This window comes from Bacillus cereus group sp. BfR-BA-01350 (assembly GCF_022663775.1).
Lineage (GTDB): Bacteria > Bacillota > Bacilli > Bacillales > Bacillaceae_G > Bacillus_A > Bacillus_A paranthracis.
Genome location: NZ_JAKUGD010000015.1, coordinates 1 through 100570 on the forward strand (window position 1 = coordinate 1; position 100570 = coordinate 100570).

The following is a 100570-nucleotide window of genomic DNA, read 5'->3' on the forward strand; positions in this document are numbered from 1 at the left end:
AGCGTTCATCCTGAGCCAGGATCAAACTCTCCAATAAAGTTAGTTTGTCTAGCATCATAAAATAAAAATTGACGTTTCACGTTGTTTGTTTCGTTCAGTTTTCAAAGAACTAAAAGCGGGTGAAGAGAATCGAACTCTCGACCAGAGCTTGGAAGGCTCTTGTTTTACCACTAAACTACACCCGCGTGGTCGGGAAGACAGGATTTGAACCTGCGACCCCCTGGTCCCAAACCAGGTGCTCTACCAAGCTGAGCCACTTCCCGTAATTGGCGCGCCCGAGAGGAGTCGAACCCCTAACCTCTTGATCCGTAGTCAAACGCTCTATCCAATTGAGCTACGGGCGCTTATTCATGATGTTCTTTCGTCGTTGTATTTTGGCGACTCAATTATCTTATCATACTACATTTTCAAATGCAAGTACTTTTTTAAAAGATTTTTTGATGCGGCCGAGAGGACTTGAACCTCCACGGGGTTTCCCCCACTAGGCCCTCAACCTAGCGCGTCTGCCGTTCCGCCACGACCGCGCGGAAAAAACAAAAGTGAGCCATGAAGGACTCGAACCTTCGACCCTCTGATTAAAAGTCAGATGCTCTACCAACTGAGCTAATGGCTCGTAAATGGCTGGGCTAGCTGGATTCGAACCAGCGCATGACGGAGTCAAAGTCCGTTGCCTTACCGCTTGGCTATAGCCCATCGAAATACTTATCTTCTTTTCAAAGACAAATGTTATTGTACCATAATGACCAATAAAAAACAACTGCCAATTAGCAGAAGTTAAAATGGCGGTCCCGACCGGGGTCGAACCGGCGATCTCCTGCGTGACAGGCAGGCATGTTAACCACTACACCACGGGACCATTTAATCTTTACATTAATATCATTTTACTTTTCATTATAATATTATGGTGGAGGATGACGGGATCGAACCGCCGACCCCCTGCTTGTAAGGCAGGTGCTCTCCCAGCTGAGCTAATCCTCCGAAGTGGTGACCCGTACGGGATTCGAACCCGTGTTACCGCCGTGAAAGGGCGGTGTCTTAACCACTTGACCAACGGGCCAATATGAATGGCAGAGAAGAAGGGATTCGAACCCTCGCACCGCGTTCGCGATCTACTCCCTTAGCAGGGGAGCCCCTTGAGCCACTTGGGTACTTCTCTGTATGGCTCCGCAGGTAGGACTCGAACCTACGACCGATCGGTTAACAGCCGATAGCTCTACCACTGAGCTACTGCGGAATAATAAAGACAATTTGTATCTTATAAAAATTCTCATCGTAAGTCAAGAGGTTTTTTCACAACATCTTGTACAAACGTGACATGTTTATAATATACTGGATTACGTTTTCACTGTCAAGATGTTTTCTTTATCAGATTTAGTTTACCTTTACACTTTCCGCAGACATATCTTTTCGTATTAATTTGACGTCTTCTTACATATTGAAGCAAACACTCCATACATTCATATACATAAACCCTTTTTTCTTTCTCTGCATTCACCATACGTTTACAAAATCGTGGTGCATCAACTTCCTTTAATAGTTCTCGAAAATCCTTATCCCGATGCTTATACCCTCTTCCTGTAATATGTAAGTGATAATGACAAAGTTCATGTTTAACAATTCCAACTAATTCTTCTTTCCCATACATTTCGTAATATCGATAATTCAGTTCAATATTGTGTGTATTCAATAGATAACGCCCACCAGTTGTGCGCAATCTACTATTAAACATCACCTTATGTAAAAATGGCATTTCGAAATATTGTAGCGATACTTCTTCCACTAGCCGCTGTATTTCTTGCTCATCCATTTTCATTCCTCCTAAACAAAAAAATATTTTTACACTTTTCTCCTCTCTTATACATATATTAAATAGTACATATACCCATCCTCATTCAAGAAGCGTGGTTTCTAAAAACATAGCAAAAATAGAAATCCACTCACCAACCTCTCATCAATAGTACCTTACATTTATGAGAGTAGGATTAAACAAGGAGGGATTCCTATGCCTACATGGCTCAAAAAACAAATGCAACGCGCATATTTTGAAAAAAACCGGTATCAAATTAAATTATTAAATGAATGCTGGTTTTATTATAGCAAAATACATCAAAGTTCCTAATCCATTACACGTTTTGCCCTATAAAAAAAGAGCAGTTTCATCTGCTCTCTTCTCTTACTATTCAATTGGCAACATAGATAATGCAACGCGACCTTTTTTCGTATCAATATCATCTACCCATACTTTGACGATTTGTCCAACAGATACAACATCTAACGGATGCTTCACATATTGTTTGCTTAGTTTAGAAATATGTACTAACCCATCTTGTTTCACACCTACATCAACAAAAGCACCAAAATCAACAACGTTACGTACTGTTCCTTCCAGTTCCATACCACGTTTTAAATCTTCTAATTTCAAAATCCCTTTTTTCAGAAGCGGTTTAGGCAACTCATCCCTCATGTCTCGCTCTGGACTAATGAGTGCATCTATAATATCGACTAATGTTGGCTCTCCAATTCCCGTTTCTTCCGACAACTTAGAAATCTCCACTTCTTCTAAACTCTTTTGTAATTGTGGTTGCCCTACGTCATCTTTTGATAAACCTAGACTCTTTAATAACAATTCAACATTTTTATATTGTTCTGGGTGAATACCTGTACGGTCTAACGGGTTTGCCCCTTCTAATATACGTAAGAAACCTATACATTGTTCATAGGTCTTCGCACCTAGACGTGGTATTTTCTTTAAGTCTGTTCGTTTTGTAAATTTCCCTTCTTCTTCACGCTTTGCTACAATATTTTTCGCAACAGTTTTTGATAAGCCTGAAACATATTGCAACAACGCAACTGAAGCTGTATTTACATTCACACCGACTTGGTTAACTGCTGTCTCTACTACAAACGTTAATGATTCATTTAATCTTTTTTGAGACACATCATGTTGATATTGTCCAACCCCAACTGATTTAGGATCAATCTTTACAAGTTCAGCAAGTGGATCTTGCAGACGTCTACCGATAGAAACCGCACTTCTTTCTTCAACCTGTAAATCTGGGAATTCCTCACGGGCTAAATCAGAAGCCGAATACACACTCGCACCAGCTTCATTCACAATAATATAGAAGACTTCTCGTTTCACATTTTGTAATACATCAACTATAAATTCTTCTGATTCTCTAGAAGCTGTACCATTCCCAATCGCAATCATTTCAACCTGATATTTATCTATAATAGAAAGAACTTTCGCTTTTGCATCTTCATATTTACGCACTGGTGGATGCGGATAAATAACATCAATATATAGAACTTTCCCCGTATCGTCTACGATAGCTAATTTACAACCCGTTCTATATGCAGGGTCTACAGCTAACACAACCTTTCCTTTCATTGGAGGTTGTAATAACAAATTACGTAAGTTCTCAGAGAAAATATGTATTGCTTGTTCCTCAGCTGTTTCTGTTAATTCTTTTCGAATCTCCCTTTCAATAGAGGATTGAATTAATCGTTTATAACCATCCTCAATTGCTAACTTTACATACTGTGCACTTTTTGAATCGTTATTACGAATTACTTTCTTATATAAGAAAGTTACTATCTCATCTACTGGCGGAACAACAGAAACTCTCAATATATCTTCTTTCTCACCGCGATTCATCGCTAATACACGATGCGGCACGACTTTCTGCAACGGTTCTTCATAATCGTAATACATTTCATATATATTTTTTTCATCTTTCTCTTCATCTTTTACAGCCGAAGACATAACACCTTTTCTAAAAGTAACATTCCGAATCCAACTACGATATGCTGCTTCATCTGAAACGATTTCTGCAATAATGTCTTGAGCACCTTGTAATGCTTCTTCTGCAGATTGCACTTCTTTCTCGGCATTTATAAACTCCATTGCCTTCTGATTCGGATCTTCTTTTGTATATAACAATAACCATTCAGCTAATGGCTCTAGTCCTTTTTCTTTTGCAATCGTTGCTTTCGTTCTTCTCTTCTCTTTATATGGACGATATAAATCTTCTACTTCTTGCAACTTTGTAGCTTTCACAATTTGCTGACGTAATTCTCCTGTCAGTTTCCCCTTCTCATCAATAAGACGAAGAACCTCTTCTTTTCTATCTTCAAGCTGCATTATATATTGCCATCTCTCTAAAATCGTACGAATTTGCACTTCATCTAAAGAGCCTGTCCATTCTTTTCGGTAACGAGCAATAAATGGAACTGTGTTACCTTCTTCTGTTAATTGAATAACATGACGAACTTGCTTTTCGGTAAAGCCTAATTCCTTCACTAACATTTTCATTAACGCTTGTCGATTATCTACCATTTCCATATACAACCGTAACCTCCTCTATAATAAAAAAAGTTGCCCTTCAAAGAGAGCAACTTAAACTGCCGATTTAAAAATCTATTAGTCCTAAACTAATTTGTAGCGCTTCATCTACACGAATCATCATCACTTCATCTAAGTGAGTAATTTTGTCCGTTAAGCGCTGCTTATCGATTGTTCGAATCTGCTCAAGTAAAATAACAGAATCTCTCTCAAAACCGTACTTTTTCGCATCAATTTCCACATGAGTGGGTAATTTCGCTTTTTGAATCTGTGCAGTAATAGCCGCTACAATCACCGTTGGACTAAAACGATTTCCGATGTCATTTTGAATGACAAGAACCGGACGAACGCCTCCTTGCTCAGAACCAACAACTGGGGAAAGGTCTGCAAAATACACGTCGCCGCGTTTTACAATCAAAATATTACCCCCCGCTAACTAAGCGTTCTACTGTATGAGCTGCTTCATACTCTGCTAAGAAAGCTTCAGATGCAATACCAAGATTAATTTTTCCCATTTCAATGTACCCACGTCGCATTGATTCATGTTGGTAGCGTTTCTTCGTCTTATGTTGACGCAATAACAGTTGTGTTGCCTGGCAAATTAGTTCATGGCGATTCTTATTCTCTTGTTTTCCAATTCCGTCCAATTCCGTTACCATTTGCTTTGGCAACCGAACCACGATTTCAGTAGTTACACTTGATTCGGACACAAAAATACACCTCCACCGTCAACTACACACCCAAATATATATATGACACCTATTGTAATAATACCATTGTATGGAGCCTGTTGCAAAGACTTCCTTATTCCTTGCTTATGTTTTCCAATTCACAAACAAAACATTCATATTCTTTTATTTTTTATCTCATTACAACAAGAAACGAAAAAGTTTCCGTGCTAAATTCACGTTACATTATGTTAAAAGTAAAGATAAGTAAAAAGCTTCTCGTCAAAAATGAACTTATTCTTAACCAATGAACAGTCCTCTCACATGACAAGAAGCAAATCATACTACCTTCTATATATCGTTCAAATAATTGATTACTTCCACAACTTTACCATTCCGTATAAATATTCTCGGCACACGAAAACTGATCGTTGTAATAATTTCATAATTAATAGTCCCTGAATATTCCGCAACCTCCGTAGCGCTAATATATTCATCTCCTTGCCTTCCAATGAGTGTAACTTTCGTACCAAGAGGCACTTTACAAGGAAGATGAATCATGAATTGATCCATCGTTACTCGCCCTACAATCGGTACCCTTTTACCATTTACAAGCACTTCAAATCCTTGCAATCTTCTAAGCCAGCCATCTGCATAGCCAATTGCAACGGTCGCAATCCATTCTTCCGTCTTCGTTCGATAAGTGACGTTATAACTAATTCCATCCCCTTTAATCACCTGTTTAATATGAGCAACTTTCGTATGCAATGATAGCGCTGGTTCTAATTTAAACGGTAAAAAAGGGCGTATTTCTACAGATGGAGATAACCCATACATCGCAATGCCAATTCGTACTGCATTAAATGTAATCCCTTGAAAACGTAGCGTTGCAGCACTATTAGCTGTATGAACAAACTTAGGATCCACTCCGAATTCTTTCAACCAACTTAACTGCTCCAAAAATGTGTTATATTGCTTATCAAAGTAAGAAGTCTCCACCTCATCTGCCGTTGCAAAATGCGTATAAACTCCTTCCAATTCTAAGAATGGTGCACCTTCTAAGCTTTTTAAAAATCCTTTTAATTCTTTACGTTCACGTATTCCAATTCTCCCCATACCACTATCGAAATTAATATGGTATTTCATCGTAGACGAACCATCCCAAAGTTTGATTGCTTCATCTACCCATTCCTTTTGAAAAACAGTTAATGCTACATCATTTTCAGCAGCTACATTTATATCACGAGGAGGAGAAGGACCTAACACTAAAATCGGCGCAGTAATACCAGCTCTTCGAAGCACTAAAGCTTCATCTAAGAACGCAACTGCTAACCTTGTCGCCCCCGCTTCTAATGCTGTTTTAGCCACCGGTACATAATCGTGCCCATATGCATTCCCTTTAACAACGGCAAAAATTTCTACATCACTCGGGATAAATTCTTTAATATGTGTAACGTTGTTATAAATGGCATCTAAATCCACTTCCACCCAAGTGTCACGGTAAAATGGCGCTTCTTCCATAAACACACTTCCTTATACACGATATGCGAAGCTTATTCTTTTATATGCTTCTTTTATGAAATCCACCCTTCAAACTAAGAAAAGACGTGGTGCACATATATCACCACGTCTAAGAAGTTTACTTCACTTGCTTCTCTGTAACTGAACGAGCAACCATTAACAGCTCCTTCGGCTCTAAACCTTTAGACACGAGCATATATTCTACTCCGTTATGCGACCACGTTAAAGAGTCTTTCGTCAATGCTCCAATTGTAAAACCAAGATCAACCAATTCCCCGCTCACACTTATCGCTGACGAAGCCTCTGCAACTTTTGCCTTTTCTTGTATTAAAGTAAAGGATTTCTTACTTCCAGTGTATGTGAGTATCGCACGCTTGCCACTGTCTGTCTTCAACTCTTTTTCATCTTTCAAAGTCATACCTTGCGGCGTATCACGCGGATACAAAATAGCAAATGGTTTGTCTTCTTTCGCTGTTGTTTGAACATCTACTTGCGCTCTAGACATATTTTGTTTCGTATCAAATGCACCTTTATCAAATTTCGCGCCGAATTTCACTTTAGAGAAATCTACTTTCACAAGAACATTTTGATCATTATCCATTAACTTCACTGAAACTGGCGTTAAATCACTTTTCTTCAACGTAATCTCTTGTCTCGGCAACATGTTTTGATGCTGATAGTTTGTTTTTGTTTTAAAAATATAATGCTTATCTGTTTTTTCAAAAGTAAGGTTTTTCTTATCCTGTAAAATATCTCTCACAAGAGATTCGTATAAATAAGCCTGGCTACTATTTTGCGGCCAATCACTTTGGAAACGGAAACTCTTATTAAGAGCTGGCGTTAATACAAATACTCCTTCTTCATTCCTTAAAATAATTTGGCTTTGATCTTTTTTCGCATTCTGCAAATTCACACGATAAAAAGAAGGTTCCTTATGCCATATTTCTACCTTATACTCCTGAGGCTCATTCCCTGTTTTAATAGATAATTTCGCTTCAGCTTGATAGCTTTTCAACCCTTTTACTTTCGCTTCTAAATCTCTCACAACATCATCTTGTTTCTTTTCCATACAACCGGCCAACACAAAAACGGTTAATAAACCGACAAGAACTAAAAACAGACGCCTTTTCATCACTTCAGCCCCTTTGCCCCTATAAATGAATGGAAGATGTACCTTCCTTATCGCTACCACAAATATATGAGACAAAGATATAAAATATGCAGACTAGCGTGACGAGCTTTCTAAAACAACTTGAGCAACAGCAAATTCCTTACTATGACTAATTGATAAATGAACAATATGTTCTGTACTCGTAATAAGAATCGGCTTCCCTCTATCATCATTTCTCACTTCAATATCTAAAAAACTCACTTCTTTCCCAATACCAGTTCCTACCGCTTTTGAATACGCCTCTTTCGCTGCAAATCTTCCAGCTACAAACTCTGTAAGGCGGCTTCCCTTCAGCCCCTTAGCAACATTACGTTCACTTTCAGTTAAAATACGTTCTATAAATTTAAGCTTTCCATCTAGCATTTTTTCAATTCGATTCAATTCAATAATATCGATTCCAATCCCTACAATCATTTCAAAATCCCCTTCTTCTATTTAGCTTTCTTTTTTCATATTGTAAGAATAACAGAGAATCTTTCTGATGCAAAAGGAGTGATACTCACAATATGCTCATACCATCCGCCCGCATTTCCTTACAACCAATCGTCATCGCTTTACTTCTCTTACAATTAATTATGATTATATTAGGAAATTTTTCCCTATTTCCTATGGCAGCTTCTAATGAATATATCGCTAAAGGAGAATGGTGGCGTCTCATAACTTCCCTACTCGTACATGTAGACTTATCACATTTTCTTTCTAATAGTATTTGTTTATTCGTCCTTGGCTCTTCTATTGAAAAACAACTAGGCCACTTTTCTTTCATCATTATTTTTTTCCTTTCTGGCATTCTCGGAAATATTTTCTCTTATCTTATTATGCCCCATGAATATATTCATGCCGGGGCATCTGGTGGTATCTTCGGATTGCTAGGTGCACAGTTATTTCTAATGTATAGCCGCTATCGTTCTTCCAATCCAAGAGACATCGCTATTTTTTCAATCATGATATGTATATTACTACTATTCACTTTCTTCAATCCCTCTGCCAACCCTATCAGCCATTTAACAGGATTGATCATTGGTGGTATTTGCACCCCTTTATTAATAAAAAAACTCGATGGTGCAGAGCTCATTTAATATAAAAGCTCGCACCATCGATAATTTCCACATCTGTTTGTTTACTTAAATCCCTCATGAGTTGAAATAAAGACCCATCCTTCATCTTCGCTTCAATCATACAATCAATTTGTGGAACACTTCCCTTTATCTTTTTTAAAAAAGATAAAAAAGTATCTACATCAATAAAGTCCGCATGTGCTCTCGGGTCTTTTCCCTCTCTAGGACTAGAAATGTGCATTTTCACTGGTAACAAAGACGATTCCCACGTATGTACGACACGCGCCCAATCTTCATGCCAATCTTCTCGATCATGATTCATCATATGGTGATGTAAATCAAATACAACGGGAATGTCCAATTTTTCTCCTAAATATAATGTGTCCTCGAGCGTAAAAGTTGTATCATCATTTTCTAACATAATCATTTCCTGAATACCTCTTGGGACATTAGACCAATTCTCTATAAAACGCTCTAATGCAAGCTCTTTATCTTTATATCCACCCCCAACATGCATTACACATCGTTGCTTATGTTCAATCCCCATACCTTTTAATAATTTTCTATGCATCTGTAACGTCTTTACAGATTTTTTAAAAATATTCTCCTCAGCTGAATTGAGTACAACAAAATGATCTGGATGAAAATCAATACGCATATTCATTCGAATAGCGTAATCACCTAGCACTTTTAAATTTTCTTTTAAAGGGCGAATATAATTCCAATCTAACAACTCCTCATGATTCGCTAAAGGAATCAGCTTGGAACTAAGTCGAAAGAACGATATGTCATGTCCTTTATTATGCTTTAATAATCGTAAACAGTTTTCCAAATTCGAATTAGCAATTCTTTCAAGTTTACGAATCGCTGCTTCCCGATCATCTATTTTTTGAAACTGCGCGTACGTCATCGTTTGAGATGGAGATGCATTTTTCAAATGTACACTCATCGCGACATAGCCAAGCCTTACAAGCATGCGGCACCTCATTTCTACATAAGTTATTATGTAGTATGTACAATTACAGAAATAAAAAAAAGAGAATGCCGGCAAAGGGCATTCTCTTTTTTCATTATTAAGCTTGTGGCTTACGGCTATGATGTTTTCTTTCGCCGCGTCCGTTTGAAGATCCTGGGCGTCCTTGACCTTCGCCACGACGACCACGGTTACCATCACGGCTACCTTCACGATTGCGATCACGGTTACCGTCACGATTACGACCATCACGATTGCGGTCACGGTTACGACCATCGCCACCGCGTCCATCACGACTACGATTACGGTTACCATCACGGTATCCGCCTCCGTTACCGCCGCGTTTTTTAGAACCGCCACCTCTTGCAACAACTGGTGGTTCTGATGTTAAAGCGATTGGAGTTGTATCCGGCTCTTTTGTCATCATTTTTAAAGCAGCAGCTACTACTGTTACAGAGTCGTTCTCTTCTAACATTTCTTCTGCAATACGCTTGTAGTATGCTAAGTTTTCATTTTCAATTGTGCTTTGAAGTTTTTCAGCGATTAAACGTTGTTGACCTTCTAGTGCCTCGTCAAGTGTCGGTGCATCCATGCGGTCCATTTTACGTTTTGTTGTACGCTCGATATTTTTTAATTGTCCAGATTCACGTGGTGTTACAAATAGCATTGCAATACCTTTTTTACCTGCACGACCAGTACGGCCAATACGGTGAACATATGATTCTGGATCTTGTGGAATATCGAAGTTATATACGTGTGTTACGCCTGAAATATCAAGACCACGTGCAGCAACGTCTGTTGCAACAAGAACTTCAATAGAACCTTCTTTGAATTTACGTAATACAGACATACGTTTCGCCTGAGTTAAATCACCATGGATACCTTCTGCAGCATAACCACGTAAATTTAATGCCTCTGATAATTCATCAACACGACGCTTTGTACGACCGAACACAATCGCAAGCTCTGGAGATTGAATATCTAGTAAGCGTGTTAACACGTCAAACTTTTTCTTTTCTTGCACTTCTAAATAGAACTGCTGAATGTTTGGCATTGTTACTTCTTTTGCTTTTACTTTAATGTGTTGAGGCTCAGTCATGAAACGCTCAGCAATACGACGGATTGGGTCCGGCATTGTCGCTGAGAATAGTAATGTTTGATGTGTTTCTGGCACATCTGTTAAAATTGCTTCAATATCTTCAATGAAGCCCATGTTTAACATTTCATCCGCTTCGTCAAGAACAACTGTCTCTACGTTTTGTAAGCGAAGTGTTTTACGGTTAATATGATCTAAAATACGACCCGGCGTACCAACAATAATGTGTGGGTGTTTTTTTAGAGCACGAATTTGGCGGTTAATATCTTGACCACCGTAAATTGGTAAGATACGAACGCGTTTATGTTTACCAATTTTGTATAGCTCTTCTCCAACTTGAATTGCTAATTCACGCGTTGGCGCGATAACAATACCTTGAACCGATTCTTTATGTGTATCCACTTTATCTAATAGTGGTAATCCGAATGCTGCTGTTTTCCCTGTACCTGTTTGTGCTTGCCCAATAATATCCTTACCTTGCAATGCATGTGGAATTGTTTCAGCTTGAATTGGCGTAGCCTCTTCAAAGCCCATACTTTCAACAGATTGCAGTAAAGAATCACTTAATCCTAATTCTCGAAATGTTGTCAATGTTACTTCTCCTTTTCTATCCTATACTTATCATTTAAAAAAAGGCGTTTTCCGAATTTGCGGAAAAGCCCTTTTCCTGAATGCTCACGTATATAAACGGGCGTATATTCTTCACGAAAATACTTCTAAACGTTATTACACTTTATCAATTATAAGTTTTGTATGTGTAAAAAGCAAACCCAACTGTTACCTTATTTTCATATTAAGAGTTTTTTTCTTCACTTTTATTTTTTTATATTTACTGTAAGCGCTTATTATAAGTTTCTTCTTTTTTCGTTGCTATCATCCCTATTTATATACACCAATTATTTCAACATCGTAATTACTTCTTCCAATTTCATACCGCGAGATGCTTTGACTAATACAACATCTTTTGCATCGACTACTGCTTGCAACTCTTTTACTAACTCTTCTTTATTATCATAAGCCTTCACACGTTCGTTAGGGAAATTAATTTTCGCTCCCTCAGCAATTTGAGCCCCTAATTTACCATATGTGAACACATAGGAGATTTTTGCTGGATCGATTAATTTACCTACCTCATAATGAAACTGTACTTCTTGATCTCCAAGCTCTAACATATCGCCGAGAACAACAATTTTTTTAGAGAATCCATCTAAACCATTCATTAGGTGGAATGCTGCTTCCATAGCTGTTGGACTTGCATTATAAGCATCGTTGATAATTGTTAATCCACTATTTGTTTTTACAATTTCCATACGCATGCCTGTCATTTGAAGCGTTACTAAACCTTCTTTCATCTCTTCCCACGTTACACCAAAGTGTTTCGCAATTGCCATAGAAGCAAGCGTATTATACACATTGTGTTTCCCTAATACTGGTAGATAGAATGAAATGTTTTCTTCTCTATTCATTTTAAAGTGTGTCCCAGTTGCTTGTAACGTTACAGTCGTTGGATAATAATCATTTGCTCTAGCATCACCAAACGTAACTGTTTCAGCTATTAGATTCATTTCAGGAACACGATTTGTTAATAATGGCTCGTCTCCGTTATATACGAACACTCCACCTTCTTGTAATCCTGTCACAATTTCTAATTTCGCTTCAGCAATTGCCTCACGAGAGCCTAAATCCATTAAATGTGCTTCACCAATGTTCGTAATGATAGCTGCATTTGGACGAGCTAACTTAGATAGGAATTCAATTTCCCCGCGGCTTGACATTCCCATTTCTAATACAGCCACTTCTGTATTTTCTTCTAAGTTTAAAATAGTAAGAGGGAGCCCGATATGGTTATTGAAGTTTCCTTCTGTTTTTTGAACTTTGAATTTAGTCGCAAGAAGACTTGTTACAATATCTTTTGTAGATGTTTTACCGTTACTACCTGTCACACCAATCACTTTAACATCCAATTGGTCGCGATAGTTTTTTGCTAACATTTGTAATGCTGATAGCGTGTCTTCTACAAAAATAACCGGAAGATTCTCAGGTGGATTTGCTACATCTTTCATCCATAATGTCGCCACAGCTCCATTTTCAACAGCTTTATCTACAAAAGCATGTCCATCGAAACGTTCACCTTGAATCGGAACATATAAGTTTCCTTTTTCGATTTTTCTCGTATCAATAGACACTCCTTGTATAGTAATTCCCTCATACTGCTCTGCTAATCCCGTACCATTTGTCATTTGTTCTACTTGTTTTAACGTTCGATTTATCATAAAAACACTCCTTACATAGAGGAAGCACTATTCCTTCGAATAGTGCCTCCTCCTTTTTTTGTTAGATTGTATATTTAATTTTTTGTTTTTCTTCGTGACGCTCCATTGCTAAACGAATTAGCTCTTCAATTAATTCCGGATACGGTAATCCAGTATGTTGCCATAGTAGAGGGAACATACTAAACGGCGTAAATCCTGGCATCGTATTCACTTCGTTAATGTATACTTCTCCATCTTTCGTTAAGAAGAAATCAGCTCGCGTTAAGCCAGCACCATCTAACGATTGGAATGCAACAATCGCATCTCGCTTAATAACATTAGACTCTTCTTCTGTCATTTCAGCTGGAATAATTAACGCTGTATCACCATCGATGTATTTCGACTTATAATCATAGAAGTCTTTTTTAGGTACGATTTCACCTACAACTGAACATTTCGGTTCATCATTACCTAGTACACCAACTTCTACTTCACGTCCAACGATATTTTCTTCCACAATAATTTTACGGTCAAATTGGAATGCCTCTTCAAATGCATTCTCAAGTTCTTCACGATTTTTACACTTATTAATCCCAACACTTGAACCAAGGTTTGCTGGTTTTACGAAGCAAGGGTATCCTAATACTGCTTCTACTTTTTCATATGCTGTTTCACGATCTTTTTCCCATCCGCTACGAATGAACGATGCATATTTCGCTTGTTTCAATCCAGCTTCTGCAAAAATGTTTTTCATAACAACTTTATCCATACCAGCAGCAGATGCTAGAACACCATTTCCTACATAAGGAATGTTCATTAATTCTAATAATCCTTGAACCGTTCCATCTTCACCATTTGGTCCATGTAGTAATGGGAAAATAACGTCGATAGCATTTTCCTCAGCATTTGCAGATGGAATGATTTCTGTGCTTAAAGATAACGGAGAAATCGCATTTTCTGCACCGCTCATTTTTAGAACTTCAACATTTGTTACTTCGCCTTCAATACGCTCACCGCGCACCCATTGACCTTGTTCTGTAATATAAATTGGATGAATCTCGAATTTATCTTGATTTAATGCTTTAATAGCAGCAAGAGCCGTTTGTAGCGAAACTTGATGCTCAGCTGATTTTCCACCATATAATAAACCTAATTTAATTTTTGTCACTGAAATCACCCTAACCAATTGTTTTCATTTTTCTATTTTAGCACTTTTTATAAAAATAGGTAGTTCCTATTTGAAATAAAATGCAACTTCCACAAATAATTAAATGACACCACTTATTGGTTCTCTATACTTTTTCCACTTAACTTTCTTGATAAATATATAAAGTGAAACTTTAATCAGTGGGGGGCTTCATCCCCTACTGATTATTAGTTGAACCAATCGGACTTTTATGGGCAGTTGATCCCCCACCTAAATTCCTTACTTTCGCTGAATTTTGAGGTGGGGGTCTTACTGCCCATTAAAGTGGGATAAAATTGCAATCCAACCTAGTTATGTACCTAAAATATGTAGAAATCCCCTTTTTGTGTATGTCATCTAATTATTAAGAAGATTGTTTGGTTAGTGTGCTTTTTTGCCTTTGTTCAACGAGACGGTCTAAAGAAATATATACAATACCTGCAACTACACAACCGAAAGCTAAAATTGTAAATAGAAAGTGGCCAAGTAATCGGTCTAATAAAAAACCTCCAAGAAGTGGACCGAATGCACTTCCTGTAATCCACTGCAAACTTGCAGCTCCCATATAAGTCCCTCTTAAATGCTCAGGAGCCAAATTCGCTACAAACGTCATCTGTACAGGCGACATAATCATCTCACCTAACGTATATATGGCATACACAAACAGTAACGTTATTAAAATAATTGTAGCATTTGTATCAAGTCCTCCAAACCACTTCGGTAACCACCCTATAAAAAATAACCCAATCCCAAACAAACATGCACCATATAACATCGTCTTTCCAACAGGTTTATCCGTGACCCATTTTGAAATTTGAAATTGGAACAACACAACTAATAGTCCATTTAAAGCCATTAAATATGGATATGGATTGTTAGTTCCAAAAATACCTTTCATTTCATTGTCAAAGTGCAGTGGCAACATGCCTTCTGTTTGAGAAAATCCCATCGAAATAATGATACCTGCTAATAAATAAATCATGAGTGCCTTATCTCGCAATACAATTTTCCACACTGCTCCTGATTCTTTTTCTGTATCACCTTCTTTATTCGTACTCTTTGGCATTGTCTCTTGAATAAGGACGAATACAAGTAATGCATAAAATAACATCGTAGATGCGGCAATAATAAACACAAGGTTCTTCGATAACATAACTACTGAAGCCCCCATTATCGGACCAATTGCAGCACCTATATTGTGCCCCATTCGTAATAAACCATATGCTTCTGTTCTTTTTTCTGGCGCCGTTACATCCGCAACCATCGCTGATGCAGCTGGATGAAATAACGAATTACTTAATCCTAAAAAAATAGATAAAATCGCATACGGAATAAATCCTTCTATAAATAAAAAACCGAGCATTAATACTGCATTACTCGCCATCGAAAATATCATAATCGGTTTTCTTCCATATATATCAGCAATCCTTCCTCCTATAATTGCTCCAAAGCTTGCAGCAATTGGAGAAAGCGCCATAATCACTCCAACCTGTAATAAAGAATCCACCTTATCTTTTAAATATAATGCAAAAAACGGCATCAACATCATCATCGCAATTCCATTTAACGTCTCTCCAATAAACCGAATCCATACGTTACGGTCCATCTCCCGTAATTCACGCCACGTATTCTTCATAAATTACCCCCTTAGTTCCCCAACAATTATATTATATATAGAATCAGAAAAATACAAATTTTCAAACTAAAAATTACCACATTAATCTTTGTCGAAATAAGTAGAAATTCTTATGAATACGCATTATCTTGATCATTCTTTCTATATATCTTTCTATAACTTTTTTTGGTATTATTATACATGTCGATTCCATAAAAGAGGCATGCTTCGTTATTGAGCATGCCTCTTTTTATTTATTTCACAGTATATGATCCCTCTTCAATCCAGCTATACATATATTTTTCATCTTCTGTTTCATGTGCTTGTTTTACAATACGAAGCGGACGGAATGTATCTATCATAACAGCTAATTCAAGCGTTTCTTTTTTCCCTATACTCGCCTCTGTTTTCCCAGGATGTGGACCGTGAGGAATGCCGCTCGGATGAAGTGTAATAGACCCTTCCTCCACACCTTTTCGGCTCATAAAGTTACCTTCTACATAGTACAGTACTTCATCACTATTCACGTTACTATGATAATACGGTGCCGGAATAGATTCTGGATGATAGTCATATAAACGTGGTACGAAAGAACAAATAACGAAATTGTGACCCTCGAACGTTTGATGTACTGGAGGTGGCTGATGAATACGACCTGTAATTGGTTCAAAGTCCTCTACATTAAAGACCCACGGATATAAATAGCCATCCCAACCAACAACGTCTAACGGATGATGTCCTAAAACATGTTTATGCATATATCCCCTCGACTTTGTCATTACGACAAACTCACCTTTTTCATCATACGTCTCTAATTTTTCAGGACCACGAATATCTCTCTCACAAAACGGACTATGCTCTAGCAATTGTCCATATTCATTACGATAGCGACGCGGTGTTGTAATTTGACTATTTGCCTCTACAACAAGAAACTTAGTCTCTCCTTCATCCGGAATAACACGATAAATCGTTCCAATTGGAATTGTTACATAATCGCCTTTTCGATAATGAATCGTTCCAAACATCGTTTCAATTTTTCCTGTTCCGTAATGGACAAACAACATTTCATCGCCATCACCATTACGGTAGAAATAGTCCATTTTTTCTGTTGGGCTCACTACTCCGATTAATAAATCCTCATTCCCAAGTATAAAGTTTCTTCCGCTTACTGCATCACCACTTTTTTTATTTTCTTTCGTGCGAAAGTGACGATGAGAAAGAGCAACATCTTCTTCATACTGCAACTGACAAGAATGAGATAATGCCGCATGCCCTACTTCCGTTGGCATATAATGATGATACAAAATAGATTGCGTACCAGAAAAACCTTTTGTTCCCATTACCTGTTCACGATAAAGCGACCCATCTTTTTTACGGAATTGTACATGTCGTTTATGAGGTAGCTCCCCCATGTGACGATAAAACATGCCCATCACCTGCTTCCCTTTCTATTTTGACCGTATTACGTAATGTACCTAAACCAGTAATCGTAAGTTCTACCACATCACCATCTTGTAGCCACTCTTCTGTGCCTAGTTCTAAAATACAACCTGTTCCTACTGTTCCAGAACCAATCACATCGCCTGGATATAACGTAACGTCTTCCGAAGCACGTTCAATCATTTCAGCAAATGTATAGTAAATATCTTGGAAGTTCCCTTTTGATAATAGCTTTCCATTTACATGAGCAGTCATCTCTAACTCATAACGGTCACCATTACGATAAATATCTAGTTCCTCTTTCGTAACAAGGTACGCTCCTAATGAAGTTGCAAAATCTTTTCCTTTCGCTGGACCAAGTCCTACCTTCATTTCTGTTGCTTGTAAGTCCCTTGCACTCCAATCATTCATAATACAATAACCAAAAATATATTCCTCTGCTTGCTCACGAGAAATATTTCTTCCTTCTTTCCCAATTACGCAAGCAATCTCTAACTCATAATCAAGTTTTTTAGATTTCTTCGGACTAATTACAACATCATCTGGACCAATTACAGCACGATGGTTCGTAAAATAAAAAACCGGTATATCGTACCATTCAGGTACAACATCTAACCCTCTTCGGCTACGTGCCGTTTTTACGTGCTGTTCAAATGCATAAAAATCCCTAATACTACTCGGATTAGGAATCGCTGCCGCTAATTGCACTTCCTCTAAAGAATATATGCCCTTTTCCGGATTATTAATATTACGCAACACTTCTACATACTCATCCGCTTTCTCTAAAAAGGCGAACATAGAAGAAGGTAATTTTCCACCACTAGCAAGATTCATATCGATTACTTTGTCACCTTCAAGCCATCCAGCTCGCATTTCTTTTGAAGGAAGACGAAATGTAACAAATTTCATCATGATTCCTCCTTATGAAAATGAAATTTCCACCAGCAAAAGAATGATTGCTGGTGGATATAAATTTTATAAATTCCCGCGACGCTCTTGTTCTCTTTCAATTGATTCGAATAACGCTTTAAAGTTTCCTTCTCCAAATCCACGAGAACCTTTACGCTGAATGATTTCAATAAATAAAGTTGGACGATCTACAATTGGTTTCGTAAAGATTTGTAGTAAGTATCCTTCATCATCGCGATCTACTAAAATCTTTAATTCTTTCAACTTATCAATTTCCTCATCAATTTTTCCAACTCGTGCAGTTAACTCATCATAATAAGTATCTGGTGTATCTAAAAACTCCACACCATTTGCACGTAGCGCTTCTACTGTTTTAACAATGTCATTTGTTAGTAAAGCAAGATGCTGTACACCTGCTCCATTATAAAACTCTAGATATTCTTGAATTTGTGATTTTCTCTTTCCATCTGCTGGCTCGTTAATAGGGAACTTAATACGACTTCCATTTGTCATAACCTTCGACATTAATGCTGAATACTCTGTACTAATATCATCATCATCAAAATGGATCATTTGTTTAAAGCCCATAACGTTCTCGTAATAACTAACCCACTCTTCCATCTTTTCAACATTACCAACTACATGGTCTACAGCAATTAAACCTGACTCTTCAAATGGAATATCAAACTCAGCCTTTTGGAATCCTGGCATAAATGTTCCTTTATAATTTTTACGCTCTACAAGCGTATGAATTGTATCACCATACGTACCAATAACTGCTTTTTTCAATGTACCGTTCTCATCTGTTAACTCTACAGGCGGAGCAATTGCGACGGCACCACGTTTCACCGCTTCTGAGTATGCTTTATCAACATCGTCAACAAGTAATGCCACATCTTTCACGCCATCACCATGAGTCTTTACAAACTCTGCAATACGATTGTCACTATTTAAAGCCCCAGACACAACGAAACGCATATTTTTTTGCACAAGAACATAAGATACTTTTTCACGATTACCAGTTTCTAATCCAGAGTAAGCCACAATTTTGAATCCGAATGCTCTCGCAAGATAATAACTTGATTGCTTTGCATTTCCTACGTAAAATTCCAAATGATCTACATCACGTACCGGAAAAAAGTCCTCCATTTGTGCAGCTAGCGTATCCATAGATTTTTGTTTCATAAAATCCTCATCCCCCTGTAAATAGATTAAATGGTTCATACTTAAAACCAACCGAAAACGCTTCCAACATCAATTAATAGAAATTAGTTAGCAAGCTAACAAATTCTGACCTTTAAAATTTTCTATCTTTTCTGTCAAATTCCTCTTTTTTTCTTACATATAAAATTCGACTTTTTTCTCTTTAAAATATAGAGGGGCTATTCATACTTGAAGGGATATATAGAAGAAAAATAAAAAAGACCCCAACATATTAATTACTTACTAATATGCTAGAGTCTTTATTTTTTTTGAATAATTGTATTTATATGTCTCATACTAATACTTTTGCAAGGAATAGAATAAATGATGTTAATACTACCGCTCCACCTAATGATCCTAATAAATCTGTTTTTGTTACTTGTAACACTTGTTCACTGTTCATATTCCTCATTCTCCTTTCGTTTTATAGGATTTAAAACTTCTATTACACTAATACACTTGATAGAAATACGATTAATGCTGTTAATACTACTGCTCCACTTGCTGATCCTACGAAGTCACCTTTTGTTACTTGTAATACTTGCTCTTTCATATTTTTCATTCTCCCTTCTTTTATTACAAAACTTTTATTATACTAACACGCTTGATAGAAATACGATTAGTGCTGTTAATACTACTGCTCCACTTGCTGATCCTACGAAGTCACCTTTTGTTACTTGTAATACTTGCTCTTTCATATTTTCCATTCTCCCTTCATTTGTTTTTTGTTACAAAACTTCTATTATACTAATACGCTTGATAGGAATACGATTAACGCTGTTAATACTACTGCTCCACTTGCTGATCCTACGAAGTCACCTTTTGTTACTTGTAATACTTGCTCTTTCATATTATGTATCCTCCTTTTTAATAAGTTATCTATATGTAATTTCTAAGAAATGTTTATTTCATAGTTTTTATGTTAGTGTTACATTGAATTTGATAACGTAACGTTTGTAACATTAATGTAACATAACTATTGTTACCTTGCAATATAATTACGTAAATTTTATTACACTTTTTTTACGTTTTTTTATAAACACCCTTAAAAACCTTGTTTTAATGCAGATTCTACTAAGTTTATGTTCGTAATGTTATTGTAACATTACAGTCATATAACGAAATATCGCCATACTCACCTCTACTTTTGTTACAAATTAAAGTACATATTCAAATAAATACGTTAGAATCTATCAAACGATTACTAACAATTCATGCGAGATAAAGTGAAACTTTAATCAGCCCTCACCAATCGGACTTTTACGGGTAGCCCGCCCACCTAACTTCCTTGCTTCCGCTGAATTTTGAGGTGAGGGTCTTACAGCCCGTTAATGCGGGATAAAATACAATCTTTCCAAGATAAGTTTATATGTTTCCTTCATATAACTATGTATAATAAAAGCAAAGAGGTGGTCATTTTGAAATTAATCGCATTAGATATGGATGGTACACTACTATCATCTAATCTTGAAATCTCCAAAGAGAACTTACAAGCTATCCAAACTGCAAAAGAGGCTGGTCATATTGTCATGATTTGTTCTGGCCGTGCAAAAGAGGATGCTTTGAAATTATTGGAAGAATATAAACTATCCCTTCCAGTTGGAGCGAGCAATGGGGCAATTGTTTATGTGGATGGAAAAGTAATTAACTCGCGTTGTTTACAAAACGATAAAGTATACAAGCTTGCAAAATTACTAGAATCTGAGGGTTTTCCTTATAAACTATATACGAATAAAGGAGTTTATTCTCCGTATACATGGCAAGATCAAGTCATGCAAGCGTTCGAAGAAAACAAGCATGCACTAGATGTTACACTTGAGGAACTTGAAAGAATTACAGAAAAACAAAAGAAGTCAAACTTAATTACTGATTTCCAAAAGATTGAAGATGTTGTAAATAATCCAGAATTAGAAATATCTAAATTCTTTATTTTGACATTTAACGCAGGGCATCGCACACAGCTATTAAGTATGTTACAAGAAGATACTGATATTATGGTTACAGCATCTGCTCCTACTAATTTAGAAATTATGGACAAGAATGGACATAAAGGAAATGGACTGAAACAAATGGCAGCCCATTTTAATATACCAATTGAAGATACAGTTGCTATCGGTGACAATTTTAACGATGTACCCATGTTAGAAGCAGCTGGTTTATCAGTTGCAATGGGAAACGCTGAAGAAGATGTAAAAAAACTATGTGATGTTGTAACATTAACAAACAATGAACATGGTGTTGCTCATGCAATCGAGCAATTTGTATTGAAACAAACTTCATCTAGTAAATAAAAAAAGGACTCTTTCTATTTGAAAGAGTCCTTTTTCTTTTATACATGATGACAAGCAACAAAATGCTCCTCACCAACATTACGAAATTCCGGTACCGTTTGTTTACAAATATCTGTTGCAAACGGGCAACGTGTATGAAAACGACACCCCGAAGGTGGATTCGCTGGACTTGGAATGTCACCCTCTAGTATGATTCTCTCTCGCTTCACTGTTGGATCTGGTATTGGCACAGCCGATAACAATGCTTTTGTATACGGATGAAGTGGATTCGTAAATAACTCATCACGCGGCGCTGTCTCCACAATCGTTCCTAAATACATAATCCCGATTTTCGTACATAAATGTTCGACTACACTTAAATCATGTGAAATGAACAAATAAGATAGTCCCTTTTTCTCCTGTAACTCACTAAATAAATTAATGATCTGTGCTTGAATAGATACATCTAGCGCTGCCACAGGTTCGTCAGCTACAATAAATTCTGGGTTTAATACCATAGCTCTTGCGATAACGATACGTTGACGTTGTCCACCAGAAAACTCATGAGGGTATCGGTCAATATGATATGGAGCTAAGCCACATAACTCTAATACTTCTGTCACTTTTTCACGAACATTTTCTTTCGTCGCTAATCCGTGAGCTAACATCGGCTCACCAAGCGCCTCCCCAATTCTCATTCTCGGATTTAATGAGCTAAATGGATCTTGGAAGACAAGTTGCATATTAGGACGATGTTTTCTCAATTCTTCCTTAGATAAAGAGTGAACATCTTGCCCTTTAAACTTCACTTCCCCTTCCGTTTTTTGGACGAGACGTAAAATTGTTTTTCCTATCGTCGTTTTTCCGCTTCCCGATTCACCAACGAGGCCGAATACTTCACCTTTATTAATAGTAAAACTTACTCCATCAACTGCTTTTACATGTCCAACCGTTCTACTAAATATGCCGCCTTTAATTGGAAAATATGTTTTTAAGTTTTTTACTTCTAATAATGGTTCACTCATTGTTCCGCACGCTCCTCATATAACCAGCAAGCTACTTTATGATTCTCATCATGTACATTCAAATTTGGTGCTTCTTCTTTACATATTTCCATACAATGCTCACAACGACCGCTAAAGTAGCAAAACTCATCCAAACCAACTAAATTAGGAACTTGCCCTGGAATAGAATATAGTTTATCTATTCGTTTTCCCATCACTGGTTTTGATTTCAACAATCCTTTCGTATATGGGTGTTTCGGATTTTGAAATATCTCTAGTACCGGGGCTTCTTCAATAACTTTCCCGCCATACATAACGACAACGTAATCCGCCATTTCTGCTACAACACCTAAATCATGTGTAATTAATAAAATGGATGTTTTAAATTCCTTTTTTATTTGCCTTAATAAATCTAATATTTGAGCCTGAATGGTAACATCAAGAGCCGTTGTCGGTTCATCAGCAATTAATAACTTAGGATTACAACTAAGTGCAACAGCAATCATAATACGTTGTAACATACCACCGCTCAGTTCGTGTGGATAAGAATGGACGATTTCATCCGCACGAGCTATACCGACTTTACGAATTAACTCAATTGCCTTCTTATATGCTTCATTTTTACTAAGTAATTCATGCTCCCTTAACGTCTCTACAATTTGTTCCCCTACAGTAAAGACTGGATTTAGCGATGTCATCGGTTCTTGGAAAATCATCGCAATATCATTCCCTCGTAAACTACGAAGCTCTTTCTCTTTCATTCCTAAAAGACTTTTTCCTTCATATAAAATATCTCCACCTACTACACTACCTGATTCAGCAATAAGTCCCATAATAGATAAAGCCGTTACACTTTTCCCGCAACCAGATTCACCTACAACACAAACAGTTTCACCTTCTCGAACAGAAAAACTAACATGATTCACAGCTTTTACTGTTCCTTCTTCTGTCTGAAAGTGTGTTTGTAAATCTTTCAGCTCTACTACCGCTTTACTCATATTCCCTCACCTACCGTCTCATCTTTGGATCTAACGCATCACGAAGTGCATCACCAAGTAAATTAATGGATACAACTGTTATAAAGATTGCAAAACCAGGCGGAATCCATAACCATGGGCGCTTTTGGAAATCAAGTAATGAGTTCGCTGCACTAATCATATTCCCCCATGATGGTGTAGGTGGGACAACGCCGAGACCTAAGTAGCTTAGTGCGGACTCACTTAAAATAGATCCAGCCACGCCCAAAGTTGCTACAACAATAAGTAACGGAAAGACATTAGGAATTAAATGATGAATAATTTTTCGAGAATCCTTTAATCCTAATACATCTGCTGCTTGCATAAAGGCTTGCTCCCGCAATGTTAAAATTTGCCCTCTCACAAGACGAGCAAGCCCTGGCCATCCTACTAAACTTAAAATAATCATTACAACATATAAACGGTATTCTGATGGTAATTTCCATTCTGATAAAATCGCTCCCATTATAATAAGTAGCGGTAATCCCGGAATGGACATTAACACATCTGCAACACGCATAATTAAATGGTCTACAATACCTCGATAAAAACCAGCAATTGCTCCTAATAAAGCACCTAGTATAACGGATAGTAGCATCGACGCTAAACCAATCGTTAATGAAATACGTCCTGCTTGCATAAGTCTAGTTAAAATATCCCGTCCCAATTGGTCTGTTCCAAGCCAATGTGATAGGTTAGGTGGTTTATTAATTTGTGTTACTTGTACTTTTCCATCAGCATATGGTGAAAAGATTGGACCGATAAAACTAAATAAAAACATAAATATTAAAACGTATAATCCATATAACGCCATCTTATTTTTCTTAATTTTTTTATACGCTTGGCGCCATGGTGATGATTCATTTTTCTTTTTCCGTTCTTTCTTTTTCTCTATTATTGGTGTAATAGTCTCCATATCTTTCCCCCCTTTACTTCAATCGAATTCTTGGATCAACAAACGCATATACAATATCAGCTAAGAAATTAGCCATAATTGTTAAACAAGAAAGAAACATTGTAAACGCCATTAATACCGTATAATCACGGAAGTTTAATGCCTCTAATTGAATACTCCCAATCCCTGGCCAATTAAAAATCTGTTCAATAATAATAGCTCCTGAAAATAAACCCGGTAATTCAAAAGCGAGTAATGTAATTGCTGGCAAAATTGCATTTTTCAATGCATGTTTATAAATAACGCTTCTTTCTTTTAAGCCTTTTGCACGAGCGGTACGAATATAATCTTGTCTAATAACATCCAACATGCCGGTTCTAAAATATCGTGTTAACGATCCTACACCAAGAAGCGTTAAAATAAATACAGGTAGAATCATATGACGTAATACTTCTAATATGTATGCTATCCCTGTTGAGTTACTCCCAATATCAATCATGCCACCAATAGGTAATAACTTTAAATCAACTGCTAATAATTTAATTAAAAATAGTCCAATAAAGAATGATGGAAATGACATTGCTGCAAAGACACCGATTGTTACCAATCTATCAAACCAAGAGTGCTGCTTTGTTGCAGAAATAACCCCAATAATAAGAGCAATAATCCAAGTGAAAAATAAAGCTGCAACAGCAACGATAAATGTATTCCAAATGAATTTATTAAGTAATGAAGTTACCGGTTCTTGATACTGTAAAGAAAATCCAAAATCACCATGCAAAGCATTCACTAACCAATGAAAATACCTTTCAATAATTGGTTTGTTTAAGCCGTATAATTCCCTTAATTCTTGGGCTCTCTCTGGTGTTAACTTTGGATTTGAATCAATATAATCTCCCGGCAAAAGTGCAAATAAGAAAAAAATAATAATAGATGTGCCAAACAATGTAGGGATCATTTGAAGGAACCTACGAATGATATATGTTTTCACCTTTTGTCTCCCCAATCCTATTTACTTAAAAATAGAAGAACATTTTTTCAAAACAGCTACCATTACCTTGCTGTGTGAAAAAACGTCTTCTATTATTTAGGTCAACCCTTATTGTTCAATAGATAACACTGGTAAGTTGGAACTGATGCTATCGTACTTTTCTGGATCAATTCCTTTTATACGTGCATTATGAGCATAAAGTAGTTTACGATAATTTAATAAAATAACTGGTGGATCATCACTTAACTCTTTATACAGTTCTTTATAAATTGCTTTACGTTTTTCAATATCTGTCGTCCCTATGCCTTTTACGATCAAGTCATCTACTTTCGGATTACTGTAACCCGTATCACTTTTTGGATTAGTCGATAAGTAATCACTTACAACTTCACTTGGATCACTAATTCCTGGTGTTGAAACTGCCGCTAAATCGTAGTCACCTTTCCCTACTTTTGAAAGCATCGTATTAAAGTCCATCAACTCTGGATTTAATTCAACACCTATTTCTTTGTAACTTTCTTTTGCAATTGGAATAAAGATATCATTTGTTTTACCTGTATTTGATGCGTAGTATGTTAATTTTAATTTTTGACCATCTTTTTCACGAACCCCGTCAGAACCTACCTTCCAACCAGCCTCATCTAATAATTTTTTAGCCTTTTCTACGTCGTGTGGATATTTATTAATACCTTCTTCTGTATATGCCCATGAAACTGGCGCAATTGGTACGTTAGCAACAGATCCATATCCTTGTAAAGCTGTATCCACATACTTCTTACGGTCTAATCCATAAGTAAGTGCTTGACGTACCTTTTTATCTTTCAAATACGATTTCTTATTATTTACATAGATATAAGCAATATCACTTGATGATTCAAGATTAATGTTTGCAAACTCTAATCCTTTTAATTGGTCTATATTCTCAGGATTTGCTCTAAATCCACTATAGTCCAGTTCACCGGTTTGGAATAATTGGAATCCAGTATCACCTGATGTGATTTTGTAAATAAAGTTTTGGATTTTTGGTTTACCTGCATAATAATGTTCGTTAGCAACAAAGCGTACTTCTTGACCTGGAACATATTTTTCAAATTTATATGGACCCGCCGCAATTGGTTGCCCATATAATGCTTTTAAATAGTCTAAACTTGTATTTTGTTTATAATCTTTTCCATAATAAGCTTTTGATAGCACTGGACCACCTAAATTAATTAGCGCCTGTGAATTAACTTTTTCAGTTGTAATTTTAATTGTTTGTGGATCAATAACTTGAATTCCTTCAATAGAAGTTGCTTTTCCTTCTTTATATTCTTTTCCACCTTTAACAGCATACTGAGCAATGTCCATTCCACCTTCATACGCTTTATCATGAAGTAGTGTTAATGTAAATGCTACGTCCTCAGCCGTTAAAGGCGAACCATCACTAAATTTTAGATTTTTACGTAAATGGAATGTATATGTTAACTGGTCAGCAGAAATATCCCATTTTTCTGCAAGGTCCGGAATGGGTTTACTTTGTTTGTCTGTTGTTACTAGTGATGCAAAAATTACAGACGTTACATTTCCATCCCAACCATTCTCTTGGAAATATGGAAGAAAAACTCCCCCTGGCTTAGAAATGGCCGTAATAAAAGTATCCTTTCGCTGATTTGCTTTCTCTGGACTTTTCTTTTTATCTGTAGCTGGAATTGATTCAATCTTAGCGTCTTTTAAGTCTTGTTTTTTTACCGGTTCTGTAGAAGCAGTATCTTCCTGTCCCCCACAAGCAGATAACACAAGCGAACTACTCAGTAATACCGAAAATACACCAGCCCATTTTTTTGTCTTTTTCTTCATTGTCCCCACCCTAACTTTTTAATAGTTATACCCTGTGAACTTATTACCTTATGTATGCCTCCCACAGCACATTTATAGCCAATCGGAAAAGTCGGTTTTAATCGTAAAAAAATAGATGTTTTTGAGGGGTAACAATCCTATTCCGACCTTTCCGGTAGACTTTATGGTTATTAGCTTATATCTTCCGTTATATTTTGTCAATTCTTTCTAAATAAATATTTTTAAAATTTTTCAAAAATTATTATTCTATCTTTAATTTAGGTAAACTTAACAAGATACCGTTATAGTTATCTTCTTGTAATCCTTGAATGCGCGCATGATGTGCAGACACAACTTTACTATTATTTAAGAAGATTACAGGCGGATCTTCACTCAACTCCTGGTACAACTTTTTATAAATTTCTTTTCGTTTTTCAATATCTAATGTTTCTAGCGCCTGCTTCGCTAATTCATCTACTTTCGGATTATGGTATCCATCATAGTTTCGTTTACTTGTCGAAACAAACTCCTCAATTGTTCCACTCGGATCATCAATCATTGGCGTAGATACCATTGCTAAATCATAATCACCTTTTATCACTTTTGAAATCATCGTATTAAAGTCCATATATTCTGGGTTAAACTCTACACCAAGCTTTTTATAATTCTCTTTCATCACCGGGATCATTACATCATTTATTTTACTTGCAGAAGAAGCAAAATAACTTACCTTCAATTTTTGGCCATCTTTTTCGCGAATTCCATCTGAACCAGCTCTCCATCCAGCCTCATCCAATAATTTCTTTGCTTTCTCTAAGTTATACTCATATTTATTAATCCCTTCTTCTGTATACGCCCAAGAAACTGGCGTAATCGGTACATTAACGAGTGAAGCATAACCTTGGAAATACGTATCAATAACTTTTTGACGCTCTAATCCGTAAATAAATGCTTGGCGGACACGCTTATCTTTAAAGTATGGTTTCTTATAATTCATTTTAATGTAACCATAAGAGCTTCCTGTATATACATTAATATTGGCAAAACCTAAATCCTTTAACTGTTCAATCGTCTCCGTGTTTGTCGTAAAACCATCATAATCTACTTCCCCGGCTTGAAATTGTTGTAGCTTTGTATCACCTTTTGAAATTTTATAAATAAAGTGCTCAATCTTCGGTTTTCCTTCAAAATAATTTTCATTAGCTACAAATCGAACCTCTTGACCAGGAATATATTTATCTAACTTATAAGCTCCTGCTCCCATCGGTTTTCCATACAACTCTTTTAAATACTCTAGGTGCCCTTGTTTATACTCTTTCCCGTAATAAGCTTTAGATATAACTTCTCCACCGATTAATGATAGTGTTTGAGCATTTACCTTTTCAGTCGTAATCGTAATTGTTTTCGGATCAATGACTTGAATTCCCTCAATAGAGGTTGCCTTTCCTTCTTTATACGCTTGCCCACCCTTTATTGCTGTTTGACTTATATCAGTCGCTCCACTATAAGTTGGATCGTGTAATAGCGTTAATGTAAATGCTACATCATCTGCAGTTAACGGTGAACCATCACTAAACTTTAAATTATCTTTCAAATGGAATGTGTATGTAAGCTGATTCTCTGAAATATCCCACTTCTTCGCCAAAATAGGAATTGATTTCCCTTCCTTATCGAGTCCAACAAGAGGAGCAAAGATAGCTTGCGTTATATTACCATCCCATCCATTCTCCATAAAGTGCGGAAGGAATATCCCTCCAGGACTCGGCATTCCAACTACAAAAGTATCTTTTCTTTCTTTTGCTTTTACGGGACTTTTTGCTTTGTCGCTTGCCTGAATAAATTCATCTTTTACTTTCGGGACGTTCCTGGCCTCGTTTGTACTTGCTTCCTCTTGACCACATCCGGCTAGCAATACTGACACACTAAGACATGTAGCCAGTACTCCTTTAAAAGTTTTTCGCATCATTTTCACCCTTACTTCCTTTCTGAGTATGTAACAACATAAACCTCTCACTGTAACTATTTTTATTTTTCATATAAAAATACTATGAATTAATTTCAAGATTATTCCTTTCCTTTAAACATGTCAATCATTCTCTTTTAATTCGTATAAAAAAACTTAAAAATTCACTTCTATTCGTTCAATATGAAACATAGAATACTAATAACCAATTACCAAAAAGGGGGCGAAAACATGGACAACCTATTCCAATACGTCCTTCACTACGTATTATTAACAATTATGATAGTCGGGGCGCTATTACTATTCCCATTCTTCCCAAAGTTCGTCCTCTTTTTAGCTTTTTTTATGATGCTCGGGATCGCTATTATCATTTCAACAAGAGAAGACAAGACACAAAAAGAAAACAGAGTTCAGCGTGTAAAGCTGTAACTCTGTTTTTTGTTTTCAATCATGCTTTGCCGTTACACATACTTATGTCTCGGGAAATAATTAACCGATCTAAAAAGCTCCTAATACGATTTATGTTTCACAATCTATGCAAGTTACGAAACAAAGATTTATCAAATTTACTGTTTCACGTGAAACACAACTTTTATTTATCTCTTAAAGCAAAACAGCAGTATAAAAAAGCGAATCCCTTCAGTAAAACTGAAAGGGATTCGCTTTTTATTTTTCACTCCACAATATTCTCTAACTCATTATATAACTCCGCTCGTAACAACTCTTTCTTCGTTTTTTCTTCATACAATTGTTCAAGCATTTCAACATCAACTACTTGTTCCATCTTACACTCAAGCGTATATATATCTTCTTCAACATGCATTAACTCGGTTTCAATCTCCTCAATATTCCTAACTTCTTTCTTTTTTACAGGGACTGTTTCAATATTTTTTCTTCCTTGGCGTTGCTGCTTTATTACTTGTGTCTCGAGCTTTTCCTCCCACTTTTGACGCGCCCATGCATAGTTCCCTGCAAACTCAAATAATTTACGCTCATCAATCCAATACGTCTTTTCAAATAACTTATTTAAAAAATAACGATCATGTGAAACAGCTAAAATCGTTCCATTATATTGTTCAAGAGCTTCCTCTAAAACTTCTCTTGATTCAATGTCGAGATGATTTGTCGGCTCATCTAAAATTAAAAAATTGATATCTTGATACATAAGTTGTGCAAGTCTTAACCTCATTTTTTCTCCACCGCTCAGTTGCGTTACTTTCTTAAACACCACTGGACCATAAAATAAAAATTTAGCTAATATATGTCTCGCTTCTCCCTCTGTTACAGCTACACATTCCCTGAAAGCCTCCAATACATTAATCTTCATATTTCCGTACGCATGCTGGGATAGATAACCGATTTTCACACTACTTCCAATTCGAATTTCTCCAGCGTCTGGTTCTATTTCTTCTAATAATAACTTTAATAGCGTTGTCTTTCCTGTACCATTACGACCAACGATAGCTGCACGCTCTTGAAAACGAACATGTAAGTTTGCTTCGTTAAATAAAAGATGTTCCGCAAACCCTTTACTCACTTCTTTCATTACAACAACATCTTTTCCACTTCTCTCTTGCCCTTCAAACTGAAGTCCCATTTGTTTTCGTTCTAAAATAGGTTTCTTTAGTTTTTCCATACGTTCCAGTGCACGTTCCATACTTCTCGCTCTCTTATGCAATCCTTCATTCGGAGGATTCGCCTGATTTGCCCATTCACGTAGTCGCTTAATTGCTTCTTTCATTTTCTTTATTTTCTTTTGCTGTTCTTGATAAGCCTGAAACTCCTGAAGCAACCTTTCTTCCTTCTCTTCAACAAACCGAGAATAGTTTGTATGATACACGTGAATCTCTCCATCTTCTAAATCAAAGATCTTCGTTACAACTTCATCAAGGAAATAGCGATCATGTGAAATAACCATAACTGTTCCGTTGTATTCTTTTAAAAATTGCTCTAACCATTCGACTGCAAATAAATCTAAATGATTGGTTGGTTCATCTAATAAAAGTAAATCTGGTTTCTGCAACAGCATGTATGCAAGGCTTACTTTTGTTTGCTCCCCACCACTTATCTCCACAAATGATCGTGGGAATAGTTCTGTCACCTGTAAACCATTTGCTACCTTCATAATGTTCGCTTCGATTTCATAACCACCAAGAAACGCAAACTTTTCTTGGATGATTCCGTATCTTTCCATTAATTTTTGTAAAACAGAAGATTCCTGTTCTTCCGCCATATCTTTTTCTAAAGTACGCATTTCTCTTTCTAATTCCTTTTCTATTTTAAAAGCGGAACTCAATACTTCATATACAGTCATACTCTCATCAAATTTCGGAATTTGTGCCACATGACCAATACGTATACCTTTCTTCATATGAATGGCCCCTGCATCCAAACTTTCCATTCCAGTTAAAAGCTGAAAGATTGTTGTCTTCCCGCTACCGTTACGACCAACTAATCCAACACGTTCACCATTCTTTATTTCAAGCGATATATTTTCAAATATGATGTTTCCACCAAAAGATTTCGTTACATTATTTACACTACAAATTGTCATTTTCCGTACTCCTTTCAATATAAAAAACCATGGGAAAGAAACATTCCCCATGGTTTTCGGCATAGAAAAAGGAAGCTAAATAGCTCCCTTTTCACACGTTTATTAAAAATGGGTGAAGAGATTTCTATCGTTCTATAGCTACTATGCAATTGTTAAAAAAGGACAGACGTATCCCGTTAACAACTACATCATGAAAAATCGCACGACAAAAATAGATAAAATCTAAAAATTTGGCACGTGCAGCTAAAGAACGTTTCATCTCATTCACCTCTTTCGTACGGAATTTAATACTTACTTCTTTATTATACTTTCCCATTTCATGTTTGAATAGTCATTTTTCTGAAAATAATGAAGATAGACTAAACATTTCAATAAGTGACATCAAATCTTACAAAACTGTTATGTTCACGTAATGGAAAGCGATAGTACGAAAAGATGCCTCCCTATACAATAAAGATGTAAACAAGAGAGACAACAAACGGAGGAAACAATCATGATGAAAGAAATCGTAAAAGCAATCTTTGAGGTATTAGTGAACGGACAAGCAGTTGTAAAAGAACTAAATGAACTATAAAAAGGAGTGAACGAATATGATGAACATGGTAAAAATGATTTTACACGCTCTAGTTGATGCAAAAGCAGTTAGCCAAGAATTAAACCAACAATAAAAAAGGGGTATGTGAATATGAAGAAAGCCATTTTTGTAATCGCAAGTACAGCAATTGCCTTATACACAATAAAAAATAGAAAAAAGAAGCATAATAAAAATGATTTATATTATCCATACACATTATTAAAGAAAAAATAAAAGACAAGGTACCCTATCTTAATGAGGATATCTTGTCTTTTATTTTTTATATTCCCTTTAAAGGATTTTCTTCTCCTTATCCCGAATGTATTAAGCGGGATTTTTACACATATTTTAAAGGGGCATATATACAAATGGATACACAACAACTATACTTTTTAAACGATATTGGCAAACAAAAACCAGAAAGCATCCGGAATAGAAGCGCTGCATGTCCTTTTTGTGACAGAGAAAATTTAACGGATATTTTAGCAATTGAGGGCTCAATTATTTGGCTAAAAAACAAATTTCCTACATTAAAAGATACATTTCAAACGGTGCTAATCGAAACAGATAATTGTGAAGACCATATTGCGACATATACAGAAGAACATATGAAATCGCTAATTCGTTTCTCCATTAAATATTGGTTAGATTTACAGAAAAATAAAGAATTCACATCTGTAATTTTATACAAAAATCATGGTCCATTCTCAGGTGGAAGTTTGCATCATGCACACATGCAGATTATTGGAATGAAATATGTAGACTACCTCAATAACGTAGAACACGACAACTTCCAAGGAGTAATTGTACAAAAGAACGAACACATTGAACTCAATATTTCAGATCGTCCTATTATCGGTTTTACTGAATTTAATATCATCATTGAAGATATTGGATGCATAGATGAACTAGCAACTTATATTCAGCAAACTGTACGTTACATACTGACAGATTTCCATAAAGGATGTAGTAGTTATAACTTATTCTTCTATTACTTAAACGGAAAAATCATTTGTAAAGTTGTTCCTAGGTTTGTCGTTTCACCATTGTATGTAGGATATAAAATACCGCAAGTTTCCACCAAACTAGAAGACGTGAAAATACAACTAGCAGCATATTTCACAAAACAAAACGACGCGATTATCCACAAAAAATAGAGTAGGTATCAAAAACCTACTCTTTAATTACACCTTTATTTCGATAGTACACATCTTCTAATCCGATGTTATACTTCATATTATTATCCGTCCACTCTGGCCCTAAATTCCCTGGCCACCCAGATGTATTTGCTATATATTTTAGTAATGCAAAATCCGTCAAACCTTTTTGCACCCCGCGCTTATATCCTTTCATTAAATGCGGCATTGCAATTTGCGCGTTTGTACGTGGATCTTTTAGCTCATCATCCGTTAAATGATCTGGCGCAAGTCCACCACCGCGATGCAATTGAAACAATCCGAATGAAGTTCCGTTATCTCCAACACTTCTTGGATTTAATCGACTTTCATGTTCGGCAATTGTAAGAGGTATCCATTCTGGAAGATTGACTTTCTTTGCTTCCTCTATAATAATTTGTTTCATCTGTTTTGCTTCTTCTGAGTCAACATAGCTTGTCTCATTTACTAATTTGCCCATTCCTTCAGACTTTCCTTGGAAGTATAAGTACACTCCAAGAACAACTAAAAATCCTACAAAGAATTTCTTCACTACCTCTACCTCTTTCTCCGCTGAAATTTGTCCCCTTTCAGCCTTCTTCCCTTTACAATTACCCACATTCTATCATTCTCTTACTCTTTTATCATAGCAAATAACTATACATATTATCATCATGCTTTAGACCGATTTTGTGAAAAAACAGCTGGTAAATACGTGCAAAAATGTAACTTTCATAGACTGAAACGCATTTTTTGTATATAATTGTAAACTGAATTCTAAATATAAACTAGGAGAATAATAATATGAAAAAATGGTTGCTACTCTTATTTAGTTTACTACTATTAATTCCTGTCCCTATTTCCGCACAAAAAAACGAAAATCCAAAAGTCCTTATTTTATACAGTTCGAGCGATGATCAAATTACAAGTGACACCCAAATACTTAATACACAAGTAGGACATTTTACTAATAACATAACAATAAAAAATATAAAACAGTTAGCTGAAATAACTGATAAATCTTCATATACACATGTTATTTACATAGGTGAAAAACAAGAAGAACTTCCCACTGAAACAAAAGAATTTCTAGAAAATTTCTCAGGACCACTACTCGTTTTAGGTCAAAATATAGAACAATTATCCAAACGTTTTTCATTTATCACACTTAAAAATGAAGATATAAACTCTGATACAATTGAATATCCAACACGTAAACTAAGGAATACATTAGAGGACGAACGATCCATTAAAAACCTTGATACAAATGGAACAATTCTTGCCAATGCTTTAAAAGGAAATACTACTTATCCATTAATTGTACAACAAAATAATTCTTATTATGTTGCAACGCCAAATCTCTTTGACTGGATGTCTCATTACATCGGTGAAGTGTTATTTTCTTACTTCGGACAAAAGCCAACGAACAATAAGGTAGAAGCTTATTTACGTCTTGAAGACGTTCATCCAGCCGCAGATATAAATCAATTAAAAGAAATTGCTGAATTACTAAAAGAGAAAAAGATGCCATACATGATCACTGTTATTCCTGTATATACGGATCCAGAAACAGGTAAAACACTACATTTAAAAGATAAACCCGAACTAGTCGATCTTTTACGCTCTATGCAAGATGATGGTGCAGCAATTATTATGCATGGTTATACTCACCAATTTTATGATAGTGAAACTGGTGAAGGTTTTGAATTTTGGGATGTAAAAACAGACCAACCAATTCGTCAACCGAAGCATGAAAAACCAAAAACAAAAGATGATTTCCCTAACATAGAGGCATATAATACATACGTAAAAAAAGGGGAAGAATTTGAAGAAAAATATACGACTGATCATATTGAAAAAGGCATTCAAGAACTTGTAGATGCCAAATTATATCCTGTCGCATTTGAAGCACCTCATTACACGATGTCTCAAAAAGGATATGAAATATTATCAAGATACTTTTCAACTTATGTGGGACAACTACAGTTAAGTGATACAACTTGGAAATCTATGCACTCTCCGGCATACAGAAGTACACCATCATTTTTACATGGCATGAAATTAATGCCTGAAACAGTTGGATTTATCGAAGAAGATAAACCACACGCTATTGCTAAAATGAAAGCAAATGCTGTATCTGTTGCCAAATTATCCAATGGAGTTATTGGTGCATTCTATCATCCTTACTTAGGTGTAAAACCATTAAAAGAAGTACTAAAGGATCTAGAAAGTATTCCAAATATAGAATGGATTGATTTACAAAAGGAAACAAATGAAGTGAAAATGAAAGATATTCATATCACTACTAATAAAGACGGCATTCACGTTGAAAAACCAACAAGCGCAAGTGACATAATAGATTATATAAAAAAATATGGATTTTTCCTTATACTCGGTTTCCTCGTCATTGTCTTTCTCTTATTATTAAGACGTGCGAAAAAATTAGAATCCTAATACAAAACCACCAAGCAAAATGCTTGGTGGTTTTTTTAACTTAAACCAAAACGTGGCATATTATTAATAACCCATTGATTATGTTCATAAATAAATTCAACTTCTACTGTTTCCGTTACATTATCATAGTCATTATACGTTTCAACCTGCGCTTTTATTTTCCCATCCTTTAACTCAGCAGAAATAATTTTTGTAAATTTAGTTGCTGCTTTTGACCCTGGATCTCCAATAACATAGTGCATTTTTCCATTTAACTCTTTCATATACTTACTCTTCATATACTCTGCCATAAATGATTTTGAGAAGTACGTAGATAGCGTAGTCTCTAAATTATCTTTCTTATTATAAATAGGGTTCACTAATTCCCCGTATAAAAAATCCCCTACTCGTTTTGGGTTTCCTGTTAGTGCAGCCATTTGAACATTAGTAAGTTCCTTCTGTGCATTCCATACCTTCTGTAACATAACGTCATCTGCTAGCTTCTTATCTTTTACTTCATTTGATTTCTTTGTGTCTAGATTCATGATAGTTCCATTATCCGTATAGAGATACATATCTCCTGCTACAAGATATAAATAAGATTTAGTTGGTTCAACCGCTTTATTATAAATTACTTTTTCATTCCCACCATTCATTTTCTTCTTATATACGCCGTCCTTTTTTACATAATAAAAAGTATCCCCTTTCACATTCATCTGCAAGGCATCCTTTACCAATAACTTTTCATTATTTTGTTGAACGTCTATTTCATATATGCCATGCTCAGCTTCATTTGTTTCAAAAGGTAACGAAAAGTCGACGACAGCATATAATTTTTCATCATTATACGTAGCACTAGATATTGTTGCATAATTTTCTTTTGACCAAGTTTTATTATCTTTTGTCACTTGTGTTCCACGATTTTTATTCCAATGTAGAATACTATCATCTATCGTTCGAGACCATCCAGAGTTTTTAAATGCTGCTTCTTCTTCCTGTCCCGTTTTTAAATCCATTTTTACAATCCCTACAATATCAAAACCACCATGCTCAGAATATTTTTTCGGGTAAAATAAAGTTTGATCTTTTATATAAACATAATTTGTATCCGCTTTTAACGTATCTAACTTTTTATTAGATATATCATACTTCATTAGAGAAGATAATCCCGCGTTCTTCTCTTCATCCGTATGAATAAAATATAAAGCTTTGTTTTTTATATTTATGTAAGAAGCATTTACACCTTCCACTACACGTTCCGAAGTCTGAAACTGATCTTTCGTACGATAAATGCCTCCTGTATTTTTATCACCATTTACAGAATAGTAAATCCAACCTTTACTCTCTGCCATCTTTCCTTGGTTAGAGATGTTTCCAACCAAATTCCCGTTTTTCTCATTTTCTTTCATCTGTTTTTCAACTACTGGATCAATTTGTACTTCTTTATTTTCTTGTGTGGCATTTGAATTTATAGTCTTTTTTTCTGTTTCACAACCAAACGCTACAAGTGAAAGGGCACCAACCATAATTGTAATAGCTATTTTTTTATATGCTTTCCCCATTTTCTCCCCTACTTTCTTCATCAAATTAAACACATCATAAATTATAGAAAATATTAGAAAAAATATCCATAATAAAAAGAGATAAGAGAAACTCTCCTATCCCTTCAAATAAAGTGAAATCTTAATCATTTAGGGTCTTAATTTCCGGAAAATAGCGGGGTAAAATTGAATCGTATTTTCATATATCGTTTCTGCAACCTTATCAACAGCTACGTTTTTTATAACACTAATTTCCTTTAATACCTCTCGAATCATTCTCGGATGTGTCATAACACCCTCTTGAAATTCCCACGGTCCATCTGTTTCTACCATCATATATTCAAGAGGATAATACGAAACAATTTTTCTAATCTTCTCCTTATGTAAAACATCTGGTGTAATAGAAATATAATAACCGTTCCTCATCATACGTTTCATTGTTGTTTCACTTCCTTTAAACCAATGAAAATGTGCACGTGAAACTTTATATTTCTCCAATAAATCACATACAATATCAGCATCTTCATATACTGCATGCAATATAATTGGTAAATCATATTTACTAGCTAGTTCAACAAACCGTTGTAACACTGATATATACGAATTGATAGCAAGGCGCTCATCTTCTTTTCTTAAATAATACGGTAAGCCAACTTCACCAATCGCAACTATATCATCTACATGCTCTTCAATTAATTTATAAATTTGCTCACATTCTTCTTTATGAATCGGTTGCTCCGGATGAAAACCTATTGCTGGATGTACAAAAGGATATAGTTTTGCTAAAGATAAAGTTTCTTTACATGATTGATAATTCATAGATACTGCAATAAGCCCCTTTATCTCTTTACTATGCTCCACATCTTTAAGTAATTTACTTTTCTCTTCACCCTTATATTGGTCAACATGTATATGACTATCAATCCACTTCACCTTTATTCCCCCATAAAAAAAACAAGAAAGGATCTCCCTTCTTGTTTTGTCATCTATATTATTTAACAATTAAGTTTGTTATGATATCAAATAATCCAATACATACTACGGCAACAGTAAAGTAGCTACAGAAATCTTTAATTGGAAACTTCACTACTTCTTCTTTACGCATCCCATTCTTCTCCCTTCTTACTATATCCCTAATTATTTTTATCTATTTGTATCTATTATGCAAAAAATATGACAAATTTACTATCGAATTAACTTACGTAAACCTTACAATGTTGTAAGGTTTATAAAAAGGGCCTCATCTCCATACAGATGAGGCTATTAAAAAGTAGTTGGTTTTTCATTCTTCATTCATATTACAAACAGAAAGTAATACAGTGAGACTTTCTAATTACACTATATAAAATTCACTATCTTTTAACCATCGAATTACATTACAGAAGACTTACATGTTTGTAAGCTATGTGTAATGTAATTCGATAGTTTCCCTCACCTACATCTCGTACAATAAAGTTAGCAAGTAGGCCAAATAAGAAGAACACTCACATAACCAAATTACATTGCTAGTAGCTACTCTTCTTATACCTTTCACTCATGCTACTACAATGTACCCCCTTCCCCTTTATATATTAAAAAAAGCCTTAGTCCATATGGAATAAGGCTTTTTTTGCACACATCAAAATACCCCTACCTAGTATTTTTATTTTCGACAAAAAATAGGTGGGGGTATAATTCACTATCTCATCGCTAAAAGTTTACTCTTTGCATTAATGGGAATATTTACAGCTTCAATTTCTTCAATTGACTCGCCGTAGCGTCCTTTTGCGTACACTTTTAATGTTTCATCTCTCTTTAACATATGCTTAACAGTCTTCTTTATTTTTTGTTCTCTTCCACGTTCGTCAAATGCAATAAATTCATATTCATACCACTCATCGCCAATATGCTGACCAATTGTATTCACAACCGTATAGTATTCTTTCGTCTTATAAAATGGATTATATTTATCGATAACCGGTCCAAGGTTCGTAGGTAGTAACATTATTACTATGACTATCATCGCTATTATAGTAGTGATCATTTTTTTCTTCATAATAAACATTCCTCCTCTGCAGGATATATATACATCCATTTTAAAAAGAAGGAATACAATCTACTATTGAATCTCATTACATTACACTTACATTTTTGTAAGAATTAAAAAAGGTGAACGAATTTACTCGTTCACCTTTTAGCTCGCTTTAAAGCCCCCACCAAGTACATCACGTACATCATGGATAACGACGAAAGCATCATCATCTACTCGACTAATAACTTGCTTTAACTTAACAAGCTCTTGTTTATTAATAACAACATATAAAACTTCTTTATTTTTACCAGTATATCCGCCGCGCCCTTCTAATACAGTAACGCCGCGTGTCATGTTTTTCGTAATAGCCTCACGTATTAACTCTGGTTGATTTGAAATAATTGTAACAGCCGTTTTTGTGTCCATTCCTTCTACAATGAAATCAATTACTTTCGCTCCGATGAATACTGCAACAAGTGTGTACATCGCTTTTTCTTGCCCTATTATAAATACGGAACCAGCAATTACAACGATATCAATAATAAGTACACCTTTACCGACGCTCCAACCTAAATATTGATTTGCTAACCGTGCTAAAATTGCCGATCCCCCTGATGTACCTCCAGCTTTGAACATACAGCCTAATCCGATACCGACAAATACACCAGCAAATAGTGCCGCTAATAACGTATCACTATTTACATGATACTCAATATGTTCCGTAACATATAAAAATAAAGATGTTTCTACAATCCCTAAAATTGTATAAACCATCGTTTTCTTATCAAAAAATTTATAACCAACAGCTAGTAAAATTGCATTTATAGCAAAATTCACAATCCCCGGCGACCAATCAAATAAATAGTACGTAACAACCGTTAAACCAATAATTCCACCCTCTGATAGACGGTTTGGAATTGCAAAGTAATTAATACCAATTGCGAATAATAATGAACCAATTGTAATTAGTGTTATTTCCTTTATACGTTGATTAACCATAGTTCATACCCTCCCCCCATTTGACATTGTATCACTATCTCCTAGAGGTTTAGAAGTTGTTTTTATTCAGCATTTTTCCTCATAAAGACCAGGATATTATGTTTAAACAGAGGGGTGATTAATTATTCACATTTCCTCTAACTATACGGACAAATTGCTCCACATTCCCCTTCTGAATATACTTAGCTCGGATGGTTTCATGATTACAAATAAATTCGAAATACGGGCGAAAAACTATGCTATCTATATGCAAATATGAGTACTCTTTAAATGTTGAAGGATAGTATGGAAATTTTCCGTAAAACAGGAGACGTCTAGTAGTCGCAACAAAAATCCCATGTTGATAACATAACGTGAAATGATCCTTCTCAAAAACCCCCACCACAAAGGCTAAAACATTTTCGTCATTCCCTAAAAACTTTTTTATACTTAATAAAAGTTCATTCATGCATTTCCCTCCAAATACTATTTTTGAAAAGAATCCATGGATTGTTACAAACCGGTTTAACTCCTTTATAAAGTATGAAACGCGTTTCCTGTCAAAGATATTTCAAAAAAATAATCCGTTATGCACTTATACACATAACGGATTAAAACTACACTGTAGATCGCTCCACAAGTTCATATGGAATTTCCACCTTTTCTTGTTTAGAGCTCTTGTCACTTATATGCCGGTAAAACATTTCAAAAGCTGTTTTCCCTATCTCCTTCAAATTTTGATCAATGGTTGTAAGTTGCAACACTTGCGAAATAGGTTGGTTATCTAAACCAATAATCGCTAAGTCCTCAGGAACTTGAATACCCAATTTCCCAACTTCCGTCATAACCCCAATCGCAACTTCATCTCCTGCTACTATTAACGCTTCAGGGAGATTCTGCATACCTTTTAACTTATGAGCGACTCTCACACCATCTTCTAATGTAAAACATTCTGTGAAAATCCATTCTTCATTCACTTCTTCATCTATAGATTGCAATTGACGCTTATACACATCAAAACGTTTTTGACTACTCGGTCCTAGCTTTCTTCCCGTGCAATAACCAATTTTTTTATAACCTTTTTCAATCAGGTGATTCATTCCTAGCTGGAAAGCTGCCGAATGATTTGTATATACACTTGAGATATGTGAAATATCATTGTCTTCACAAGCAATGATTGTGCCGTATGAAGCATACGGTTCTATCATTTCCCAATCATTTGCACGTGAACAAATAATAAGGCCATCTAATTGTTTTGTTTTTAACATATGTAAACTTTTCATTTCTTCTTTTTTATTATAATTCGTTTGGCAAAGTAGCACTCTGTAATTATGAGCTAACGCCACCTCCATCATCCCGCCCACCATCGCATCAAAACATGGATGATTAATATACGGTAAAATTACACCAACAATATTCGTTTTCCCTTTTGATAAATGAACAGCATTTGCGTTTTGTGAGTAATTCAACTTCTCAACTATCTCTATAACCGCTTTCCTTTTTTCTTCACTTACATACGGATGATCATTCAATACTCTCGAAACAGTCGTAACTGAAACTCCCGCCATCTTTGCAATATCTTTAATATTAGCCATACACTCACCTCTACTTTTAAATTAATAAATTCCATGAACATATGTCAAACCTTCTCATCATTACACCTTCATTCATTTTTCTTACAAAAGTGTAATTTCCCTGTAAGCTAATTCGATAGTTACTCTCCGCTATTTTTCATACAATTAAGTCAGAAACAGGGCAACCATTATTCGAAAAGGAGCGGATTTATATGATGAACAAAGTGAAATCAAACATTTTTTTAAATACAATGGGCATGGTATTTTCCGCTCTTATCGATGCAAAAGCTGTTGCCTCTACATTAAACAAGTAAGGAGAATATACGATGAATAACATTACTTTTAACAAATTAGATTTTTTAGGACTAGCTAGCGGATCAGTTCTTCTTACTGCTTTTATTTACGCCGCTACGCTTGTATAACTTTTGTGTCCCCTTTCCCCTTTATATAGAAGAAGACGACCGTCTATGCCCGGTCGTCTTTTCTTACTTTTGATTTGATTGCAAAGCTTCCTTTAGCTCCTCAAACCTCTCATTTAATTGATCTGTCATCATTTTCATAGCTGTTTTTCGATCTATTTGTTCTTCAGCATCAATTTGAATTGGGTCTCCAAAAATTAATTGTGCTCTTTTTCCTTTTATTAATTCTTTTACACTTGAGGGACCAATATAAGCTGCCGGTATTAATGGAACGTTAGAACGCATCGCAATTGTCACAGCACCAGCTTTTAACGAAACATCTTCTGTCGATCTCGTTCCACTCGGGAAAATCCCTACCACTTTTCCTTCTTTTAATAAGCGTGATGGAATTTTAAGTGTACTCGGTCCTGGATTTGCACGATCTACAGGGAATGCATTTACATTTTTAAAGAACCAATTTTTGAATTTCCCTTCAAATAATTCTTTTTTGGCCATGTAATGAATCCCTGTTGGGTACATCCCTGTAGCTAACATTAATACATCCATAAAACTTGTATGTGTACACGCAACAACATACGGGCCACCTTCTGGTAGCTTTTCTCTTCCTTGCACTTCTACTTTCCCAGCTGTTTTAAATATATATTTCAACAAAAATGTAATTGGTTTATACATTGGTTTCGTTCCTTTCTGAACATCCGAAGTATAGTCATTTTCTTACCTCAATTATAACACTAAGTTATAGGAGTTGGTAATAAAAATGAGTATTAATTGTTAAATTTCAATTCTTACAAAAGTGTAATTTTCTTGTAAGCTAATTCGATAGTTACTTCTTGCGATATTTCATACAATTAAGTCAGAAACAGGGCAACCATTATTCGAAAAGGAGCGGATCAATATGATGAACAAGCTGAAAACGAACAATCTTTTAAATACAATGGGCATGGTATTTTCCGCTCTTATCGATGCAAAAGCTGTTGCTTCTACATTAAATAAGTAAGGAGAATGCATCATGAATAACATCACTTTTAACAAATTAGATTTTTTAGGATTAGCTAGCGGCTCTCTTCTTCTTACTGCTTTTATTTACGCTGCTACGCTTGTATAACTTTGTGTCCCCTTTCCCCTTTATATAGAAGAAGACGACCGTCTATGCCCGGTCGTCTTTTTAAATATTTCTTTCTTTTAACTCTTTTAAAAGCTCTATCATTTCAGCTTGTTGTTTTATCTTCTTACGACCATTTCGATTAATTGCTGCAAGCTCACAAGCAACTCCAACGGCGAAGAAAAACAATAAACTTTCTAACATATGAAATCCTCCAATTGCCTATTAAACAGCTTGACGTAATTGCTCTTCTTGTAACATCTTCTTATTTATATTTTCTTCTTTCCTCTGACAAACATTATTACGAATAAGTGCTGCAATAACAAGTAAAGTCCCTACAATATCAAACATTGTTATTTGATATCCTTGCATCATCATAATAACTAAGGTTGTAATTGGTACAAAATTAATAAATAAAATCCCATTAATGGACGATAAAATTTTCACACCATAGTTCCAAGCTAGTAACGCTACTATTCCCGGTAATGTCATCATAAATAACAAATCATATTTCACGACAGAAATCGTTCCCATACTCGGAACTGAAACATATCCAAGCGACGTAATAAGTACCGTTATAATTCCTGTAACGGTCGTACCGAATACACACGTCAATGTAGAGTAACGTAATGTCGACCAATCGCTACACGTTTGACCACCCATCGTATAAATAACCCAACCTACAACTCCAACAAATATACATGCTAGTGAAAACATGTTATCTTTCAATGTTAAAAAGAAACTCATGTCGCCCTTTGTAATAACAAATACAGCCCCTACAAAAGCGATAATCATGCTCGTTATCATATATTTTTTCGGTTTTATATGCTTATATCCCCATAAAATACAAATAGAAATCATCGGCATAAGTGCTTCCATAATGGAGGCTACCATCACGCCTGATTTTCCCATTAACATTTGACCTAAAAATACAAGTACATTATATACAGTAAACGCCATCGTTCCGAAAAAGACGAGTAACTTTCCTCTTCCTTCTAAACGAAATGCCTGTTTCCCTTCTTTCATTAACAACAATATAATCAGCATTATCGCCACCGCTCCATAGCGAATAAGCGAAAAATAAAACGGATCTATGTATTCTAACGCATGATCAGCAACTGGAAACATCGCTCCCCATGACATACTTGCAATTAAACATGCTAAAGCTCCTATTATCATTTGACCTCTTCTCACCACAATCCCCCGCTTCTTTCTATTTGCACAAAGAGAATTGTAAAAGAAAAAATATATCACGTAAAATGATTCAAAATGATGTTAACTATCATTTATAATGATAGTTAACATCAAGGAGGACAGTATTATGGAATTAAGAGATTTACAAATCTTCCAGAGCGTTGCCGACCAAGGTAGTGTAAGTAGCGCAGCAAAGGAATTAAATTACGTACAATCAAATGTAACAACGCGTATTAAACAACTGGAGAACGAGCTGAAAACACCGCTCTTTTATCGTCATAAACGAGGCATGACTTTAACAGCTGAAGGAAGAAAAATGCTCGTTTATGTTAATAAAATTTTGCAAGATGTTGACGAGTTAAAACAAGTATTTTTAGATAGTGAAACACCCTCTGGCATATTAAAAATCGGTACTGTCGAAACAGTAAGTACATTACCTACCATTTTATCTTCTTACTATAAAAGCTATCCGAACGTCGATTTATCATTACAAGCAGGTCTAACAGAAGAATTAATTAGAGAAGTACTCAATCATCAACTAGATGGCGCTTTTATATCAGGGCCAATAAAACATCCCCTTATTGAACAATATGATGTTAGTACAGAGAAATTAATGCTTGTAACACAAAATAAAGCTTTTCATATAGAAGAATTTACAACAACGCCTCTACTCGTTTTTAACCAAGGTTGTGGATACCGTTCCAAACTAGAACGATGGCTGAAAGACGAAGGTTTGCTACCAAAAAGAATTATGGAATTTAATATATTAGAGACTATATTAAACAGTGTTGCACTCGGCCTTGGAATTACGCTCGTACCACAGTCTGCTGTCCACCATCTTTCTAAAGCAGGGAAAGTACATTGTCATGCAATCCCTGAAAAATACGGCAGTATTTCAACAGTTTTCATACGCCGCAAGGATAGCTATATGACAAATTCAATGCGTAGCTTTTTAAAAACAATCGAAGAGCACCACCACATTAATATGCTTTAAAAGACATTCTTACACGAATGTCTTTTTTTCTTACAAAAGTGTAAGTCTTCCGTAAGCTAATTCGATAGTTGCAGGCGATCATATTTCCTATAATTAAGATATAAAGCAGGGCAACAACAATTCGAAAAGGAGCGAATACGCATGATGAACAAAATGAAATCAAACAAATTTTTAAATACAATGGGCATGGTGCTATCCGCACTTGTCGATGCAAAAGCTGTTACAACTACATTAAACAAATAAGGAGAGATTATAATGAACAACATTACATTTAACAAATCAGACTTTATCGGACTTGCAAGTGGAGCGACTCTTCTTACAGCTTTCATTTACACACTTGCTAAAGGTCTTGTTTAACACTTTGTTTCCCCAAACCCCTTTATATATAGAAAAAGCTGCTCGTCTTATAGACAAGCAGCTTTTTAGTTTGTCCCGCTTTAATGGGCAGTAAGATCCCCACCTCAAAATTCAGCGAAAGCAAAGAAGTTAGGTGGGGTCGGGCTGCCCATTAAAGTCCGATTGGTGAGGGCTGATAATCAGTGGGGGATGAAGCCCCCCACTGATTAAAGTTTCACTTTATTTCATATATAATTTTACCTGTTTTCGTCATATCATATCCGCCAATCGCTTTTAGTTCATTATGAAATTCTTCCGATTGCAGAATGTCTTTTACAACTTCGATCAACTCTTCATTTTCTTTATTCTTCAAAATCACTAAATCATACTGCTCTTTCATGATTGGAATAAAGTCTACATTTACAATTTGCGAAAACTTTTCTGATCCTACTCCCACATCAGCTTTCCCATTCGCGACTTGCGTAGCAACACCAAGATGATTCGATTCTTCCCATTCATATCCACTAATACGTTCTTTATTTAAATTTTGAATGCGCAATTGTTCATCGACTAACACCCTAATACCAGAACCTTTTTCTCGATTTACAAATCGTATAGATGATTGAGATAAATCATCCCATGTTTTTATATTTTTTGGATTTCCCTTTTGCACATAAAACCCAACGTTCCTTGCTAATAAATTAATCATCGTACATGGTTGTCCTACTAAAATACGTTTTACGTAAGGAACATTATATGTACCCGTTTCGCCATCAAACAAATGCAAGCTAACGATACTTCCTTCTCCTTGATACATTTTTACTAGGCTCGTTAAACTACCTTGATATGCCCTTAATATATTTGAACTTGGCAGGCGATTTTCTATACGTTTTGCCAACATGTCTAACGTTAGTTCTTGTCCGCTAATAATACATGTATTCGAGATACTATTACTGTCATTCTTTACAGAAGTAACTTGTACGTTACCTGTTTTCATTTGCTTAATATATTGTTCTAAATCTGCTGCATCAATGCGCATCTGTCTACCAATTCTATAAGAAGGCAGTTCTCCTTTTTTAATTAAATCGTATACAGTTAATTTTGATACTTTTAATCGCTTCGCTACTTCTTCCGTTGTGTAGGAATGATGATCCATAGACGATTCCTCACTTTCTTTCTTCATTGTAACAAAGAAAAGAATATTTCTCCTATATTTTAAAAATAACTACATCGTTCAAATTATATTCAATTATAACTAGTTATATTTAGTTATATTTAGTTATAATTAATTATGTAAAAACGAAAGGGGATTTTTTATGAATAAGTTTACATTACAATCCATCGGGGCACTTATCCTTTCTTTTCTTCTTATATTTAGTGTTGCATGTACAAGCGGAGAGAAGAAAGAGAAATCAACCGCTAAAGAAGGAAAAACAGTTGAACTTACTATATCAGCAGCTGCAAGCTTACAAGATGCGCTAAAAGAAATTGAAACAAAATATAAAGAAAAAGAACCTAATATTAAACTTTCTTTTAACTTCGGCGCTTCTGGTGCACTTCAACAACAAATCGAACAAGGTGCACCTGCTGATTTATTCTTCTCAGCAGCCGAAGATAAATTCCAAACTCTCGTTAAAAAAGGATTCATTAATGAAAAAGAGGGGAAAAATCTCCTTGGAAACGAACTCGTTCTAGTCGTCCCAAAAGATAGTTCTCTTACAAAAATTCAAGATTTAAAAGATGAAAAAATAAAAAAAATCGCACTTGGTACACCTGAATCTGTACCTGCGGGAAAATACGCAAAAGCTTCTCTCACACATGAAAATCTTTGGAATGACATTCAAAATAAAGTCGTATTTACAAAAGATGTTCGCCAAGTGTTAACATATGTAGAAACAGGTAATGTTGATGCTGGTATTGTATACAAAACAGATGCTCTTATTTCAAACAAAGTAAAAGTTGGTGAGACAGCAGCGGATACTTCTCATGAGCCAATTCACTATCCTTTAGGTGTTATAAAAGAATCTAAACACAAGAAAGAGGCGACTTCATTTTATGAGTATTTGCAGTCAAAAGATGCACAATCTATCTTTAAAAAATACGGATTTACAGTCCTATCATAATTGCCATGAGCTTTGATACTATTTTATCACCAATCTTTCTATCTTTACGAGTAGCTGCATGTGCCACCATTATCGTTACCATTTTAGGAACGATAATCGGACGAGCGCTAGCACGCTCCTCATGGAGATATAAAGTAATATTAGAAACTATTTTCTTACTACCAATGGTACTTCCGCCAACTGTAATCGGCTTTTTTCTCATTATCATTTTTGGAAATAACAGTCCCATTGGAATGTGGATAGAATCAATATTTCAGCAATCTATTATGTTCACATCTACTGCTGCTATCATTGCTTCTACAGTTGTTGCATTTCCACTTATGTATCAATCAGCAAAAACAGGATTTTCTATCGCGAATGTACAAATTGAAGAAAGTGCTCGTGACCTTGGTGCAAGTGAATATCAAGTTTTTCTACACGTCACACTTCCGCTTGCATTTCCTGCCTTACTAAGTGGAATGATTTTGAGCTTTGTTCGTGCGCTTGGTGAGTTTGGTGCTACGCTCATGTTTGCCGGAAACATTCCTGGTAAAACACAAACTATCCCAACTGCCATTTACATGGCGATTGATGCAAGTAATATGCAGCTCGCCTGGACACTAGTAGTTATCACTATTAGTATGTCCCTCCTATTTTTGCTATGTATTCAGCTTATTAATAAAAGAATTACTAACTCTTAAGGCAGCTCTTTTTGAAGCTGCTTTTTTATTTCTTAGGAAATAAAAATATACCACCGGGAAATAACTGAATTTTAATTTTTATTTAAATATACATTCTATTTGAATTTACTTTCTAAAATAGGCAATTTCCTGTTATTATATGGAGGTGTTTGAAAAAATGAAGAAATGAAAACGCATTTATATCGTGAATTCTTCATCCTGTTTTAGCGATCGGTAATCTTCTACTCTAGTAGTGGGGCATTACCGATCGTTAGAACGATATGTAATTATATTGGTATAGCAAAACGAAGGGAGTCTTGTAATGGACATTTTATTAGCGCTTCTTCCTGCAATTGCATGGGGAAACATCTTATTAGTAAGCGTAAAAATGGGCGGTGGTGCATATAGCCAAACGGTAGGTATGACAATCGGTGCTCTATTCTTCGCAACAATTATGTATGTATTTACTCAACCAACTTTAACAATGACAATCTTGATTGTTGGTTTTATTTCAGGTTTATTCTGGGCTTTAGGACAAGTAAACCAATTAAAAACAGTTGAAAAACTAGGCGTTTCAACTACTGTAACAATTTCCACTGGTATGCAACTTGTTGCAACTTCTATCTTTGGGGTTATCGCTTTTCGTGAGTGGACTACTACTACAACGATCATTCTGGGAACGATTGCAATCCTATTAATCGTAGTTGGTGTTGTATTCACATCATTAGATGATAAAGAAAATGCTCAGCCACCAGGACAATTGAAAAAGGGCCTTCTTACTTTAATTGTTTCTACTTTTGGCTATCTTGTATATGTAATTATTATTCGTTGGTATAACATCGATGGTTGGTCTGCTATTTTACCACAAGCAGTTGGTATGTTTGTTGGTGCGGTTGTACTGACATCTAAACATAAACCATTTAACAAATATGCAATCCGTAACGCTTTATCTGGTTTACTATGGGGAACTGGAAACTTATTCTTACTTCTTTCATTACCACGTGTCGGAGTAGCAACAAGCTTCCCATTATCTCAAACTGGAATCGTTATCTCAACATTTGGTGCGATTGTCTTCTTAGGCGAAAAGAAAACGAAACGTCAATTGATCTTTATTGCGCTAGGTAGTGTTTTAATTATCGGCGGCGCTGTATTACTTGGTATGACAAAAGCATAAACTTATAATCTATTAGTAAACCCCTGAGGCACATATGCTTCAGGGGTTTTTTAATTCTAATTATTTTCTAGATATAATTATTTGTATGTTTTTGGCCCTTATAATTATTCTTCCACTCTAGCAAACCCGCTACACATATAAAGAGATTAATAACAGCTAATATTAGCATAACGTATAACCCAGTGGAGATATAAATTGAAATACTAACTACATTATATAAAATCCATAAATGCCAGTTTTCTAAGATTTTTCGACTTAGCATAAATTGAGCTACTAATCCTAGTACAGCATTTAAAGCGTCTAAATATGGACTTGTTGATTCTAAGTAATGGACTTGATAATACCCCCAACCAATCCATGCAACTAAAATAAAGATTATATAAAAAATACAACCTTTCAAATCTAAACGAACTGTTGCTTTTACCTCTTCCTCCCCACTACGTGCAATCCAATGATACCAACCATATACATTAAATATAAATTGAAAACCTGCCAATACTGCCATTGCATATAAACCTTGTGTAATAAAAATATACAGAAATACCGCAACGGTAATCATACCGAATAAAAAGTTGGATACTTTTTCTCTTGCTAATAGCCAAACATTAATAATTCCCATGACCGATGCAAAGATTTCAATATAGCTCGATTGAATATACAATCCAACCAATACACAAATAATACTAGTAATGAGTAAAAAGAGCGGACTTCTAATCATAATCATCTCTCCCCAGATGTGTAATAAATTCCCTATCACCAGTATAAGGAATCACTCTCCCTTTCACCATTAATTCCCTACTTTTCATTATCTATTCCATCTACAATAAGCCTTTTCTTTTTACAAAATTCTCTTAAAAATGGTATCGTTTTTTATAACATATCTCCACTAGAAAGGAATAGAGGATATGCTAACTAAACATCGAATTCTATTTATTGGTGCTGGTCGTATGGCAGAAGCTATATTTTCCGGATTACTTAAAACAAGCAAAGAATACATCGAAGAGATTATCGTTTCTAACCGAAGTAACGTAGAAAAGCTAGATCAATTACGAGCGCGATATAATGTGTCTACTACCACAGATTGGAAGCATCATGTTACATCTGTTGATACGATTGTTTTAGCAATGCCGCCTTCTGCACATGAAGAATTATTAGCAGAGTTATCTCCGTTACTATCGAATCAACTTGTCGTAACGGTAGCTGCCGGCATCGGCCCATCTTATTTAGAAGAAAGACTTCCTAAAGGAACGCCTGTTGCTTGGATTATGCCAAATACAGCTGCTGAAATTGGTAAGTCTATCTCCTTATACACGATGGGACAATTCGTAAACGAGACTGATCAAGAAACCCTGCAATTGCTTTTAGGGGGCATTGGTACTTCGCAACTTTGTACCGAGGAAGAAGTTCATCAACTTACTGCAGTTACTGGAAGTGCACCAGCCTTCCTTTATTACTTTGCTGAAAGTTTAATTGAAGCAACAAAAAGTTATGGAGTCGATGAAGCAACCGCAAAACACCTTGTCATTCAAATGATTTCTGGCTCTGCTTCTATGCTTGAACAAACACAAGATCCAGCTAACCTCCGTGAACAAGTAACAACGCCAGGTGGTTCCACAGCTGAAGGTCTCAAAGCTTTATATGAATATAATTTTTCAGAGGCAATTCAAAAAGCAGTAGAAGCGACAAACAAAAAAGCTAGGGGGAAATAATATGAGTTTAACAAGTTTAAAAGACTATACAACATTACATAACGGTGTAAAAATGCCTTGGTTCGGCTTAGGTGTTTTTAAAGTAGAAGATGGTTCAGAAGTAATCGAGTCTGTGAAAGCAGCAATTAAAAATGGCTACCGCAGTATAGATACTGCAGCAATTTATCAAAATGAAGAAGGCGTTGGCCAAGCAATCCGTGAATCAGGTGTTTCACGTGAAGAATTATTTATTACATCAAAAGTATGGAATAGCGATCAAGGGTATGAAACAACACTTCAAGCATTTGAAACTACATTAGAAAAATTAGGACTAGAGTATTTAGATTTATATTTAGTACATTGGCCTGTAAAAGGGAAATATACTGAATCATGGAAAGCGTTAGAAAAACTTTATAAAGACGGCCGTGTTCGTGCAATTGGGGTGAGTAATTTCCATATTCACCACTTACAAGACGTATTTGAAATTGCTGAAATTAAGCCAATGGTCAATCAAGTGGAATACCACCCACGTCTAGCACAAGAAGAGTTGCACGCTTTCTGTAAAGAACATAATATCCAGCTTGAAGCTTGGTCACCGTTAATGCAAGGACAACTACTAGATAATCCAACGTTGCAAGAAATTGCGACAAAATATAATAAATCAACTGCGCAAATTATTTTACGCTGGGATTTACAAAACGAAGTTGTAACAATTCCTAAATCAATTAAAGAACATCGTATTATTGAAAATGCAAACATCTTCGACTTTGAATTAAGTGCTGATGATATGAAAGCAATTCAAGCTTTAAATGAAGATCGTCGCGTTGGTCCAGATCCAGATAACTTTAACTTCTAGTAGAAAAACCACTGCCATATGCAGTGGTTTTTCATTTAAGAAAACTGAAAATTTAAACTATATTTCATTCAGTTGACACTTCATCATCCAAGGTGTAAGATTTTGAATTATCAAAGAAACACAAAAATTAATAAAGTTTATTCGTTTACTCATTGTATCAAGAGAGGTGGAGGGACTGGCCCTTTGAAACCTCGGCAGCAGGTTCATTTTTGAATACTGTGCCACTTCCTGCAAGCTTTATAGCTTGAAAGATAGAATGAGGGACTTCGTTTATATACGGGTGCATAACTTGTACGTAAAAATCCCTCTTTCTCAATACGAAAAGAGGGATTTTTTATTTTTCATTTCCCTCATCATCATCCAAACTTAATTATTTAGGAGGAAAATCAAATGAAAAAGAAGTTTGTACCCGGTATTGCATCAGTTGTAGGAGTAAGTATTTTATTAACTGGTTGCGGTAGTTATAAAAACGAAGCAAGCGGAGCAAATGCAAAAGACGAGGCGCCTAGTAAACAAGTTTTAAACTTATCTTCACCTACTGAAATACGAACAATGGATACAGCTCGTGCTACAGATACTGATTCTGGTCAAGTAATGAGAAACGTATTTGAAGGTTTGTATAACCTTGGTGAAGGTAATAAACCTGTCCCTGGTGTTGCAAAATCTCATGAAGTAAGTGGTGATAAAACGAAATACACATTCCACCTGCGAGATTCAAAATGGTCAAACGGTACTCCTGTTACAGCGAAAGATTTTGTCTTCGCTTGGCAAAGAGCTGTCGATCCAGCAACAGCCTCTGAATATGCATTTCTATTCTTTGATATTAAAAATGCAACAAAAATTAACAACAAAGAACTTCCAGCCGACCAACTTGGTGTAAAAGCAGTTGATGACCATACATTTGAGGTAGAATTAGAACGCCCTGTTCCATATTTTATTAGCTTAACAGCGTTCCCAACATTTCTACCAATTAACGAGGAATTCTTTAAAAAACAAGGTGATAAGTACGCTTTAGAAGACAATACAATCTTGTACAACGGCGCTTTTACACTAAGCGATTGGAAGCATGAACAAAGCTTTAAATTCAAGAAAAACCCTACCTATTGGGATAAAGATACTGTCAAACTAGAGGAAATCAATTTTAACGTCGTAAAAGAAAAATCAACAGAAGTAAACCTATTCGAATCAAAACAATTAGACCGTATAAAATTAACATCCGACTTCGTTGATAAATATAAAAAAGATGCGAACTTTAAAGAACGCCCGAACGTAGGCGTACAATTTTTACGTATGAACCAACAAAACAAAGTACTACAAAACGTGTCTGCACGCCAAGCAATCGATCAAACAATTGATCGAAAATCCTTTGTAAATACGTTATTAAATGATGGCTCTACACCAACCTTTGGTCTCGTTCCAAAAAACTTTGCAAAAGGGCCTGATGGAAAAGACTTCCGTACTATAAACGGGGATTTAACCAAAGTTGATACAAAATCTGCACAAGAGTTATGGAAAAAGGCGAAACAAGAGCTTGGTTCTGAAAAGATAACATTAGAATTATTAACAAGTGATGCTGACCTTGATAAGAAAACTGGTGAGTTCTTAAAAGGACAACTAGAAAAGAATTTAGATGGATTAACAGTAAATGTGAAACCACAACCACGTAAACAACAAGTTTCACTTTTATTAAAAGGTGACTATGAAATCGGTATTGATGGCTGGAGCCCTGACTTTGCTGACCCAATTACATTCCTTGAATTGTTTACAACGAATAACCCTTACAACTTAGATCATTACTCTAATAAGGAATTCGATGAAACAATTGAAAAAGTGAAAACGACTTTAGCTGGTGATGAAAAAGCTCGCTGGGAAGCATTACTAGCATCTGAAAAAATATTATTTAAAGACTCTGTTATCGCTCCCCTTTACCAAAAAGGCGAATCTTATTTAGAACGTTCTTATGTGAAAGGAATTGTGCAAGTAGACTTTGCAGGTCAATTAAACTTCAAATGGGCACAAATTGAAAAATAAAGTGAAACTTTAATCAGCCCCAACCAATCGGGCTTTTACGGGCAGTTGATCTCCCACCTAACTTCTTTGCTTCCGCTAAATTTTGAGGTGAGGGTCTTACTGCCCGTTAATGCGGGATAAAAGGCAAGCTGAATCGATGTTTTTCTATCTACAGTAATTATTTTATTGAAAAAATGTATTAAAAGCGGATTCTCAATAAGAGGAAATCCGCTTTTTTAATATATTATTTTAAAAAATTAATGCTCAACTTTTTATTATTGACATATAGTTCTCTCCAGTGTTAATATTCTAAATAATCAAAGAAACGAAATATTTCACCATCATAATATAACGTCTACTACGTCGAAGCATATAATGATAAATTATAGTTCAACATGTATATACATATAGAACACCTGATTACCTACATGTACATATTTATAATAGGTTTTCTCTTCTTCTATAAATACAATTCAAGACATGGACATTATGACGTTACGAACAACACATTTAGGGAGGAACGAACAATGAAGAAAAAAGTTGTACCTGTTGTTGCATCTGTTTTAGGGGCAAGTCTATTACTAACTGCTTGCGGGGGAAATAAAGATAACGCAAGCGGAGCGAAAGCAAATGATAAAGCACCTGATAAACAGGCAATTAACTTATCATTTGCTTCAGAAATTCCAACAATGGATGTTGCAAAAGCAACGGATGGGGAATCCATGAACGTAATGCGTAATGTTTTTGAAGGGTTATATGCAATGGGAGAAGATAATAAACCGATTCCTGGTGTCGCTGAGTCGGTTGACGTTAGTCCCGATAAAACGAAATATACATTCCATCTGCGTGATTCAAAATGGTCAAACGGTACTCCTGTTACAGCAAAAGACTTTGTCTTCGCTTGGCAACGTGCCGTAAACCCTGATACAGCAGCTGAATATGCATTCTTATTCTTCGATATAAAGAATGCGAAACAAATAAACCAAAAACAATTGCCGATTGATCAACTAGGGGTCAAAGCTATTGATGACAAAACATTAGAAGTACAACTAGATCGTCCTGTTCCCTACTTCTTAAGTTTAACGACATTCTCAACATTCTTACCAATTAATGAAGAGTACTTAAAGTCTCAAGGCGATAAATACGGTTTAGAAACAAATCATTTAATTTACAACGGTGCCTTCACATTAGATAACTGGAAACACGAGCAAAGCTTCCAACTGAAGAAGAATCCTAACTATTGGGATGCTAAAACGGTGAAATTAGAAGAAATCAACTTCAATGTCGTTAAAGATAAGTCTACAGAAGTGAACTTATATGATTCAGGACAAATTGATCGCGTTGCTTTAACTGCGGAGTTTGTTGATAAATATAAAGGCGATCCAAACTTCAAAGAACGCGCTGAAGTTGGCATTCAATTTTTACGACTCAATCAAAAAAATGAAACATTAAAAAATCAACATGCGCGCCTTGCTATTAACGGAGCAATGAATAAGAAAGCATACGTAGAAACAATTTTAAATAACGGCGCTGTTGCAGCTGAAGGAATGGTTCCTGCGAAATTCGCAAAAAGTCCTGATGGCAACGACTTCCGTAAAGAAAATGGAAATCTAGTGAAAGATGATGTGAAAACAGCGAAAGAAAACTGGAAAAAAGCGAAGCAAGAACTTGGTACTGACAAAGTAACAATTGAACTCCTAACAAGTGATAATGCTTTAGCTAAAAAGACTGGTGAATATTTAAAAGGTGAACTAGAAAAGAACTTAGATGGATTAACAGTGAATTTAAAACCACAACCACGTAAACAACAGTTAAAACTACTGTTAAGTGGTGACTATGAAATCGGTATTGATGGCTGGGGCCCTGACTTCGCTGATCCAATTACATTCTTAGATTTATTTACAACAGATAGTGCTTACAACTTCGATAAATACTCTAACAAAGAGTACGATGAGCTAATTCATAAAGTAAAAACAGATTTAGCTGGTGATGAAAAAGCTCGCTGGGAAGCAATGAAGCAAGCTGAAAAAATTCTATTACAAGACGGTGCTGTCGCTCCTTTATACCAACAAGGTCGTTCTTACTTACAACGCGGATTTATTAAAGGACTTGTAACAACTGACTTCGGTGGTGAGTTTAACTACAAGTGGACAGAAGTTGCAAAATAATAAGTGCTAATAAAAAGGTATCCCACCGAGGATACCTTTTTATTTTATGCTTCTTTAACTACAGAGCTTCTTCTTCCCTTTACCATCCCTTTTATAGCTAAAGTCATCACTGCTACTGATTGTGTAACCAATACAACAACTAATAATGAAATAATATTTCTCTCTAAACTAACTCCTCCAAATATTATTGTATAATAGCCATTCGCTGCATATGTTGCGGGAAATAACTCGCCAATTGTTTGATATGTTTTATAAAGCATCTCATGTGGGACAATTACACCGGAACTTACAAGTTGTAACGATAGTGAGATAATATTAAAAATCATACCTGCGTTTCCAAACACAGTTAGAAACATTTGTGTTAATGAAAGAAATGCAAAGAAAACTATTGTCAACAATCCTCTTCCCCTTCTTTTTGCATTGAACTAAAACTCATCATAAATATAAACAAAAACATTAAATACGTTCTCCATGTCAAAGAAGGTATATGCCCTGACCAAAGATAGCTAACTAAATAATTAATTCCCATAATACAAGACGATATTACTAAACTAATACTTATTAGTTTTGCATATTTGAGCATATCTTTTCTCCTTGTTTTTTATTTTTCTAATTCTTCAAATTGTAGATTCATTGGTTCTTCTAAGAGTGTTTCATAAAAGTTCTCTGCCAAATCTGTTGTAGGAATTTTTTCATCTACTTCATCAAATCGAATACTATCTAGCCACACACAACCTTCTCCTGATAATAAAACACCAAATGCAATACCAAGCGCTCCTTCTTTTATATCTAATACAACCGAGTACGATTGCCAATTATTCGTATTTTTAATGGGACGATTTTGCATATTATCCATAGCAAGCGGTTCTGTCTCTTTTCCGTCTACTCGCATCCACAACCCTGCCCAATCTCTTACATTTTCACTCTTAACAAATGCTGTAAAACGTAATCTCTTCCCTACATATTTATCTGCTCGGAACATTTGCATTAATGTTGAAAATCCTCCGTGCGTAACATTCTCTTTTGCTTTTATGTATGCAGATACTTTCCCTTGATGGACAACTTCATAATCTAAACCCATCTCATATTCAGCAGGATGACTTCCACTTAAGATCCATCCTTTCGGTATACCTTTTTGCATTGAAACACCCTCTCTTTCTATATAAAATGACTGGAAGTACTTTCGATATTTCTTTGGTGGCAATTGAAACATTCTTTTAAAAGCTCTCGTAAATGCCTCTTGTGAGGAAAAACCATATTGCATTGCAATATCAATAACTGCTCTTTCAGTCGATACTAAAGTCTGCGCAGCATGAGTTAACCTTCTCTTTCGAATATAATCCGTTACACTCATCCCAACATATCTTTGAAAGATACGATGAAAATGGTACATCGATACTGCACTGTGAGATGCCACTCTTTCTGTTGTAAGCTCCTCATGTAAGTGATTCTCTATATATTCAATTGATTTTTTTATTATCTCTTTATACTCTTCATGCATTTTAGTCCCTCCCTCACAACTTCAATTTACCATATACATACAAATCTTTTTTGATTTAAATTGCGGATTAGCCCTTGTGACTACAGAATAATAATTTATTTTCAACACATACATAATTACATGTTTTTGGGAAAAACTTGTATAGAACGAATTTACATAAGGAGGAATTTATAATGAGAATTCTACTATCAGTTTTATTAGTTCTTATGCTAGTACCTGCATTAACAGGATGTAAAGCTCCTGCAAAAGAAGATACAACTTCTAATAAAAAGACGACTGAAGAAGCAAAAAACGAGGCTCCTGCAGATTTAAAACTAAACTTCAATGAATTCGATTTAAAGGCAGACTACCAAGATACAAAGAAAGACTACGAAGCAGACTATAAAAATGTAGCAGCTGATAAGAAAATGGAAGCAAAAATTGAAGATCATAAAGCAGATGTAAAATTAACAGGAGACGAGGCTATCACAAAATTAAGCCCACTTCTACAAGAATTAAAATTTGATAAAGATACTGCCGACCAAGAAGTAATCGATCAAGTAGTGAACGTGTTCAAACTTGATAAAGACTACCAAAAATTCGATTTAGAAGTTGTCTTCTCTGATGGAACGAAAAAAGAATATAAAAGAGAAATAAAATAAAGAAGTAGGCAGTCGCCTACTTCTTTATTTTTGCATATCTTAAATCTGGTTTAGATCCAACATAATATTGAAGTCCAGATACCGTTTGTTTTTGTAAATAGGAATCCGACGGGAATATAATTGGAATTAATGGTGAATCTGTAAACATAATATCTTCCGCTTTATGCAATAAGTCAAAACGCTTATCTTCATTTTGTTCAACTTCTGCTTCCTTCACTAAAGCATCAAATTCTTTATTATGCCATTTTGCATAATTGTTTGGACCATCACCTGCATATAAATCTAATTTAGTAATTGGGTCTAATAGAGAACCGCCCCATCCCATATAAGCTAATTGGAAATCACTTTGCTTATATGTGTCGATGTAACTCTTCCACTCTTTATTTTCTAATTTAATATCTACGCCAAGATTTTTCTTAAACATTTCTTGCATTGCTTCTGCTACTTTTTTATGTTGTGTATCTGTAGTGAACTTTAATGTTACTTCAGGTAATGTAGACCAGCCTTGTTCTTTCATGCCTTCTTCTAATAATTTTTTCGCTTCTGCTGGATCAAATTTAACGTAACCACCTTTTTCTTTACGGAAATCACGCCCACTTTGTGTTTTTGCTCCTTCTGGAACGAATGCATTTGCTTCTTGTGCATTGTTTTTATACAGTTTTTCAACAATAAACTTACGATCAACTGCTAACGAGAATGCTTTACGTACCTTTGCATTTGTGAACGGCTCTTTTTCTACGTTAAACGAATAAATATAAGATGAGAATCCTGCAACACGCTTGTATTCTTTATTTCCTTTTTCTTTCTCAATCATCTCTTGTGGTAAACCACTTAGCACATCTAATTCTTTTGATTTGTATAATTGGTACGCTGTTTTAGAATCTGGAATAATACGAAACTCAATTTCTTTTAATGTTACCTTTTTATCATAGTATTCTTTATTTTTTTGTACTGTAATAGCCTGATTATGCTTCCATTCTTTTAATGTGAATGGTCCGTTCGTAATTAACTCTTTTGGATCTGTTTTTAATTTATTATTATCATCAATTGATTTTTTAGATAATGGAATGAATAATGAGCTTGCTAACTTTTGTTTAATAGAAGACACTGGGTGCTCAAGTGTTACCTTTAATGTTTGAGGATCAATGACTTGAATGCCAACTTGTCCTTCTTCACCTTTTCCAGTATTGTATGCCTCTGCCCCTTTAATAAAATACATTTCTGTCGCATTCATAGAACCCGTTTTCGGATTTAATAATCGCTTCCATGCAAATTCAAAATCATTTGCTGTAATAGCAGAACCATCTGACCATTTAATATCTTTCTTTAAATGAATTGTATACTCAGTTCCATCAGCATTTACTTCTTCTTTCTCTGCTAATTCATTTTGATATTTCCCATCACTATCTTGCGTATATAAGCTTGAGAATAAATGTCCAATTACATAACCTGAAGTACTATCTGTCGCGATAGCGGAATCAAGTGTATATGGATCGCTACCAATATTCGTTACTAATCGATCTCCTTCTCCCTTACCAGCACTCGCCTTTTGCGTCTCTTTCTTACCGCAAGCGACAGAAGTAATTGCTAAAACAGTCATAATGACAAACAGTAAAAACTTCTTCATCCTACATTCTCCTTTAACCTGAAATTTTTGGTGTTGATGCTAATAATGTTTTTGTATAAGAATGTTGTGGATTACGGAATACTTCGTCCGTATTTCCAAATTCAACAAGTTCTCCTTTGTATAAGACAGCTACTTTTTCACATAAATAGTGAACCATCGGTAAATCATGCGCGATAAATAAATATGTATAACCTTGTTCTTTTTGGATTTTTTGCAGCAGATGTACAATTTGAATTTGCAATGAAACATCTAATGCTGAAATTGGTTCATCAAGAATTAATACTTCTGGCTCACATAATAAAGCTCTTGCAATAGCAATTCGTTGACGTTGTCCTCCGCTAAATTCGTGCGGATAGCGATCGATATATCGTCTATCTAATCCCACACGTTCTAGCGCATCACCTGCTACTTTATCCTTTAATCCTTTATCACCTAAACCGAATGAAATATAACCTTCCGTTACGCTATCGCGTACTTTCCAGCGCGGATTTAATGCTGCTGTGGAATCTTGAAAAATAAACTGTACTTTCTGTAAGAAATCACGTTTATGAGCTGCATTCAACTTTTGAACGACTTGACCGTTATAATCAATTTCACCAGACGTTGGGCTCTCAATCCCAGCTATGAGCTTACCAAGTGTTGTTTTTCCTGAACCACTTTCTCCAATAATGCCAAGCGTTGTGCCTTTCGAGATCGTAAGTGATATGTCTTTTAACGCTGCGATTTCTTTATTTTTACTTCCATACGTTTTCGTTACTTGCTTTACAGTAATTAAATCTGTCGTCATGAGGCATTCACCTTCTCTTTTGATTTCGCTTTATTATGCTCCAGAACATGTTGCCAGCAATGTGAACTATGCTCCTTGGAATATGTTGTTCTCTCTGGGAAACGATGAATACATTCTTTTATCGCTACTGGACAACGATTTACAAAAGGACAACCAAAGCTATTTAACGTCTCAATGGAAGGTGTCGTCCCTTCTATTGCACGTAATACTTTTTCGGAATCATCCATATTGGGAATTGCTTGTAATAAGCTTTTTGTGTATGGATGTTTAGGAGAACCTATCACTTCCTCTATCGTTCCTTTTTCAACAACACGTCCTCCATACATCACAACTACTCGATCCGCTACTTCACGTACAAGTGCTAAATCGTGCGTAATTAGTAAAATACTCGTATTTTGCTTTTCCTTTCTTTCCTTTAATAACTCCATAATTTGCTTTTGAATTGTTACATCTAATGCTGTCGTAGGTTCATCCGCAATAACGAGTTTTGGGTGGCAAGCAAATGCGATTGCTAAACAAATACGTTGCCTCATACCTCCGCTTAATTGATGTGGGTACTGTTCAAAGCGTTTCTCTGCTTCATGTATCCCTAAATCATTTAATAAGTTAATCGCAATTTCTTTTGCTTCTTTTTTCGATTTCTTTTCGTGTTGCAAAATCACCTCTGTAATTTGCCTTCCCACCTTCATCGTCGGATTTAAAGATGAAAGTGGATCTTGAAAGATAAAAGAAATATCTTTCCCACGAATTTGATTCCATTCTGATTCTTGTAGATTCGTTAATGCCTTTGATTCGAAAGATATATTTCCATCATCAATTTGAATTGATTCTTGATTTAAGCCGATAATAGATTGTGCTGTAACACTTTTCCCTGAGCCACTTTCTCCTACAAGTGCAACTATTTCACCTTCGCTAACAGAAAAGGAAACATGCTTCACAATTGCTTGTTTACTATTCTCTTTTTCAACGGCTAACGTTACGTTTTCTAAAGATAAGAGCTGTCCCATGTTTTTTCTCCTTTCGATTCTGTTTTACGATTTTTGGATCAATTGCATCTTGTAAACCATCACCAATCGCATTAAATGCGAACATAATGAGCGCAATCATGATTGCTGGGAAGAATAGCTGCCACCATTCCCCGCTTAGTAATGTCCCAAGTGCATCATTCGTCATCGTCCCCCAGCTTGCTGCCGGTGATTGCACTCCTAGTCCGATAAAGCTTAAAAATGATTCTGAGAAAATAGCTGCTGGAATTGTAAATGATAAATTTACGATAATAATGCCTGTTAAGTTCGGAATTAAGTGCCCGTATATAATTTTCATATGTGATGTACCTAATCGCTCCGCTGCAATAACAAACTCTCTTTGTTTTAAAGATAAGACTTGCGCCCTAACGAGACGTGCCATACCAATCCATCCTGTTAATGCAAGGGCGATGATAATGGTAAAAAGACCTGGTTTCATAACAATTAATAGTAAAATAACAATTAATAAATACGGGATACCGTATAACACTTCGATTCCTCGTATAATCCACTCATCAATTAATGTCCCAAGGCGATTGCGCCCTCTCACATATCCACTAAATCCTCCAATTAGCACACCAAGTCCTATATCAAGAGCAGCTGCCACTAATCCAACTGTTAATGAAATTTTCCCGCCAGCCCAAGTACGTGCCCATATATCTCTTCCCAAATCATCTGTTCCGAACCAATGCTCACTACTAGGTGGTAAGTTTGTTGCCTCTTTTACTTGTTCACTCGCAGTAAATGGCGTTAAACTTTCACCAACAAGTGAAAAAACAATAATGAGTAATAACGTCACTGATCCTAAAACTGCGATTGGATTCGATACAAACTTACGAAACACTTCTTTCTTTCGGCTAATCTTTTGCTGATCTTTATTTATTGTTAATTCTTTTTTCTCTTCATTTGTTAATAACTGGTCATTAATTTCATAAGCCCCCATCTAAACATCTCCCTCCTTACGTAATAGAACGAATACGTGGATCAACAATACGATGAATAATATCTGTAATAAAAATACATACAATTAAAAGTGCACTATAAAAAATGGTTGTTCCCATAATCACTGGATAATCTCGATTAAAAATACTATCTACAAAATATTTTCCGAGACCAGGAATTGAAAAAATCTTTTCAATAACGAAAGTACCTGTTAAAAGTCCCGCCATTAATGGTCCAACAAATGTAAGTACCGGAACAATTGCATTTCGAAGAGCATGTCTTATAATAATCTTCTTAATCGGTATACCTTTCGCTCTCGCTAACTTAATATAATCACTCTGCAAAACTTCAATCATATTAGAGCGAACAAATCTTGTAATCACTGCGATTGGTCCTAACGCTAATGCAAAGGATGGCAATACCGTATGTTCAAATGTACCCCAAGAGGCTACTGGTAAGAGCTCGAATTGAATAGCGAATACTTGTATAAATAGTGGTGCTAAAATAAAACTCGGAATAGAAATACCGAGGATGGCAAGTAAACTTACACCGTAATCAATTACCTTCCCATGATAGAGAGCAGCAAATGTACCTGCAGCAATTCCGACTAGCAATGAAATAATAAGTGCTTGTAAACCAATAATTGCTGATGGACCAAAACCAGTTGTTATAATTTCTGATACACCTTGCCCGGTTGATTGAACAGATTCACCAAAATCAAAATGAACTACGCCGTCTAAATAAGCAACATATTGATTCCATAACGGTTCATCAAGGTGATACTTCGCTCTCATGTTTTGGATCACTTCTTCAGGAAAGATTTTTGCATCTGATGAAAATGGATCCCCCGGAATAATATGCATAATTAGAAATGTCACCGTCGTAATAACCCATATCGTGAACACCATAACTGATAATTTTTTAATTACATACACTTCAATAACCCCCTAAACACATATATTTACTTAGTTTTATGAACGTACTTTTTCCATTACTCCCTTTTCTCTTTTTTAGAATACAAAAAGCCTTGATCTTAAAAAATAAGATCAAGGCTTAATAAACAAAGGCCCATCACTTATCTTTCAAGACTTGCTTGCTGGAATTAGCACGGTGTTCCTATTACAGAACCCGCTGCTGAGGTGTCATAGGGCCAGTCCCTCTACCTCTCTGGATAAGTAAATTGCTATATTATTATTTGGTTCAAATTGTATATTTCGAATTATAATTCTGAAAAAATGAAAAGTCAATCAAATTGGATATATTTAGAAAAATCAGTTTTTAATAGTGTATTTATCTAAATTACAGTTTTTCGCCTATAATAAAAAAACGATATGAAAGGAGTTATATGATGGATCCCTTACTTCTAGCAACTATAGGATTACCATTAACAATCGTTATACTTGTTATCATTGGATTTTATAAACTTTTCATTAAAAAGAAAAGCATTACCTCTTTTTACACCCCCTTTGATAATATTACCGGGCAAACTATTTCCGAATTTCACGAAGAACAGAAGGTATTAGTATCCGAGGATGAAGACGGCGATCGTAAGAAGAAAAAATAACCTTGCACAGGCAAGGTTATTTTTTCGTTTCTGCTTGAAAACGTTTATAGTATGTCGATGCTGTTGCAAAATTAATTTCTATATCACGAATCAACGATGAATCTTCTTCTTTAGCTAATTTCTGTAATTTTTTCATTGCTTGTTCCGATTCATTCAAGAAACCGACATATACCTCATGTTCTTGCTCTTTCGACTTCGGAACACGAATTTCTTTTCGTATATGATCAATATCTTCTAACATGCTCGTTGTTACCTTTTGCACATCTTCTTTATATGTAGCAGTCGTTATTTCCTTACCGCCCTTTTCTTTTGCTACTTCAAATAACTGCAGTGCGTTATTAATTTCTTTATTCATTTTCAAATCGTATTTTTCATGTACTGCACGGTATTCTTTCATTTCTTCTGTTTGTTCTGTAGATTGCTCTACCTTTTCTTTCGGTTCTTTCGTATCCTTATTTCCATTACATCCTGCTAGAAGGATCATACTTCCCATTACAGCAATACCCAAAGCCTTCTTCATCTCTTCTTCTCCTTTTATCTACAGCTACTACTCATTATAGTTTCTTTTATCTCTACTTGTTATTATACCGAGAACATCCTACTTTTTACACTTAAGACGACATCGTAATATATATACCAACATGTTTGTCACAGTATCGTCACTTTATACAAATAACTTTTGCACTGCTTTACTACAGCACCTTACAAAACTGTAAGCACACATAAAGAACAAACCATGCTAGACTTACATATGCATAACGCAAACATATGTAAGTTTTTAAGGAGAATCATCTATGTACAATACAATGCCTTTTATGGGAGAAGATATTCGTGTCCTTATTCGCGAAAAATCACTTCATATCGAAAATACAGAGAGCCTTCGCCGCGTATTAAAAAAGAAGCATGCTCCATTTAAGTTAGCCCAATATTTAAAACAACAACATACAAATCAATTTCATACATTGCTAAATATATCAGATAAATCATTAACAATCGAAATCATCGGTCATGTCTACATTGGAAACTTCGCAGATATCTTAAAAGAAATCCCACGTATACCGAAAATTGCTCCTATTGTCGTTAAAAAAGCGTATAAAATTACCGACCATACCGATATTATCGACTGCGGGGAAAAAGAAGTTGATAGTAATCGCTGGGTGTGGGATAAACTTGCTGTTTTATATGATACGATCATGAATAATATGTATGAGGTATTTGAAAGAAATAAAAAAAAGAACTGATTCAAATATTCCCTTTGAATCAGTTCTTTTTTGTTAAGCCTCTAAATTTTGTCTTGCTTGCAGTTCAAACTGCTTTTCACTTCTTCTAGCCATAAATAAATAGCATAGTACCGCACCAATTTCACAAAGAGCTATTACAACACCCATCGGTAATGCGGTATTACTTCCACCAATACCTACTAGCGGTGCAACAAGCGCTCCTGAAATGAACTGTAATAAGCCTAATAAAGCTGATGCTGTTCCTGCAGCTTGTTTTTGATTTCTCATCGCTAATGAAAACCCAGTTGTTGAGACAACCCCAACACTTGATACGACAAGGAATAACGAGCATAAAACACCAATTAACCCTATCCCTAGTAAGATTGTCAGTAATAAAGATAAACCACCAACAGCTGCAATAATGATACCAGAGACAAATAATGTCTTCTCATTCACTTTCCCCGCTAAACGACCCGTAACCTGACTAGCAATAATAATACCGATACCGTTGATTGCAAAGAATAAACTAAATTGCTGTGGTGATGCTCCGTATATGTTCTGCAACACAAATGGTGAGCCCGAAATGTATGCAAACATTGCCGCCGTTACTAATCCTTGTGACAATGCATATCCCATAAACAAACGGTCCTTTAACAGTTTTCCGTATGTCGCTAACGTCCCTGACAAACCGCCTGTTTCTCTTTCTTCAGGAGGTAATGTTTCACGTAATACGAAAGTAGCTGATATTAACATAAATACACTTATTGCTCCGAGAACGATAAAGACACCGCGCCACGTTGTAAACTGTAATAATTGTCCCCCAATAATCGGTGCCAAAATAGGTGCTGCTCCGTTTACTAACATAAGCAGTGAGAAGAACTTCGTCATTTCAGAACCTGAATACATGTCACGTACCATTGCACGTGATATAACAATCCCGGCTGATCCTGAAGCTCCTTGTAGGAAGCGTAATAACACTAAAGTCCAAATAGATGGCGCAACAGCACAAAGTAAAGAAGAAGCAACATAAATAATGAGAGCAATAATAAGAGGTTTGCGTCTTCCGTAAATATCACTAATTGAGCCAACAAATAATTGTCCTACTGAAAGCCCAAGCAAACAAGCTGTTAATGTAAGCTGGGCTAGGGATGCACCTGTTTGCAAGTCATCCGTTAATTTCGGTAATGAAGGCAAATACATATCAATAGATAATGGCCCAATCGCCGTAAGTGTTCCTAATACAAGAATCATCCATAACCTGTTCATCTTTACAGGCTTATATATTTCCTGATTAACTTCATTCACTTTTTCCGTTCACCCTTTCCTATACATACTAAATCGTAACAATTATAGTTACAACATACACATACGTCAAGTATAGCGTATTTTCCTGTTTAATTTTGTAAAAAAAGCGATAGAATCTCTATCGCTTTACTTGTTCAAATTACTATTTGTAAATTTAGATACGGAAGACATCGCCTCTCCTGTATCTAAATATGTGATTTGAATTGGATCTCCCACTTCTGTAAACATAGCATATGGGAACTTTTTCGCAGGTATCATAAACACTTTTTGTTCGTTCTCCAACAGTACATAAACAATTGTATTTTCACCTGATTTTTCTTTATATACACGTTGTACAACGCCTTCTTTTTGTGCCTCTTTACCACTTGAAGTTGGTCTAAATGAATCTCCACTTCCGCTCAGCGCATTTTTATAATTCTCAAGCGCTTCTTTTTGCGTCGAACCTGTTGCAAATATTTTCGCATTAGAAGCATAGATAACCGTATGGGCACGTACTAACCCTCCATCATCAATAACAGGTACAATCCAAGAAGGTTTACCGTACACGTTATAAATAACCGGCATTGTCCCATGCCATTTCTCTCTCTTAAAGGAATTATCCACGACTTCCGAAGCAGCTGAACCATCCATAATTCCCTTTACTTCTTTTCCGTTATAGTAATACAACTTACCTGTACGTGCATCAATGAGTGAGTAACCTAACGCAGAATCTACTCCTTCTTTCGGAGAAGTAAAATCAGTAAAGTAATATAGTGTTCCATCCTTACCGAAAATCGGTGTAACTCCTTCTTTCGTTCCCCACTCAGTCGGAATCTTCATATCAGTTTGCGAGAACTTTGTATTCCAAAATCCGTGAATATATTTACCGAAGTACGTATTTAACGTAGATGCAGTCTCGTGATTTAATACACCATCAACAAATTTAGGTGCCTTTCCTTTATCGTATCTTTTCACTTCGCCTGTTTGTGCATCTACTACTACAACGCCCTCTACCTCAAATCCAGATCTTCCTGAAATAAATTCACCGTACGTCATTGTATAATACGGTTTCCCTTTATCATCCACTTCAAATTTCGGTTTTCCTTTAAAGATTAAATTTGGTTCTGCTTGCCTTACCACACGCTCTAAATGATTTCCGAAAAACATGCTTGGCACGTATTTCATTTTATAACCAAGGTGTAGCTTTGCTTCTGCATCAGGATTCGTACCTGACATCGTGACGTACCCTGGAATTGTCTCAGCTTTACGTGCTTTAAAAAATCCTGAAACTTCAATCGGTGCTACATATAAAGCCTCGCCATTTACCATTTGTGGCGTTAATTCTCCTAGCTCAAAATAAGCTACTTTCGGAATATCCCCAAATACTTTTTTCATCTTATTCTCCGCTGTCTTTGGCGGCACTGTAAATGGCTGATCATTTTCAGTAAATGGCTCTGAAATATCTTTCTCTACCTTTACAACAGAATCATATTTCTTTTGCGAGATTACTATATCGTGCAAATAACCAAAGTAGCCGTAACTTGCAAGTAAAACAAGCATTAGAAGTCCTTTTAACGTGCCTTCTAATTTACCTATTTGATCTTGGGAAAATAAAACAAGCCCAATTAAAATCGCTACTGCAACAGAATAATGAGTAAGAATTGAATCTGCTCGATCATCAATTAGCCAAAAATATTCATAGATTGCAATACCTATCCAAAATAAAACTGGAATAACTAAAATAGATGATTTCTTACCCTTTACAACCTTCTCATCCCCTTTCTTATCCACTGCTCGAAGTTTACTACCGCTTCTTCTTGTCCATGGAATCAAAAACAAAGTGAGAATAGCTAAAATTAAAAATTTCATCAAAGGCAATGTCCCCTTTTCTTTTGTCTTCCCCTTTAGTATAACAAATAAAGGTTATTCAGGTAAAAATGGGAATTGTTATATTTTTTTACTACTTAATACAACTCCGCTCACTACATATAAGATAGATGCAATATAAAAAATCGTGCCGATCGTAAAGAAATCTACTAAATATCCTGTTGCAATAATTGCTACTGCTCCTCCAATCGATGTCCACACATGATATTTTCCAATCTCATAACCAGCATTTTCTTGTACAACTTTTCGTGCTAACGACGTCTTCTCCGTATTACGCTGCACAGCCCCTAAAATACCCATTAAAATTTGAAGAATGTATACATGCCATACTTCTGTTGCAATAGGAAAACAAAGCATTAATATCGCCATGGACCAGGCGTATATAATTAATAACTTTCTATCACCTACTCTATCAGAGATTCTTCCAACTAACGGATATACTAGAGCTGAAGTTAAGGCAAATAAGCCATATGCCCAGCCAAACTGTGAGAAGCTATTTCCAACATTCCGAAGCAATAGAATGTAAAAAGGAAATACCATACTTCCAGCCATCATAATGATGCTTTGTGAAGCTACAAATCTTCTATATGTCATTTCGTATACTCCCTATAAAATAAATTCACAAATCTCTCTTTTAGATCCGCTTCTTTTTTCTTCTGAAGAAACTCTTCTATACGAGGATATGCTCTCTTTAACTGCTCTTTCGTTGGATAAGAATAATACGGTAAATAATAACTACCGTTATGCTTTAACGTAACATCAATCATCTTCTGAATAACATCCTCTGTTTTCTTTATCTCATTTTCAGAACGCCCTTGATTAATTAAAAGAACCAGTGCAAACATATCATCTTTCGCATAGGATAAAACTGCATTTTCATTCTTTTCCACGTAACGAATCGTAATATTAAGCAAATTAAACTCTTCTTCATTTAATACGTTACGTAAATCATCTATGTATTCCGTAAAAGAATCTATAGGCACAAAATATTCTTGTAACACCTCTGTCCTATTCGGATTTTCATATTCCATAAAGGCACTATCTGACCTCATAACATTATTTCGCGTCTCATACTTTCCATCTGTACGTTCGAAATAACTTCTTTGTATATCCCAAAACGTATTCTTTCCCCAATCACTATAGCGTGATAATCCAAGTAAAAATTTCGGCGCTGCTATAATAGTTTCTTCTTTTAATTCACTATACTCTTCCCTCATATTTTGATTTTGTGCCAATGTATAATCTGTCACATACATTTCTCTTAAGAATGAATTTGGAGCAACAGAAATACGAGCTAAGTGCATACGAACATTAGCATCTTTTTTCACTTTTTCTTTGAAATAAGACGTGTATTCTTTATAATCTAGCATTTTCGTATGCGTTTCATATAATTCATCATTTGTTAACTTTAAAGTCACATCTAAAATGACACCAAATAACCCATAACCGCCAATGACGTAAGGAAATAAATCCGCATTCTCTTCTCTACTTACATTACGTACAGTGCCATCTGCCATTAGTAATCGAAATGATTCGACTGTATCAATCAATGCCTCATGACGAATATCACGACCATGTACATTTACACTTAATGAACCACCAACCGTAAAAATATTTTGCGATTGCATCACCTGAACAGCAAGACCATATGGATTTACTTTCTTCTGAATATCATTCCACGTGACGCCGCTTTGAACTGTAATGCGCTTCTTCTCTGGATCAAATTCTAATATTTTATTATACCCTTTCATATCAAGCATCGTACCATGTGGATAGTATGTCTGTCCGCCTTGGCTATGTTGCATACCAGCAATAGAAATTTTCTCTCCAGAAACATTTGCATCTTGCACTAATTTTATTAACGATTGCTCATCAGTAGCACTTTCAACACGTTTTATTTTTGTCGGAAGCAATTTACCTACATCACTCATAATAGGATGATCGAGTTGTTTTTTATATGTATGTACAGACGTTGCAAGCAACACTGTATATGCTACAATGACCACCGCTATCTTTCCTTTTTTCAAATGACACTCTCCTCTTCTACATCTTTTCCTCTTTATATTGTACCTATTTTCCTATGAAGAAAGAATACAAAAAAGAGGGACCTTATTTTAGGTCCCTCCTTATCAAAACTGTTACTTTGCTGCTGGCAATTGTATTGGGTCAAACTTTTCATACGACGTATATTTTGCGTTCGTAATAATGTGTGCTTTATCCTTGCCATTACTACTCATAATCATGTCTATCTTTGCTGATTCATATTTAAAATCTTTTGTAATGATATATTCTGCATCCACTTCTTCTATCTTCGCGTTTTGTGCTTGTAACATTTTCTTCTGCGTTTCATCCATGCTAGTTAACATACTTTCTGTTTCTTGCCCTTTTAATGTAAATTTCAGTTTATATTTATCTCCGCTTTTCTCCAGCTTCATTTTATCTAAAACTACTTCCGGTACTTCTAATTTATCTATAATATCTTGAGTCGCTTTCATTCCACCAGCGTTTAATTGCTCCTCTGGTACGGTTATAACTTCTCCTGTATTAGGGTTTTTTACCTCACCAGCAACTTTACCATCCACAGTATACACTACAACATCTGTACCGGAAATATTCATTTCAGAACGAGAATTCTTTGTCTTTGGCTCTAATTGCATCTTAGCCTTTAATATATCCATCTCTGTTCCCTCAGCTTTTACCCCTACACCATATGTCATCGTTACATGTTCTTCATTTTTAAAAGCTTCATTCGTTTTCTTGAAAACATCTTTCGCCGTTAATTCCTTTTCTTTTTGAACGGATTCTTTTTTCGGCTCATCCGTCTTTGCTGTTTTCTCATTACTACATCCTACCCCTAGACTGATTGCAAGCACTAAACTTGAAATAAAAATAATTTTTTTCATAATTCCGCCCCCCTTTCCCAAAATAATATCATCTCTTTTCCTATGAAATCTATATAAATTTCAATCTATATTCGCTATATAGCGACATGTTTAATGAAGAGTTTAAATATGATGTAAATAACGACAACTCATTTCAGGAGGTCATTATGAAGGCGATCATTTGCACACAGTATGGACCACCTAACGTTCTTCAGCTTCAAAATATAGAGAAACCTATACCTAAAAAGAACGAAGTATTAGTTAAGATCCACGCAACGAGTGTAACGACTGGAGATTGTAGAATACGTGGGTTTAATAGCCCTCTCTTATTTTGGATTCCTATGCGAATCATATTAGGTTTTAGAAAACCGAGAAAGCCTATACTCGGTGTAGAGTTATCCGGCGAAATCGAAGAAATAGGAACAGATGTAACTCAATTTAAAAAAGGAGATCAAATTTTTGCATTAACAGAGCTTAATGTCGGTGGTTATGCAGAATATACATGTGTACATGAAAGTGGATTAGTAGCATTAAAACCTACCAATGTAACGTATGAGGAAGCAGCAGTTATTCCCTTTGGCGCAACTTCGGCACTACACTTCCTAAGAAAGGCCCGTATAAAAAGGGGGCAACAAGTACTCATATATGGCGCATCTGGATCAGTAGGAACAGCTGCCGTACAACTTGCTAAATATTTCGGCGCAACCGTTACAGCTGTTTGTAGTCATTCAAATTTTGAACTCGTGCAATCTTTAGGGGCTGACAAAGTAATCGATTATACGAAAGAAGATTTTACTAAGCAGGGGGAATACTATGATGTTATATTTGATGCAGTTGGAAAATATAAAAAATCCCTTTGTAAACAAGTATTAACACCTAATGGAATATATGTATCTGTTAATGGAATGATGGCAAAGGTAAGTAAAGAAGATATGTTTCTACTAAAAAAACTAACTGAAACAGAAAATTTAAAGCCTGTTATTGATAGAACTTACCGATTAGAAGAAATTGCTGAAGCTCATATATATGTAGAAAAAGGGCATAAAAAGGGGAACGTTTCGATTACCTTAAAATAAAATATATTCAGAAAATAACGTTGACAATTCTTTTTGTAAGATTTACTATTAGTACCATATTAAAAAAACTACATACACATACTCTTATCAAGAGTGGCGGAGGGACTGGCCCGATGATGCCCGGCAACCGAGCTTATAACGTATAAGCTAAGGTGCTAATTCCTGCAAAACGAGTTCTCGTTTTGGAAGATAAGAGAGGAATCTATTTTGTCTATTCGGCACCTCTCTTATTTTTGAGAGGTGCTTTTTATTTTGGAACGTATATTTAAGGGGGAATTATAGATGAAGAAAGTATTATTAAGCATTGTAAGTGGGGCTGTATTATTATTAAGCGCATGTAGCGGGAGTTCAGATAAAGAAGTAAAAGCGTTAGATGAGAAAAAGATTACTGTCGGTGTAACAGGAGGGCCACATGAACAAATTTTTGAAAAGGTAAAAGAAGTAGCAGCGAAAGACGGTCTCGAAATTGATATAAAAGTATTTAATGATTATGTAGCACCGAACGTATCCCTCGATGAAAAAAGCCTTGATGTAAATAGCTATCAAACGAAATCATATTTAGACGTATTTAAAGCTGAACGTAATATGAAATTAACTGAAGTATTTTCAACAGTAACATTCCCTATGGGCGTATATTCAAAAAGCTTAAAGGATGTAAAAGAATTAAAAGAGGGCGATGCAATTGCTGTACCGAATGATCCAACGAATGAACTTCGAGCTTTAAAACTATTTGAAAAAGCAGGTGTTTTAAAAGTTGATCCAAAAGCGACAGAAAAAGCGACTGCAAAAGATGTAATTGAAAATCCAAAAAATTTAAAGATCGTTGAATTAGAGGCATCTCAATTACCAACACAACTAAGTGAAGTAAAAGCAGCTGCCATTAATACAAACTTTGCATTAGGTGCAAAATTAAGCCCTGCGAAAGATTCTATCTTCCGTGAAGGAAAAGATTCACCATATGTAAACTGGGTCGTTGTTCGTACTGAAAATAAAGATGATGCTGTTGTAAATAAATTAAAGAAAGCTTATCAATCTAAAGAAGTAAAAGAATTTATCGAGAAAAAATTTGATGGTTCTGTTTTACCGTCTTGGTAGGAGCTGACGATAATGATTGAATTAAAAAATGTATCCAAAGTATTTACAACAAAAAAGGGGAATGTGGAAGCTCTTAAGTCTACTTCCCTCCAAGTAAAAAAGGGCGAAGTATTTGGAATCATTGGATATAGTGGCGCTGGCAAAAGTACATTAATTCGCTGTGTAAATTTATTAGAAAAACCAACAACAGGAAATATTATTGTAAACGAGCAAGATTTAACAACACTGTCTACAAAAGAACTAGCAAAAGCGAGACAAAAAATCGGGATGATTTTTCAAGGGTTCAATTTACTTAAAACCGTTACCGTCTATGAAAATATCGCACTACCTTTACGCCTTGCTGGCATTCCAAAAGTAGAAATTGAAAAAAGGGTAGAAAAGTATTTACGTATTGTCGATCTCTTTAATCGAAAAGACGCCTATCCAAGTGAACTTTCTGGTGGCCAGAAACAACGTGTAGCCATCGCGCGTGCACTATCACATGAACCGGAAGTGTTATTAAGTGATGAAGCAACGAGCGCTTTAGATCCAGAAACAACTGATTCTATTCTTGACCTATTATTAAAGATTAATGAGGAAATCGGGATTACAATTTTATTAATTACACATGAAATGAATGTCATCCAGCGTATATGCGACCGAGTTGCTGTTATGGAACATGGAGCAGTAGTTGAAAGCGGGACTGTGAAAGATATTTTTACAAACCCACAACATGTAACAACGAAGAAATTTGTAAATAGTGCATTTGCAGCAAAAATTCCAGAAGATGTACAAAAAGAACTTCAAACTACTGGTGAAATTGTAACTCTTTCTTTTATAGGAAATTCTTCAGGAGAACCAGCATTAGCTGTCGCTACAAAACGATTCCAAGTATATCCGAATATTTTATCCGGTAATATTACTCAATTAAAACATGAAGCATACGGGAAACTTATCATTCATATGCAAGGGGAACAAAATGAAATCAACCGTGCTTTATCATTTTTACAAGAACAGGGAATCATCGTAGAAGGAGGTAGAACAGGCCATGGAAAACAAGTCCTTTTTGGATGAATGGGGTAAAGTTATATGGGAGGCGACCATACAAACTTTTCAAATGACATCTATTTCATTACTCATCTCGATCCTTATTGCACTGCCACTTGGTGTCACACTTGTTTTAACGAGACCTGGTGGACAGCGAGAAAACAAAATCATTTATCCAATTCTTAATACAATTATTAATATCATTCGCTCTCTTCCATTTATCATTCTATTATTCTTCATTCTACCTTTTACAAAATTTCTAATGGGAACATCCATTGGTGTGCAAGGTGTTATCGTACCGCTTGTCGTCTTCACTGCTCCCTATATCGCAAGATTGATGGAGACCGCATTATTAGAAGTAGATCGTGGTGTGATTGAAGCCTATCAAGCGATGGGCGTTTCTACTATAAAAATTATTTGGCACGTTATGGTGAAAGAAGCTCGTCCCTCCCTTGTACTTGGATTAACAATTGCAACGATTGGCTTAATCGGCGCAACAGCAATGGCTGGCCTTGTAGGTGCTGGTGGACTAGGGGACTTAGCATATCGCTTCGGACATTTACGCTATGAACCTGAAGTAATGTATGCAACTGTCTTTATTTTAATTATCCTCGTTCAAGGATTACAGTCTTTAGGGAATGGTATTGCACGAAGGTTGAAGAAAGATTAAAAAAGAAGGTATCTCACCAGGGTGAGATACCTTCTTCTTATCTTTTAAATCCACCTTCTGAATGAATAACTTGTCCCGTAATCCACTCTGCTTCTTCACTTACTAAAAACTTAATGAGTCTTGCTGCATCCTTTGGCTCACCAATTCTGCCAAAAGGAAACATTGGTTTTAATCCTTGCTTTATCTCTTCAGTCATCCAGCCTGTACTAGTTGGACCTGGGTTAATTGCATTCACTGTTATTCCTAAATGAGCTACTTCTGCTGACAACGTACTAGTTAGAGCATCAATAGCCCCCTTCGTTGTTGCATACGCCAGTTCTCCAACCATAGGCCCTTGAAATTGCCCCGAAGTCATATTCACAATTCTACCACCAGATTTCTTATCAAATCCTCGGGCAAATTGACTACTTAATAATGTAGTCGCACGAATATTGACCATGTAGTGCTTATCTAATTCTTCAGCAGTCAAATTAGAGAAATCATTATTCGTAGAATACGCTGCATTATTAATTAATATATGAGGGTAGCCTAGTTGTTCAGTAACTTTATTTATAAGCTCTTTCGGTGCATCATTCTGAGTTAAATCTAACTCCATACTCGATACTTTCACACCGTTTTTTAGTAACTCTTCTTGTAATTGTATTTGTTCACTTTGATCAACGCCCCAAGGCATCTCTTTATCATACTCTGTCCAATACGTAAAAAATATATTGTATCCAGCCTCAGCTAATTCTTTACAAATTGCTGCGCCTATACCATCTAAACGACTTACACCTGTAACAACTGCTACTTTATCTTTTAATTGATTCATCATATACTCCTCCAATTTTAAAGGACGCATATTTTATATAAGAGATATGAATTTCCCCACATAAGTATCTATCCTTACAAAGGGGACGCACAAGCCAAATATGCAGTCCTTGCATGATTTACAGATAGCCAAATAACCCCTCACTTATGAGAGAAAAATTCATCTATCTAATTTCTAATCATTACAAGTTCATCCACATATTGAGTCCTTGTCTCCTTTCCATATACCTCTATTTCTATCATAACAATATGGTGTAATATTTCAAATGATAAAAAAATAAAAACCAATATTCCATTCCAAACTTCTATCAAATTTATTATATTATAATATTTAAATAATGGAAATAATTAGAAAAAACACTGGTAAATATTGACTAGCCTTCTTATAATAAAACGTGGGGCTAATGTGAGAGTTTAGTTTTAAACAAATAGGGGGAAGAAACATGTCAAAAAAATTACTTTCTTTATTTTCTGCAGTAATCGTAGCAGCTTTTGTAATAACCGGCTGTGGTCAAAGCGATACGACAAATAAAGAACAAAAAGAAAATGCAGCCAAAGAAAACAAAACAGAAAAAACGGATACAACAAAAGAAAATAAACCTGAAGAAAAAAAATCCGAAGACAAGAAAACTGAAGATAAAAAGACGGAAAATACCGCTACTAGCTCCAGCGATTATTCTAAACTTATTTCCTACATGGAAAAAGAAACAGGCGGAAAAACAAAAGTTCTTTTTGAAAATAAGGAACCACAAGTCTATAAATCTGAAGATATTTCAGTATCGATGAACAGTTATACATTAGTTGAATTAAATGGATTCCATACGGACTTTAACATTCCATTTAACCGTCAAACAGAGGGCGGAGTCATTCTTGTGAACTATAGCGTAAAAAATAGTTCAGCTAAAGATATTTATTATATGCCAGCATTGGACATATCGTTTACTGGTGCGCAGAAAGTATATAGTAACTATAAAGATTTAATTCCAAAAGAAGATCAACTGCCAACTAAGCTTGCTCCAACGAATGATTACTTAGTAAAAGCAGGAGAAACTATTTCTGGTTATATCGCGTATCCATTTGGAAAAGATGATCTAACAAAAATTTCAAGTCTCTCAACAGTCTCAGTCACAGTCCCAACTGCACAAGCTAATAAAGGAAAATTCGATGCTCCAATCGGCAGTCCCGGAAGCTTTTCATTAAGTTTAAACAAACAAGGTGCTGAAAAGGTTGCAACAGATAAAGCTTTCTACCAAGATAAAGCTATAGCTAATAACATGGGCGATAAAAAAATGTTAAAAGAGAAATCAAGTATTAATAACAGCCAAGAATTAGGCGCTGTTAATGTTACATTAGATGGATACCAATTTACTCAATTCACACCAAATTCCGTCGAAGCACCGCGCTTTGCAAATTTCAAAAACGGTATTGTTCTATTAACGGTGAAATTCAAGCTTGATAACAAAGATACTCAAGACGTTTCACTATCTCCTATAAGCTCTACATTGAGAGTAAATGATGGTACACAATATACGATTAATGAAGGTATGCTACTAAATTACGACTATAACGCTTCAGTCAAAACGGGAACATCTGGAGAGTTACTGCAAGTATTTATTTTAGATCAAGAGCAGTATGAGAAGATTTGGAAAGATAAAAGCTTTGAGATTGAGTTAGGACCTATGAGAAATAAAGAAGCTAAAGATATTTCACAAGGTAAAAAAGCTAAGTTTACATTACCTAAATAAATTACTAAATATATAATAGAAAAGGCATATAACATATGATTGTTATATGCCTTTTCTATTTGTATCAAGAACAAAACTTTCATTTAAGTGTATACATTTATGATTACCTATCCGTTGTATAAGTATAGGGGGGAAAAATGATGGGAAAAGAAAATATATTGACCTCCTATCTTATCAATTTAGGGGAGGAAGTGTTCAAACTATTACTAGCGAAAGGGGCTATAAAAGAAGACGCAGAAGACATCATCCAAAATACTTTCTATAAAGTATATACGTTGCTAGATGACCTAACAGAGAATAACATACGTCCATGGTTTTTTAGGGTTGCATTAAACGAATACATTGACTTGAAGAGAAAAAAAGAGCAGCAAAATATCTATTTAACTGAAGAGATTTATTCAAAACTACAATATACAGACCGAGAATTAGATGCTGTTTTAAATAAAGATGAGATTTTCTATCTATTAAAAGATATAAAACTAGAATATAAAGAAGCCTTCTTTTTAAAATATTATTATGATTTTTCATATGAAGAAATCGCCTTAATACTAGATATTCAAGTGAACAGTGTTAAACAAAAATTACATCGTGCACGTAAAACAATTCATTCTACAGTAGGAGGAAAAACTTAATGGATACTTCTTTAAAAGATGCATTAAAAAAAGCTAAAAGGAAACAGTTACTTAAAATCATTATTACTTCTATTATCGTTGTAGTCATGCTGATTCCTATAATGTACAAGGTTGGCAATTACTTCGCAGCGAAAAGTTCTACGAAGCTGCACGAACATCTCTTTTTACATAACGCAATTGCAGAACCGAATGTGCAAATTGATTCTCAAGTAACGAGTAATTCTTCTATGTTTGGCGGCAATATCGTATCTAATCGCTCTAAAAACATTAACGGTTACGTAGTACGATGGAATACACTGACAAGCTCTTACGATTGGTTTCGCTCTAATATCGATTACAACGAGTTAATACCAGGATCTTATTGGTCTAGCTCTAGTAAAGAGGCTTATAATTATGATAAACAAACGAAAAATAAAGTTGCTACATTTTATAATCCGGCTATCAAAGAATATCATAATGGAGTCAAAAATGAATTAAGTGCCGTTTCAACAATGAAAAACTATGTAGCGGAAGTTGCTATCTCTTTCAATCAACCTTATACATTAAAAGAAATTCAAACAAAAATACCAGACAACTTAAATATCGTATGGCTATATATGGTCTCACCTATTAAAGACGAAAGCAAAGGTCCTGCCGGTATGCAAGTTTACGGATTTGATCCAGAAAAAGAGCCTGAAGAAGCGTACAAAAGGTTCTTTGACTCCCTTAAACAATACGATGACGATGGATATGACGAAGATATCCAGAAGTTTTTAAAAGCAAACAAGAACAAACCATTTGATCAAGTGAAAATCTTAGGGGTTATGCTAACTGGGAAAACGGAAAACTTTAAGGTATTAGAAAACCAAGACTTTGTTCGCGGTGCTTCTGTAGGGGTTACTGCACAAGTTGTTCCTTATATAAAACCGGAGAAATAATAAGGAACGCCCAGATGAACTTAAAGAACACACATAAAACTGTTTACTACGGGAGCTATCCGCTACAATAGATAGCTCCCATCTCTCATTTATTGCTTAATTTTCAAAAATAAACTTCATAATATTTTAGGTGCAATTTTATAAATAAAAAATCATATATTTGTTCACATTATATCCATTGTGAATCTTTTCACAATGGATATATAATAAACTTGTAAATACAATATTGGAGGGATTTCAATGGTTATCAATTTTTTAAGAAATGATAAACGTGCTGCTTTCATATTATTATTTTTACGACTTTACATAGGGTATACATGGCTCGCTGCTGGAATAGGCAAAGTCTTTGGACAATCTTTTGACGCAAGTGGTTTTCTAAAGGGTGCTATCGCTCAAGCATCAGGTGACCATCCTGCAGTGCAAAGTTGGTGGGCAAATTTTCTTCAACATTTTGTTCTTCCAAACGCAGACCTATTTAGCTTTTTAGTTCAATGGGGAGAAATTTTAGTAGGTCTAGGTTTGATTTTAGGCGGATTAACAAAAACAGCTGCATTTTTCGGAATCATAATGAATCTTGCGTTTTTATTAAGCGGAACTGTTAGTGTAAACCCAAACCTGCTTATTTTAACTATGTTCATTTTAGTTGCAGGACAGAACGCCGGACGTATTGGATTAGATGGCTATGTTTTCCCAAAACTTTTCCGTAAAAACAGCCACGGAACATATAAATTAAGCAAAACTGCGTAGTAACGGTTTACTCTTAAAATATAAATAAGAAAAAGAGCCTGCGTATAGGCTCTTTTTTGTTTACTCCAAATTTAAACTCTTAACGAGCCACGAAAACCTCTGGCAGCATAATAAGAATCTGCCCCATTGTGATACACGAAAACATGCCCGAAGCGATAATCGCAAAATAGCGCACCACCGAGTTCTCGAATATCTGAAGGTGTTTGTACCCAACTTGATGATTTCATGTCAAAATCTCCAAGTTTTTGCAATTCCCGATATTGTTCTTCTGTTAATAGTTCAATACCCATAGCATTTGCAACATCAATAACATTATTTTCTGGCTTATGTTTTTTTCTTGATTCTAACGCTTTCAGATCATAACAGAGACTTCTGCGCCCTTTAGGACTCTCCTTTGAACAATCATAGAAAGTATACTCGTCCTTCTCTTCATCATAACCAACAACATCCGGCTCACCGCCTGTTACTTCCATTTCATTAAGTGACCACAATTTTTCATTATTAGTAGCCAGCTTCGCTTCAACTTTAGCCCATTCAAGGCCTTCATGGCGGTTCATATTTTTCTCAAAACGGGCTTGTAATACTTTTAATAGTTCTTCACGTTGTTCTACAGATAACTCATTTTTATTCTCTGTCATATTCGTCCTCCGAATTAAGCTTCCTTATAACCACTTAAATCTTCTCAATAATGGTTTACTTGCAGTTTACAACAATCTGGCCCGATTGCACAACGAATAATCCCTGTGCGGATATCCATTATATAGTACTAAAACCCTCCATACTTTCTCCAAGAATATAATGTGAAAACCACATCAAGTTCTGCTTCATAATAGCCACATGAACTCCTGGTTGGTCAGAACTATATGCCATTCCTTTAAATATAATTAATTCTGTATCAACTTCCATATCCTTTAACCCTTGATGTAGCTCATATGCATTTGTAATTGGTATTCTTACATCCATTTCCCCATGTTGAATTAAGGTAGGTGTACATGCTGATTTAATATATGTCATTGGTGATGTTCTCTTATATATATTTGGATCATTCCATGGAGTATTTCCTAAATACATTCTAATAAAGTAAGGGATATCTGTATTTACATAATGGGTACTCCAGTTCGTAATTCCTCCCCCAACTGAAATAGCTTTAAATCTACTACTAAATGTAGAACAGAAAGCTGATATATATCCTCCGTTACTCCATCCCATAACTCCTACTCTATCTTTATCTACCATCCCTTTTTCAATTAGTTCATCCACTCCAGATATAACATCATCGTAATCAGCAAATCCTTGTTTTCTATAGTTTGCTTTTAAAAATTCATTACCATAACCAGAACTTCCTCTATAGTTTGGCTCTAAAACGATAAAGCCCTTTTCAACAAACTGTTCAATTGGATATTTCTCATTGAAGCAGTCTGAAAATATCGGAAAGGATGCCCAAGCCGGACCACCGTGAATTACTACTAATAAAGGATACTTTTTATTTGCGTCAAACTCTACTGGCGTTGATAAAACACCCTCTATTTCAAGACCATCACTACTTTGCCATGAGATGATTTCCCTGTTGCTTTTAAGCTTCCCTTCGAAAAAGCTATTTTCATTCGTTATTTTTTTATCATCCAAATAGATTTCAAAGGTTTCATTTGTTATAGCCTTATTATAGGTTATATGATTTCCATCTCTTGTTATAGAGGCATCCATTATAAAGCCATCTACTTTTTCGCTTAATGTTTCCACAGTGCCATCTTCAGCTAGCAAACCAATAAGGTAATTTGTTTTATCCTGCCATCTAATTAAAATTCCTTTAGCTGTCCACTGTAATGGCATAACCGTACTATCAAAGTTTGTTAGAGGCTGAAGTACCTCCCCAGTATTCATATCATATATCTCTAATGTACTTTCTTGTATATGGTTTCTATAATACTCCTTCTCTCTTATGCTTGCTGAGTAACATATTTTGCTGCCCTCAGGAGAAAAGCAAACGCTCCCGCCCAACAACCTATCTACATTCATCTTTTGCAGTTCCCCAGCTTCAACATCTAATATGTATAGGTCACCATTCATATGATCGTTTAGGCTTGGGGTAGCCATACATACAATATTTTTCCCATCATTTGAAATATCAAATCCATGGATATAAAAATCCTTACCACCAGTTAATTGATAAACACCGTTAATCTCTCGTTCCTCTTTATCATTTTGTATCACCTTTTCTATTTCAATGTAGCATAAACAATTATTCTGATGTTCCTTACCTACATGTTGAAAATCTCCATATAGGTCCTTACGTTTCTTTATTTCCTCACATTCTTTTGACTGTGCAATATAATAAAAACCTTTACCGGTAGGATCCCATTTGAATGTACTGATCCCTTCTTCCTCATTAGTAATTTGCACCCCACCATAACTATCTAATGACTTAACAAAGATTTGATTTCCCTCATTACCAACAGGGCTAAGATATGCAATATCCCTAGAATTTGGAGACCATAACGGGCATGTACTATCTATATCCCCATTTGTTAATGGATAACTCTGCCCTTTACCTTTTTCATATATCCATACATGATTTCTATATGTATTGTCTTTCCAGTTAACTGTCCTCTTAACAAATGCTACATTTTTGCCATCATCGCTTATATTGGTACTTGATAAGGTTGGTAATGAAATAATCTCTTCTATACTTAAATATGTTTTTTCACTCACTTTCATCCATATGCCCCCTTGTAATGTCCATAAATCTCTCGTCTCTTTTTGTCATAATAAAGGAAATTGTTCACAGATACTTAAAATGATAACGGAAAATTCAGATAAATAAAAGTGAAATTCCATCAGTGGGAGTCTTATAGCCTACGAATTGTGGAATGAAAAATGGACTAAGAATTTAATCTTAGTCCATTTATTATTTTATATCCATTTTGTATGGAATGTACCTTCTTTATCTACTCGTTTATACGTATGCGCTCCAAAATAATCGCGCTGCGCTTGCAACAAGTTTGCAGGTAGTTTGGCAGTACGATAGCTGTCATAATAAGAAATTGCTGCTGAAAATGCAGGTATCGGAATGCCCTGTTGTACCGCCATTGAGATAATTTGGCGTAATCCACCTTGATATGACTCTACAATTTCTTTAAAGTATGGATCAAGTAAAAGGTTCGGTAGGTCAGTGTTAGTCTCATAAGCCTCTTTAATGTTCTGTAAAAAGGCAGCACGGATAATACATCCGCCTCTCCAAAGCATAGAAATGCTACCGAAATCAAGGTTCCAATCATATTCCTCAGAAGCTGCCTTCAATTGCGTGAATCCTTGTGCATAAGAACAAATTTTACTCATATATAAAGCTTGGCGCACCGCTTCAATTAATTCGGCTTTTTCAACTCCAATTGCTGTTTTATCTTTAGGGCCAGATAAAACTTTGCTTGCGTTCACACGCTCTTCTTTTAAAGCAGAAATGCAACGTGCAAATACAGATTCCGTGATAATAGGCAGAGAGATACCTAAATCAAGTGCGCTTTGACTTGTCCATTTCCCTGTACCCTTTTGTCCTGCAGTATCAAGAATAACATCCACTAATGGCTTACCAGTTTCTTCATCTTTCTTCTTGAAAATATCGGCTGTAATCTCAATTAGATAGCTGTTCAGTTCACCTTTATTCCATTCAGCAAATATTTCATGGAACTCTTCTGCAGTCAAATCTAGTGTTTGTTTCAAGAAGAAATATGCTTCACAAATTAATTGCATATCTCCATACTCAATACCATTGTGAACCATCTTTACATAGTGTCCTGCCCCATTAGGTCCGATATAAGAACAGCAAGGCTCGTTATTCACTTTTGCAGAGATGTTTTCAAGCATATCCTTTACTTTTTCGTATGCATCCTTCTGTCCGCCTGGCATAATAGATGGTCCCTTCAATGCACCCTCTTCGCCACCTGACACACCTGCCCCGATGAAATTGATTCCTTCTTCGGCAAGACGTTTGTTTCGGCGAATTGTATCGACAAAGTATGTATTACCACCGTCAATTAAAATATCACCTTTATCGAGGTGAGGGACTAGAGAATCAATCGCTTTATCTGTAATTTCCCCCGCATTAACCATTAATAAAATCTTTCTAGGTGATTCAAGTGAGTTAACAAACTCTTCAACTATATGAGTACCAACTAAGTTTTTACCACGGTTTTCCTCAATGGTTTCATCAACTTTTTCCTTTGAAATATCATATAGGGCAACAGAATACCCTTTGCTCTCAAAGTTAAGTGCGAGGCTTTTTCCCATAACGCCCACACCAACAACTCCAATTTGTAACTTTTCCATATTCTATCGTTCCTTTCCATGTATGTTACTCTGTATTATAGTATATATACTTAAAATAACACTTTAATCAAATAATCCAACTTTTTCATTTCAATAGGCTCTGCCAGTATTCGTGCAAAAGGTTAAAGGGACACGGCACATCACTATCAAGTTAAAAAATAAAGAGAAATTTTCATCCTTATTAATCAATCATGAAAAATAACTGGTTAATTATGAAAAATCACATTAAACAGCTTCCGTATCCCTTTTACTGTTTAGAAAGATCTATACAAATAAACTTAATAATAAAGTAAACCCTAATCCGGCTACAGAAACGATAGTCTCAAGTAAAGTCCATGTTGCAAATGTTTCTTTCATGCTTAAACCAAAGTACTCTTTGAACATCCAGAAACCAGCATCGTTCACGTGTGAAGCAATTAAACTACCAGCCCCTGTTGCAAGGACAACTAAAGCAAGGTTAACATCAGATTGCCCTAACATCGGAATCACTAAACCGACAGTTGTTAATGCAGCAACCGTAGCAGACCCCAATGAAATACGTAAGATGGCAGCGATAATCCATGCGAGCAAGATTGGTGATAATGAAGTTCCTTTGAATAATTCGGCTACATAGTTACCAACGCCGCCATCAATTAATACTTGTTTGAAAGCGCCGCCTCCACCAATAATTAAGAGCATCATCCCAATATTCGAGATCGCTGTTGTACAAGATTCCATCACGTTTTTGATTGGAATATTTCTTGCCAATCCCATTGTATAGATCGCAACTAGTAAGGATATCAACATGGCAGTATCCGCATTCCCAATAAACTCGATCGTTGCTAGTAAACTATTATCTTTGAATCCCATTGTTTTTTGCAACAAAGTAATAATTGTAGCGACTGCCATTAAAAGAACAGGCAGTAAAGCGGTAAAAACACTGATTCCAAAACCAGGAGTTTCTTCAAGTTTAAATACTTTCTGCTCACCTAATGATTGGATATTACCGGTTTTTGTGAACGCCTCAGGTACTAGTTTTTTTGCAAGTTTAGTAAATACAGGTCCAGCTAACACAACCGTTGGAACCGCTATCATAAAACCGTAAAGTAATACTTCACCGATGTTTGCATGCAATTCACCAGCGATAGCAGTTGGTCCTGGGTGTGGTGGTAAAAATCCGTGTGTTACAGATAAAGCAGCTGCCATCGAAATACCGAGATATAAGATAGAAACTTTTAATTCTCTTGAAATTGCAAATACAATCGGAATTAATAATACTAATCCTACTTCAAAAAATAATGCAATCCCTATAATAAATGAGGCAGTCACAACAGCCCATTGAATGTTCTTTTCACCAAATTTTTTCACAAGGGTCATGGCAATGCGTTGTGCACCCCCAGAATCTGAAAGCAACTTACCTAACATCGCACCAAGTCCAAAAACGAGTGCTAAGTGCCCAAGCGTTCCGCCTAATCCCGCTTCAATGGTTTTAAAAATCTTTTCTGGTAGCATTCCAAGTGCTAACGCAACCCCGACGGATACAATGATTAATGAAATAAAGGTATTTAATTTAAAGCGCATAATCAGTAAAAGTAATGCTAAAATCCCAATTGCTACAATGACTAATGGCATCGTAGTTCCCCCCTAATCTTAGCTGTATTTGTATTGATCCCGCTATTCGTGGGCAGTAAGGCCCCCCACCTCGAGATTTAGATAGAAGCGAGGCATGGGGGATTACTGATGAAAGTTTTACTTTATTAAATTTCTTTGATAATTTGCAATTCGTGTATAATCGTCTTCTAGCGCCCTTGATAGGTTAATAAATATAGGCAATAATTGTCTGTATTCTTTTGTTGCTTCTTCTTTCGGTGTATGTTTGTAGGTACTGCCAACCATTTCGGAAACGATTTCAAAAGAATCAATTTTTCCTGTGGCATAGAGACCTAATATACCTGCACCTAGACAAGAGCTTTCGTAGCTCTTTGGAACAACGACTTCAGATGCGAAAATATCGGACATCATCTGTCGCCAAACGTCAGACCTTGCGAAGCCGCCTGTTGCTTGAATACGAGTTACAGGACCATCCATGCATTCTGTTAATGCTAAAAATACAGTGTATAAATTATATATAACGCCTTCTAAAGCTGCACGAATCATATGTTCCTTCTTATGTGACATCGTTAAACCGAAGAAGGAGCCACGTACATCTGGATTCCATAATGGTGCACGTTCCCCTGCGAGGTATGGATGGAATAATAATCCGTCTGCACCAGGTCTCACGCGTTCAGCTATTTTAGTTAATACATCGTATGGATCAATTCCTAGTCTTTTCGCAGTTTCTACTTCTGATGAAGCAAGTTCATCACGAATCCAACGAAGGACCATTCCTCCATTGTTTACCGGTCCACCAATTACCCAATGCTTTTCCGTTAAGGCATAACAAAATATTCTTCCTTTTTTATCTGTTTGTGGTTTATCAATGATGGTCCGAATAGCACCACTGGTTCCAATTGTGACAGCTATCTCCCCTTTCCGAATTGCATTCACACCTAGATTAGAAAGCACCCCATCACTGGCACCAATGACAAACGGTGTTTGGGAATCGATACCAATCTTTTGGGCTAAATCTGGATTGCAGTTGCTAAATATTTGGGTAGTTGGTACGAGTTCGGATAATTGAGCTGATGTTATACCAGCAATTTTTAAAGCTTCCTCATCCCAATCTAGTTTTTTTAAGTTCATCATACCCATGCACGAGGCGATGGAATGATCAACAACATATTGATCAAAGAATTGTTTGAAGATATATTCTTTAATTCCAATATATTTCTTCGTTCTAATAGCAATTTCCGGATGATCATTCACAATCCATGTAATTTTACTTAATGGTGACATTGGGTGAATAGGTGTTCCTGTTCGTCTATAAACTTCATGGCCATTCAGTTCATCTTTGATTTTATGTGCCCATGCCTCACTACGATTATCTGCCCAAGTAATACAAGGTGTCAGCGGCTGATCATTTTCATCCATGGCAATAACACTATGCATAGCACTGCTAAATGAAATAAACGATGGTTTTTTATCTGAATGCTGTTTCGTTATATTTGATATCGCTTGTAAAACAGCTTGAAAAATCTCTTCTGGATCTTGTTCCGCTGTGGATATATCCGGTGTGCGAAGTGGATAACCAATATTCTCGGTTTGGATGACTTCGCCTTTCTCAGTAAATAAAACTGCTTTCGTACTTGTTGTACCAATATCTATACCTAACATATAGCTACTCATGTCCTTGCTCAACTCCTTTAGATAACATTTGTTGTGACATCCAGAGGTCTTCGACTTTCCCTTGAACATCATCGAAGTTTTGATGTAAGGCCTCAATCATGAGGGCTCGATCTTTTGATTCGATTGCTTTTATATAAAGCTCATGATTTTTAATAATCCGTTCAAAGTCTTCGTACTTTTCCTTGAAACGAGTACGCATTGATAAAAGGATTAAGCTTTCCATAACAGGCTTTAAATTATTCCAAATCATTAGGATGTAGGAATGCTCAATGGTTCGAATAATCGTTTCATGGAATAAGAGATCTTGATAAGAAAATTCATCAGAATCATGATATTTAATGGCGATTTTCATCATTTCCATTATTTTATTTAGTTCTCTTACTAAATCATTTGTGTCTATCTTTCCAAGTCGCTCAAAAATAAACGTTTCTATAAGTAAACGAACATCATATATTTCTTCGATTTCTTTCTCGGTTAAACCAATGACAACTGCGCCCATTCTTTCTAAGCGAATAATATTTTCAGAAGCTAGTAATTTTAATGCTTCACGAACGGGTGACCGACTTACAGAAAAATCGGCAGCTATTTTATTTTCTGACAGAATGGTATCGCTTTCAATTACGCCTGCAATAATGCGCATTCTCAATTCGCTCGCAACACGATCGCCTGTAGAAGCTTTTGAAAGCCATTTTTCAGGATAAAGAAATTCCGTTGATTTCGTCATAAATCCACCTCGTGTTAATCAAGTATACTTGTATACAAGTATTATAACTCGGATTTTTAATTATGCAAGCGCTTTTATTGTTTGCTTTGGTCCTATTAGTGGAAAGCCCCATAATTATTAAGCTCACAAATCAAGTCACCCCTAAACTATTATTGTTGATAAAGAAGATTTAGGGAATGGAAAACTAAACAAGTGGTATGAAAGACAAATAATTATAGAATCTATGTAAAAAGAAGCAGCTACCTTTAAATGGAGAGGTGGCTGCTTTTTTTATTTGTTCATATTCTACTGATGCTTTGAAATCAATTTAGACATATAGACAAAATCCTAAATTACGTATTGTCTTGTAACTCCATGAATATCTATTCGCGCTATTGTGTTTATACACTGCTCATTGATAGTTTCCCGATTAATTCTCAATAATATCATGTAACCTCTCAGCAAACTCTTTATGATACACTGTGTTATAACCCACATGATGTCCTGGAAACTCTGCGAATTCTGTTCCGAGGTGTTCTGCTAAGTTGAATGCGCAATGATAAGGAAAAGATTCTCGTGAAATACTTCCACCGGCTGGACGTACCTGTATCGATGCAGGTTTTAATAGGGACTTTAATGCATCGATATTTAAAGTATAGCTGAGGATTCCCGGGATTTCATACTCAGTGAAATACATCGAATTGCCGAGTAGTCGCTCTGTTAGCATATCCTTCGATGGTTCGGAATTACTATCATCAATATTTGACAATAACTTCATGACCTCACTTTGATGATTCCCTTTAAGGTCTTCCAGGAAATTTATAGCCTGCTTCAACTCATTTTCAGATAAAAGTTGTAATAAAACCGGTTCGTGTGGAATTAGTAACTGTACCTGCTCAGGATGACGTATGCACAAATCAAGTCCGATAACAGCACCAGAACTACTTCCGAATACATAAGCCGGTTCTTTGGTCAGATTAGCTAGCAACCGATGAGCATCTTCGCTATGCGTGTGCACATGGTAATCCTCATTTTTATTGACGAGATTGCTACGGGAATGACCACGACGATCGTAAGTAACAACGGTATACCATTTAGCAAGATGGTCGGCGATATTATGGAACTTGTCGGCATCACCACCCCCACCATGAATCAAAAGAAGAATTGGACCCGAGCCACGCACCTCATAATAGATGCTTGCTCCAATTACTTGCAATGTTCCGTTTTTTACTATACTCATTTGTACATTCTTCCTTTCTTTTGTCATCTCCCTTAACATTACATGATTGGTGAACGATATAAAATGCAGGAAATAACTAAGAAACAAATTCACCATAAGAAAAAGCAATGTGTGGCTTTAAAATAAAGTTTGATTAAAAATATTGTGTTAAACCGTATTCTATGATGAATAAAAAGAAACCATTTTGAAAAAGTCTAATCAAAATGGTTTCTTATCCAACAGGTTTATGTTTATGTTTTATAAAAAGGTTTGATCATAGCTTATTTACAATTCTTTGATTAAAGAGATAAAGCATCGCACCTTTTTAATAAACGTCTTAACTTTATTTCAAAACTACACTATATTTACTAACCTACTAATCTCCTACTCAACCGTAACAGACTTAGCTAAGTTACGTGGCTTATCAACGTCACACTCGCGGTGAAGTGCTGCGTAGTATGAGATAAGTTGTAATGGAATAACTGCTACTAACGGTGCTAGTGCTTCATGTACAGCTGGTAATACGAAGCTGTCACCTTCCATTTCTAAGCCTTTCATTGAGATGATACATGGGTTAGCTCCGCGTGCTACTACTTCTTTCACGTTACCACGAATTCCAAGGTTTACGTGTTCTTGTGTAGCAAGTGCGATAACTGGTGTACCGTTTTCGATTAAGGCGATTGTACCGTGTTTTAACTCTCCTCCAGCAAATCCTTCTGCTTGGATGTAAGAGATTTCTTTTAGCTTTAACGCTCCTTCTAATCCTACGTAGAAGTCTACGCTACGTCCGATGAAGAAACAGTTACGAGTTGTTGCTAAAAATTGTTTTGCTAATGCGTCCATTTCTTCTTTTTGATCACAAAGTTGTACCATTGCATTTGCTACAAGTCCTAATTCGTGTGTTAAATCGAAATCAAGAACTTCACCTTTTGCTTTAGCAATATCTGCAGCTAAAATTGAAAGTACTGCAAGCTGTGCTGTGTAAGCTTTCGTTGATGCAACGGCGATTTCTGGTCCCGCGTATAACGGAAGTGTATAATCCGCTTCACGAGAAAGTGTAGAACCAGGTACGTTTGTAATTGTTAATGCTTTATGACCCATTTCATTTGTTTGTACAAGTACTGCACGGCTATCAGCTGTTTCACCACTTTGTGAAATGTAAATGAAGAATGGTCTTTCTGTTAATAATGGCATGTTATAAGAGAATTCACTTGCTACATGCACTTCAACTGGCATTTTTGCAAACTTCTCGATAAATTGTTTTCCAACAAGACCTGCATGATAACTTGTTCCACATGCAATGATGTAAATACGATCGCTATCTAAAATCGCATTACGGATGTCTTGATCTAATTCAATCTCGCCATTTTCATCTTGGTACTTTTGAATTATATTACGGATAACAAGTGGTTGCTCATCGATTTCTTTGAGCATGAAATGAGGGTATGTTCCTTTTTCAATATCACTTGCGTCTAATTCCGCTGTAAACGGTGCACGTTCAATCGTTTCACCTTGTAAGTTTTTAATTGTAATACTTTCTTTCGTTACAATTACAATTTCTTTATCCATTAATTCAATAAATTGATCTGTAACTTGTAACATCGCCATAGCGTCGCTCGCCACAACATTAAAGTTGTCACCAACACCTACTAATAGCGGGCTTTTGTTTTTAGCAACATAAATCATGTTTGGATTTTCAGCATCAAGTAATCCGATTGCATAAGAGCCATGTAAAAGGGATAGCGTATTACGGAACGCTTCTTCTACACTTAGTCCTGTGCTCACTTGTTGTTCCATAAGCTGTACGATAACCTCTGTATCCGTTTCACTTACGAACGTTACATCTTGTAAATATTCCTTCTTCACTAACTCATAGTTTTCAATTACACCGTTATGAACTAGTGTAAAACGCTTTGATGTACTTTGATGCGGATGCGCGTTTACTTTGCTCGGAACACCATGTGTAGCCCAGCGTGTGTGACCGATCCCCACGCTTGTTGCTACGTTCTCATCTACGATTTCGCGAAGTTTTGCAATACGGCCTTTTTCTTTGTATACAACAACACCGTTCTCTGCTTGTACTGCAATACCTGCTGAATCATATCCACGATATTCTAGCTTTTCTAAACCTTTTAATAAAATTTCCTTTGCATCTTGCTCTCCAATAAATCCTACGATTCCACACATGTTTAGTCGCCGTTACAAATGCTTACACTGCTCTGCGAACATGTAACGACATAGTCCGATACCATTTTTATTTATACTAAAAAACGGATTACATATTGCTAGCCCTGTAAGCTTGTAACGGCTTTCACCTTCCTCTCGATTGGGTTTAAGTCCGTATATACTTATACAGCTAGTTTGTATCCGTTCCTTTTCTCTCATCACACTTTCACCTTTGTCCACTAAGTCACCTTAATGATTTAAGTAAAAGCTTGCGGTTGTGATGAACAACCGGGAGCCATCCGCCGAAATCTCGATAAACCCCACCTCGTCAACTACACTACTTGTAGTTCTGGCGCTTCTATAATTTACAATATTTCCTTTGAGAAAAAGAACAAGACCATCTTATAACAAACATGGATAAAACGTCAATGAAAATTTTTTCACCGTCTATAAAACATATGAAAAAGGAGCACTTATTGTGCTCCTTTTCAATAAATTTATTAAATTATTCAGCGCCAACTTCCGCTTTCACAACTTCTACAATGCGATGTACATATGCATCACAAACTTCTTGTGTTGGTGCTTCTGCCATTACACGAATAAGTGGTTCTGTTCCAGATGGACGAACAAGAATGCGGCCATCACCGTTCATTTCTTCCTCTACAACACGAATAATTTCTTTAATTTTTTCGTTTTCTAGTGCTAGTTTTTTATCTGTTACACGAACGTTTACTAGTAATTGCGGGAATTTTGTCATTTCTCCTGCAAGCTCAGATAATGGTTTTTTCGTCATTTTCATAATGTTTACAAGTTGAAGTGCACTTAACATTCCATCACCAGTTGTAATGTAATCAAGTAAGATAATATGGCCTGATTGTTCTCCACCTAAGTTGTAACCTCCGCGCTTCATTTCTTCCATTACGTAGCGGTCACCAACTGCTGTTTTATCACTTGTAATACCGTTAGCTTCAAGTGCTTTGTAGAAACCTAAGTTACTCATAACTGTTGAAACAACTGTATTATGCTTTAGTTGACCAGTTTCTTTCATGTACTTTGCACAAATAAACATAATTTGATCGCCATCAACAATGTTTCCTTTTTCATCTACAGCGATTAAACGGTCACCATCACCATCGAAAGCAAGACCAATATCAGCACCTTTTTCTTTTACTAATTCAGCTAATACTTCTGGATGCGTAGAACCTACTCCATCGTTAATGTTCATACCGTTTGGTGAAGTTCCCATTGTTGAAATATCAGCTTCTAAATCAGCAAATAAGTACGGAGCTAAAGAAGACGTAGCACCATGCGCACAATCTAAAGCGATATGTAAACCTGAGAAATCTTCCTCTACAGTTTGTTTAATGTATTGTAAATACTTTTGTCCACCTTCAAAATAATCACTCACTTGCCCAAGGTTCGTACCTGTTGGACGTGGTAATTCATCCACTTCTTTGTCTAATAAAGCTTCGATTTCTGCTTCTTGCTCATCTGTTAATTTAAAACCGTCTGAACCGAAGAATTTAATTCCGTTATCTTGTACTGGATTATGAGATGCAGAAATCATAACACCAGCTTGTGCATCTAACGCTTTCGTTAAATAAGCAACACCTGGTGTAGAAATAACACCAAGACGCATTACTTCTGCTCCAGTTGATAATAGACCTGCTACTAAAGCTCCTTCTAACATATGTCCTGATATACGTGTATCACGGCCGATAATTACTTTTGGACGGTCTGTATCTTTTGTTAATACATAACCACCAAAACGTCCAATTTTGAACGCTAATTCAGGTGTTAACTCCTTATTCGCAACCCCGCGTACTCCATCTGTACCAAAATATTTACCCATTATGATTCGCTCCTTTTTCTGGCTCTTTTTGATTATCTACTGTTGGCTCTTGGCTAGTTTCTTTATCTTTATTTTGTTCCGGTTCCGATTCCTTCTCCTTTTCCTTTTCCTTTTCTGGATCAGGCTTAGGTTCAGGTTCAGGATTTTTTGGTTTTTCAGTTTGATTATCTTTATTATTATTTGAATTTGGTTGCTCACCGTTACCCTGTACTTCTTTATCGGGATTTTCTTTCTTCACAATTGTAACTTTAGCACTTTTTTGTTTTGGCTCTATTGAAATATTAACAGGGCCACTCACTTGAATAGCAACATCCTTCGTCCCAGGAGACACATTTTGTAGATTAATCACTGCTGTTATTTGAGCAGCTGTTATTTTATCTACTATACTTGTTTCTCCTGAAATATCAACGCTTATCTTCCCATCTTGCGGCGAAAGTAACTGGGCCGTAACGTCTTTAGAAAGTCCATTTTTTTGAATTGATATACCATCAATCGTTCTTGTTTTCGTTTGTTTTGTTTTTTGTACGCCTACTGAAACCTTTACTTGATTTGGCTTCGCACTTGTTACACCCTTTGGTAATAAAACAGAGGTATCGAATGTTGTAGACTCTGTCAATTGACTAAGATCTACTTCGACCCCCTCTATCGATTGTATATTATCCAATATATCTTTTGGACCTGCTATCGTTACTTCTCTCGGCTCAACGCTAATATTTGTAACGGCCAATCCTTCCGGTAAACTCCCCTTTTTCGCATATGTTATAGGAACAGTTTTTTCAGTATTATTGGCCGTAGCTTGCGTCGCCACATTCAACGTTACACTAATTTTAGATGGACTTGTTCTTACATTTAAACGTTTTCCTTCTTTATTGTACAATGTAACTTCGGCTGTTTTTGTAACAGTTTTATTAACACCTTTTAAATCAACATACGCCTTAGCAGATGAAATACTTTCAATTTCTTCTTTCGTCCCAACTACCTCAACCGTATCAGGTTTAATGTTTGATTTTTCGAGAGTAGCACCAGCTGGCATTTGATCCTCATTTGATAATTTCAAGTCTACATGAACATATTTTCTCGCTTTTTCATGAAGAGTAATTTTAATTGTTGATGGCTGAACTGTTCCTTTCACATCATCTGGAAGTCCATTCGTTTTCAAAGAAACTTCATACGTTCCTTTTTCGCTACCTCTCAAATCAACTGGTATATCAAATTGTTTTTTCGCTTTTGCCGTAGCAACTGCTGCTTTTGGACCCTCTAACTTCACCTTAACGCCCTCTGCGGGAATACCACTTACAATATATTTCTCTTCATCATACTTAACGTTAATAGCATAATTAGTTAATGTTTCTTTCGCATCATTTGCAAAAGGTAGTATTCCCGATGTCGTATTTTTTTCAGTTAAAGTCGCTGACATAAAAAGCATACACGCCAATAGTAATGAGATCCCCTTTAAAAACCAATGATTCTCCATTAACTTATCCATGACGCTTTCTCCTCCAATTCCATAAAGACGAAGAAGTCGTTTTTTCGTTCGCACTAAATTCAGCTAACAACATATCTTTCAGTTGTTCTGTCTTCAAATCACGATGCAACTTACCATTTTTCGTTAAAGAAATTTGGCCCGTTTCTTCCGACACAACTACTGTAATACTATCAGTAACCTCACTAACTCCCATTGCAGCGCGATGCCTAGTTCCTAACTCTTTAGAAATAAATGGACTTTCTGATAACGGAAGATAACAAGCCGCTGCTTTAATCGTACTGCCTTGCATAATTACTGCTCCATCGTGAAGCGGTGTATTTGGAATGAAAATATTAATGAGTAATTCCGACGATACGTTTGCATTTAGCGGAATACCCGTTTCTACATAATCACCCATACCGGTCTCTTTTGATAAAGTAATTAATGCACCAATTCTACGTTTTCCCATATATTCCGTTGCTTTCGCTATCGCTGTTGCAACCATTTCAGGCTCATCATCCTCATGAGTTCCAGTACGCGAAAATAAACTCCCGCGTCCTAGCTGCTCAAGTGCTCTTCGCAATTCTGGCTGGAAAATAATAATAACGGCTAAAAATCCCCACGTTAATACTTGTTCAGTTAGCCAATATAGCGTTCGCAATTCAAGGAAAATACTGATCATCCGAACGACAATAATAACTGTAATCCCTTTTAAAAGTTGAACAGCTTTCGTCCCTCGGATTATGAGAATTAGCTTATATATAATAAACCATACAACGGCAATATCTAATGCCGTACTAAGATATTTCAAAATGGTCGTATCTTCAAAAGGCATGCTAACCCTTCCTCCTACTTACGAGCAATTCTATCCATATATTGAAATATTGTTTTATGCTCTATCTGTATGTATTTCCAACAACTAGTTAATTATACCATACATGAAACAAACGACAATTACAAACAACCCCCTTTAGTCTAAATTGGTAAGATGTCAAACATTCTTATCGTACAGTATAATATAAATCATTATTATACGCCTATTTTCAAATAAAAAAAGCAACTTCTCAGTTGCTTTTCTTACATTTATTTTAGTTTTTCACCGAATAAAGAACCCATTAAAGCAACCGCTGTTGTTGCCGTTCTATTTCGCTCATCTAAAATCGTATTTACCTCAACAAACTCCGCAGATGTAACAATATCAGCTTCCGCTAACATCTCCATTGCTAAATGGCTCTCACGATAAGATAGGCCACCAATTACAGGTGTTCCAACTCCTGGTGCATCATGAGGATCAAGACCATCTAAATCTAATGATAAATGCACACCGTCAGTATGAGATAAATATGCAATTGTTTCTTCCATAACAGCCGTCATACCCATACGATCAATCTCGTGCATTGTGAATACTTTAATACCTTCATTGCGAATAAAGTCTTTTTCTCCTTCATCTAATGCACGTGCACCGATAATGACAACATTCTCTTTTTTCACCTTTGGATATGCCCCATATAAATCTACAAGCGTGGGATGTCCATACCCTAAACTTGCTGCAAGTGACATACCGTGAATATTCCCAGATGGTGAAGTTTCTTCTGTATTTAAATCACCATGTGCATCGTACCAAATAACACCTAGGTTTTTATAATGTTTCGCCACACCAGCTAATGTACCAATAGCGATACTATGATCGCCACCTAATACAAGTGGAAAACGCCCTTCTTCTATAATATGATCTACCTTACTTGCTAATTCGTTACATACAGTTGCAACTTGTGTAAGGTTTCTTAAGCTTGTATTTACATCTACTTCTTTTTCTCTCTCTATACATATATCTCCCATATCTTTAACGTCATATCCAATTTCCTCAATTCTTTCAATTACACCTGCATAACGGATTGCGCTCGGTCCCATATCAACTCCACGACGCATCTGCCCTAAATCCATTGGAACTCCAATAACCGAAATTTCTTTTTTCATAGATAGTATCCCCCTTCTGTGCCTTCACTAAATATTTTAAATCTTTTATATAGTCTGACTCAACTCGACATTTTTCTGTATGGATATACAAATTATTCACTTATATCCGCTTAAAAATCCAAATGTTAAGACTATTCTATGTATAAAGTTAACTTAATGAAGCAACTACCATCATTATTATTAAATAATAATAAAAAACACTCCCCCATTTAGAAGTGTTTTTCTGATGCTATTTTCCACACTGCTGCAATATTCTTCGCTGTCATTTCGATATTCTCCTCTGCTACTTTATATGCCTCCTCTAGTGTCATCGGACTTGTTGTACTACTAAATACTGCGGCAATTCCTTTTTCATGAACAGCGGTGTAATTCGGAGATACAGATCCTCCAATAGCAATGACTGGAATATGAAAATGCTTTGCACGCTCCGCAACACCTACTGGGGCCTTTCCATATGCTGTTTGTTCATCTATTCTCCCTTCGCCAGTTATAATTAAATCTGCACCTTCTATATGCTTATCAAAATTTGTATAATCTAATACAATTTCAATTCCTCTCCGCAAGTTTCCCTTTAACACTGCAATAACAGCTGCTCCCATACCTCCTGCAGCTCCTGCACCAGGTATTTTAGATACGTCGCAAGATAGGTATTGTTTAAGGATATGCGCATAATGCTTTAAATTCTCATCCAGCTCTTCCATCATCTCTTCATCCGCACCCTTTTGTCGCCCAAATACGAAAGATGCTCCTCTTATTCCAACTAACGGATTATCTACATCACATGCTGCTTCTATCTTTATATGCTTTAAACGTGAATCCATTTGTGAAAAATCAATAGAGACAATCGAATGTAACGTTCCACCAGATGGCTCTATTACTTCTCCTTTTCCATTTATGAACTTGACTCCTAAAGCTGACAACATACCCGCTCCTCCATCATTTGTAGCACTTCCTCCAAGTCCTAAAATGATATGCTCAGCTCCTTCGTCTAGCGCATGTAGTATAAGTTCTCCTGTTCCTTTCGTCGTCGTAATAAGTGGGTTTCGCTTTTTAGCCGGAACGTGTTGTAAACCTGATGCTGCTGCCATTTCAATAAACGCTATCTTTTTATCTTTAGACATACCGTAAAAGGCTTGTACGCTCTCTCTAAGCGGTCCTGTCACATGAAATGATATAATCCTCCCGCTTGTAGCATCAACAAGGGAATCGACCGTTCCTTCCCCTCCATCTCCAATTGGTATTTTTACGTACTCTGCTTTAGGAAAAATTGCTCCAAAACCTCTTTCAATAGCTTCACATACTTCTATAGCTGTTAAGCTTTCTTTATATGAATCAGATGCAATAACAACTTTCATAATTATCCCCATCCTTTATTTTCACGTTTTCTCCATTTTAAATGACAAGTATGAAAGTTGTCTTTTTAAACACAAAAAAAGCTTACATCATATGATGTAAGCTTTCTCTATTAGATGGAGCCTAGCGGGATCGAACCGCTGACCTCCTGCGTGCAAGGCAGGCGCTCTCCCAGCTGAGCTAAGGCCCCTTAGTAATTAAGCGGAAGACGGGATTCGAACCCGCGACCCCAACCTTGGCAAGGTTGTATTCTACCACTGAACTACTTCCGCGAAAATGGTGAGCCATGAAGGACTCGAACCTTCGACCCTCTGATTAAAAGTCAGATGCTCTACCAACTGAGCTAATGGCTCGTAAATGGCTGGGCTAGCTGGATTCGAACCAGCGCATGACGGAGTCAAAGTCCGTTGCCTTACCGCTTGGCTATAGCCCATTAATATTTACTAGTATGGTTATCTTTTCAAAAAAATAAACCCTCTCAGGTTATTTTAAAGAAAATGGTGGAGGGGGGCAGATTCGAACTGCCGAACCCGAAGGAGCGGATTTACAGTCCGCCGCGTTTAGCCACTTCGCTACCCCTCCGACATTTAAAATATATATGGTGGAGGATGACGGGATCGAACCGCCGACCCCCTGCTTGTAAGGCAGGTGCTCTCCCAGCTGAGCTAATCCTCCAAAAGTGGTGACCCGTACGGGATTCGAACCCGTGTTACCGCCGTGAAAGGGCGGTGTCTTAACCACTTGACCAACGGGCCAAAAAAGTTTTAAACCTATTCCCAAGCTTCCAACCGGGCTTGAACCGGTGACCTCTTCCTTACCATGGAAGTGCTCTACCAGCTGAGCTATGGAAGCATAATGGCTCCGCAGGTAGGACTCGAACCTACGACCGATCGGTTAACAGCCGATAGCTCTACCACTGAGCTACTGCGGAATAATATTAGCCTGGCAACGTCCTACTCTCACAGGGACAAGGTCCCAACTACCATCGGCGCTAGAGAGCTTAACTTCCGTGTTCGGTATGGGAACGGGTGTGACCTCTCTGCCATCATTACCAGACTTTTATCATTATAAACATTTCTTCCGAAATGTCAAGAAGAAAATTATATATTCCTTCAAAACTAGATAACATTTGCTACATATTATATGGTTAAGTCCTCGATCTATTAGTATTCGTCAGCTCCACATGTCACCATGCTTCCACCTCGAACCTATCAACCTGATCATCTTTCAGGGATCTTAC

The 100570-nt window shown here is 35.9% G+C and carries 97 protein-coding genes, 20 tRNA genes, 2 rRNA genes and 3 riboswitches; of the genes, 29 read left to right on the plus strand and 90 right to left on the minus strand.

Annotation, left to right across the window (positions count from 1 at the left end; genetic code table 11):
* Window positions 1–114: 114 nt before the first annotated feature.
* The 12 genes from MR147_RS23295 to MR147_RS23350 form a co-directional block, all read right to left on the minus strand.
* Window positions 115–185: transfer RNA gene (locus tag MR147_RS23295), tRNA-Gly, on the minus strand.
* A 1-nt stretch (window position 186) separates the two neighbouring features.
* A tRNA-Pro gene (locus MR147_RS23300) sits at window positions 187–263 on the minus strand.
* A gap of 4 nt (window positions 264–267) precedes the next feature.
* A tRNA-Arg gene (locus MR147_RS23305) sits at window positions 268–344 on the minus strand.
* Between the two features lie 97 nt (window positions 345–441).
* Window positions 442–524: transfer RNA gene (locus MR147_RS23310), tRNA-Leu, on the minus strand.
* A gap of 16 nt (window positions 525–540) precedes the next feature.
* Window positions 541–613 (minus strand) — tRNA-Lys (locus MR147_RS23315).
* A 5-nt stretch (window positions 614–618) separates the two neighbouring features.
* A tRNA-Gln gene (locus MR147_RS23320) sits at window positions 619–693 on the minus strand.
* A gap of 87 nt (window positions 694–780) precedes the next feature.
* Window positions 781–856, minus strand: a tRNA-Asp gene (locus MR147_RS23325).
* A gap of 46 nt (window positions 857–902) precedes the next feature.
* Window positions 903–978 (minus strand) — tRNA-Val (locus tag MR147_RS23330).
* A 4-nt stretch (window positions 979–982) separates the two neighbouring features.
* Window positions 983–1057 (minus strand) — tRNA-Glu (locus MR147_RS23335).
* Window positions 1058–1065: 8 nt separating this feature from the next.
* Window positions 1066–1156: transfer RNA gene (locus MR147_RS23340), tRNA-Ser, on the minus strand.
* A 3-nt stretch (window positions 1157–1159) separates the two neighbouring features.
* A tRNA-Asn gene (locus MR147_RS23345) sits at window positions 1160–1234 on the minus strand.
* 114 nt (window positions 1235–1348) lie between these two features.
* Entirely contained in the window at window positions 1349–1807 is a 459-nt protein-coding gene (locus MR147_RS23350) for a SprT family protein (protein ID WP_242304781.1), read from the minus strand.
* Window positions 1808–2002: 195 nt separating this feature from the next.
* Here MR147_RS23350 and cmpA point away from each other — a divergent pair, with 195 nt between their 5' ends.
* A complete protein-coding gene (gene cmpA, locus MR147_RS23355) occupies window positions 2003–2119 on the plus strand; it encodes a cortex morphogenetic protein CmpA (protein ID WP_001143642.1) in 117 nt (38 codons plus the stop codon).
* A 57-nt stretch (window positions 2120–2176) separates the two neighbouring features.
* Here the strand turns inward: cmpA and MR147_RS23360 are convergent, their stop codons facing one another.
* From MR147_RS23360 to acpS, 6 genes are all read right to left on the minus strand, one after another.
* Window positions 2177–4345 carry a Tex family protein gene (locus MR147_RS23360; RefSeq protein ID WP_074608827.1) on the minus strand — a complete coding sequence of 723 codons (2169 nt, stop codon included), beginning with the start codon at window positions 4343–4345 and terminating at the stop codon, window positions 2177–2179.
* Between the two features lie 67 nt (window positions 4346–4412).
* Window positions 4413–4763, minus strand: a complete 351-nt coding sequence (gene ndoA / locus MR147_RS23365; RefSeq protein WP_000635963.1) for a type II toxin-antitoxin system endoribonuclease NdoA — start codon at window positions 4761–4763, stop codon at window positions 4413–4415.
* A gap of 4 nt (window positions 4764–4767) precedes the next feature.
* Window positions 4768–5055 carry an antitoxin EndoAI gene (locus MR147_RS23370; RefSeq protein ID WP_000004570.1) on the minus strand — a complete coding sequence of 96 codons (288 nt, stop codon included), beginning with the start codon at window positions 5053–5055 and terminating at the stop codon, window positions 4768–4770.
* 309 nt (window positions 5056–5364) lie between these two features.
* Window positions 5365–6534 (minus strand): alanine racemase, encoded by a 1170-nt coding sequence (gene alr / locus MR147_RS23375; protein ID WP_000390601.1) that lies wholly within the window; start codon window positions 6532–6534, stop codon window positions 5365–5367.
* A 118-nt stretch (window positions 6535–6652) separates the two neighbouring features.
* A complete protein-coding gene (locus MR147_RS23380; protein WP_139302829.1) occupies window positions 6653–7603 on the minus strand; it encodes a LolA family protein in 951 nt (316 codons plus the stop codon).
* 156 nt (window positions 7604–7759) lie between these two features.
* On the minus strand, window positions 7760–8119 hold the full coding sequence (gene acpS, locus MR147_RS23385) for a holo-ACP synthase (protein WP_046199355.1): 360 nt from the start codon (window positions 8117–8119) through the stop codon (window positions 7760–7762).
* A gap of 92 nt (window positions 8120–8211) precedes the next feature.
* Here acpS and MR147_RS23390 point away from each other — a divergent pair, with 92 nt between their 5' ends.
* Complete coding sequence (locus tag MR147_RS23390; protein ID WP_074608831.1) at window positions 8212–8784, plus strand: rhomboid family intramembrane serine protease; 573 nt, start codon at window positions 8212–8214, stop codon at window positions 8782–8784.
* Here the strand turns inward: MR147_RS23390 and uvsE are convergent.
* The 12 genes from uvsE to MR147_RS23450 all read right to left on the minus strand — a co-directional run bounded on the left by uvsE (window position 8777) and on the right by MR147_RS23450 (window position 20287).
* On the minus strand, window positions 8777–9739 hold the full coding sequence (gene uvsE, locus MR147_RS23395; protein WP_242304782.1) for a UV DNA damage repair endonuclease UvsE: 963 nt from the start codon (window positions 9737–9739) through the stop codon (window positions 8777–8779). The two genes, MR147_RS23390 and uvsE, sit on opposite strands and share 8 nt — an antisense overlap.
* 97 nt (window positions 9740–9836) lie before the next feature.
* Window positions 9837–11423: a degradosome RNA helicase CshA gene (gene cshA, locus MR147_RS23400; RefSeq protein ID WP_000206583.1), complete on the minus strand. Its 1587-nt coding sequence runs from the start codon at window positions 11421–11423 to the stop codon at window positions 9837–9839.
* Between the two features lie 305 nt (window positions 11424–11728).
* Entirely contained in the window at window positions 11729–13105 is a 1377-nt protein-coding gene (gene murF / locus MR147_RS23405; protein WP_000610683.1) for a UDP-N-acetylmuramoyl-tripeptide--D-alanyl-D-alanine ligase, read from the minus strand.
* Window positions 13106–13166: 61 nt separating this feature from the next.
* Window positions 13167–14252, minus strand: a complete 1086-nt coding sequence (locus tag MR147_RS23410; protein WP_074608834.1) for a D-alanine--D-alanine ligase — start codon at window positions 14250–14252, stop codon at window positions 13167–13169.
* Between the two features lie 382 nt (window positions 14253–14634).
* Window positions 14635–15906, minus strand: a complete 1272-nt coding sequence (locus MR147_RS23415; RefSeq protein WP_074608836.1) for an MDR family MFS transporter — start codon at window positions 15904–15906, stop codon at window positions 14635–14637.
* 233 nt (window positions 15907–16139) lie between these two features.
* A complete protein-coding gene (locus MR147_RS23420; protein ID WP_000499916.1) occupies window positions 16140–17312 on the minus strand; it encodes a homogentisate 1,2-dioxygenase in 1173 nt (390 codons plus the stop codon).
* The gene (locus tag MR147_RS23425) at window positions 17278–18234 is read right to left on the minus strand and encodes a fumarylacetoacetate hydrolase family protein (protein ID WP_074608839.1); all 957 of its coding nucleotides are present in this window, start codon (window positions 18232–18234) and stop codon (window positions 17278–17280) included. Before MR147_RS23425 ends, MR147_RS23420 begins: the two co-directional genes overlap by 35 nt.
* Before the next feature lie 66 nt (window positions 18235–18300).
* Entirely contained in the window at window positions 18301–19419 is a 1119-nt protein-coding gene (gene hppD / locus MR147_RS23430; RefSeq protein WP_074608841.1) for a 4-hydroxyphenylpyruvate dioxygenase, read from the minus strand.
* 310 nt (window positions 19420–19729) lie between these two features.
* Window positions 19730–19849, minus strand: a complete 120-nt coding sequence (locus MR147_RS23435; protein WP_001984893.1) for a DUF3948 family protein — start codon at window positions 19847–19849, stop codon at window positions 19730–19732.
* Window positions 19850–19882: 33 nt separating this feature from the next.
* Complete coding sequence (locus MR147_RS23440; RefSeq protein WP_001984868.1) at window positions 19883–19999, minus strand: DUF3948 family protein; 117 nt, start codon at window positions 19997–19999, stop codon at window positions 19883–19885.
* Window positions 20000–20027: 28 nt separating this feature from the next.
* The gene (locus MR147_RS23445; protein ID WP_000664237.1) at window positions 20028–20135 is read right to left on the minus strand and encodes a DUF3948 family protein; all 108 of its coding nucleotides are present in this window, start codon (window positions 20133–20135) and stop codon (window positions 20028–20030) included.
* A gap of 44 nt (window positions 20136–20179) precedes the next feature.
* On the minus strand, window positions 20180–20287 hold the full coding sequence (locus MR147_RS23450) for a DUF3948 family protein (RefSeq protein ID WP_000664237.1): 108 nt from the start codon (window positions 20285–20287) through the stop codon (window positions 20180–20182).
* A 568-nt stretch (window positions 20288–20855) separates the two neighbouring features.
* Between MR147_RS23450 and MR147_RS23455 the strand changes: the two genes are divergently transcribed.
* Complete coding sequence (locus MR147_RS23455) at window positions 20856–21728, plus strand: Cof-type HAD-IIB family hydrolase (protein WP_242304784.1); 873 nt, start codon at window positions 20856–20858, stop codon at window positions 21726–21728.
* 38 nt (window positions 21729–21766) lie between these two features.
* Here MR147_RS23455 and MR147_RS23460 read toward each other — a convergent pair whose 3' ends face one another.
* From MR147_RS23460 to MR147_RS23485, 6 genes are all read right to left on the minus strand, one after another.
* Window positions 21767–22732: an ABC transporter ATP-binding protein gene (locus MR147_RS23460; RefSeq protein ID WP_001294512.1), complete on the minus strand. Its 966-nt coding sequence runs from the start codon at window positions 22730–22732 to the stop codon at window positions 21767–21769.
* Window positions 22729–23709, minus strand: a complete 981-nt coding sequence (locus MR147_RS23465) for an ABC transporter ATP-binding protein (RefSeq protein WP_017561955.1) — start codon at window positions 23707–23709, stop codon at window positions 22729–22731. The genes MR147_RS23460 and MR147_RS23465 overlap by 4 nt, the downstream gene beginning before the upstream one ends.
* Before the next feature lie 10 nt (window positions 23710–23719).
* The gene (gene opp4C / locus MR147_RS23470) at window positions 23720–24643 is read right to left on the minus strand and encodes an oligopeptide ABC transporter permease (RefSeq protein WP_242304785.1); all 924 of its coding nucleotides are present in this window, start codon (window positions 24641–24643) and stop codon (window positions 23720–23722) included.
* Window positions 24644–24656: 13 nt separating this feature from the next.
* Entirely contained in the window at window positions 24657–25613 is a 957-nt protein-coding gene (locus MR147_RS23475; protein ID WP_000860690.1) for an ABC transporter permease, read from the minus strand.
* 108 nt (window positions 25614–25721) lie between these two features.
* Window positions 25722–27449, minus strand: coding sequence for an ABC transporter substrate-binding protein (locus MR147_RS23480; protein ID WP_000730667.1), 1728 nt, complete (start codon window positions 27447–27449; stop codon window positions 25722–25724).
* 241 nt (window positions 27450–27690) lie between these two features.
* Window positions 27691–29391, minus strand: coding sequence for an ABC transporter substrate-binding protein (locus MR147_RS23485; protein ID WP_242304786.1), 1701 nt, complete (start codon window positions 29389–29391; stop codon window positions 27691–27693).
* Window positions 29392–29622: 231 nt separating this feature from the next.
* Here MR147_RS23485 and MR147_RS23490 point away from each other — a divergent pair, with 231 nt between their 5' ends.
* Window positions 29623–29820, plus strand: a complete 198-nt coding sequence (locus tag MR147_RS23490) for a hypothetical protein (RefSeq protein ID WP_242304787.1) — start codon at window positions 29623–29625, stop codon at window positions 29818–29820.
* A 244-nt stretch (window positions 29821–30064) separates the two neighbouring features.
* Here MR147_RS23490 and abc-f read toward each other — a convergent pair whose 3' ends face one another.
* The gene (gene abc-f, locus MR147_RS23495) at window positions 30065–31945 is read right to left on the minus strand and encodes a ribosomal protection-like ABC-F family protein (protein WP_242304788.1); all 1881 of its coding nucleotides are present in this window, start codon (window positions 31943–31945) and stop codon (window positions 30065–30067) included.
* A gap of 124 nt (window positions 31946–32069) precedes the next feature.
* On the minus strand, window positions 32070–32204 hold the full coding sequence (locus MR147_RS23500; RefSeq protein WP_000830642.1) for an RAxF-45 family protein: 135 nt from the start codon (window positions 32202–32204) through the stop codon (window positions 32070–32072).
* Between the two features lie 420 nt (window positions 32205–32624).
* Here MR147_RS23500 and MR147_RS23505 point away from each other — a divergent pair, with 420 nt between their 5' ends.
* Together MR147_RS23505 and MR147_RS23510 are read left to right on the plus strand one after the other, a co-directional pair.
* The gene (locus MR147_RS23505; RefSeq protein ID WP_080493749.1) at window positions 32625–32753 is read left to right on the plus strand and encodes a spore coat protein B; all 129 of its coding nucleotides are present in this window, start codon (window positions 32625–32627) and stop codon (window positions 32751–32753) included.
* A 134-nt stretch (window positions 32754–32887) separates the two neighbouring features.
* Window positions 32888–33676, plus strand: a complete 789-nt coding sequence (locus MR147_RS23510; RefSeq protein WP_242304789.1) for a DUF4931 domain-containing protein — start codon at window positions 32888–32890, stop codon at window positions 33674–33676.
* A 16-nt stretch (window positions 33677–33692) separates the two neighbouring features.
* On the opposite strand, the gene MR147_RS23515 is transcribed toward MR147_RS23510, so the two are convergent.
* Window positions 33693–34226 (minus strand): transglycosylase SLT domain-containing protein, encoded by a 534-nt coding sequence (locus MR147_RS23515; RefSeq protein ID WP_000713259.1) that lies wholly within the window; start codon window positions 34224–34226, stop codon window positions 33693–33695.
* A gap of 251 nt (window positions 34227–34477) precedes the next feature.
* On the opposite strand from MR147_RS23515, the gene MR147_RS23520 reads away from it, so the two are divergent.
* Window positions 34478–36127, plus strand: a complete 1650-nt coding sequence (locus MR147_RS23520) for a DUF2334 domain-containing protein (RefSeq protein WP_242304790.1) — start codon at window positions 34478–34480, stop codon at window positions 36125–36127.
* Between the two features lie 35 nt (window positions 36128–36162).
* On the opposite strand, the gene MR147_RS23525 is transcribed toward MR147_RS23520, so the two are convergent.
* The 6 genes from MR147_RS23525 to MR147_RS23550 all read right to left on the minus strand — a co-directional run bounded on the left by MR147_RS23525 (window position 36163) and on the right by MR147_RS23550 (window position 42231).
* On the minus strand, window positions 36163–37668 hold the full coding sequence (locus MR147_RS23525) for a DL-endopeptidase inhibitor IseA family protein (protein WP_139302825.1): 1506 nt from the start codon (window positions 37666–37668) through the stop codon (window positions 36163–36165).
* A 129-nt stretch (window positions 37669–37797) separates the two neighbouring features.
* On the minus strand, window positions 37798–38580 hold the full coding sequence (locus MR147_RS23530) for a TatD family hydrolase (RefSeq protein WP_074608859.1): 783 nt from the start codon (window positions 38578–38580) through the stop codon (window positions 37798–37800).
* A 745-nt stretch (window positions 38581–39325) separates the two neighbouring features.
* On the minus strand, window positions 39326–39682 hold the full coding sequence (locus tag MR147_RS23535; RefSeq protein WP_074608861.1) for a YxeA family protein: 357 nt from the start codon (window positions 39680–39682) through the stop codon (window positions 39326–39328).
* A gap of 138 nt (window positions 39683–39820) precedes the next feature.
* Window positions 39821–40657 carry a YitT family protein gene (locus tag MR147_RS23540; protein WP_000248047.1) on the minus strand — a complete coding sequence of 279 codons (837 nt, stop codon included), beginning with the start codon at window positions 40655–40657 and terminating at the stop codon, window positions 39821–39823.
* 118 nt (window positions 40658–40775) lie between these two features.
* Window positions 40776–41105, minus strand: a complete 330-nt coding sequence (locus MR147_RS23545; RefSeq protein WP_074608863.1) for a PH domain-containing protein — start codon at window positions 41103–41105, stop codon at window positions 40776–40778.
* 148 nt (window positions 41106–41253) lie between these two features.
* Window positions 41254–42231 (minus strand): LacI family DNA-binding transcriptional regulator, encoded by a 978-nt coding sequence (locus MR147_RS23550; protein ID WP_074608864.1) that lies wholly within the window; start codon window positions 42229–42231, stop codon window positions 41254–41256.
* A 305-nt stretch (window positions 42232–42536) separates the two neighbouring features.
* Between MR147_RS23550 and MR147_RS23555 the strand changes: the two genes are divergently transcribed.
* The gene (locus tag MR147_RS23555) at window positions 42537–42632 is read left to right on the plus strand and encodes a DUF3948 family protein (protein ID WP_001060010.1); all 96 of its coding nucleotides are present in this window, start codon (window positions 42537–42539) and stop codon (window positions 42630–42632) included.
* 63 nt (window positions 42633–42695) lie between these two features.
* On the opposite strand, the gene MR147_RS23560 is transcribed toward MR147_RS23555, so the two are convergent.
* A complete protein-coding gene (locus MR147_RS23560) occupies window positions 42696–43301 on the minus strand; it encodes a lysophospholipid acyltransferase family protein (protein ID WP_242304791.1) in 606 nt (201 codons plus the stop codon).
* A gap of 337 nt (window positions 43302–43638) precedes the next feature.
* On the opposite strand from MR147_RS23560, the gene MR147_RS23565 reads away from it, so the two are divergent.
* A complete protein-coding gene (locus MR147_RS23565; protein WP_001060007.1) occupies window positions 43639–43734 on the plus strand; it encodes a DUF3948 family protein in 96 nt (31 codons plus the stop codon).
* A 60-nt stretch (window positions 43735–43794) separates the two neighbouring features.
* Here the strand turns inward: MR147_RS23565 and MR147_RS23570 are convergent, their stop codons facing one another.
* Complete coding sequence (locus tag MR147_RS23570) at window positions 43795–43935, minus strand: YrzO family protein (protein ID WP_000894066.1); 141 nt, start codon at window positions 43933–43935, stop codon at window positions 43795–43797.
* 21 nt (window positions 43936–43956) lie between these two features.
* Window positions 43957–44925, minus strand: a complete 969-nt coding sequence (locus tag MR147_RS23575; RefSeq protein ID WP_139302826.1) for a DMT family transporter — start codon at window positions 44923–44925, stop codon at window positions 43957–43959.
* Window positions 44926–45052: 127 nt separating this feature from the next.
* On the opposite strand from MR147_RS23575, the gene MR147_RS23580 reads away from it, so the two are divergent.
* A complete protein-coding gene (locus MR147_RS23580) occupies window positions 45053–45919 on the plus strand; it encodes a LysR family transcriptional regulator (protein WP_074608868.1) in 867 nt (288 codons plus the stop codon).
* Window positions 45920–46174: 255 nt separating this feature from the next.
* The gene (locus MR147_RS23585; RefSeq protein WP_001060016.1) at window positions 46175–46276 is read left to right on the plus strand and encodes a DUF3948 family protein; all 102 of its coding nucleotides are present in this window, start codon (window positions 46175–46177) and stop codon (window positions 46274–46276) included.
* Window positions 46277–46490: 214 nt separating this feature from the next.
* Here MR147_RS23585 and MR147_RS23590 read toward each other — a convergent pair whose 3' ends face one another.
* Entirely contained in the window at window positions 46491–47438 is a 948-nt protein-coding gene (locus MR147_RS23590) for a helix-turn-helix transcriptional regulator (RefSeq protein WP_074608872.1), read from the minus strand.
* 133 nt (window positions 47439–47571) lie between these two features.
* On the opposite strand from MR147_RS23590, the gene modA reads away from it, so the two are divergent.
* The 3 genes from modA to MR147_RS23605 all read left to right on the plus strand — a co-directional run bounded on the left by modA (window position 47572) and on the right by MR147_RS23605 (window position 50211).
* Window positions 47572–48378, plus strand: coding sequence for a molybdate ABC transporter substrate-binding protein (gene modA, locus MR147_RS23595; protein WP_074608874.1), 807 nt, complete (start codon window positions 47572–47574; stop codon window positions 48376–48378).
* Between the two features lie 5 nt (window positions 48379–48383).
* Window positions 48384–49058: a molybdate ABC transporter permease subunit gene (gene modB, locus MR147_RS23600; RefSeq protein WP_016716275.1), complete on the plus strand. Its 675-nt coding sequence runs from the start codon at window positions 48384–48386 to the stop codon at window positions 49056–49058.
* 301 nt (window positions 49059–49359) lie between these two features.
* Complete coding sequence (locus MR147_RS23605) at window positions 49360–50211, plus strand: GRP family sugar transporter (RefSeq protein ID WP_074608876.1); 852 nt, start codon at window positions 49360–49362, stop codon at window positions 50209–50211.
* Between the two features lie 67 nt (window positions 50212–50278).
* Here the strand turns inward: MR147_RS23605 and pnuC are convergent, their stop codons facing one another.
* A complete protein-coding gene (gene pnuC, locus MR147_RS23610) occupies window positions 50279–50929 on the minus strand; it encodes a nicotinamide riboside transporter PnuC (protein ID WP_074608878.1) in 651 nt (216 codons plus the stop codon).
* 187 nt (window positions 50930–51116) lie between these two features.
* Here pnuC and proC point away from each other — a divergent pair, with 187 nt between their 5' ends.
* The 4 genes from proC (at window position 51117) to MR147_RS23630 (ending at window position 56933) form a co-directional block, all read left to right on the plus strand.
* Window positions 51117–51920, plus strand: coding sequence for a pyrroline-5-carboxylate reductase (gene proC, locus MR147_RS23615; RefSeq protein ID WP_074608881.1), 804 nt, complete (start codon window positions 51117–51119; stop codon window positions 51918–51920).
* 1 nt (window position 51921) lies between these two features.
* A complete protein-coding gene (locus tag MR147_RS23620; RefSeq protein WP_000060176.1) occupies window positions 51922–52755 on the plus strand; it encodes an aldo/keto reductase in 834 nt (277 codons plus the stop codon).
* Between the two features lie 151 nt (window positions 52756–52906).
* Window positions 52907–53013, plus strand: a riboswitch (SAM riboswitch).
* A gap of 132 nt (window positions 53014–53145) precedes the next feature.
* Entirely contained in the window at window positions 53146–54786 is a 1641-nt protein-coding gene (locus tag MR147_RS23625; RefSeq protein WP_000726476.1) for a peptide ABC transporter substrate-binding protein, read from the plus strand.
* A gap of 506 nt (window positions 54787–55292) precedes the next feature.
* Entirely contained in the window at window positions 55293–56933 is a 1641-nt protein-coding gene (locus tag MR147_RS23630) for a peptide ABC transporter substrate-binding protein (protein WP_000731077.1), read from the plus strand.
* Window positions 56934–56977: 44 nt separating this feature from the next.
* Here the strand turns inward: MR147_RS23630 and MR147_RS23635 are convergent, their stop codons facing one another.
* Genes MR147_RS23635 through MR147_RS23645 form a run of 3 tightly spaced genes read right to left on the minus strand, consistent with a single transcriptional unit; the run spans window position 56978 to window position 58434 of the window.
* On the minus strand, window positions 56978–57328 hold the full coding sequence (locus MR147_RS23635; protein WP_139302830.1) for an ABC-2 transporter permease: 351 nt from the start codon (window positions 57326–57328) through the stop codon (window positions 56978–56980).
* A complete protein-coding gene (locus tag MR147_RS23640; protein ID WP_074608885.1) occupies window positions 57325–57516 on the minus strand; it encodes a hypothetical protein in 192 nt (63 codons plus the stop codon). The genes MR147_RS23635 and MR147_RS23640 overlap by 4 nt, the downstream gene beginning before the upstream one ends.
* An 18-nt stretch (window positions 57517–57534) precedes the next feature.
* Window positions 57535–58434: a helix-turn-helix transcriptional regulator gene (locus MR147_RS23645; RefSeq protein ID WP_074608887.1), complete on the minus strand. Its 900-nt coding sequence runs from the start codon at window positions 58432–58434 to the stop codon at window positions 57535–57537.
* A 173-nt stretch (window positions 58435–58607) separates the two neighbouring features.
* Here MR147_RS23645 and MR147_RS23650 point away from each other — a divergent pair, with 173 nt between their 5' ends.
* Complete coding sequence (locus MR147_RS23650; protein ID WP_074608889.1) at window positions 58608–59075, plus strand: YusW family protein; 468 nt, start codon at window positions 58608–58610, stop codon at window positions 59073–59075.
* Window positions 59076–59091: 16 nt separating this feature from the next.
* Here the strand turns inward: MR147_RS23650 and MR147_RS23655 are convergent, their stop codons facing one another.
* Genes MR147_RS23655 through MR147_RS23675 form a run of 5 tightly spaced genes read right to left on the minus strand, consistent with a single transcriptional unit; the run spans window position 59092 to window position 64391 of the window.
* Complete coding sequence (locus MR147_RS23655) at window positions 59092–60702, minus strand: peptide ABC transporter substrate-binding protein (RefSeq protein ID WP_074608890.1); 1611 nt, start codon at window positions 60700–60702, stop codon at window positions 59092–59094.
* Between the two features lie 13 nt (window positions 60703–60715).
* On the minus strand, window positions 60716–61489 hold the full coding sequence (locus MR147_RS23660; RefSeq protein WP_074608892.1) for an ABC transporter ATP-binding protein: 774 nt from the start codon (window positions 61487–61489) through the stop codon (window positions 60716–60718).
* A complete protein-coding gene (locus MR147_RS23665) occupies window positions 61486–62496 on the minus strand; it encodes an ABC transporter ATP-binding protein (protein ID WP_000531256.1) in 1011 nt (336 codons plus the stop codon). Before MR147_RS23665 ends, MR147_RS23660 begins: the two co-directional genes overlap by 4 nt.
* A complete protein-coding gene (locus MR147_RS23670) occupies window positions 62453–63457 on the minus strand; it encodes an ABC transporter permease (RefSeq protein WP_000501524.1) in 1005 nt (334 codons plus the stop codon). The genes MR147_RS23665 and MR147_RS23670 overlap by 44 nt, the downstream gene beginning before the upstream one ends.
* A 16-nt stretch (window positions 63458–63473) precedes the next feature.
* Complete coding sequence (locus MR147_RS23675) at window positions 63474–64391, minus strand: ABC transporter permease (RefSeq protein ID WP_074608893.1); 918 nt, start codon at window positions 64389–64391, stop codon at window positions 63474–63476.
* A gap of 137 nt (window positions 64392–64528) precedes the next feature.
* A riboswitch (SAM riboswitch) is annotated at window positions 64529–64634 on the minus strand.
* Between the two features lie 170 nt (window positions 64635–64804).
* Between MR147_RS23675 and MR147_RS23680 the strand changes: the two genes are divergently transcribed.
* Window positions 64805–65020, plus strand: coding sequence for a DUF3951 domain-containing protein (locus tag MR147_RS23680; protein WP_000371392.1), 216 nt, complete (start codon window positions 64805–64807; stop codon window positions 65018–65020).
* Between the two features lie 16 nt (window positions 65021–65036).
* Here MR147_RS23680 and MR147_RS23685 read toward each other — a convergent pair whose 3' ends face one another.
* Window positions 65037–65540 (minus strand): hypothetical protein, encoded by a 504-nt coding sequence (locus MR147_RS23685; protein WP_071728633.1) that lies wholly within the window; start codon window positions 65538–65540, stop codon window positions 65037–65039.
* A gap of 274 nt (window positions 65541–65814) precedes the next feature.
* Between MR147_RS23685 and MR147_RS23690 the strand changes: the two genes are divergently transcribed.
* Entirely contained in the window at window positions 65815–66261 is a 447-nt protein-coding gene (locus tag MR147_RS23690; RefSeq protein WP_074608895.1) for a hypothetical protein, read from the plus strand.
* A gap of 33 nt (window positions 66262–66294) precedes the next feature.
* Here the strand turns inward: MR147_RS23690 and MR147_RS23695 are convergent, their stop codons facing one another.
* The 5 genes from MR147_RS23695 to MR147_RS23715 form a co-directional block, all read right to left on the minus strand.
* Window positions 66295–67506: a multidrug effflux MFS transporter gene (locus MR147_RS23695; protein ID WP_116777297.1), complete on the minus strand. Its 1212-nt coding sequence runs from the start codon at window positions 67504–67506 to the stop codon at window positions 66295–66297.
* 165 nt (window positions 67507–67671) lie between these two features.
* Complete coding sequence (locus MR147_RS23700; protein ID WP_074608897.1) at window positions 67672–69393, minus strand: DUF3981 domain-containing protein; 1722 nt, start codon at window positions 69391–69393, stop codon at window positions 67672–67674.
* A gap of 78 nt (window positions 69394–69471) precedes the next feature.
* Entirely contained in the window at window positions 69472–70005 is a 534-nt protein-coding gene (locus MR147_RS23705; RefSeq protein WP_000222369.1) for an MFS transporter, read from the minus strand.
* Window positions 70002–71438, minus strand: a complete 1437-nt coding sequence (locus MR147_RS23710) for an FAD-binding oxidoreductase (protein WP_139302827.1) — start codon at window positions 71436–71438, stop codon at window positions 70002–70004. Before MR147_RS23710 ends, MR147_RS23705 begins: the two co-directional genes overlap by 4 nt.
* Before the next feature lie 111 nt (window positions 71439–71549).
* On the minus strand, window positions 71550–72314 hold the full coding sequence (locus tag MR147_RS23715) for a DUF6612 family protein (RefSeq protein ID WP_000720045.1): 765 nt from the start codon (window positions 72312–72314) through the stop codon (window positions 71550–71552).
* 146 nt (window positions 72315–72460) lie between these two features.
* On the opposite strand from MR147_RS23715, the gene MR147_RS23720 reads away from it, so the two are divergent.
* The 4 genes from MR147_RS23720 (at window position 72461) to MR147_RS23735 (ending at window position 76160) form a co-directional block, all read left to right on the plus strand.
* Window positions 72461–73369 carry an NAD(P)-dependent alcohol dehydrogenase gene (locus tag MR147_RS23720; RefSeq protein WP_000643888.1) on the plus strand — a complete coding sequence of 303 codons (909 nt, stop codon included), beginning with the start codon at window positions 72461–72463 and terminating at the stop codon, window positions 73367–73369.
* A gap of 81 nt (window positions 73370–73450) precedes the next feature.
* Window positions 73451–73565: riboswitch (SAM riboswitch) on the plus strand.
* 86 nt (window positions 73566–73651) lie between these two features.
* Window positions 73652–74464 (plus strand): MetQ/NlpA family ABC transporter substrate-binding protein, encoded by an 813-nt coding sequence (locus MR147_RS23725; protein WP_074608898.1) that lies wholly within the window; start codon window positions 73652–73654, stop codon window positions 74462–74464.
* A 12-nt stretch (window positions 74465–74476) separates the two neighbouring features.
* A complete protein-coding gene (locus MR147_RS23730; protein WP_074608900.1) occupies window positions 74477–75517 on the plus strand; it encodes a methionine ABC transporter ATP-binding protein in 1041 nt (346 codons plus the stop codon).
* Window positions 75492–76160, plus strand: a complete 669-nt coding sequence (locus tag MR147_RS23735; RefSeq protein ID WP_000428874.1) for a methionine ABC transporter permease — start codon at window positions 75492–75494, stop codon at window positions 76158–76160. The genes MR147_RS23730 and MR147_RS23735 overlap by 26 nt, the downstream gene beginning before the upstream one ends.
* Window positions 76161–76197: 37 nt before the next feature.
* Here the strand turns inward: MR147_RS23735 and MR147_RS23740 are convergent, their stop codons facing one another.
* Entirely contained in the window at window positions 76198–76974 is a 777-nt protein-coding gene (locus MR147_RS23740; RefSeq protein ID WP_139302828.1) for an SDR family oxidoreductase, read from the minus strand.
* 439 nt (window positions 76975–77413) lie between these two features.
* Here MR147_RS23740 and MR147_RS23745 point away from each other — a divergent pair, with 439 nt between their 5' ends.
* The 4 genes from MR147_RS23745 to MR147_RS23760 all read left to right on the plus strand — a co-directional run bounded on the left by MR147_RS23745 (window position 77414) and on the right by MR147_RS23760 (window position 81011).
* Window positions 77414–78715 (plus strand): DUF5068 domain-containing protein, encoded by a 1302-nt coding sequence (locus MR147_RS23745; protein ID WP_242304793.1) that lies wholly within the window; start codon window positions 77414–77416, stop codon window positions 78713–78715.
* 140 nt (window positions 78716–78855) lie between these two features.
* Window positions 78856–79347 carry an RNA polymerase sigma factor gene (locus MR147_RS23750; protein ID WP_000514136.1) on the plus strand — a complete coding sequence of 164 codons (492 nt, stop codon included), beginning with the start codon at window positions 78856–78858 and terminating at the stop codon, window positions 79345–79347.
* Window positions 79347–80264, plus strand: coding sequence for a sigma factor regulator N-terminal domain-containing protein (locus MR147_RS23755; RefSeq protein ID WP_074608904.1), 918 nt, complete (start codon window positions 79347–79349; stop codon window positions 80262–80264). The genes MR147_RS23750 and MR147_RS23755 overlap by 1 nt, the downstream gene beginning before the upstream one ends.
* Window positions 80265–80504: 240 nt before the next feature.
* Window positions 80505–81011 carry a DoxX family membrane protein gene (locus MR147_RS23760; protein WP_242304794.1) on the plus strand — a complete coding sequence of 169 codons (507 nt, stop codon included), beginning with the start codon at window positions 80505–80507 and terminating at the stop codon, window positions 81009–81011.
* Window positions 81012–81082: 71 nt separating this feature from the next.
* On the opposite strand, the gene MR147_RS23765 is transcribed toward MR147_RS23760, so the two are convergent.
* From MR147_RS23765 to MR147_RS23885, 25 genes are all read right to left on the minus strand, one after another.
* The gene (locus tag MR147_RS23765) at window positions 81083–81649 is read right to left on the minus strand and encodes a DUF4256 domain-containing protein (protein ID WP_071728644.1); all 567 of its coding nucleotides are present in this window, start codon (window positions 81647–81649) and stop codon (window positions 81083–81085) included.
* Between the two features lie 118 nt (window positions 81650–81767).
* On the minus strand, window positions 81768–83726 hold the full coding sequence (locus MR147_RS23770; protein WP_242304795.1) for a S9 family peptidase: 1959 nt from the start codon (window positions 83724–83726) through the stop codon (window positions 81768–81770).
* A 195-nt stretch (window positions 83727–83921) separates the two neighbouring features.
* Window positions 83922–85331: an NADP-dependent phosphogluconate dehydrogenase gene (gene gndA / locus MR147_RS23775; RefSeq protein ID WP_000413557.1), complete on the minus strand. Its 1410-nt coding sequence runs from the start codon at window positions 85329–85331 to the stop codon at window positions 83922–83924.
* Window positions 85332–85595: 264 nt separating this feature from the next.
* Window positions 85596–86942 (minus strand): gluconate permease GntP, encoded by a 1347-nt coding sequence (gene gntP / locus MR147_RS23780; RefSeq protein WP_242304796.1) that lies wholly within the window; start codon window positions 86940–86942, stop codon window positions 85596–85598.
* A gap of 117 nt (window positions 86943–87059) precedes the next feature.
* Window positions 87060–88595, minus strand: a complete 1536-nt coding sequence (gene gntK, locus MR147_RS23785; protein ID WP_074608913.1) for a gluconokinase — start codon at window positions 88593–88595, stop codon at window positions 87060–87062.
* A complete protein-coding gene (gntR, locus tag MR147_RS23790; RefSeq protein ID WP_074608915.1) occupies window positions 88588–89319 on the minus strand; it encodes a gluconate operon transcriptional repressor GntR in 732 nt (243 codons plus the stop codon). Before gntR ends, gntK begins: the two co-directional genes overlap by 8 nt.
* 409 nt (window positions 89320–89728) lie before the next feature.
* Window positions 89729–90538: an alpha/beta fold hydrolase gene (locus MR147_RS23795; RefSeq protein WP_074608917.1), complete on the minus strand. Its 810-nt coding sequence runs from the start codon at window positions 90536–90538 to the stop codon at window positions 89729–89731.
* A 363-nt stretch (window positions 90539–90901) separates the two neighbouring features.
* A complete protein-coding gene (glmS, locus tag MR147_RS23800) occupies window positions 90902–92704 on the minus strand; it encodes a glutamine--fructose-6-phosphate transaminase (isomerizing) (protein ID WP_046199602.1) in 1803 nt (600 codons plus the stop codon).
* A gap of 12 nt (window positions 92705–92716) precedes the next feature.
* Window positions 92717–92902: a hypothetical protein gene (locus MR147_RS23805; protein WP_001208183.1), complete on the minus strand. Its 186-nt coding sequence runs from the start codon at window positions 92900–92902 to the stop codon at window positions 92717–92719.
* A 286-nt stretch (window positions 92903–93188) separates the two neighbouring features.
* Window positions 93189–94535: a phosphoglucosamine mutase gene (gene glmM / locus MR147_RS23810; RefSeq protein WP_000521474.1), complete on the minus strand. Its 1347-nt coding sequence runs from the start codon at window positions 94533–94535 to the stop codon at window positions 93189–93191.
* A complete protein-coding gene (locus tag MR147_RS23815; protein WP_074608918.1) occupies window positions 94528–96021 on the minus strand; it encodes a CdaR family protein in 1494 nt (497 codons plus the stop codon). The genes glmM and MR147_RS23815 overlap by 8 nt, the downstream gene beginning before the upstream one ends.
* A complete protein-coding gene (cdaA, locus tag MR147_RS23820) occupies window positions 96014–96835 on the minus strand; it encodes a diadenylate cyclase CdaA (protein WP_001115700.1) in 822 nt (273 codons plus the stop codon). The genes MR147_RS23815 and cdaA overlap by 8 nt, the downstream gene beginning before the upstream one ends.
* 248 nt (window positions 96836–97083) lie before the next feature.
* Window positions 97084–97977, minus strand: a complete 894-nt coding sequence (gene rocF, locus MR147_RS23825; RefSeq protein WP_000711570.1) for an arginase — start codon at window positions 97975–97977, stop codon at window positions 97084–97086.
* Between the two features lie 209 nt (window positions 97978–98186).
* Complete coding sequence (locus MR147_RS23830; protein WP_074608922.1) at window positions 98187–99332, minus strand: glycerate kinase; 1146 nt, start codon at window positions 99330–99332, stop codon at window positions 98187–98189.
* Between the two features lie 115 nt (window positions 99333–99447).
* A tRNA-Ala gene (locus tag MR147_RS23835) sits at window positions 99448–99520 on the minus strand.
* Between the two features lie 10 nt (window positions 99521–99530).
* Window positions 99531–99602: transfer RNA gene (locus MR147_RS23840), tRNA-Gly, on the minus strand.
* 5 nt (window positions 99603–99607) lie between these two features.
* Window positions 99608–99683, minus strand: a tRNA-Lys gene (locus MR147_RS23845).
* A 5-nt stretch (window positions 99684–99688) separates the two neighbouring features.
* Window positions 99689–99763, minus strand: a tRNA-Gln gene (locus tag MR147_RS23850).
* Between the two features lie 65 nt (window positions 99764–99828).
* Window positions 99829–99912: transfer RNA gene (locus MR147_RS23855), tRNA-Tyr, on the minus strand.
* A gap of 17 nt (window positions 99913–99929) precedes the next feature.
* Window positions 99930–100005, minus strand: a tRNA-Val gene (locus MR147_RS23860).
* A gap of 5 nt (window positions 100006–100010) precedes the next feature.
* Window positions 100011–100085, minus strand: a tRNA-Glu gene (locus MR147_RS23865).
* A 24-nt stretch (window positions 100086–100109) separates the two neighbouring features.
* Window positions 100110–100182, minus strand: a tRNA-Thr gene (locus MR147_RS23870).
* A 4-nt stretch (window positions 100183–100186) separates the two neighbouring features.
* Window positions 100187–100261, minus strand: a tRNA-Asn gene (locus MR147_RS23875).
* Window positions 100262–100270: 9 nt separating this feature from the next.
* A 5S ribosomal RNA gene (gene rrf / locus MR147_RS23880) occupies window positions 100271–100386 on the minus strand.
* An 87-nt stretch (window positions 100387–100473) separates the two neighbouring features.
* Window positions 100474–100570: ribosomal RNA gene (locus tag MR147_RS23885) — 23S ribosomal RNA — on the minus strand; the annotation flags it as partial.

What these genes read in the sequence shown, in the direction of transcription:
- MR147_RS23660 (WP_074608892.1), bottom strand. Translation starts at nt 61,489, where the DNA reads ATGACGACAGATTTAATTACTGTAAAGCAAGTAACGAAAACGTATGGA.
- MR147_RS23645 (WP_074608887.1), bottom strand. Translation starts at nt 58,434, where the DNA reads ATGCATGAAGAGTATAAAGAGATAATAAAAAAATCAATTGAATATATA.
- proC (WP_074608881.1), top strand. Translation starts at nt 51,117, where the DNA reads ATGCTAACTAAACATCGAATTCTATTTATTGGTGCTGGTCGTATGGCA.
- acpS (WP_046199355.1), bottom strand. Translation starts at nt 8,119, where the DNA reads ATGATTGTAGGGATTGGAATCGATATTATTGAATTGAATCGAATTGAA.
- MR147_RS23435 (WP_001984893.1), bottom strand. Translation starts at nt 19,849, where the DNA reads ATGAGGAATATGAACAGTGAACAAGTGTTACAAGTAACAAAAACAGAT.
- hppD (WP_074608841.1), bottom strand. Translation starts at nt 19,419, where the DNA reads ATGAAACAAAAATCTATGGATACGCTAGCTGCACAAATGGAGGACTTT.
- cdaA (WP_001115700.1), bottom strand. Translation starts at nt 96,835, where the DNA reads ATGCCTTTTGAAGATACGACCATTTTGAAATATCTTAGTACGGCATTA.
- MR147_RS23605 (WP_074608876.1), top strand. Translation starts at nt 49,360, where the DNA reads ATGGACATTTTATTAGCGCTTCTTCCTGCAATTGCATGGGGAAACATC.
- MR147_RS23510 (WP_242304789.1), top strand. Translation starts at nt 32,888, where the DNA reads ATGGATACACAACAACTATACTTTTTAAACGATATTGGCAAACAAAAA.
- cmpA (WP_001143642.1), top strand. Translation starts at nt 2,003, where the DNA reads ATGCCTACATGGCTCAAAAAACAAATGCAACGCGCATATTTTGAAAAA.
- MR147_RS23655 (WP_074608890.1), bottom strand. Translation starts at nt 60,702, where the DNA reads ATGAAGAAGTTTTTACTGTTTGTCATTATGACTGTTTTAGCAATTACT.
- MR147_RS23795 (WP_074608917.1), bottom strand. Translation starts at nt 90,538, where the DNA reads ATGAGTATAGTAAAAAACGGAACATTGCAAGTAATTGGAGCAAGCATC.
- MR147_RS23700 (WP_074608897.1), bottom strand. Translation starts at nt 69,393, where the DNA reads ATGAAATTTTTAATTTTAGCTATTCTCACTTTGTTTTTGATTCCATGG.
- MR147_RS23550 (WP_074608864.1), bottom strand. Translation starts at nt 42,231, where the DNA reads ATGGCTAATATTAAAGATATTGCAAAGATGGCGGGAGTTTCAGTTACG.
- MR147_RS23500 (WP_000830642.1), bottom strand. Translation starts at nt 32,204, where the DNA reads ATGAAACGTTCTTTAGCTGCACGTGCCAAATTTTTAGATTTTATCTAT.
- MR147_RS23735 (WP_000428874.1), top strand. Translation starts at nt 75,492, where the DNA reads ATGGAAAACAAGTCCTTTTTGGATGAATGGGGTAAAGTTATATGGGAG.
- MR147_RS23570 (WP_000894066.1), bottom strand. Translation starts at nt 43,935, where the DNA reads ATGTTAGAAAGTTTATTGTTTTTCTTCGCCGTTGGAGTTGCTTGTGAG.
- rocF (WP_000711570.1), bottom strand. Translation starts at nt 97,977, where the DNA reads ATGAAAAAAGAAATTTCGGTTATTGGAGTTCCAATGGATTTAGGGCAG.
- MR147_RS23620 (WP_000060176.1), top strand. Translation starts at nt 51,922, where the DNA reads ATGAGTTTAACAAGTTTAAAAGACTATACAACATTACATAACGGTGTA.
- gntR (WP_074608915.1), bottom strand. Translation starts at nt 89,319, where the DNA reads ATGACGAAATCAACGGAATTTCTTTATCCTGAAAAATGGCTTTCAAAA.
- MR147_RS23350 (WP_242304781.1), bottom strand. Translation starts at nt 1,807, where the DNA reads ATGGATGAGCAAGAAATACAGCGGCTAGTGGAAGAAGTATCGCTACAA.
- MR147_RS23705 (WP_000222369.1), bottom strand. Translation starts at nt 70,005, where the DNA reads ATGACATATAGAAGATTTGTAGCTTCACAAAGCATCATTATGATGGCT.
- MR147_RS23725 (WP_074608898.1), top strand. Translation starts at nt 73,652, where the DNA reads ATGAAGAAAGTATTATTAAGCATTGTAAGTGGGGCTGTATTATTATTA.
- MR147_RS23730 (WP_074608900.1), top strand. Translation starts at nt 74,477, where the DNA reads ATGATTGAATTAAAAAATGTATCCAAAGTATTTACAACAAAAAAGGGG.
- MR147_RS23525 (WP_139302825.1), bottom strand. Translation starts at nt 37,668, where the DNA reads ATGGGGAAAGCATATAAAAAAATAGCTATTACAATTATGGTTGGTGCC.
- MR147_RS23640 (WP_074608885.1), bottom strand. Translation starts at nt 57,516, where the DNA reads ATGCTCAAATATGCAAAACTAATAAGTATTAGTTTAGTAATATCGTCT.
- MR147_RS23560 (WP_242304791.1), bottom strand. Translation starts at nt 43,301, where the DNA reads ATGTATAAACCAATTACATTTTTGTTGAAATATATATTTAAAACAGCT.
- MR147_RS23740 (WP_139302828.1), bottom strand. Translation starts at nt 76,974, where the DNA reads ATGATGAATCAATTAAAAGATAAAGTAGCAGTTGTTACAGGTGTAAGT.
- MR147_RS23480 (WP_000730667.1), bottom strand. Translation starts at nt 27,449, where the DNA reads ATGAAGAAAAAGACAAAAAAATGGGCTGGTGTATTTTCGGTATTACTG.
- modA (WP_074608874.1), top strand. Translation starts at nt 47,572, where the DNA reads ATGAATAAGTTTACATTACAATCCATCGGGGCACTTATCCTTTCTTTT.
- MR147_RS23670 (WP_000501524.1), bottom strand. Translation starts at nt 63,457, where the DNA reads ATGGGGGCTTATGAAATTAATGACCAGTTATTAACAAATGAAGAGAAA.
- MR147_RS23520 (WP_242304790.1), top strand. Translation starts at nt 34,478, where the DNA reads ATGAAAAAATGGTTGCTACTCTTATTTAGTTTACTACTATTAATTCCT.
- MR147_RS23565 (WP_001060007.1), top strand. Translation starts at nt 43,639, where the DNA reads ATGAATAACATCACTTTTAACAAATTAGATTTTTTAGGATTAGCTAGC.
- MR147_RS23685 (WP_071728633.1), bottom strand. Translation starts at nt 65,540, where the DNA reads ATGAAGAAGGCTTTGGGTATTGCTGTAATGGGAAGTATGATCCTTCTA.
- MR147_RS23720 (WP_000643888.1), top strand. Translation starts at nt 72,461, where the DNA reads ATGAAGGCGATCATTTGCACACAGTATGGACCACCTAACGTTCTTCAG.
- MR147_RS23695 (WP_116777297.1), bottom strand. Translation starts at nt 67,506, where the DNA reads ATGAACAGGTTATGGATGATTCTTGTATTAGGAACACTTACGGCGATT.
- glmS (WP_046199602.1), bottom strand. Translation starts at nt 92,704, where the DNA reads ATGTGTGGAATCGTAGGATTTATTGGAGAGCAAGATGCAAAGGAAATT.
- murF (WP_000610683.1), bottom strand. Translation starts at nt 13,105, where the DNA reads ATGATAAATCGAACGTTAAAACAAGTAGAACAAATGACAAATGGTACG.
- modB (WP_016716275.1), top strand. Translation starts at nt 48,384, where the DNA reads ATGAGCTTTGATACTATTTTATCACCAATCTTTCTATCTTTACGAGTA.
- MR147_RS23830 (WP_074608922.1), bottom strand. Translation starts at nt 99,332, where the DNA reads ATGAAAGTTGTTATTGCATCTGATTCATATAAAGAAAGCTTAACAGCT.
- MR147_RS23665 (WP_000531256.1), bottom strand. Translation starts at nt 62,496, where the DNA reads ATGGGACAGCTCTTATCTTTAGAAAACGTAACGTTAGCCGTTGAAAAA.
- MR147_RS23715 (WP_000720045.1), bottom strand. Translation starts at nt 72,314, where the DNA reads ATGAAAAAAATTATTTTTATTTCAAGTTTAGTGCTTGCAATCAGTCTA.
- glmM (WP_000521474.1), bottom strand. Translation starts at nt 94,535, where the DNA reads ATGGGTAAATATTTTGGTACAGATGGAGTACGCGGGGTTGCGAATAAG.
- MR147_RS23755 (WP_074608904.1), top strand. Translation starts at nt 79,347, where the DNA reads ATGGATACTTCTTTAAAAGATGCATTAAAAAAAGCTAAAAGGAAACAG.
- MR147_RS23460 (WP_001294512.1), bottom strand. Translation starts at nt 22,732, where the DNA reads ATGAGTGAACCATTATTAGAAGTAAAAAACTTAAAAACATATTTTCCA.
- MR147_RS23580 (WP_074608868.1), top strand. Translation starts at nt 45,053, where the DNA reads ATGGAATTAAGAGATTTACAAATCTTCCAGAGCGTTGCCGACCAAGGT.
- MR147_RS23420 (WP_000499916.1), bottom strand. Translation starts at nt 17,312, where the DNA reads ATGTTTTATCGTCACATGGGGGAGCTACCTCATAAACGACATGTACAA.
- MR147_RS23390 (WP_074608831.1), top strand. Translation starts at nt 8,212, where the DNA reads ATGCTCATACCATCCGCCCGCATTTCCTTACAACCAATCGTCATCGCT.
- MR147_RS23745 (WP_242304793.1), top strand. Translation starts at nt 77,414, where the DNA reads ATGTCAAAAAAATTACTTTCTTTATTTTCTGCAGTAATCGTAGCAGCT.
- MR147_RS23380 (WP_139302829.1), bottom strand. Translation starts at nt 7,603, where the DNA reads ATGGAAAAGAAACAAGATGATGTTGTGAGAGATTTAGAAGCGAAAGTA.
- MR147_RS23360 (WP_074608827.1), bottom strand. Translation starts at nt 4,345, where the DNA reads ATGGAAATGGTAGATAATCGACAAGCGTTAATGAAAATGTTAGTGAAG.
- MR147_RS23680 (WP_000371392.1), top strand. Translation starts at nt 64,805, where the DNA reads ATGGATCCCTTACTTCTAGCAACTATAGGATTACCATTAACAATCGTT.
- gntP (WP_242304796.1), bottom strand. Translation starts at nt 86,942, where the DNA reads ATGCCATTAGTCATTGTAGCAATTGGGATTTTAGCATTACTTTTACTG.
- opp4C (WP_242304785.1), bottom strand. Translation starts at nt 24,643, where the DNA reads ATGGAGACTATTACACCAATAATAGAGAAAAAGAAAGAACGGAAAAAG.
- MR147_RS23585 (WP_001060016.1), top strand. Translation starts at nt 46,175, where the DNA reads ATGAACAACATTACATTTAACAAATCAGACTTTATCGGACTTGCAAGT.
- MR147_RS23415 (WP_074608836.1), bottom strand. Translation starts at nt 15,906, where the DNA reads ATGAAGAATACGTGGCGTGAATTACGGGAGATGGACCGTAACGTATGG.
- MR147_RS23450 (WP_000664237.1), bottom strand. Translation starts at nt 20,287, where the DNA reads ATGAAAGAGCAAGTATTACAAGTAACAAAAGGTGACTTCGTAGGATCA.
- abc-f (WP_242304788.1), bottom strand. Translation starts at nt 31,945, where the DNA reads ATGACAATTTGTAGTGTAAATAATGTAACGAAATCTTTTGGTGGAAAC.
- gndA (WP_000413557.1), bottom strand. Translation starts at nt 85,331, where the DNA reads ATGGAAAAGTTACAAATTGGAGTTGTTGGTGTGGGCGTTATGGGAAAA.
- MR147_RS23630 (WP_000731077.1), top strand. Translation starts at nt 55,293, where the DNA reads ATGAAGAAAAAAGTTGTACCTGTTGTTGCATCTGTTTTAGGGGCAAGT.
- MR147_RS23815 (WP_074608918.1), bottom strand. Translation starts at nt 96,021, where the DNA reads ATGGATAAGTTAATGGAGAATCATTGGTTTTTAAAGGGGATCTCATTA.
- MR147_RS23440 (WP_001984868.1), bottom strand. Translation starts at nt 19,999, where the DNA reads ATGAAAAATATGAAAGAGCAAGTATTACAAGTAACAAAAGGTGACTTC.
- gntK (WP_074608913.1), bottom strand. Translation starts at nt 88,595, where the DNA reads ATGAGTAGCTATATGTTAGGTATAGATATTGGTACAACAAGTACGAAA.
- MR147_RS23465 (WP_017561955.1), bottom strand. Translation starts at nt 23,709, where the DNA reads ATGAGTAAAGCGGTAGTAGAGCTGAAAGATTTACAAACACACTTTCAG.
- uvsE (WP_242304782.1), bottom strand. Translation starts at nt 9,739, where the DNA reads ATGCTTGTAAGGCTTGGCTATGTCGCGATGAGTGTACATTTGAAAAAT.
- MR147_RS23750 (WP_000514136.1), top strand. Translation starts at nt 78,856, where the DNA reads ATGGGAAAAGAAAATATATTGACCTCCTATCTTATCAATTTAGGGGAG.
- MR147_RS23650 (WP_074608889.1), top strand. Translation starts at nt 58,608, where the DNA reads ATGAGAATTCTACTATCAGTTTTATTAGTTCTTATGCTAGTACCTGCA.
- MR147_RS23765 (WP_071728644.1), bottom strand. Translation starts at nt 81,649, where the DNA reads ATGACAGAGAATAAAAATGAGTTATCTGTAGAACAACGTGAAGAACTA.
- MR147_RS23540 (WP_000248047.1), bottom strand. Translation starts at nt 40,657, where the DNA reads ATGGTTAATCAACGTATAAAGGAAATAACACTAATTACAATTGGTTCA.
- MR147_RS23590 (WP_074608872.1), bottom strand. Translation starts at nt 47,438, where the DNA reads ATGAAGAAAGAAAGTGAGGAATCGTCTATGGATCATCATTCCTACACA.
- MR147_RS23425 (WP_074608839.1), bottom strand. Translation starts at nt 18,234, where the DNA reads ATGAAATTTGTTACATTTCGTCTTCCTTCAAAAGAAATGCGAGCTGGA.
- MR147_RS23490 (WP_242304787.1), top strand. Translation starts at nt 29,623, where the DNA reads ATGGACAACCTATTCCAATACGTCCTTCACTACGTATTATTAACAATT.
- MR147_RS23625 (WP_000726476.1), top strand. Translation starts at nt 53,146, where the DNA reads ATGAAAAAGAAGTTTGTACCCGGTATTGCATCAGTTGTAGGAGTAAGT.
- MR147_RS23545 (WP_074608863.1), bottom strand. Translation starts at nt 41,105, where the DNA reads ATGAATGAACTTTTATTAAGTATAAAAAAGTTTTTAGGGAATGACGAA.
- MR147_RS23770 (WP_242304795.1), bottom strand. Translation starts at nt 83,726, where the DNA reads ATGAAAGTGAGTGAAAAAACATATTTAAGTATAGAAGAGATTATTTCA.
- pnuC (WP_074608878.1), bottom strand. Translation starts at nt 50,929, where the DNA reads ATGATTAGAAGTCCGCTCTTTTTACTCATTACTAGTATTATTTGTGTA.
- MR147_RS23535 (WP_074608861.1), bottom strand. Translation starts at nt 39,682, where the DNA reads ATGAAGAAAAAAATGATCACTACTATAATAGCGATGATAGTCATAGTA.
- MR147_RS23690 (WP_074608895.1), top strand. Translation starts at nt 65,815, where the DNA reads ATGTACAATACAATGCCTTTTATGGGAGAAGATATTCGTGTCCTTATT.
- alr (WP_000390601.1), bottom strand. Translation starts at nt 6,534, where the DNA reads ATGGAAGAAGCGCCATTTTACCGTGACACTTGGGTGGAAGTGGATTTA.
- MR147_RS23555 (WP_001060010.1), top strand. Translation starts at nt 42,537, where the DNA reads ATGAATAACATTACTTTTAACAAATTAGATTTTTTAGGACTAGCTAGC.
- MR147_RS23760 (WP_242304794.1), top strand. Translation starts at nt 80,505, where the DNA reads ATGGTTATCAATTTTTTAAGAAATGATAAACGTGCTGCTTTCATATTA.
- MR147_RS23485 (WP_242304786.1), bottom strand. Translation starts at nt 29,391, where the DNA reads ATGCGAAAAACTTTTAAAGGAGTACTGGCTACATGTCTTAGTGTGTCA.
- MR147_RS23445 (WP_000664237.1), bottom strand. Translation starts at nt 20,135, where the DNA reads ATGAAAGAGCAAGTATTACAAGTAACAAAAGGTGACTTCGTAGGATCA.
- MR147_RS23805 (WP_001208183.1), bottom strand. Translation starts at nt 92,902, where the DNA reads ATGAGAGAAAAGGAACGGATACAAACTAGCTGTATAAGTATATACGGA.